At 47.0% G+C, this 115,343-nt stretch carries 85 protein-coding genes, 2 tRNA genes, 3 rRNA genes and 1 riboswitch (2 of these 91 running past the window's edge); of the genes, 39 read left to right on the top strand and 51 right to left on the bottom strand.

What is annotated here, in order from left to right:
• The 4 genes from EL262_RS03870 to EL262_RS03855 form a co-directional block, all read right to left on the bottom strand.
• Positions 1 to 168, bottom strand: the 5' portion of a protein-coding gene (locus EL262_RS03870; protein ID WP_025838602.1) for a hypothetical protein. 324 nt of this gene lie to the left of the window's left edge; only the first 168 of its 492 coding nucleotides appear in the window; its start codon is at positions 166 to 168; its stop codon lies beyond the left edge, outside the window.
• A gap of 407 nt (positions 169 to 575) precedes the next feature.
• A complete protein-coding gene (efp, locus tag EL262_RS03865; RefSeq protein WP_025838604.1) occupies positions 576 to 1,142 on the bottom strand; it encodes an elongation factor P in 567 nt (188 codons plus the stop codon).
• A gap of 52 nt (positions 1,143 to 1,194) precedes the next feature.
• A protein-coding gene (gene prfB / locus EL262_RS03860) for a peptide chain release factor 2 (RefSeq protein WP_112319073.1) occupies positions 1,195 to 2,308 on the bottom strand; the annotation gives its coding sequence in 2 pieces (ribosomal slippage) (positions 1,195 to 2,244 and positions 2,246 to 2,308; 1,113 coding nt in all).
• Positions 2,309 to 2,557: 249 nt separating this feature from the next.
• Positions 2,558 to 5,164 (bottom strand): TonB-dependent receptor, encoded by a 2,607-nt coding sequence (locus EL262_RS03855; protein WP_078735541.1) that lies wholly within the window; start codon positions 5,162 to 5,164, stop codon positions 2,558 to 2,560.
• Positions 5,165 to 5,533: 369 nt separating this feature from the next.
• Between EL262_RS03855 and EL262_RS03850 the strand changes: the two genes are divergently transcribed.
• The 3 genes from EL262_RS03850 (at position 5,534) to EL262_RS03840 (ending at position 8,063) form a co-directional block, all read left to right on the top strand.
• On the top strand, positions 5,534 to 6,826 hold the full coding sequence (locus EL262_RS03850; protein ID WP_078735540.1) for a PSP1 domain-containing protein: 1,293 nt from the start codon (positions 5,534 to 5,536) through the stop codon (positions 6,824 to 6,826).
• Between the two features lie 72 nt (positions 6,827 to 6,898).
• Complete coding sequence (locus EL262_RS03845) at positions 6,899 to 7,363, top strand: gliding motility lipoprotein GldH family protein (protein WP_159100532.1); 465 nt, start codon at positions 6,899 to 6,901, stop codon at positions 7,361 to 7,363.
• 28 nt (positions 7,364 to 7,391) lie between these two features.
• Positions 7,392 to 8,063, top strand: a complete 672-nt coding sequence (locus EL262_RS03840; RefSeq protein WP_036845051.1) for a Crp/Fnr family transcriptional regulator — start codon at positions 7,392 to 7,394, stop codon at positions 8,061 to 8,063.
• Between the two features lie 205 nt (positions 8,064 to 8,268).
• Here the strand turns inward: EL262_RS03840 and EL262_RS03835 are convergent, their stop codons facing one another.
• From EL262_RS03835 to EL262_RS03805, 7 genes are all read right to left on the bottom strand, one after another.
• Entirely contained in the window at positions 8,269 to 9,978 is a 1,710-nt protein-coding gene (locus tag EL262_RS03835; protein ID WP_025838612.1) for a sensor histidine kinase, read from the bottom strand.
• Entirely contained in the window at positions 9,975 to 10,670 is a 696-nt protein-coding gene (locus EL262_RS03830) for a response regulator transcription factor (protein WP_025838613.1), read from the bottom strand. Before EL262_RS03830 ends, EL262_RS03835 begins: the two co-directional genes overlap by 4 nt.
• 252 nt (positions 10,671 to 10,922) lie before the next feature.
• Complete coding sequence (phoU, locus tag EL262_RS03825) at positions 10,923 to 11,645, bottom strand: phosphate signaling complex protein PhoU (RefSeq protein WP_025838615.1); 723 nt, start codon at positions 11,643 to 11,645, stop codon at positions 10,923 to 10,925.
• 24 nt (positions 11,646 to 11,669) lie between these two features.
• The gene (gene pstB, locus EL262_RS03820; RefSeq protein ID WP_036845041.1) at positions 11,670 to 12,416 is read right to left on the bottom strand and encodes a phosphate ABC transporter ATP-binding protein PstB; all 747 of its coding nucleotides are present in this window, start codon (positions 12,414 to 12,416) and stop codon (positions 11,670 to 11,672) included.
• Positions 12,417 to 12,422: 6 nt separating this feature from the next.
• A complete protein-coding gene (gene pstA, locus EL262_RS03815) occupies positions 12,423 to 13,274 on the bottom strand; it encodes a phosphate ABC transporter permease PstA (RefSeq protein WP_025838616.1) in 852 nt (283 codons plus the stop codon).
• 17 nt (positions 13,275 to 13,291) lie between these two features.
• Complete coding sequence (pstC, locus tag EL262_RS03810; protein ID WP_025838618.1) at positions 13,292 to 14,488, bottom strand: phosphate ABC transporter permease subunit PstC; 1,197 nt, start codon at positions 14,486 to 14,488, stop codon at positions 13,292 to 13,294.
• A gap of 31 nt (positions 14,489 to 14,519) precedes the next feature.
• A complete protein-coding gene (locus EL262_RS03805; RefSeq protein WP_025838619.1) occupies positions 14,520 to 15,335 on the bottom strand; it encodes a PstS family phosphate ABC transporter substrate-binding protein in 816 nt (271 codons plus the stop codon).
• Between the two features lie 578 nt (positions 15,336 to 15,913).
• On the opposite strand from EL262_RS03805, the gene EL262_RS03800 reads away from it, so the two are divergent.
• Together EL262_RS03800 and truA are read left to right on the top strand one after the other, a co-directional pair.
• Positions 15,914 to 17,445, top strand: a 16S ribosomal RNA gene (locus EL262_RS03800).
• Positions 17,446 to 17,629: 184 nt separating this feature from the next.
• Positions 17,630 to 18,397 (top strand): tRNA pseudouridine(38-40) synthase TruA, encoded by a 768-nt coding sequence (gene truA, locus EL262_RS03795; protein ID WP_036854183.1) that lies wholly within the window; start codon positions 17,630 to 17,632, stop codon positions 18,395 to 18,397.
• A 76-nt stretch (positions 18,398 to 18,473) separates the two neighbouring features.
• Here the strand turns inward: truA and EL262_RS03790 are convergent, their stop codons facing one another.
• Entirely contained in the window at positions 18,474 to 18,827 is a 354-nt protein-coding gene (locus tag EL262_RS03790; protein WP_078735983.1) for a PAS domain-containing protein, read from the bottom strand.
• A 274-nt stretch (positions 18,828 to 19,101) separates the two neighbouring features.
• Here EL262_RS03790 and EL262_RS03785 point away from each other — a divergent pair.
• From EL262_RS03785 to EL262_RS03770, 4 genes are all read left to right on the top strand, one after another.
• Positions 19,102 to 19,175, top strand: a tRNA-His gene (locus EL262_RS03785).
• A 146-nt stretch (positions 19,176 to 19,321) separates the two neighbouring features.
• On the top strand, positions 19,322 to 21,373 hold the full coding sequence (metG, locus tag EL262_RS03780; RefSeq protein WP_025839563.1) for a methionine--tRNA ligase: 2,052 nt from the start codon (positions 19,322 to 19,324) through the stop codon (positions 21,371 to 21,373).
• A complete protein-coding gene (gene mnmA / locus EL262_RS03775; protein WP_025839564.1) occupies positions 21,370 to 22,446 on the top strand; it encodes a tRNA 2-thiouridine(34) synthase MnmA in 1,077 nt (358 codons plus the stop codon). Before metG ends, mnmA begins: the two co-directional genes overlap by 4 nt.
• Positions 22,447 to 22,622: 176 nt before the next feature.
• Positions 22,623 to 25,475, top strand: coding sequence for a M16 family metallopeptidase (locus EL262_RS03770; protein ID WP_025839567.1), 2,853 nt, complete (start codon positions 22,623 to 22,625; stop codon positions 25,473 to 25,475).
• Between the two features lie 325 nt (positions 25,476 to 25,800).
• Here EL262_RS03770 and EL262_RS03765 read toward each other — a convergent pair whose 3' ends face one another.
• From EL262_RS03765 to EL262_RS03735, 7 genes are all read right to left on the bottom strand, one after another.
• Positions 25,801 to 26,952 (bottom strand): IS256 family transposase, encoded by a 1,152-nt coding sequence (locus EL262_RS03765; RefSeq protein ID WP_025839650.1) that lies wholly within the window; start codon positions 26,950 to 26,952, stop codon positions 25,801 to 25,803.
• A gap of 116 nt (positions 26,953 to 27,068) precedes the next feature.
• Positions 27,069 to 29,108, bottom strand: a complete 2,040-nt coding sequence (gene uvrB / locus EL262_RS03760) for an excinuclease ABC subunit UvrB (RefSeq protein ID WP_078735822.1) — start codon at positions 29,106 to 29,108, stop codon at positions 27,069 to 27,071.
• A complete protein-coding gene (locus tag EL262_RS03755; protein ID WP_025838357.1) occupies positions 29,093 to 30,298 on the bottom strand; it encodes an exo-beta-N-acetylmuramidase NamZ family protein in 1,206 nt (401 codons plus the stop codon). Before EL262_RS03755 ends, uvrB begins: the two co-directional genes overlap by 16 nt.
• Complete coding sequence (locus EL262_RS03750; RefSeq protein ID WP_025838359.1) at positions 30,295 to 31,122, bottom strand: hypothetical protein; 828 nt, start codon at positions 31,120 to 31,122, stop codon at positions 30,295 to 30,297. The genes EL262_RS03755 and EL262_RS03750 overlap by 4 nt, the downstream gene beginning before the upstream one ends.
• Positions 31,123 to 31,136: 14 nt before the next feature.
• Complete coding sequence (locus EL262_RS03745) at positions 31,137 to 33,086, bottom strand: hypothetical protein (RefSeq protein ID WP_036853681.1); 1,950 nt, start codon at positions 33,084 to 33,086, stop codon at positions 31,137 to 31,139.
• Between the two features lie 27 nt (positions 33,087 to 33,113).
• Positions 33,114 to 34,541 (bottom strand): zinc-dependent metalloproteinase lipoprotein, encoded by a 1,428-nt coding sequence (locus tag EL262_RS03740; RefSeq protein WP_025838363.1) that lies wholly within the window; start codon positions 34,539 to 34,541, stop codon positions 33,114 to 33,116.
• A gap of 34 nt (positions 34,542 to 34,575) precedes the next feature.
• Positions 34,576 to 35,730, bottom strand: a complete 1,155-nt coding sequence (locus tag EL262_RS03735; RefSeq protein WP_078735823.1) for an iron-containing alcohol dehydrogenase — start codon at positions 35,728 to 35,730, stop codon at positions 34,576 to 34,578.
• Between the two features lie 402 nt (positions 35,731 to 36,132).
• Here EL262_RS03735 and EL262_RS03730 point away from each other — a divergent pair, with 402 nt between their 5' ends.
• From EL262_RS03730 to EL262_RS03720, 3 genes are read left to right on the top strand one after another with little or no spacing between them, the layout of a single operon-like run.
• Positions 36,133 to 37,674 carry a DUF4301 family protein gene (locus EL262_RS03730; protein WP_036844985.1) on the top strand — a complete coding sequence of 514 codons (1,542 nt, stop codon included), beginning with the start codon at positions 36,133 to 36,135 and terminating at the stop codon, positions 37,672 to 37,674.
• 36 nt (positions 37,675 to 37,710) lie between these two features.
• Complete coding sequence (locus tag EL262_RS03725; protein ID WP_025838366.1) at positions 37,711 to 39,504, top strand: aminopeptidase P family protein; 1,794 nt, start codon at positions 37,711 to 37,713, stop codon at positions 39,502 to 39,504.
• A gap of 10 nt (positions 39,505 to 39,514) precedes the next feature.
• Complete coding sequence (locus tag EL262_RS03720; protein WP_036844979.1) at positions 39,515 to 40,036, top strand: gamma carbonic anhydrase family protein; 522 nt, start codon at positions 39,515 to 39,517, stop codon at positions 40,034 to 40,036.
• 72 nt (positions 40,037 to 40,108) lie between these two features.
• On the opposite strand, the gene EL262_RS03715 is transcribed toward EL262_RS03720, so the two are convergent.
• The 5 genes from EL262_RS03715 to EL262_RS03695 form a co-directional block, all read right to left on the bottom strand.
• Entirely contained in the window at positions 40,109 to 40,828 is a 720-nt protein-coding gene (locus EL262_RS03715) for a M15 family metallopeptidase (RefSeq protein ID WP_234394732.1), read from the bottom strand.
• A gap of 6 nt (positions 40,829 to 40,834) precedes the next feature.
• Positions 40,835 to 42,859 (bottom strand): transcription termination factor Rho, encoded by a 2,025-nt coding sequence (rho, locus tag EL262_RS03710; protein WP_025838368.1) that lies wholly within the window; start codon positions 42,857 to 42,859, stop codon positions 40,835 to 40,837.
• Between the two features lie 331 nt (positions 42,860 to 43,190).
• Positions 43,191 to 43,273 (bottom strand) — tRNA-Tyr (locus EL262_RS03705).
• A gap of 67 nt (positions 43,274 to 43,340) precedes the next feature.
• A complete protein-coding gene (gene ribH / locus EL262_RS03700; RefSeq protein WP_036844973.1) occupies positions 43,341 to 43,829 on the bottom strand; it encodes a 6,7-dimethyl-8-ribityllumazine synthase in 489 nt (162 codons plus the stop codon).
• A 33-nt stretch (positions 43,830 to 43,862) separates the two neighbouring features.
• The gene (locus tag EL262_RS03695; RefSeq protein ID WP_078735824.1) at positions 43,863 to 45,068 is read right to left on the bottom strand and encodes an L-serine ammonia-lyase; all 1,206 of its coding nucleotides are present in this window, start codon (positions 45,066 to 45,068) and stop codon (positions 43,863 to 43,865) included.
• A gap of 212 nt (positions 45,069 to 45,280) precedes the next feature.
• Between EL262_RS03695 and EL262_RS03690 the strand changes: the two genes are divergently transcribed.
• The gene (locus EL262_RS03690) at positions 45,281 to 45,910 is read left to right on the top strand and encodes a peroxiredoxin (RefSeq protein ID WP_025838371.1); all 630 of its coding nucleotides are present in this window, start codon (positions 45,281 to 45,283) and stop codon (positions 45,908 to 45,910) included.
• 259 nt (positions 45,911 to 46,169) lie between these two features.
• Here the strand turns inward: EL262_RS03690 and rpmH are convergent, their stop codons facing one another.
• The 5 genes from rpmH to prmC all read right to left on the bottom strand — a co-directional run bounded on the left by rpmH (position 46,170) and on the right by prmC (position 49,546).
• Positions 46,170 to 46,322: a 50S ribosomal protein L34 gene (rpmH, locus tag EL262_RS03685; RefSeq protein ID WP_022456740.1), complete on the bottom strand. Its 153-nt coding sequence runs from the start codon at positions 46,320 to 46,322 to the stop codon at positions 46,170 to 46,172.
• 132 nt (positions 46,323 to 46,454) lie between these two features.
• Positions 46,455 to 47,327, bottom strand: a complete 873-nt coding sequence (locus tag EL262_RS03680; RefSeq protein ID WP_036844960.1) for a sigma-70 family RNA polymerase sigma factor — start codon at positions 47,325 to 47,327, stop codon at positions 46,455 to 46,457.
• Between the two features lie 163 nt (positions 47,328 to 47,490).
• Positions 47,491 to 48,177, bottom strand: coding sequence for a ComF family protein (locus EL262_RS03675; protein ID WP_025838379.1), 687 nt, complete (start codon positions 48,175 to 48,177; stop codon positions 47,491 to 47,493).
• Positions 48,164 to 48,658, bottom strand: a complete 495-nt coding sequence (locus EL262_RS03670) for a regulatory protein RecX (protein ID WP_025838382.1) — start codon at positions 48,656 to 48,658, stop codon at positions 48,164 to 48,166. Before EL262_RS03670 ends, EL262_RS03675 begins: the two co-directional genes overlap by 14 nt.
• On the bottom strand, positions 48,659 to 49,546 hold the full coding sequence (gene prmC / locus EL262_RS03665; protein ID WP_036853690.1) for a peptide chain release factor N(5)-glutamine methyltransferase: 888 nt from the start codon (positions 49,544 to 49,546) through the stop codon (positions 48,659 to 48,661).
• A 92-nt stretch (positions 49,547 to 49,638) separates the two neighbouring features.
• On the opposite strand from prmC, the gene ribD reads away from it, so the two are divergent.
• Positions 49,639 to 50,700, top strand: a complete 1,062-nt coding sequence (gene ribD / locus EL262_RS03660; protein WP_036853693.1) for a bifunctional diaminohydroxyphosphoribosylaminopyrimidine deaminase/5-amino-6-(5-phosphoribosylamino)uracil reductase RibD — start codon at positions 49,639 to 49,641, stop codon at positions 50,698 to 50,700.
• A gap of 124 nt (positions 50,701 to 50,824) precedes the next feature.
• Here ribD and EL262_RS03655 read toward each other — a convergent pair whose 3' ends face one another.
• The 19 genes from EL262_RS03655 to EL262_RS03565 form a co-directional block, all read right to left on the bottom strand.
• Positions 50,825 to 52,534 (bottom strand): alkaline phosphatase, encoded by a 1,710-nt coding sequence (locus EL262_RS03655; protein WP_025838386.1) that lies wholly within the window; start codon positions 52,532 to 52,534, stop codon positions 50,825 to 50,827.
• Between the two features lie 31 nt (positions 52,535 to 52,565).
• Positions 52,566 to 53,741, bottom strand: coding sequence for a M24 family metallopeptidase (locus tag EL262_RS03650; protein ID WP_025838388.1), 1,176 nt, complete (start codon positions 53,739 to 53,741; stop codon positions 52,566 to 52,568).
• Positions 53,742 to 54,044: 303 nt separating this feature from the next.
• The gene (locus EL262_RS03645) at positions 54,045 to 55,517 is read right to left on the bottom strand and encodes a bifunctional metallophosphatase/5'-nucleotidase (RefSeq protein WP_223191292.1); all 1,473 of its coding nucleotides are present in this window, start codon (positions 55,515 to 55,517) and stop codon (positions 54,045 to 54,047) included.
• Positions 55,517 to 55,744, bottom strand: a complete 228-nt coding sequence (locus EL262_RS03640; protein WP_025838392.1) for a hypothetical protein — start codon at positions 55,742 to 55,744, stop codon at positions 55,517 to 55,519. The genes EL262_RS03645 and EL262_RS03640 overlap by 1 nt, the downstream gene beginning before the upstream one ends.
• Before the next feature lie 536 nt (positions 55,745 to 56,280).
• Complete coding sequence (locus EL262_RS03635) at positions 56,281 to 58,521, bottom strand: TonB-dependent receptor (protein ID WP_234983430.1); 2,241 nt, start codon at positions 58,519 to 58,521, stop codon at positions 56,281 to 56,283.
• A gap of 152 nt (positions 58,522 to 58,673) precedes the next feature.
• A riboswitch (TPP riboswitch) is annotated at positions 58,674 to 58,769 on the bottom strand.
• Between the two features lie 292 nt (positions 58,770 to 59,061).
• Positions 59,062 to 60,009: a quinolinate synthase NadA gene (nadA, locus tag EL262_RS03630; protein ID WP_025838394.1), complete on the bottom strand. Its 948-nt coding sequence runs from the start codon at positions 60,007 to 60,009 to the stop codon at positions 59,062 to 59,064.
• 16 nt (positions 60,010 to 60,025) lie between these two features.
• A complete protein-coding gene (nadC, locus tag EL262_RS03625) occupies positions 60,026 to 60,883 on the bottom strand; it encodes a carboxylating nicotinate-nucleotide diphosphorylase (protein WP_025838397.1) in 858 nt (285 codons plus the stop codon).
• Entirely contained in the window at positions 60,876 to 62,486 is a 1,611-nt protein-coding gene (gene nadB, locus EL262_RS03620) for an L-aspartate oxidase (protein WP_078735828.1), read from the bottom strand. Before nadB ends, nadC begins: the two co-directional genes overlap by 8 nt.
• 300 nt (positions 62,487 to 62,786) lie before the next feature.
• Positions 62,787 to 63,698, bottom strand: coding sequence for a site-specific tyrosine recombinase XerD (gene xerD, locus EL262_RS03615; RefSeq protein ID WP_025838399.1), 912 nt, complete (start codon positions 63,696 to 63,698; stop codon positions 62,787 to 62,789).
• Between the two features lie 144 nt (positions 63,699 to 63,842).
• Positions 63,843 to 64,187, bottom strand: a complete 345-nt coding sequence (gene rplT, locus EL262_RS03610) for a 50S ribosomal protein L20 (protein ID WP_025838400.1) — start codon at positions 64,185 to 64,187, stop codon at positions 63,843 to 63,845.
• 139 nt (positions 64,188 to 64,326) lie between these two features.
• Positions 64,327 to 64,524 (bottom strand): 50S ribosomal protein L35, encoded by a 198-nt coding sequence (gene rpmI, locus EL262_RS03605; RefSeq protein ID WP_025838402.1) that lies wholly within the window; start codon positions 64,522 to 64,524, stop codon positions 64,327 to 64,329.
• A gap of 113 nt (positions 64,525 to 64,637) precedes the next feature.
• Entirely contained in the window at positions 64,638 to 65,240 is a 603-nt protein-coding gene (gene infC / locus EL262_RS03600) for a translation initiation factor IF-3 (RefSeq protein ID WP_036853696.1), read from the bottom strand.
• Positions 65,241 to 65,308: 68 nt separating this feature from the next.
• Positions 65,309 to 67,264, bottom strand: a complete 1,956-nt coding sequence (thrS, locus tag EL262_RS03595) for a threonine--tRNA ligase (RefSeq protein ID WP_025838404.1) — start codon at positions 67,262 to 67,264, stop codon at positions 65,309 to 65,311.
• Between the two features lie 314 nt (positions 67,265 to 67,578).
• Positions 67,579 to 67,761, bottom strand: a complete 183-nt coding sequence (locus tag EL262_RS03590) for a hypothetical protein (RefSeq protein ID WP_126464351.1) — start codon at positions 67,759 to 67,761, stop codon at positions 67,579 to 67,581.
• Positions 67,762 to 68,656: 895 nt separating this feature from the next.
• Positions 68,657 to 69,610: an NAD-dependent epimerase/dehydratase family protein gene (locus tag EL262_RS03585; RefSeq protein WP_025838410.1), complete on the bottom strand. Its 954-nt coding sequence runs from the start codon at positions 69,608 to 69,610 to the stop codon at positions 68,657 to 68,659.
• Positions 69,611 to 70,013: 403 nt separating this feature from the next.
• A complete protein-coding gene (locus EL262_RS03580; RefSeq protein WP_025838412.1) occupies positions 70,014 to 70,994 on the bottom strand; it encodes an N-acetyl-gamma-glutamyl-phosphate reductase in 981 nt (326 codons plus the stop codon).
• Positions 70,995 to 71,038: 44 nt separating this feature from the next.
• The gene (locus EL262_RS03575) at positions 71,039 to 72,655 is read right to left on the bottom strand and encodes an ABC-F family ATP-binding cassette domain-containing protein (protein ID WP_025838414.1); all 1,617 of its coding nucleotides are present in this window, start codon (positions 72,653 to 72,655) and stop codon (positions 71,039 to 71,041) included.
• A 46-nt stretch (positions 72,656 to 72,701) separates the two neighbouring features.
• Entirely contained in the window at positions 72,702 to 74,630 is a 1,929-nt protein-coding gene (locus EL262_RS03570; RefSeq protein ID WP_078735830.1) for an NAD(+) synthase, read from the bottom strand.
• A gap of 258 nt (positions 74,631 to 74,888) precedes the next feature.
• Positions 74,889 to 75,926, bottom strand: coding sequence for a hypothetical protein (locus tag EL262_RS03565; RefSeq protein ID WP_025838415.1), 1,038 nt, complete (start codon positions 75,924 to 75,926; stop codon positions 74,889 to 74,891).
• A 418-nt stretch (positions 75,927 to 76,344) separates the two neighbouring features.
• On the opposite strand from EL262_RS03565, the gene EL262_RS03560 reads away from it, so the two are divergent.
• The 18 genes from EL262_RS03560 to rrf all read left to right on the top strand — a co-directional run bounded on the left by EL262_RS03560 (position 76,345) and on the right by rrf (position 99,616).
• Positions 76,345 to 76,938, top strand: a complete 594-nt coding sequence (locus EL262_RS03560) for a TetR/AcrR family transcriptional regulator (RefSeq protein ID WP_025838416.1) — start codon at positions 76,345 to 76,347, stop codon at positions 76,936 to 76,938.
• Positions 76,939 to 76,981: 43 nt separating this feature from the next.
• Positions 76,982 to 77,968 (top strand): Acg family FMN-binding oxidoreductase, encoded by a 987-nt coding sequence (locus EL262_RS03555; RefSeq protein WP_025838417.1) that lies wholly within the window; start codon positions 76,982 to 76,984, stop codon positions 77,966 to 77,968.
• 69 nt (positions 77,969 to 78,037) lie between these two features.
• Positions 78,038 to 79,111 (top strand): dTDP-glucose 4,6-dehydratase, encoded by a 1,074-nt coding sequence (gene rfbB, locus EL262_RS03550; protein ID WP_078735831.1) that lies wholly within the window; start codon positions 78,038 to 78,040, stop codon positions 79,109 to 79,111.
• Positions 79,112 to 79,318: 207 nt separating this feature from the next.
• Positions 79,319 to 80,119, top strand: a complete 801-nt coding sequence (locus EL262_RS03545) for a sulfide/dihydroorotate dehydrogenase-like FAD/NAD-binding protein (protein ID WP_025838419.1) — start codon at positions 79,319 to 79,321, stop codon at positions 80,117 to 80,119.
• A gap of 39 nt (positions 80,120 to 80,158) precedes the next feature.
• The gene (gltA, locus tag EL262_RS03540) at positions 80,159 to 81,637 is read left to right on the top strand and encodes an NADPH-dependent glutamate synthase (RefSeq protein WP_025838422.1); all 1,479 of its coding nucleotides are present in this window, start codon (positions 80,159 to 80,161) and stop codon (positions 81,635 to 81,637) included.
• An 81-nt stretch (positions 81,638 to 81,718) separates the two neighbouring features.
• A complete protein-coding gene (locus tag EL262_RS03535; RefSeq protein ID WP_052101920.1) occupies positions 81,719 to 82,624 on the top strand; it encodes a DMT family transporter in 906 nt (301 codons plus the stop codon).
• A 33-nt stretch (positions 82,625 to 82,657) separates the two neighbouring features.
• Positions 82,658 to 84,082 carry a 23S rRNA (uracil(1939)-C(5))-methyltransferase RlmD gene (gene rlmD / locus EL262_RS03530; RefSeq protein ID WP_078735832.1) on the top strand — a complete coding sequence of 475 codons (1,425 nt, stop codon included), beginning with the start codon at positions 82,658 to 82,660 and terminating at the stop codon, positions 84,080 to 84,082.
• A 520-nt stretch (positions 84,083 to 84,602) separates the two neighbouring features.
• Positions 84,603 to 85,211 (top strand): Fe-Mn family superoxide dismutase, encoded by a 609-nt coding sequence (locus EL262_RS03525; RefSeq protein WP_025838423.1) that lies wholly within the window; start codon positions 84,603 to 84,605, stop codon positions 85,209 to 85,211.
• 109 nt (positions 85,212 to 85,320) lie between these two features.
• Positions 85,321 to 86,550 carry a glutamyl-tRNA reductase gene (gene hemA, locus EL262_RS03520; protein WP_025838425.1) on the top strand — a complete coding sequence of 410 codons (1,230 nt, stop codon included), beginning with the start codon at positions 85,321 to 85,323 and terminating at the stop codon, positions 86,548 to 86,550.
• A gap of 6 nt (positions 86,551 to 86,556) precedes the next feature.
• Positions 86,557 to 87,459 (top strand): hydroxymethylbilane synthase, encoded by a 903-nt coding sequence (gene hemC, locus EL262_RS03515; protein ID WP_025838427.1) that lies wholly within the window; start codon positions 86,557 to 86,559, stop codon positions 87,457 to 87,459.
• The gene (locus EL262_RS03510; RefSeq protein WP_025838429.1) at positions 87,456 to 88,202 is read left to right on the top strand and encodes a uroporphyrinogen-III synthase; all 747 of its coding nucleotides are present in this window, start codon (positions 87,456 to 87,458) and stop codon (positions 88,200 to 88,202) included. The genes hemC and EL262_RS03510 overlap by 4 nt, the downstream gene beginning before the upstream one ends.
• Positions 88,203 to 88,232: 30 nt before the next feature.
• Positions 88,233 to 89,210 carry a porphobilinogen synthase gene (hemB, locus tag EL262_RS03505; protein ID WP_036844880.1) on the top strand — a complete coding sequence of 326 codons (978 nt, stop codon included), beginning with the start codon at positions 88,233 to 88,235 and terminating at the stop codon, positions 89,208 to 89,210.
• A 6-nt stretch (positions 89,211 to 89,216) separates the two neighbouring features.
• Positions 89,217 to 90,503, top strand: a complete 1,287-nt coding sequence (hemL, locus tag EL262_RS03500) for a glutamate-1-semialdehyde 2,1-aminomutase (RefSeq protein WP_078735833.1) — start codon at positions 89,217 to 89,219, stop codon at positions 90,501 to 90,503.
• Positions 90,504 to 90,534: 31 nt separating this feature from the next.
• Entirely contained in the window at positions 90,535 to 92,229 is a 1,695-nt protein-coding gene (ettA, locus tag EL262_RS03495; RefSeq protein ID WP_078735834.1) for an energy-dependent translational throttle protein EttA, read from the top strand.
• Between the two features lie 22 nt (positions 92,230 to 92,251).
• Complete coding sequence (locus tag EL262_RS03490) at positions 92,252 to 93,922, top strand: putative transporter (RefSeq protein ID WP_078735835.1); 1,671 nt, start codon at positions 92,252 to 92,254, stop codon at positions 93,920 to 93,922.
• A gap of 54 nt (positions 93,923 to 93,976) precedes the next feature.
• Positions 93,977 to 95,626 (top strand): NAD(P)/FAD-dependent oxidoreductase, encoded by a 1,650-nt coding sequence (locus EL262_RS03485; protein WP_025838438.1) that lies wholly within the window; start codon positions 93,977 to 93,979, stop codon positions 95,624 to 95,626.
• 616 nt (positions 95,627 to 96,242) lie between these two features.
• Positions 96,243 to 99,139: ribosomal RNA gene (locus tag EL262_RS03480) — 23S ribosomal RNA — on the top strand.
• Positions 99,140 to 99,507: 368 nt separating this feature from the next.
• Positions 99,508 to 99,616, top strand: a 5S ribosomal RNA gene (gene rrf, locus EL262_RS03475).
• 480 nt (positions 99,617 to 100,096) lie between these two features.
• On the opposite strand, the gene trxB is transcribed toward rrf, so the two are convergent.
• The 3 genes from trxB to EL262_RS03455 all read right to left on the bottom strand — a co-directional run bounded on the left by trxB (position 100,097) and on the right by EL262_RS03455 (position 104,335).
• Positions 100,097 to 101,050: a thioredoxin-disulfide reductase gene (gene trxB / locus EL262_RS03465; RefSeq protein ID WP_025839551.1), complete on the bottom strand. Its 954-nt coding sequence runs from the start codon at positions 101,048 to 101,050 to the stop codon at positions 100,097 to 100,099.
• An 82-nt stretch (positions 101,051 to 101,132) separates the two neighbouring features.
• On the bottom strand, positions 101,133 to 101,759 hold the full coding sequence (gene lolA1, locus EL262_RS03460) for an outer membrane lipoprotein periplasmic chaperone LolA1 (RefSeq protein WP_036854174.1): 627 nt from the start codon (positions 101,757 to 101,759) through the stop codon (positions 101,133 to 101,135).
• 23 nt (positions 101,760 to 101,782) lie between these two features.
• Positions 101,783 to 104,335 carry an FtsK/SpoIIIE family DNA translocase gene (locus EL262_RS03455; RefSeq protein WP_078735736.1) on the bottom strand — a complete coding sequence of 851 codons (2,553 nt, stop codon included), beginning with the start codon at positions 104,333 to 104,335 and terminating at the stop codon, positions 101,783 to 101,785.
• Between the two features lie 475 nt (positions 104,336 to 104,810).
• Between EL262_RS03455 and EL262_RS03450 the strand changes: the two genes are divergently transcribed.
• The 7 genes from EL262_RS03450 to EL262_RS03420 form a co-directional block, all read left to right on the top strand.
• Positions 104,811 to 106,469 carry an MFS transporter gene (locus EL262_RS03450; protein WP_025839554.1) on the top strand — a complete coding sequence of 553 codons (1,659 nt, stop codon included), beginning with the start codon at positions 104,811 to 104,813 and terminating at the stop codon, positions 106,467 to 106,469.
• A 147-nt stretch (positions 106,470 to 106,616) separates the two neighbouring features.
• Positions 106,617 to 107,915, top strand: a complete 1,299-nt coding sequence (locus tag EL262_RS03445; RefSeq protein ID WP_025839555.1) for an acetyl-CoA hydrolase/transferase family protein — start codon at positions 106,617 to 106,619, stop codon at positions 107,913 to 107,915.
• A 270-nt stretch (positions 107,916 to 108,185) separates the two neighbouring features.
• Positions 108,186 to 109,634: a DUF3078 domain-containing protein gene (locus tag EL262_RS03440; protein WP_025839557.1), complete on the top strand. Its 1,449-nt coding sequence runs from the start codon at positions 108,186 to 108,188 to the stop codon at positions 109,632 to 109,634.
• Positions 109,635 to 110,122: 488 nt separating this feature from the next.
• A complete protein-coding gene (locus EL262_RS03435; RefSeq protein WP_078735737.1) occupies positions 110,123 to 111,787 on the top strand; it encodes a formate--tetrahydrofolate ligase in 1,665 nt (554 codons plus the stop codon).
• A gap of 15 nt (positions 111,788 to 111,802) precedes the next feature.
• Positions 111,803 to 112,507 (top strand): DNA alkylation repair protein, encoded by a 705-nt coding sequence (locus tag EL262_RS03430; protein ID WP_025838130.1) that lies wholly within the window; start codon positions 111,803 to 111,805, stop codon positions 112,505 to 112,507.
• Between the two features lie 160 nt (positions 112,508 to 112,667).
• The gene (locus EL262_RS03425; RefSeq protein ID WP_025838132.1) at positions 112,668 to 115,256 is read left to right on the top strand and encodes a TonB-dependent receptor; all 2,589 of its coding nucleotides are present in this window, start codon (positions 112,668 to 112,670) and stop codon (positions 115,254 to 115,256) included.
• A gap of 31 nt (positions 115,257 to 115,287) precedes the next feature.
• Positions 115,288 to 115,343 carry the 5' portion of a hypothetical protein gene (locus EL262_RS03420; RefSeq protein ID WP_025838133.1) on the top strand. Its footprint extends 1,219 nt past the window's final position, so only the first 56 of its 1,275 coding nucleotides appear in the window; the start codon lies at positions 115,288 to 115,290; its stop codon lies off the right edge, out of view.

Below are 115,343 nucleotides of genomic sequence, written 5' to 3'. Positions count from 1 at the left end.
TGCGCTGTCGAAGCCTTTCTCTTCAGTCGTAGAAGAGGGAAGAGAGCCTTTGGCAGTAAAGGCATCCGGATAAGAGACCTCAAACCATGCCCCCTTGAATGTTTTGGTCTGCGCCGACAAGTGCACACAGAGCATCATGGCGAGTGTCGCATAGATAAGTTTTCTCATAGCTGATCTACAAGTCATAGGTGTTGATAATATATTATTTTCGTCCCTCTGCCTGCAAAGAGCTTCATTCGGAGAGTTTCTCCTTACTCTTCGTGGCATACTTTTCGATAAGTCCCCCTTAATTTTAATTTGCCTATAGTCGAAGCCATAGGTGTTTTCGTAGTGTCTTGAAGGCCGTCATAGACGAACTATCATGAGATGTGATTAAGGATATTATACACCACAAAGCTAACCAAAAGGTCTAAATCATACAAGAGATAATACTACAGATCTTGCTTCTGGAGACAAGTATGTATAGTACGACAGAATGCCGAGATGATCAGAAACGAAAAAAGGTCGTTGTCGAAAAGTGAGCTTTTCGACAACGACCTTTTTTGACGTCATCCCATTGGTGGGTAGACGGATACTTATTCCTTTGAGCGACCTTGGTAAGAGCCGTCTCTTGTGTCGATGATGATCCTTTCACCTGTCTCGATGAAGAGGGGTACACGTACTTCTGCACCGGTTTCCACAGTCGCAGGTTTGAGGGTGTTGGTCGCTGTGTCGCCCTTGATGCCCGGTTCTGTGTAAGTCACTTCGAGGGTGACGTGAGTTGGTAGTTCGCAAGTAAGGATGGTTTCGCTCGCAGCGTGCACCATAGCTTCGACCATATCTCCTTCTTTTAGGAAGTCTACACCTGTGATGCTCTGGGCTGGGATCTGGATCTGATCGAATGTCTCAGGGTGCATGAAGTTTAGCCCCATCTCATCCTTGTAAAGGTATTGGTATGGACGACGTTCGATACGTACCTCTTCAACCTTGACACCTGAGTTCCAAGTCTTGTCGAGGACACGACCAGTCTCCACGTTTTTGAGCTTTGTACGTACGAAAGCCGGACCTTTACCGGGCTTTACGTGAAGAAATTCGACGATGAAGTAGTAGCTTCCATCGATATCGAGGCACATGCCATTTCTAAAGTCTGCTGTAGTAGCCATAGATAATTGGTTTATTTATTTGTATTTACAGATTCTTTTAATGAATGTAGTGTTATTCACCACCACCGAACTCCATGAGGTAAGCCTTGATGAAGTCGTCGATCTCGCCGTCCATCACCTTGTTCACATCACTGGTCTGGTAGTTGGTGCGGTGATCCTTGACGCGTCTGTCATCGAAAACGTAACTGCGGATCTGTGAGCCCCATTCGATCTTCAACTTGGAGTCTTCGATTGAAGCCTGAGCCTTGCGACGACGTTCGAGCTCAAGGTCATAGAGTTGGCTCTTGAGGAGTCGCATGGCATTCTCTCTATTGTTGAGCTGCGAACGGCTCTCTGTATTTTCGATGATGATCTCCCTCTCTTCCTTAGTGTCCGGGTCTGTGTACATATAACGAAGGCGCACTCCGGTCTCGACCTTGTTGACGTTCTGTCCACCCGCACCACCGCTTCGGAAGGTATCCCAAGATATATTGGCAGGGTTGACTTCAATCTCGATGGTATCGTCCACGAGGGGAACGACGAAGACTGAAGCAAACGAAGTCATACGCTTTCCTTGGGCATTGTACGGAGAGACACGTACAAGACGGTGCACCCCGTTTTCGCTCTTGAGGAAACCATATGCCATATCTCCTTCGATCTGAAGGGTAGCTGTCTTGATGCCCGCCTCATCCCCATCCTGCCAGTTGGTGATGGTGACTTTGTAGTTGTGTGCCTCACACCAACGTTGGTAGAGACGTGCCAACATCGAGGCCCAGTCCTGACCCTCGGTACCACCGGCACCGGAGTTGATCTTGAGGACTGCCCCGAGACGGTCTTCTTCTCGACGGAGCATATTGCGAAGTTCGAGTTCCTCGACTTTCTTCAGTGCGTTGGCATAGTTCTCGTCCACTTCGGCCTCTGTGACGAGCTCTTCTTTGTAGAAGTCGAGGGAAAGCTTGGTCTCCTCGACGATGCTATCTACGTTCTCAAATCCCTCTATCCAGTTCTTCAGGGACTTGATGATCTGCATATGTGCTTCGGCTTTCTTGGGATCGTCCCAAAAATGTGGGTCTTGGGTTCTTATCTCTTCTTCTTCCAGCTGTATTCTCTTCTGGTCGATGTCAAAGATACCCCCTCAGCGCATCTCGGCGCTCCAACAATTGACTTAGTTGGTCTGATGTAATCATATTGATTGGTTATAAATGAATTCGTCTAATTTCCCTGCAAAAATAGCAAAAATCGGCTAATATCCTCTCAAGCACCTCCCTTGCTCTCAATATCATACTATGAAAAAAAGGTTGTACAACTCTGTGACTTGCGGAACGAGAGGGGATGCCTTCCTTATGAATGAGCCAAAGAAAGAGGCCGTGTCGTCTGCGTATTTGTCATACGCCACGACACAGCCTCTTATGCTGATCGGGTTATCTCAAGAGGTATCAGATGTTGAGCTTCAACCCTGCATAGTAAGATCTCGGGAGTGTAGGTCCATAGATGTAGCCACTATCTCTGAATCCGAAAGAGTCGAAGTCTTTTTGGAAGGCATTGAGGATGTTGTTCATCCCGATGTAGAGCTGGAGGTTGGACGAAGCGAAGATCGGGATGTCATAAGATATCTTCGCACCGAGATCGAAGAACGATGGCGACTTCTCGAGTCTGTCCCAGCGTGGTGCTTGATCCTCACCTCTCGTGTCGGGGCGCTGGTTTTGCTTGATGAGTTCGATGTCGGTTGTCGCTGAACCTCTACCGATTTCTATGGTGTGAGGGACAAACATCTGACCTGTGTAGTTACCAGTCAAAGAGAGGTTGAGCATTTTGATAGGATTGTAGCCGATGGTGAAGTAACCGTAAACATTTGGTGTGCGGAGCATCTCCTTGGTATTTAAGCCGATTTGAGTGTAGCTTACCGCTTCGCCATCCTTTGTCTGTACGAAGCCTTCAAGGGTGGTTGCACCATGCTCGACGCCGGTGTCAATGTTCTTGAAGTTATCTTCTGTCTCACCGACGAGGAGACTGCGGTTACCCCATTCCTGCTCGTATTCCCATTGGCTCTTTGCGAGCGTCAAGCCTCCTTGGAGAGTGAGTTTGTCCCATGCGAGACGACCTTCGATGTTGATACCGTAGACATTGGCATCGGAGCCGTTGACTCTTTTGAAGAATGTGATGCCATTCTTCTGTTCGATTTCTTCATTGTTGAAAGCACCCACGAGTTTGGTATAGAAGCCTTCGACAAGGAGGTTTGCTTTCACTTCACCTATGCGGAAGTACATATCCGAACTGAGGCTGAAGCTGTGGCTGTATTCGGGATTGAGGTCGAGCGCATTTTCCACTCTCTGAGCTTCACCACCGACGACACCTACGTGGAGGTCTTCGTCAAATACCTGAGGGGCACGGAAGCCCTTGGCATAAGTCGCTCTGAAGTTGAACATCTCGCTTGGGTTGTATCTCAATGTTGCACGAGGGCTGAGGATGGGCTTGATGCCACCGCTTTTGCTTTTCACCGCAGAGTTCTCATCGAGACGAGCACCGAGGAGGAAGGTGAACATATCGTTTTTCCACTCGATCTGACCCATCTGGCTCCATACTTGTATGGTCTGATTGATAGGAGGGAAGAGCTGCTCGTCTTTGTCATTCTTTTCGAACAAACGTAGTGGCATCACATCATTGAGACTGTCGTAGTTGTACTCTGCACCGAGGAGGAGTTGTGCAGGCATGAAGAGCAACTTGTCGAATTCATACGTGTACTGTGCTCCTACGAGGTAAGTACGACCCTTGGTGTCTCCGAAGTTGACACCAAATTCTTGTTCACTTGTACCCAACTTTTTGAGTGCAGCGTCGCCCACACCACCGTAGTAACTGCCTCTGTCGATAGCCTGTCCCGAAGCGTAGAGTTGCAGGTGGTGCTTGGTGTTTTCGGAGAAATGGTCGTACTTCACATTACCACTATAGACCGTGTGATCGGTACTCTCTGCTACCGAAGCCGCTTGTACCGGAAGATCGAGGCGATCTCCACCACGGCGCGACTCTTGGAGGGCGTGTACCTCTGCCACGACACGATCTTGTCCCGAGATGCTGAAGTAAGTGCGAGCACCCAAAGAACGGCTGGAGATCTTACCGATCTCGCTGAAGCCGTCGCCGTTGGCATCCCAATCGTTGCGGGCACGGGTCTGACCGAAGATCATGGCACCTATACGGCTGTCTGCACCGATGACCGAAGCATTGAAGCCGAGTGTGTTGTCAGCCTTATTGCCACCTGTCATTGTAAGGTTTTGGTGATAAGTGAAGCTGTTTTGTGTCGGATCTTTGGTGATGATATTGATGACACCGGCGATGGCACTTGAACCGTAGAGGGCAGAGCCACCACCGCGGACGACTTCGACTCGGTCAATCATATTGGCAGGTAGTTGCTCGAGACCATATACCCCTGCCAGCGAACTGAAGATCGCACGGCTGTCGATGAGGATTTGTGAAAACCTACCGTCCAAACCATTGATACGTACTTGGTTGAAGCCACAGTTCTGACAGTTGTTTTCGACACGGATACCTGGCTGAAACGTAAGGCCTTGTGCGAGGTTTACTGCATTCGCCGCACTGAAGATCTTATCATCTATAACACTGACCAGAGTGGGAGCGAACTTGCGTAGGGTCGCCTGACGGTTGGAAGAGACCACGACCTCATCGAGGTTGAGTACATCCTCTTCGGCATAGAAGTTGACTTCGACGGTCTTACCCTTTTCTATTGTGATGACTCTCTCTTGTGTGAGGTAGCCCACACCCTGCATACGTACAGTGACGGTGCCGGGCTTGAGGTGTCTGAGGTAAAAGTGACCCGAGCGGTCGGTTGTTGTGCCGTAGCTTGTCCCCTTGATAGAGATAGCTATGCCGGGAATGTGTTCTCCGGTGACTTTGTCCAACACATGTCCGATGATATTTGCGTCGGTCATTGGGCGTTGTTTTTGGGTGTTCGGAGTGTCCGCTTTGCTGATCATGGCAGGAGCCCCAAGTCCCATCATCGCCGCAAGCACTAATAGATAGTGTCCTTTCATAATGATGAAATTGTGTAGTTATAGGTTGTTAATTTTGTGCATCTGCGCCGCAAAGTTATTACTTATGTGTGGAATTGTGTAATTGTTTGATATCTAATTTGATGCAAATACCTAAATGTGGGTATGTGTGGTGTCTGTGAGTGTACAACCTTCTTTGGTGTGGCCTACATAAATTCTGAAAAGAGTCATCCGAGATACCATCAGGGTTTAGGCATCTTCGTTAAAATAGGACAGCTCCCTATTTTCTCCGAAATATTTAGGTATAAAAACCATATTCGACATACTTTCGTGGAAAAAGAGTAAATTTGTATGCATTAGGCTGTTGGGGAGACTGATCCTCAATGACATCAAACATTTGAAATAGAATAAATGAAATTCAAAGATAATAATGGCTCTTCGTGTAACAGAATGACTGCTCAAGGTTGTTGTGGTTGTATGAAGACCAAATTAAATACATTCGATTACCTCAGTGATCTGCCGAAGGGCTGCAACGTCGAAGACTATGTCGAAGTACAGTTCAAGAACACTCGTAAGGGGTATTATCTGAATAGCTTGAAACTCCCTCTTTTTAAGGGGGATGTTGTGGCTGTCGAAGCTACGCCCGGACATGACATAGGTACAGTGTCGCTGACAGGAAAACTGGTCGAACTCCAGATGAGAAAAGCAAACTTTCGCAACAATGGTGAGCCGAAACGCATCTACCGCATCGCTAAACCTACGGACATCGAGAAGTTTGAGGAATGCAAGGCTCTCGAACATGAGACGATGATACGCTCTCGTCAGATAGCAATTGATCTCGGACTGGACATGAAGATCGGTGATGTAGAGTATCAGGGGGATGGGCAGAAGGCCATCTTCTATTACATCGCTGATGGTCGTGTGGACTTCAGACAGCTCATCAAGAAGCTGGCCGAAGCCTTCCATGTCCGTATCGAGATGAAGCAGATCGGGGCTCGTCAAGAGGCTGCACGAATCGGAGGGATAGGGCCTTGTGGGAGACAGCTGTGTTGCTCCGGATTTATGACCAACTTTGTCTCTGTCGGCACCAATGCTGCCAGGCTCCAAGACTTGTCGATGAACCCTCAGAAGCTCGCCGGGCAGTGTGCCAAGTTGAAGTGTTGTCTCAACTACGAGGTAGATGTCTACTATGAAGCTCAGAAGCGTATGCCGTCTCGTGAGATTGAGTTGGAGACAGAGCAGGGCGTGTTCCGTCACTTCAAGAGCGATGCCCTCTCAAGTACCGTATATTATGTGAACAAGAATCCCAAGGAGGGTAGTGAGATCGTAGCACTGCCGACACATAGGGTGTTTCAGATTCTCAATATGAACAAGAGGGGCGACAAGCCGTTTTCTCTCCTTCTGGATGAGGAGAGTACACAGCGACAGAGCCACTCTACCGACATCCTTGATGAGAATAGTCTCACCAGATTCGATGCTGTGCCACGCCGTAAGGGCAAGGGCAGAAGGAAAGCTAATGGGGGGGAAGAGAGCAAGTCCGGAGAAAAAGCAACTCCTCGTGCTTCTGCACAAGAGCATCATGGCGGAGAGCAAAACGGCAATAGGCACAAGTCCTCTCGAAATGGTCGTAACTCCAGATCTCGCCAGCGCGAAGAGGGTGAACAAAGACCTCGAAATAAGGAACAGGCATCTAAGGAGAACTGATCTCCCTTGGATATGGGGCAGTTCATCGGATACTCGGGTATGACAGCATGGTGTAGATATAAGAAATTAAGGATGAGTAGCTTATTGTTGCTCATCCTCCTTGTTTCTGCCTGCATCAGACCGAGGGTATATTCGGAGTACAGGACGATCACTCCTGAAGGGTGGGGGATGAGTGACGAGTTGTTTTACTCATTCTACGTGACGGACACGACCAAGACATACACGATCACGGCATCTTTGAGGTACTCACCCGAGTTCGAACTAAAGACTCTGCCGATCGGTATAGTCTACGAAGATCCTCATAGACACTTCGATGTAAAGACCGTAATGTGGTCTCTCGAAGCTCCTGATAAGCTCATGGCACATACGGGTTACAATATCTTTCAGACTGCTTATACAATCGATGAGGCTCGTAAGTTTCCCACATCTGGACTTTACACGATAAGTTTGAGACATCTTTCACAAGATACTTTACTTGTGGGTGTGGTCGAGATGGGGCTCATCGTGGACTTCTCTGAGAACAAGAGAGGAGACTGAATAATGTTTCTTTAATCAAAGGTGAATTATGAGACTGCAAGACATCAATATCACTGCCGGCCCCCTCTTTATCGGACTCACCAACGAAGATGCCATCACCATCTTGGAGCGATGCACCACGGTGATTAAGGTCTATGCCAAGGGTGAGTACATCGTGAGACAGGGCGATCCTGTCGTGCAGTTGTTGCTGCCGGTGTCGGGATTTGTGCGTACGGAGATGATCACCAAGGAGGGCAATGTTGTCGAGATCGACTTCATTGAAGCCTTGCGCCCGCTTGCGCCCGCCTTCCTTTTTGCCGACCGCAATATGTTTCCTGTTGATGTCATAGCAGCCGAAGATACCACTGTCTACGTGATAGATAGGATCAAGTGGCTCTCGGAGATGAATGCTAATGAACGTCTTTTGCTCAATTTTATGCGCTTGATGTCGAACATAGCTGTCTTCTTGTCCAACAAGGTGCAGATGATGTCGATCAAGAGTTTGAAAGGAAAGTTGGCTCTTTTCATCCTCGAGAACACGAGACCGCAGACCCCCTCATTTCGCCTCTCACGCACTCTGACACAGTTGGCCGAACACTTCGGAGTCCAACGACCATCTCTTTCTCGCACGATCGGTGAACTCGTAAGCGATGGCGTCATCGAGTGGAACAAGAAGGAAATTCGAGTACTCGATAGGTTTAAGCTCGAGTGTTTGATCTGAACCTTTCGGACCATAAAAAGTGATGCATGCAGCACCACGACTATGACATCGTCAATGTCGGGTGCTGTTTGTATCTGTCAGCCCTTTGTCTACATTTTGCTCCTCGACAGAATACTTTCTATCCCGTGACGGAATGTTTTCTGTCTCTCGACAGAAAGTTTACCTTATACCATATGTGATCGCTCGCTCACCCAAGGAGAGACCATTACTTGTGCAGACGGATGAGGAACTCCAGACCTCCGCCGACACGATTGCGAGGGGTGATGCTTCCTTTATGCAGGAGGACGGCATTCTTGACAATAGATAGTCCCAAGCCTGTGCCTCCGCTGTCTCGTGTGCGCCCCTCGGTGATGCGGTAGAACCTTTCGAAAAGTCTGTTGAAGTGCTTTTCGTCCGAGATGCCTACTCCGCTGTCGTAGAATGATAAGTGATAATACTCTTCGTCCTCATTGTACTTGACGATACGAATCTCTATCTGTCCCCCTGCATATTTGATGGCATTGTCTGTGAGGTTGCGGAAAATCGAGTAGATCAGACTTGTATTGCCCTGTATGGACAAGGTCTCCGGGATGTCCCACGACATTGTTATGCCTCTATCTTGGAGCTGAGAGAAGTATTCCTCTTTGATCCGTCTTAGGATGTCGATGATGTTCACGTGCTCTTGGACAAAGGACTGCGGGGCTTCTTCCATCTTCGTGATCAGCCCCATATCTTGTATGAGTTCGGAGAGATTGAGGGTCTGTCGGTGGGCTTGGGTGATGAAGTGTCGAGCCTTGTCTGATGTCATATCATGCTCCAAGAGGGTTTCGAGGTAGCCACGGATGCTCGTGACGGGTGTCCGTAGCTCATGGGCGATATTGCCCGTCATCTCTTGTTTGAGTCGGCGCATCTTCTCCTGCTTCGTGATGTCGTTGAGGATGATCTCGGAGCCGCCATACTCAAAGATATTGACATGGAGCGAGAAGACCTTGCCGTGCTTGCTGATCACCGTCTCGAGATAAGAGCCCGATGGGAATCTGAGAAAAGCATCCACTTCGCCGAATATCGGATCTTCGAAAAGTTGGGATGGGTTGCTGGTGGGCTCTTCGGTGAGGAGGTTGAGGTATTGGATGAAGAGACCGTTGTAAAACTCTACCTCGCGCCTACTGTTGAAGAAGCATATCCCTTCTTCTGAACTGTGTACGTGTTGTAGCAACTTTTCACGCTCAATCTCTATCTCGAGTTGCTTTTCTTTCAGTTGTTTGTAGTTGTGGGTGATGCGCAGTCCGATCTCTCCGAGCTCGTCGTCGGGGAATGACAACTGTGGTAATTCGTCCCTCTCGGAAGCTGTGGCAAAGCTATGAAGTTGCTTGATGGACTTCCCGAAGCGGTTTGCCAAGAGGTTCATAAACAGAAGAGAGACCACAAAAAGGACGATGATATAATATAAGAAAGTGTTGTCCGACTTCAGTTCGTTCGAGAGCTTCGTGTCGAAAGGAAGGGCCACTCTGATGAACAGCCCCTCGTAGGCTTTGGCATAGTACAGATACTTGATGTTGTTGGATAGGGATAGGCGGATGTCCTGCCCCCTTTTCTGCTTGCTCGCTCCGCTGATCTCAGGACGATCGAGGTGATTGGGCAGTGTTCCGATATCGGAGATCGAATTGTCGTAAAGCACCTTCCCCGATCTGTCAATGAGGGTGACACGCAGTTCTTTCGGTAGATCCAGATCAAAGAACGCTCCCTCCGATGGGGTACTGGCAGCTTTCTCTATTTCGTTGTGGATAAAGGTGGTATACGTGTCGAGCTTCTCCTCCAACACCGCTCGCTTGAACTTGCGCTCCTGGGAACGCTCAAATACGATGATGCTTGCCGTAAATAGGGCAAAGAGGATCGAGAAGTAGAGGAGAATCCTGCCTTTGTACTTGATTTTCATAGGATTTCAGTGTTGAATCTGTAGCCGTAGCCGACCTTGTTCGTGATGACTCCCGAATAGATCCCGAGCTTCTTCCGAAGCCTTGTGATGTGGACATCTACCGTGCGTTCTGTCACATAGGTACTCTCCATCCACACTCTGTCGATAATGTCTTCGCGTGAGAAGACCCGTCCTGGGTGAGAGGCAAGGAGGGTGAGTATCTCCAGTTCGGTCTTTGTCAGTGCTATTTTCTCATCTTGGAGGATGAGTTCTTTAGCTTCTATATCTATGCTTAGCGGGCCGAATGTGAGTTTGTTCGTCTCTACCCCTTTCCTCTGCTGAGGGGTATTTTGACTGCGCTTGATGATGGCTTTGGCACGGGCTATCACTTCCTTGACCGAAAAAGGCTTTGAGATATAGTCATCACCACCCACTGAAAAGCCTGTCAATAAATCATTTTCGGTATCTCTGGCGGTGATGAAGATGATGGGTGTGAGGTTGCCTTCACGCCTTATCTGTTCAGCCATCTTGTAGCCCGATATTCCTCCCATCATCACATCGAGGAGGATGAGATCGAAGCCCTCATTAATGACTTTGAGAGCCTCTTCGGCAGAGGGTTTGCACACGACGTGGTAGCCTTCATTCTTGAGGTTGAATTCGAGGATTTCAGAGATGTTAGGATCGTCATCGACGATGAGGATGGAGTGCTCCATAGGAGTGGTCGGGTAACTTGTTGAAATATGCACAAATGTACTCAATAATGATGATAATAAAGTGGAAACATCTCATCGTGTTCCCTCGTACGCTCTGAAATGAGATGTACAAGGCGATGAAATTAAGTTTAGACAACTTGGTGACAAAGGGTGTCTAACTTGTCACATCAAGTTGTCTAACTTTTTTGGAGGCCATCGGTTTGATGTGGAATGATGGTCGCCAAGTCGGTAAGGTATGTGCTTGTCTTGGGATTAGTCAATATTGAAGTTTGGGTCGATCTCGGGCTGTCCCTCTTCGAGGATGTGACTTTTGTCCGATCCACTGTGCTTCAGGACCTTGGCATCGACATAGAAAACGATCTCTTCGATGATATTGCTACAGTGATCGCCTATGCGTTCCAGCTTGCGGATGAGGAGCAGGAGTTGGAGTCCACAGTGTATGTCCTCGGGGTGAATCTCCATATGTTTGGTCAAGGTGTCGATGGCAGAGCGGTAGATCTGATTGACCTCTTCGTCCTTCGCAAGTATCTTGCCGACAAATTTGGTGTTTTCCGTCTCCAAACATACGAAGGCTTCGGATAGCATAGCCTGAAGGACGTCCAGCATCCTCTCGATACGCAAGTCTTCGATGAGGTTGGGTGAGACCTTGTTGCAGTCTTCCTCGATCACGTGGCGGGCGATGCTCACTGTGAAGTCTCCGATGCGTTCGAGGGTATTGCTGATCTTGATGAGCGACAGCACGAGTCGAAGGTCTATTGCCACGGGGCTGTAGAGGGCTATGTAGTTCTCGCCATCGCTGTCGATCTTTAGTTCAAATGCATCCACACGCTTCTCCCTCGCGACAATCTCCAGAGCCGTCTCGATGTCGTTGTGCAGGAAGGCGTGCTTGGCCTTTTCGAGTTGAGAGATGACTAGTCTCCACATGTCATTGACACTGTTTTTAAGTGCCAGCATTTCGTTTTCTGTATGTTTCATATTTCGTTGAAGAGATGATGCTTTTTATCCGAATCTTCCCGTGATATAGTTCTGAGTTTCGATTTTTTCGGGATTAAGGAACATCTTTTTTGTTTCACTGTACTCGACGAGTTCGCCCAGCATAAAAAAGCCCGTATTGTCGCTCACACGAGCAGCTTGTTGCATATTGTGTGTCACGATGACGATGGTGTAGTCCGTCTTGAGCTCGTGGATGAGTTCTTCGATCTTCGAGGTCGAGATGGGGTCGAGAGCACTTGCCGGTTCATCCATGAGCAGGATTGAGGGAGAGACGGCTAAGGCTCGGGCGATACAGAGCCTTTGTTGCTGACCTCCTGAGAGTTCGAACGCCGACTTCTTCAGTTTGTCCTTCACCTCGTCCCACAGAGCTGCGGCTTTGAGCGACTCTTCGACCCTTTGGGTAATGAAGTGCTTGTCTCCCATATCGTTCACTCTCAGTCCGTAGGCGACATTCTCAAAGATCGACTTGGGGAATGGGTTGGGCTTCTGGAAGACCATGCCCACCTTCTTGCGCAGGTCATCTATCTGCACGGACTTGTCGTATATATCCATTCCATCTATGAGACATTGGCCTGTGAGGGAGGTGTCGGGGATAAGGTCGTTCATGCGGTTGAACAGACGCAGGAACGTAGACTTGCCACAGCCCGAAGGTCCGATGAATGCTGTCACGGTCTTCTCTTTGATGTGCATGCTTATCCCTTTGAGAGCGTGGAAGTATCCGTAGTAAAAATTGATGTTCTTTGCTTCTATCATTGTCGTTTAACTTTTTACTTTCTTTTCGAGGTGTCTTCTCATCCATGTCGCCAGCAAGTTCATGCCGAGGACGATGAGGATCAGTACGAGGGCTGTACCATAGGCGATGGGGCGGGAGGCCTCGATGTCCGTGCCACTGGTCGCAATGACGTAGAGGTGATAAGGAAGTGCCATCACTTGGTCAAATATACCTGAGGGCAATTTCGGCAAGAAGTATGCTGCCACTGTAAAGAGGATTGGTGCCGTCTCTCCTGAGACACGACCGATGGATAGGATGAGACCCGTGGTGATATTTGGGAAGGCGGCCGGCAGAACCACCTTGCCTATTGTCTGCAACTTACTTGCTCCGAGCGCAAGGCTGCCACTTCGGTAAGACTGAGGTACGGCCTTGAGTGCCTCCTCCGTCGTACGGATGATGACGGGTAGCACGAGCAGGCCGAGGGTCATGGATCCGGCGAGGATCGAGTCTCCGAAACCCAGTGTATTCACAAATAGAGCCATCCCGAAGAGCCCGAACACGATCGAAGGGATACTGCTGAGGTTGTTCGTCATGACTCGTATAAACTTCACGATCTTGCCATTACCTGCATATTCGCTCGTGTATATCGCCGACATCACACCGAGTGGGAAGGCAAAGATCATGCTCCCAACGATGAGATAGAGGGTGCCCACGATCGCAGGGAAGATGCCACCTGCCGTCATGCCCTCTTCGGGAGCTGTCGTCAGGAATTCCCAACTGATCACTCCTGCTCCATTGTAGACGATGAAGCCAAGTATCCACAGGAGGATGCCGATGACGAGGAGACCCAACGCTCTGAGCGTGAGGAATGCTATCTTTTGTGTCGTCTTTTTATTCATTATAGTAATGAGTTCGATTATACCCCCTTATTGGGTTGTCGTTTGGAAATAACTTCGCTGACGATACTCATTATCATCGTGAGGATGAAGAGTATACAACCCAGCATGAAGAGAGCTTGATAGTGTGCGCCACCTGCGGGGGCTTCTCCGAGTTCGGCCGCTATCGTGGCAGGGATGGTGCGTACAGAGTCGAAAAGCGAAAGCGTGATGACTGCGGCATTCCCTGTCACCATGAGCACCGCCATCGTCTCACCTATAGCTCGTCCTATGCCCAGCACCACAGAGGCAGATATCCCCGAAGCAGAGTAGGGGATGACCACCTTGTAGATCGTTTGCCAGTGGCTTGCTCCGAGGGCAAGGCTCGCTTCTCGCATGGCACGAGGGGTGTTGCTCATCGCATCCTCTGCCACGGTGATGATCGTCGGTAGTGCCATGATCGCAAGGATAAGACTTCCTGCCAATGCTGTCTCACCCACATCAAGCCCGAAGGACTGTTGGACTATCGGTACGAGCACCACCAAGCCGAAGAAGCCATACACCACAGAGGGGATTCCAGCCAGGAGTTCGATCATCGGTTTCATGACTCGTTTGGTGCGCTTCCCTGCCAGTTCGGACAAGTATATAGCCACTCCCAAACCCAGAGGCAGAGCGATCAAGATAGCCACGACACTGACGAGGAGCGTCCCCAAGATGAGTGGTAATATCCCGAATAAAGGTGAAGGTGTCGAGGTCGGTAGCCACTCCTTACCCATGAAGAAGTCTTGCAGGGAGATGTCCTCCACAGGCAGTCGACGGACAGACTTAGACTCGGGGGCATACTTATCAGGTAGGTAGGCAATGATGTTGGGCGACTCCTGTATCTTCTCTTCCAACTTTTGAGGAAGGAGGGCATAGTCTTCGCCAAACTCCTCTTCTGCATGAAGGTTGAAGACCTCTTCGAATCGGAACGGCTCAATCTCCCCTGCTTGCCCTCCGAGTTCTGCCCAATCGGTTATCTCGGCATCAAAGACCTCTTTGATCTCTGTCGGGGTTAGTCCCCTCACATCATTGTCTGCGTGCAGGTAGAGGCTGTAACCACTCTCTACGGAAGGGGAGGAGAACAGTCCCAACCCTTCTTTGAAGAGAAATACGGTGATGAGTAGGATCACGAGGGTTGTGATGGTCCCGCTGAACCGTAGCAACCCCTCGACGACTTTCTCGAAAAAATGTCTCAATGACTTTGTGTTCATCTACGTGATCGGGTATTTACTTGACTGCGATGAAACCAATCTCTGTCACTATCTTTTGTCCTTCTGCCGAAAGGGTATATTGGATGAAATCCGATACCTTGCTCTCCTGCTTCACTTCATAATAGTAATAGAGTGGGCGCATGATGGGATAACTTTTGTTCTTTGCGTTGTCCACGGAAGGCATGGTGAACTTCTTCCCTTTATCATAAGACACTTTGAGTGCTTTGACCTCCTTGTTGAGGTAAGCCAAACCGATGTAGCCGATACCGCCCTTTGTCTGGCTGATGGACTGCACGATGGCTCCTGTGGCAGGCAAACTCATGATGCCGTTCATGTAATTCTTGCTCTTGAGGACACTTTCCTTGAAGAATTCGTATGTCCCCGAAGAAGTCTCTCTGGAGTAAGCCACGATCCTCATGTCTTCGCCACCGACCTCCTTCCAGTTTTTGATCTTGCCTGTGAAGATGTCTTGGAGCTGTTCTCTGGTGAGCTGGCTGACCTTGTTCGACGGGTGCACGACCACGGCGAGAGCATCATAAGCAATCACTACCTCCTTGGCTTTCTTGCCATCGGCTTGGAGCTTCTGCCTTTCGTCGAACTTTATCTTTCGAGAAGCCTGCGCTATCTCTGTCGTCCCCGTAAGCAGGGCAGAGATCCCTACGCCCGAACCACCTCCTGTCACGACGACCGACTGTTTCGGGTGTTTCTTCATATACTGTTCTGCAAGTTTTTGAGACAGTGGCAAGACTGTATCCGACCCCTTGATCTTTTGTGCCATTGCGCCGAAAGAGATGCCTGTCAGCAGGATCGAAGCTATAAGTACTTTCTTCATTTTCTTTGTCTGAGTATTAAGTTTGTCATTGTTATATTTGGGGCTTCCCCCTTTCTTCCGCTGCAAAGGTAGAGTGACGAGGTTAAGCCTTTGGGTCGTTTCTGTTACGTTTTTGTTACGGTCAAGACAGCCCTCAGATACATAAGTCTCAGTCTAATCCGTCATCCGACAGAATACTTTCTGGAGCCTAACAGAAAGTATTCTGTCTCGTATCAGAAAATATTCCGTCCCTATCCGGAATGCTGACTCCCTCGTAATCAAAACTTTTACTTCGATATACTGCGTATGGGTAGATGTCTGATGATGGATGAATAACTCATTTTGTGTGTTTTTTTCTTTGCTCACCTATTGCGAGAATAAAAAATCTTCGTACCTTTGCAATCACTTTGCAAGAGCAAGGAATAACAACGAGATCATAGACATATTGAACGAAGGACAATTAAAGATTGACAAGTAGTACAAGGGAATATAGGATACGACAAGTATCCGACATTGCCACGTCAATGTTTACTTAAAAACAGGTCAAAAACGATAGAACGGATCTTAGAGCTGAAGGAACAACAAACAAATTTATTTCAACAATGGAGAGTTTGATCCTGGCTCAGGATGAACGCTAGCGATAGGCTTAACACATGCAAGTCGAGGGGCAGCACGAGATTAGCTTGCTAATCTTGGTGGCGACCGGCGTAAGGGTGCGTAACGCGTATGCAACTTGCCTGTCAGTGGGGAATAACCCGGAGAAATCCGGACTAATACCGCATACACTTTGGTTTCCGCATGGGGACTTTAGGAAAGATTTATTGCTGACAGATAGGCATGCGTTCCATTAGATAGTTGGTGAGGTAACGGCTCACCAAGTCGACGATGGATAGGGGAGCTGAGAGGCTTATCCCCCACACTGGAACTGAGACACGGTCCAGACTCCTACGGGAGGCAGCAGTGAGGAATATTGGTCAATGGGCGAGAGCCTGAACCAGCCAAGTCGCGTGAAGGAAGACGGTCCTATGGATTGTAAACTTCTTTAGTAGGTGAGTACAAGCAGTTACGTGTAGCTGTAAGCAAGTAACCTAAGAATAAGTATCGGCTAACTCCGTGCCAGCAGCCGCGGTAATACGGAGGATACGAGCGTTATCCGGATTTATTGGGTTTAAAGGGTGCGTAGGTGGCTTCATAAGTCAGTGGTGAAAAGCTGTGGCTCAACCATAGTCTTGCCGTTGAAACTGTGGAGCTTGAGTGCGGATGAGGTAGGCGGAACGCGTAGTGTAGCGGTGAAATGCATAGATATTACGCAGAACTCCGATTGCGAAGGCAGCTTACCAAACCGCAACTGACACTGAAGCACGAAAGCGTGGGTATCAAACAGGATTAGATACCCTGGTAGTCCACGCAGTAAACGATGATTACTCGGAGTATGCGATATATGGTATGCTCCCAAGGGAAACCGATAAGTAATCCACCTGGGGAGTACGCCGGCAACGGTGAAACTCAAAGGAATTGACGGGGGCCCGCACAAGCGGAGGAACATGTGGTTTAATTCGATGATACGCGAGGAACCTTACCCGGGATTGAAATGTACATGACGGTTTGGCGAGAGCCTGACTTCCCTTCGGGGCATGTATGTAGGTGCTGCATGGTTGTCGTCAGCTCGTGCCGTGAGGTGTCGGCTTAAGTGCCATAACGAGCGCAACCCACATCGTCAGTTACTAGCAGGTAGAGCTGAGGACTCTGACGAGACTGCCGTCGTAAGGCGCGAGGAAGGTGTGGATGACGTCAAATCAGCACGGCCCTTACATCCGGGGCGACACACGTGTTACAATGGTAGGGACAAAGGGCAGCTACCTGGCGACAGGATGCGAATCTCCAAACCCTATCTCAGTTCGGATCGGAGTCTGCAACTCGACTCCGTGAAGCTGGATTCGCTAGTAATCGCGCATCAGCCATGGCGCGGTGAATACGTTCCCGGGCCTTGTACACACCGCCCGTCAAGCCATGGAAGTCGGGGGTACCTGAAGTGCGTCACCGCAAGGATCGCACGAGGGTAAGACCGGTAACTGGGGCTAAGTCGTAACAAGGTAGCCGTACCGGAAGGTGCGGCTGGAACACCTCCTTTCTGGAGACTCTGAGGTCTTGTTTTTGACTAAGTTAGTTTTTAGGAAACAGTGGTGATGAGAGATTATTCTCTGTGACTACTTTGTCAATGTCCTGAGTTCGGTATGCTTATAATAATTCAGATACACTCTATCGACGGGCTATGGTCTTAGGTAGAGTGTATTTTTTTGTACTATATTTACCGTATGGAAGATAGATGCCGTTACTTCGTGACGCTCTCTTATGATGGGACAAAGTTCTTGGGGTGGCAGATACAGCCCAAGGGGCGGACCGTGCAGGGAGTCTTGGTAGAGGCTTTCTCAAAGATATTGAGGATGAAGGTCTCTATTACGGGGGCAGGGCGCACAGACACGGGAGTCCATGCTCGTTATGCCGTAGCACACTTCGATCTTCCGAAGTTGTTGGGCAAGTCAGAGCGAGCCGACCTGACATCGCACCTCAATCGATTCCTTCCTGCCGATATTTCTTTATTTGGGATATACTTGGTAGATGGTGAGGCACATGCTCGTTTTGATGCTACTTCTCGCCGTTATCGCTATTATGTAAGTCTGAGCAAAGATCCTTTCACGACGATGTATGAGACTCGTCTGCGTGGGACGTACGACTTTGAGAGCATGAATGAGGCAGCAAAGAGAATGCTCGGTACTCATGACTTCACAACCTTGAGTAAGAAGCATACGGATGTCAAGACACACATCTGTACAATATACAAGGCGGAGTGGGTACAAGTGGTGCCTGATAAATGGTATTTTGAGATCATAGCCGATCGCTTCTTGAGGAATATGGTTAGGGCTACTGTGGGGACCTTATTCATGGTCGGTCGAGGGAAGATGTCCGTCGATGAGTTTGAGGCTGCAATAGTGGCCAAGGATCGGTCGTTGGCAGGAACGACAGCTCCGGCCGAGGGGTTGTTCTTGGAGGATATAGTGTACCCGTTCGAACTGAAAGATTGATCCTCACAGAGGAAGGGAATAAAAAAGATCCGTGTCTATACTCCGAAGGGAGAATCTTTGGACACGGATCTTTCTTTTACTCGTTTGAAGACTTGGGCTTACGTATCTTGTGCGGCATATCGAACGGTATGATCATGGACAGTTCGGCAAAGCCTGCGTACGCTCCGGCTTCGTCATACCATGGGATCTGATAGATGAGCTTCTTGATATCTCCTTTTTCGATCGTATAAGCATTTTTTGTCTGTGTTTGCATCATCTTTTCGAGCATCGATCTGGCCGGCTCCGGGTGGCAATCCAATACATTGGAGCCTACTAGAGTGCTCTGTCCGGGTCTCAGATTGACTTTCTTTGATTGCTCGTTCATTTCGATGATGATACCTTCTTTGTCACAGATGGTGATGGCGATGTCAGCTTTGTCAAAATAGTCCATTAGGGATGTTTCAGGTTAGGGTGAGAAAACTCATTTTATTTTGAATAATCAGTAGCCCAAAGATATTCTTTTTTGTCAAGAAAACGGTCACTCATACTTGTTTTTGTAAGGGGTATTGAAGTGGTCCTACTTTTCTTGATAATAACGCAAATGATGACGGGTAATGATCTCAGAGGTATAAAATGATGACGTAAAATAACAGCGGAGTATTGCATATTTAAAAGGTTATTCATAACTTTGCATCGCTGTTGGAAGGAACAGTCAATCTTTACATGGTGGTTGTAGCTCAGTGGTAGAGCACCGGATTGTGGTTCCGGGTGTCGCGGGTTCGAACCCCGTCTTCCACCCTAAGACATCTAAATAGGTCTCTTGCTTATTGCAGGAGACCTATTTTATTTTATCTGCCTGATGGCGAAAAAACATTATTGAGTTCATTTTTGTAACTTTGTCGTCTAAGTCAAATCATACACACAAAAAATATCACACAATATCTTATGAGCAATAACAACTACAAGCGTACACTTATCACTTCGGCTTTGCCTTATGTCAATGGTCCTGTGCATATAGGACATGTGGCGGGGGTCTATCTCCCGGCAGATATCTATGCAAGATATCTTCGAATGAAAGGCGAGGATGTGTTGTTCATCGGGGGATCTGATGAACATGGTGTGCCTATCACTATCAGTGCTCAGAAAGAGGGGGTGACTCCTCAGGATATCGTGGATAGATACCATGCCTTGATCAAGAAGGCTTTCGAAGACTTCGGCATCAGTTTCGATATCTACTCTCGTACCACCAGCGATACGCATCGTGAGATGGCATCGAACTTCTTCCGAAAGTTGTACGATAAGGGAGAGTTTCTTGAAATCGAGACCGAACAGTATTATGACGAAGAGGCGCAACAGTTCCTCGCCGATAGATACATAATCGGTACCTGTCCTCATTGCCACAATGATAGGGCATATGGTGATCAGTGTGAGAGATGTGGGACTTCACTCAATCCTACAGATCTTATCGAGCCTAAATCTGCACTCTCCGGGGCAAAACCTGTGATGAGGGAGACAAAGCACTGGTATTTACCTTTGGACAAGCATGAGGCCTTCTTGAAAGAGTGGATACTTGAGGGGCATAAGGAGTGGAGAGCAAACGTGTACGGTCAGTGTAAGAGCTGGTTGGATCTCGGACTTCGCCCAAGAGCTGTGAGCCGAGACCTCAACTGGGGTATCCCCGTGCCTGTCGAAGGCGCTGAGGGTAAGGTGCTTTATGTTTGGTTCGATGCTCCGATCGGATACATTTCGAACACCAAGGAACTTCGCCCTGATGATTGGGAGCTTTGGTGGAAAGACAAGGGCACAAAGTTGGTACACTTCATAGGTAAGGACAATATCGTGTTTCATTGTATTGTCTTCCCTGCGATGTTGCGTGCAGAAGGTTCTTTTATCTTGCCTGACAATGTGCCTTCAAATGAGTTCTTGAACCTTGAGGGGGACAAGATTTCGACTTCACGCAACTGGGCTGTATGGCTTCACGAATATTTGGTGGACTTTGCAGGCAAGCAGGATGTCCTCAGGTATGTGCTCACTGCCAATGCGCCTGAGACAAAGGATAATGACTTTACCTGGAAAGACTTCCAAGCGCGTAACAATAGTGAACTTGTGGCGATTCTTGGCAACTTCATCAATCGTGCCGTTGTATTGACCCACAAGTATTTTGATGGAAAGGTGCCTCACAGAGGTGATCTTACAGAGGGAGACAAGGAAGTTCTTGCTCAGATACAATCGATCAAGACGGAGGTCGCCGAGCTTCTCGATAATTATCACTTCCGTGATGCTCAGCGTGCTGCTATGGGGCTTGCTCGTCTGGGAAATAAATACCTCGCAGATACAGAGCCTTGGAAACTCGCTAAAGAGGATATGGATAGAGTCGCTACCATCCTCAATATCTCTCTCGAACTTTCGGCAAACATCGCTGTCCTCATGGAGCCATTCTTGCCCTTCTCTATGAAGAAACTCCGTCAGATGCTCTCGATGTCTCAGGAACCGTCTTGGTCTATCATCGGCTCTTTGGATCTTCTTCCAGAGGGGCACGGGTTGCAACCTGCAACACTCCTTTTTGATAAATTGGAAGATGATGTAATCAATGCTCAGATCGACAGACTGAATGCCATCAGAGAGGCTAACAAAGCAAATGACCCTGTCACTGTGGAGCCGGTTGCTGCTGATGTGCCGTTCGATGACTTCCTCAAGGTCGATATGAGGGTAGGTACGGTCTTGGAATGCAGTAAGGTACCCAAGGCGGATAAGTTGCTACACTTCATCATCGATGATGGTATTAAGAAGCGTACGATCTTGTCGGGTATTGCAGAGCATTATGCCGATCCTGCAGAGTTGGTCGGCAAGCAGGTCTGCTTCGTGGCCAATCTTGCTCCTCGTAAGATCAGAGGTATTGTTTCTGAAGGGATGATCTTGTCGGCCGTCGATCCCAAGGGGGGATTGACACTTCTGACAACCCTCTCTGACACTATCCCCGGTTCGAAGGTATCATGAAGACTGCGGTACTTCTTTCGGGTGGGGTGGACAGCTCAGTTGCTCTGCACCTGCTGTGCGAGCAAGGGCTCCGTCCGGATCTCTACTATATCCGTATCGGTATGGAGGGGGAAGAGTTTCCGGACTGTCCTGCCGAAGAGGATATAGAGATGGTCGAGTGGTTGGCTCGTAAGTATGATTGTCCTCTCAAGATTGTCTCCCTCCACGATGAATACTGGGACTATGTCGTCAAATATATGATCGATACAGTCAAGGCAGGCCTTACGCCTCATCCGGACATGATGTGCAACAGAATCATCAAGTTTGGCTACTTCAATGAATACTGGGGGCATGAGTATGATGCCATTGCTACAGGGCATTATGCCGATAAGCGTATTATTGATGGCATTCATTTCTTGGCTGCAGCAAAAGACCCGATAAAGGATCAGACCGACTTCTTGGCTCAGATAACTTATCCTCAGTTGCTCAAAGCAGCCTTTCCTCTTGGAGCTTTGCCCAAGTCTGAAGTTAGACAGATCGCCAAACGAGAAGGCTTGGTGACAGCCGGGCGAAAAGACAGTCAAGGGATATGTTTTCTTGGTAAGGTCAACTACAACGACTTCTTGAGGAAGTATCTCGGTACAAAGGTCGGAGATATCATCGACTTCGAGACAAAAAAGAAGGTCGGTGAGCACGAAGGTTTTTGGTTTCATACCATAGGTCAGCGCAAAGGTTTGGGGTTGAGTGGAGGACCTTGGTTTGTGGTTCGTAAGGATATACAGACAAATACTTTGTTTGTCAGTCGAGGATATGACCCTATCGAACAGTACGGTAATGTCGTCGAGATCGGAGGGATGAACTTCATCTCCATTGATCCCATGCCTGAGGATGGTACACCATTGGACATCACTTTTAAGGTGAGACATACGCCGGATTTCACCAAGGGTAAGCTGATCAAAGTCCCATCGGGATACGAGGTTCGCTCCGAAGCTCTGATACAAGGTATAGCCCCTGGGCAGTATTGCACTATTTATGACAGTGGCTCTTCTATATGCTACGGATCGGGGGTGATTTCAGGAGGTCGGAAAGAGTGAAAAGTCTTTGATTTTTAATGGCCTATGATGATCATTGTTCGAATTATAGATTATTAACTCGTAAGGGAGATTAAGTACTATGCAATATATACTTGTTATAGTACTTTTTTTTATAGCTTTGTATCCATAATTATAAACCGAATTACTTATAAACTTAAAAACAACGAATTAGAAGTATGTCATTCAGCAAGATTAAGAGCTTTGGCTTCTTGCTCCTTTTGATGTTGGGCTTTCAGAGTCTGCATGCTCAGGGACAGGTACAGCCATTACCTATTGATCCTCAGGTGAGATATGGGAAGTTGGACAACGGTCTGACTTACTTTATTCGCCACAACGATCAACCTAAGAATAGAGCACATTTTTATATTGCTCAGAAGGTCGGATCCATGCTCGAAGAAGATAGCCAAAGTGGTTTGGCTCACTTCCTTGAGCATATGGCGTTCAATGGGACGAAAAATTTCCCTGGTAAGAACCTTATTAACTATCTCGAAAGTGTCGGGGTAAAGTTTGGGGCCAACCTCAATGCCTATACCGGATTTGATGAGACTGTATACACCATCATGGATGCACCTACCACAAGACAAGGTATTGTGGACTCGTGCCTTCTTATCCTTCATGACTGGAGTAACAACATCACTCTCGATCATAAAGAAATTGATGATGAAAGAGGGGTTATCCATGAAGAGTGGAGAGGAAGTCAGGATGCTTCCATGAGGATGATCGAGAAGATCCTTCCTCGTGTGTTCCCTAACGGCAACTTGTACGGTAAGCGTCTTCCTATCGGTAGTATGGATGTCGTACTTAACTTCAAGTACCAAGAGATCAAGGATTACTACAAGAAGTGGTATCGCCCCGATCTACAAGCCCTTATCATTGTTGGAGATATTGACGTAGATTATGTCGAGAAGAAGATTAAGGAGCAGTTTATGGATGTCAAGAAGCCTGAGAATGCTGCTGAAAGATTCTACACTCAGGTGCCTGACAATAAAGAACCTATTGTAGCTATTGAGACAGATCCTGAAGCTACCTCGACTTCTATCTCTATCAGCTATGCAAGAGAGGTCACACCGAGTGATGTAAAGGCTTCTGCGGAGGGGCTTGCACTCAACTACCTCAGTGCTGCTGCTACATCCATGTTCAACTTGCGTATTGCTGAACTTTTGCAAAAGCCTAACCTTCCATTCCTTTCAGCCGGTCTTTCAAACGGTAATCTCATGGGATTGGTGAAGACCAAGAGTGCTCTTGGTCTTGATATCACAGCCAAAGAAGGTCAGTATTTGGAAGCTTTGAATGCTGTTGTCGCAGAGTTGAAGCGTGCTACAGAGTTCGGGTTTACTGCAAGCGAATATGATCGTTTCCGCACTAATGTATTGAAGTCTTCTGATGAGTCTTTGAAGAATAAAGCTAATAGAAGCAACGGATCTTATGCAGAAGAGTATAAGAACTACTTCATTGACGGGGGAAGCATCTCCGGCATCGAAATGGAAAATCAACTCCTCAAGATGATTGCATCACAGTTGACAGTACAACATGTCAATGAATATCTCAAGGATTTGGCTCACGGTCAGAATCTTCTCATCATGATGATGGCTCCTGAAAAGGAGACACTCAAGTATCCAACAGAGGCCGAACTCCTCGCTCAGTATAATGCGGCTCTGCAGCAAGTCGTTGAACCCTACAAGGAGGAAGTATCAAGCCAAAAGTTGATCGAAAAGTTACCAAAGAAGGGTAAAGTCGTATCGGTCAAAAAGAACCTTCCTTATGGGACAACTCTTTGGACACTCAGCAACGGTGCCAAGGTGTACCTCAAGAAGTCCGATCTCAAGGAGAACCAGATCATTCTTTCCGGTATCAGCCCGGGTGGATACAGAATGTTGAATATCAGCAATGATATCGAGAATTTGAAACTCATGGACGGTGTAGTTGATCTCGGTGGAATCGGTAATTTCAACAATATTCAGCTTTCAAGAGTGCTTACAGGTCGTGTCGCTTCTGCCGGTACAGGAGTAGGTGAGTTCACAGAAACTGTCTCCGGTTCATCTAACAATGCGGATGTCGAGACAATGTTCCAGCTTGTTTACCTCAACATGACAGCAAAGAGACAGGATGCAGATGCTTACGAAGCATTCATGCAAAATATTACTGAGGCTTTGAGAAGTGCCGCCGCAGACCCTATGAGTGCTGTTTCTGACAGTATTCCTGCGATGCTCTACCCTGGAGATGTGCTTCGCAAACCATTGAAGGAAGAAGATCTAAGCAAGGTCAGCTATGATCGTATCATGCAGATCTATCAAGAGCGTTTTGCTGATGCCAGCGACTTCTCTTTCTTCATCATCGGTACATTTGATGAAGCTACACTCAAGCCTCTTGTAGAGCAATATCTTGCTTCTCTTCCAAAGTTGAAGAGAAAGGATGTCAGCCACTATGAGCAAGCTACAGGCATAACAAAGACACCTTCTATCAAGCATTTCTCTATCAATGCAGATACAAGAATGGCTGAGGTTTATGATGTTTATGTAAGTCAAATGCCATATGACCTTGAGACTCGACTTAAGACTACTATCTTGGGTGAAGTCCTTACACAGCAGTATCAAAAAACCATCCGAGAAGATGAAGGTGGTACTTATGGTGTTAGTGCAAGGGTAAGTATAAGTAAGTATCCTAAGGGTCAAGCAAGCATCTTCATAAACTTCAAGACAGCTCCCGAAAAGGTTCAGCTTCTTAACGAAAAGATCAAGAAAGAACTCCAAGAGATGGCTGAAAATGGTATCAATAAGGAGTATTTTGACAAGACTGTCAAGAACATCGAAAATCGTTACCAAGACAGCCAAGATGAGAATAGCTATTGGTTGAGTATCATCATGGCTAAGTTCTATGACAACGAAGATAACCATCCTATTTACCTCGATACTCTCAGAAAGATCACACCGGAGAGCATCCAGCAGTACTTGAAGGACTTCTTGAAGGATCATCGTTATTTTGAAATGGTCGTTACTTCAGAAGGCAAAGAAACAACAGCTCAGAACTAATCCATATGCGATAGTACATCCATGAATCTGAAGCGAAATAGTTTCTGATACGGATAACTCCCAAATAATCCAAAGTCACAGTAGAGTGGAGACTCTACTGTGACTTTTTTATTGTCCGCTTTATCTTATTGGGTACTACTTCTTCGAGTTAATAAGTCTCCTTACTTTGTAGCGTATGTATTCAGAGTACACTAAGAGAAGAGGCATCAAATCTTTTGATGCCTGGTAGTGTCCGAAAAAGTGTGTAAGAGTAGTTGTTTTCCTTTTTTACCACAGGGGCATGCCCCTGTGGTAAAAACTTTGTGGTTTTGTTGTTATTATCCATTTATTTAATCTTCCACTCTTGAAAGTAGGGCAACCTCCTAGCATAAGTTCTCTCAGTCATCTCTCGGGCAACAGATCCTAAGAGGAATACGACGGCATCAGCCGAGGGGAGAGCCCCACGCATACGTAACGTGCGCTTATAGTTGCGATTGAGACGCTCCACCCAATTCGTTGAGTAAATCATACGACGAACCTCCTCCGGGTACCTCAGATAGGTGAAGTAGCCTATATTGCGAGGGGAAGACAGAGAGAGTAAACTTCTGTAATTCTTGCCCCAACGCTCTGCAAATGTACATAATTTCTCAAATGCCTTGATGGGAGTAAGTCCTGTATCCAGAATAGGGAATAAGTCATCCAACTCCTGCTTCATCTGAGCTTTATCCCTCTTTGACACGGCGTTAAGTGCTTGTCGTTTGAAATGAACAACACATAACTGATGAGCTGCCTGAGGGAAAGCCGAGCAAATAGCGCGTTCAATACCCTGTAAGGCATCTGAGATAATCAGGTCTATGTGTTCTACGCCCCGAGTTTTGAGAGCTTTCAACTCCACTTCCCAATTCAATGCTCCCTCTGTGGGATGATTCACCACACAAAGCACCTCGCGGCTACCATCAGGAAGCAAGCCCAGCATCGTGTAGTAGGCCTCCTTAGAGACACTATCCTCTCGCCGAGTAAAGGCAAACGTCGCATCAATGTATACTGCCAAATAGTGGGGCGACAATTTGCGTTCTAACCACTCGTATATCTCTGCTTTACTCGTGTTGGAGAGGAAGCTGACTTGCTGTTTACTATAGTGATGACCATAGAGGCGTTCGCACACCGTGCCAATATCTTCGCACGAAAGTCCTCGGGTATAAAGTTCATGGAAGAGGAGGGCGCGTTCGCTTTCCTGATGGGAGAGGATGCCCAAAATCAGGGGCTGAAAATTCCCTGAACGAGTACGTGGAATGCGAAGCTCAAAGCTACAGCCATAGCCCCGCCATCGACGGGGACGGAAACCATTGCACTGTTCACCTTTATGTTCTTGGACAAAAAGAGAACGTTCTTGCTTGGAGAAGGTGTTCAATAATACACGAATAAGTTCGTTAATACCTGACTCCGATGACAGCATTTCCGAAATAAATGCCGACTTTTGTGATGATGTAAGCTCCATTGTTCTTAGTTTGTTTTTTGTTCTTACCACAAATTTAAGAGCTACGGGGCTTACACACTTTTTTAGGACAGTATCTGATGCCTCTTCGCAATTTATTTGTTAGATGTGTCTGTGATTTATTTGGATTTGTTTTGCTGCTCAGCTTGGGCTTGAAGCTCCAGAAGGCGGTCTCTATACTGAGCCGCCGAGATGAAGTCGAGCTCTTTCGAAGCTTGAAGCATCGCGGTACGTGTCTTTTCGATCATCTCCTCCAACGTGTCTGATGAGTGATAAGTAAGTTTGGACTCCGCTGCCATAGTTCCCCTCTTTGTGCTTAGATCGTATTTCTGATCGCCTTTGACCGATGATCCCCCGGTAAGTTCGAGTATGGATGCACTTTTTTTGACAATCTGTTTGGGAACAATGCCATGTTGGGCATTGTAGGCAAGTTGTTTTTCCCTTCTTCTGGCTGTCTCTTCTATTGTGAGGCGCATACTCTCTGTGATCTCATCGGCATAGAAGATGACCAGGCCGTTGAGATTACGAGCGGCTCGACCTGCGGTTTGTGTGAGCGAGCGGTGTGAACGTAGAAATCCCTCCTTGTCAGCATCAAGTATTGCTACGAGAGAGACCTCCGGCAGGTCGAGTCCTTCACGTAGGAGGTTGACCCCTACGAGCACATCAAATTCTCCTGCTCGGAGACCTTCCATGATCTCGACCCTTCGGATTGTGTCGACATCGCTGTGGATATACTCGCATCGTATGCCATTGTCACTGAGATAGTCTGATAGTTCTTCGGCTTGTTTCTTTGTGATCGTTGTCACGAGGACACGTTCGTTGCGCTCTATGCGTAGATGTATCTCTTCTTGTAGGTCATCGATTTGGAAGGCTGTCGGACGTACCTCTATGACAGGATCCGGAAGGCCTGTGGGGCGTATGATCTGCTCGACGATGATCCCTTCACTCTGTTGGAGCTCATACTCTGCCGGAGTCGCACTCACAAAGATCGTTTTATCCACGAGAGACTCGAACTCATCAAATCTAAGGGGTCTATTGTCCACCGCGGCAGGGAGTCTGAAGCCGTAATCCACCAGGCTCATCTTGCGTGAGCGGTCACCTCCGTACATGCCATGTATCTGTGGCACAGTGACGTGACTCTCATCGACGACGAGCAAAAAGTCCGAAGGGAAATAGTCCAAGAGACAATAGGGGCGTTCGCCTGGTGCTCTCCCATCGAAGTATCTGGAATAGTTTTCGATCCCTGAACAGTAGCCCAGTTCGCGTATCATCTCCATGTCGTTTGTCACACGTTCGTACAGACGTACAGACTCCGCACTTCTGCCCATACTCTCGAAGAATGCCACCTGTTTCTCCAAGTCAGCCTCTATTTGTTCAAGAGCTATGGCTATTTGCTCTTTTGTCGTCACGAACAGGTTGGCAGGATATATGTTTACTTTGTCCTGTCTACCAAATTCCTCCATCGTTGTGGGATTGAAGCTTGTAATGCGTTCGATCTCATCTCCCCACAGTTCGAGGCGATAAGCTATACCGTCATATCCTTCGACAGCAGGGAAGATGTCTATCGTATCTCCTTTCGACCTGAATGTTCCGGGTCTGAAGTCCTCTTTATTGTGGATGTAGTAGGCATCGATGAGATTGCGGAGGAGGACATCCTTCTCGATGGTATCTCCTTCCTTGATGGATACCATCTTGGAGCTATATGCTTGAGGGTTAGCCATACCATAGATACAAGAGACGGAGGAGACGATGATCACATCGTTGCGCCCGGAGAGGAGTGAGGCTGTTGCTTTGAGTCGCAATTTTTCGATCTCTGCATTGATGGCCATGTCCTTCTCGATGTATATGTCCGAAGAGGCGAGATAAGCTTCGGGCTGGTAGTAGTCGTAATAGGAGACAAAGTACTCCACAGCATTGTGAGGGAAGAATGTCTTGAACTCTCCGTACAACTGTGCTGCAAGAGTCTTATTGTGACTCAGAATGAGGGTGGGAAGCCCAAGCTCTTTTATGACATTGGCGACAGTGAATGTCTTACCCGATCCGGTTACACCCAGCAGGGTCTGCTTGTGAGCTCCGGAACGAATGCTGTTGACGATGCTTTCGATCGCTTGTGGCTGGTCGCCTGTAGGCTTGAATGGGGAAACTATCTTATATTGCATGAGTCGGATGGGGTAGTGTCATAATCTTCGTAAAGGAGATACTTGGCTCTCATGGCCTTATATTCTTCGATGTCTTTTTGCCAGCTCCTTCGGATCTCTTTCACTGAAGTTCCTGAGTTGATCTGCTTTCGTAGTAAGCCATTGCCGGCGAGGAGATCAAAGAGTTTGGGCTTCGAGATGAGGGTGATGCCATAGCTTTTGGAGGTTTTGGCGATAGACAGCAGGAGGTCTAAGTCTATGCCTTGTCCGCTGCGGTAGCTGTTGATGACCGGACCATAGCATTTCTTTCCTTTGTGTTTTGGCTCGGAGGCTCCGGGCATAGGAGTAGGGATGAAAGAGTGTGCGCCACAACGTTTGTCGGGATAGCCGACTTGTTCGAAAGGGAAGGGAGTCCCTCTCCCCTCACTCCACGAGCACGCTTCGAGATAGCAGATCGTGGGATATAGAGCTATGGCTTTGTCACTTTTGAGGTTTGGACTTGGCGGGATGGGGAGGGAGTAGGGCTGACCATGCTTCCATCCTTGGACTGTCAGTACATAGAGGGGGACCTTGCGCTTCTGAGGCAACCACCTTTCACCATTGATCATCATGGCTGCTTCTCCGAGGGTAAGTCCATGCACGGCAGGTATCGGGAGGAGACTGACGAACGATCGGTACTTCCGATCTTTCCGTACCGCCCCATCGATAGTATCGTGAGGATTGGGACGATCGAGGATGAGCAAAGGTACACCATACTCGGCACAGGCATCCATGATGTAATACATCGTGCTGATGTAGGTGTAAAATCTTACCCCGACATCCTGCATATCGAAGAGCATCATGTCGACTGTTTGTAGTTGTTGTCTTGTAGGGCGTTTATTTGTTCCGTACAGAGAATGTACGACTATATCGGTCCTTTCATCCTTGCCGGACTTGATCACTGCTCCTGCATCGTGGTTGCCTCGAAGTCCATGCTCCGGTGCAAAAAGTGCTGTGATGTTTACCCCTCGACTGAGAAGGGTGTCGATAATGTGAGTCTGAGCCGGGGTATTGAGGATCCCGGTATGGTTTGTGGCTATGCCGATGCGCTTACCATGTGTGAAGATGAGTATCTCGTCGATACGTTCGGCACCGACTTTGACTTGTGCCGAAGTCTCCCATGTCCGGAGCGTTATCAGCAAGAGGATAGCGAGGACGTATTTGATATTCATTGGGATATGTGTGTTGATAATAGAGTGTCTGTCACAGACGCCAAGACCTTGCCCATTCGGATGCCCAAGCCTTGACACGTATCGGAAAGAAGTTTGTCGTACAAAACACTCATCTCTCCGATGAAGTGTACCTCTTCACCTTTTGAGTAAGGCAGTATGTCCATTCTGAGGTAATCTTCCAAGGTGTTGTTTATCAATTTTTTAATGGATGCTTCCTCTCTATGATCGTTGATGAACGGGAGCAGGGAGGACAAGAACTTTTTGGGTAGTTGATCGTTCTGTACCTGATGAAGTAACCACTCCATGTCGATACCGAACCTCATACAAAACGCATTGACCACATCTGTTGATATCTTTTCAGTCAGTAGGGCGGATATGAGTGTCTTTCCCAAGACCGTACTGCTCCCCTTGTCTCCAAAGATATAGCCCAATGATGGATTGTAGTCGGTCACCTTCGAACCATCAAACCTCCACATGTCAGAGGTCTCTCCGATGGTGGCGATGATGCCCGAACGATCGCCACAAAGGACTTCTGCCACGGACTGATGATACTTCTTGATCTCTATCGAGCAGTCAAAGTGCTGGAGTAATGCTTCTTCCAAAGTATATCGGCTCCGTGGCGTATCCTCTTTCCCATAAATCGTGACCGAACACAATGTCTGTGGTAGCTTGTCGATGAGTTGCAGAGAGATCATTTTGGATATCTCAATGGATGACATACATCTTGCATCCAACACGGCTGTTGGTATCACTTCGAGCACTCTTCTCTTGCTGACGACGTGCCAGAGTGTCTCCCCCCTTTCTTGTACCGCAATGATATCCATTATGATGAACGCTTTTAACGAGATGTAAACTCAAAGAACACTATTTCATAAGGCTTAAATGTGTATTGCCACTCCTTGTCGGAGGTGTCGAGCTTTCTTTCGTCCGAGACTGTCGAATAATGGTCAAAATCCTTCAGTTCCGTGGTTGTGGTTTTACCTTTTGGAATAAAGTGGAGGCTTCTGACTTTGTTAGGCGAAAAGTCTTTCCCCTTGAATAGCACTTTATAAGGAAGGGGGTGACGAGTTGTATTGACCGCCTTGAGGTAGAAGACTTTATTGTCTGCACTTGAGGTAAGAGAGGCATAGAGCGGAGACCAAGGGCTTTGATCTTTAGGGGTATGCTCGTTTAGAGATCTCAGAGTCGTCCCTCGCATCGCAATGAAAGCTTTCATCAGGTGGTAGAGGGCAGTCGGAGTATATCTGCCTCCATCGACATGGATGAGGGGATACTTTGCTCCGTCGTTCACCTCTGCAAGAAATGGGGTGACGGTCAGACCTCTGAGATGGGACACTTGATTTTCTGCATTGATCAAGAATGCTGCTCTAAGAATAAGTTTGGGGACGAAGAGTGAGCTATCGGACTCGCTGAAATGGCATTCTCCAAGCATGATTGGCTGGCGCAGCATAGCTTCGTCATCGTGGATGTCGGGGACGATGGCTGACAGCTCAGGAGAGGAGATAGGGGTACAAGGGACATCAAAAATATAATTGCTGAACTTCTGAAAGCTCGTAATATCTCCCGAACTGATCAGGTCAATCGCTATTTCATTGTCTCTGAACTTCTCGCTCATGACTTTGAAACGCCTGAAATAGTCGTAGCTGGTCATGTCATATCCCGGCTGTATCGCAGGTGAGAGGTGGACAGAGTCTTTGCTGATGTCGTAGATGTTGAGGAGGTATTGAGCCAAAGCGATGTGTGATGCTACTCGCTCATCCAGCAGTTTGATGTTTTCAGCTCTTGGCGAAGCTCCTCTGTCTGTGATCCCTATGTTCGAGATAAGAATAGGAGGTTTTCGTAACTCTTTCGACAAGGACAAAAAGTCTTTCAGCCCAAACTCACCTGTGTATTCTTGCTGATTCAGCGTCCATATCGGACGTCTGCTTTCGGTTTCCATCCATCTCGTCCACTCGGGGTAGGTGTCGATGAAAAAGCCGTTGGCCGTCCGTCCATCCGGAAATCTCATAAAGCCCGGGTCAAACTCTCTGATCAATCTCAATAGCTCTCCGCTCAATCCATGAGACTCTTCTGTACCTTGTGGCACAAGTCTGATGTCATCTATAAAGGAGGTGCCTCTCCCCTCGACTTTTATCATAAGATGAGCTTGCGAAACATCTTTTTCGGACGTTAAAGTCACAGATACCGGAGTCCACATCTGACCTGCATTGATACGCTGAGGTGTAGACACCGGCATCCAAGCCGTGTCCGCAAGACAAACGCTTATGGACAGAGAGTCACTCGAACTCTTGAGCCTTGCTCTGAAAGTATATTGACTGTCTCTCGAGAGCGAAAAGGCTGCGGTATTTATGACCTCGACTCTCTGTAAAGAGTCCCTCGCGGGTTGTAGACTGAGATGGTATTGATTGACCGAGGACTGTTCGCCGGACTTTTGAAGAGATACAAATCCACCTCTTGACTTCCAACCAAACAGTAGCTCAGGCACAGGATAAAATGTCGTATAGCCATTCGGCGTAGTGAGCAACTGCCTTGAGAAGTCATACCTACAGTTTTCAAGTCTTGGTGCAAGTTCGAAACCACTGTTGATAAGTATGTTTGGACTCAGGAGATCTTTTCCACTCTTGCTCAGCCCCCCGAGAGTGATCCCGACAGGTAGCTTACCCTCATGTAGTACAGGTTTATCCGCATCTATCTCTATGGTTCCGACGGTAGAGACAGACTGCTTGCATCCCGATAGAAGCACCGCAAAGACAAGCATAAAGTATATGTATCCCCTGTTTCTGATCATCTCAGAGAGAGTCCTTTTTCTCCTTGTTTAGTGGTTATGATGTGGCCCACAGACAACTACCGGCGGATGAACAATCTCTCCTCCCTCAGAGCGCAACTCTTCCTTGCTGAAGAACTTTGGACCGGGGATCAACGGGCTATAATACAGTGCCGTGCGGATACGCTTGCGCTGGTCGGCTGTGAAAGCATCCTGATGGCAAATGTCATAGTCCATGATGTTTGTGGCATAATATCTCTTTTGTGCACAACTCGTGCGTTGTAGCAGTTCGTCAAACTGTAGCGGTGTCAACCTGTCTTTGCTGCCATATTGCAGCCTCTTCACTTCGTAAGCCTTACGGTTGTACGAAGGGGTGTCGTCACAGTGATCCGAATCGACGCAATCATCGAGGAGAGCATTGTGTTGCTCATTCTCCGAGAATGTATGATATAGCCCGAGGTAGTGCCCGAGCTCGTGAGACAATGTCGCTGCCGGATTGTAGAGTTCCCTTTGAGTGTTTTCCTCTTTATGGAATGCCACTGTATTGATCACGATGCAGTGGTTGAGCTCATCGAGGATACGAGCATCGTAGTCTGAAAAACCGGGGATGTTCTTTCCCTTCACGAGAGAGGGCAAGAACGCAGCACCATGCACCTCTCCAACCGGAGCATTGCCATCGCCCTGAGTCTCTCGTTTAAATCTGAAGACAAAGACATTGATGTACTTGCTACGATCCCAAGCCATGCCTTGATATATCCCACCCTTCTTGTCATACAAGACGTCTTGATATTTGATCTCCGGAGCATCTACTTTTATACGGTTGATCCCCGGTATTGGGAGAGGTTTGCCGTCAGGTGCACTCTGTGCCATGACGAACTCCACTCCCATATTGGGACGGTTCGTGTCACTTGCATCTCTTGGGAGCTTGAGTCGATCCTCCTCTTGTAGTTCACCGAACCTCGGATCTCCCACCGGACGATAGTACTTGTTCACTTTCTCCATGAGGGTCGCGATGTACTCACCTGAAGGTTTATCTTCCTGCTTACTCTGGTCACTGTATAGGATGTGGAAGATCACCGGGAGGCGATAGTCGATCATGTCCGGCTCGATGTCACCTGAACGTTGCTTCAGAGTGATGGCCTTCGAGGCACCTGCTTCGGTCGTGAACGTAAGTTGTCCGCTACGTTCGTTGGTCGTCATGTTGGGCTCGACGACAATGGTCACGATAGTCCTTGTGACCCCTCTGTCGCTCTTCTCTGTCCTGAACCAAGAGTCCGAAGCTGTTGCGGTCCACACCTCTCCGGAGCGTACCAATACTCGGTATGTGCCACCATTCACGGGGATCGCATCTATGAGATCTTTTTCGATCATCAGTTCTCCACTGTCGGCCTTGGATGCACACCCTACGGTAAACAGCGTGATGATAAGAGCCAAGACCGTAATTCTGAAGAGTACCGGATATGTTTGAGTCCTTGCCATCTCTGTCGCAAAGTTATTTAGGGTCGGTTGTCATTTACTTTTGGGACAATGAGTCCTTGAGGATCACTTTCACCTCCTCGACAGAGGCGATACGGCCTTCGCCATACTTGTGACCTCTTTCCTCCATACGTCGGATGATCTCGTCCGCCACACTCTGATCCACCTTGCCTTCGGCCATGTTTGCCGCAAGCCCGAGCGAACGGAAAAACTCTTCGGTTTTTGAGATTGCTTTTGTCACGATTTCATCGGTGTTGTCACCCTCTATACCCCATACTCTCTTGGCATATTGTAGGATCTTTCCTTCCTTGTGAGGTCTCATCACACGAAGCACCGAAGGGTACACCATCGCGAGCGAAGCCCCATGTGTGATACCCGTAAGAGCTGTGATCTCATGTCCGATCATGTGTGCCAACCAGTCCTGAGCCGTACCCATGGAGAGGAAACCATTGAGAGCGATGGTCGCTGAGAGCATATATTCGCAGAATGTGTCGTAATCGTGCTCTGCAAGCTTGTCCTGAGACTTTGAGATGTCAATGAGATTGAGCAATATCCCCTCAGACATTCTGTCCATCACGCCACTCTGGTCAGGGTAGGTGAGATACTGCTCACAGACGTGCATGAACGCATCTGCTATACCGCAGGATATCTGGTGCTTTGATAGGGTGTAGGCATAGGTCGGATCCATCACTGAGAAGAGGGGGAAAGTACCGTAGAAGCCGAACTTCTCCTTTGTCTCACGGTTCGAAATCACGGCTCCCGAATTCATCTCCGAGCCTGTCGCGGGTACTGTGAGCACTGTACCAAATGGGATTGCTCCCTCAAACTTGCCGGTCTTTACGATGTCCCATGCAGGTGTGGTGCTAGGGATGGCTATGGCGATGAGTTTACTTCCATCGATGACCGAGCCACCTCCTACAGCGAGGATAAAGTTGATCTTTTCCTTACGCCCCAGTTCGATGGCTTTTTCGAGGGTTGCAATGTCCGGATTGGCCTCTATACCTCCGAAAGGAACGACCTTGAAGCCCTTGAGTTGCTCCATGACCTGATCGTAGATGCCATTTTTCATGATGCTGCCTCCACCATAAGTCAGGAGGATGATTGCGTCTTTTGGCAAGAAGTTTGTGATACGAGCTATTGAGTCTTTACCGAAAATCAGTTTTGTGGGATTGGTGAAAATAAAATTCTTCATACGTAGTTATCTGTGCATTGGTCTCCTCATCGTGGGATGGAGAGATGTTTTTACTATCCTTTTGTGTCGGTGTGACCTTGCACACCATTACGAGTACTAAGATACGAAAAATATGGATAGAGGGGCTTGGATAGTAAGATGAAGCTTTGTGTGACAAAAAGGGGTACAAAAAAAGTCGTTAAACTCGTTTCATCGATTCGTAAGACTTTCGTCATCGAATCTTACGACCTTTTTTCTCGCTTCCTATATCTTTTTTCGGTGTGCCACGGTGTCTTCTTTCGGAAAAGGGGGCTCCCTCCCTAAAATCTGAGTGAAATTCTCACGGCTATGCAGACGAAAAGTGATATATTTGTGATTAGAGACATGCGGTCTCGTTCGAAAAGATAAACACATTAGCTCGATATGCAGGCATTTGAATTGACACCCGAAGATCTTGAGCAGATCAAGGCGAAAAATATATCCAAGTCCACCGTGGAGAAACAGCTCAGAAGGTTTGAGAAGGGCTTCCCTTTTCTCGATATCATCAAGGCTGCGGATGATACTTGTGGTATCACTTCCTTGTCCCAAGAGGAACTGAATACTTATCTCGATAAGTGGAGCAGAGTCCTCAAAGAACCAAGCTCCGAGATCGTGAAGTTTGTCCCGGCTTCGGGTGCGGCTTCGAGGATGTTCAAGGACTTGTTTAAATTCTTGGCAGATGAAGAGGGTGACCTTGATACGGCTCCTCCTTCTGTTCGAGAATTGTTGGACAATCTTTCGACTTTTGCCTTCGGAGATACGCTCAATCGCGTCTGTCTTGTGAACAACTGGAAGACGATGATGAAGCTCCACCAGCAGGGGGAGTACAAGGCAATCATCGAAAATCTCATCGAGTCCAAAGGGCTCAACTATGGCCATTTGCCTAAGGCACTCATCCCTTTCCACACGTATCCCGAAGGTACTCGAACTCCCATGGAAGAGCATCTCGCTGAGGGAGCTTTGTATGCCAAGAATACGTCGGGGCGTGTGCGTCTGCACTTTACGATCTCTCCGGATCACATCGATCCGTTTCGCTCTTTGCTGATGAAGAAGATCCCCAAGTGGGAGGACTTCTTCTCGGTGCATTATGATGTGACCTACAGCATCCAAAAGCCTGAGACGGATACCATCGCAGTGGATATGGAGAATATCCCTTTGAGAGAGAAGGATGGTTCGCTTGTCTTCCGCCCCGGAGGACACGGTGCTCTCATCCGCAATCTCAATGAGATAGATGCGGACGTGATCTTCATCAAGAATATAGATAATGTTGTCCCCGACAGATACAAGAGTGAAACCATCATCTATAAGAAGGCACTTGCAGGATACCTCATCCATCTGAGAGATAAGGTCTACGAGTATATGCGTATCCTCAACGATGACAAACGTAAGGTGGCGGCCATACCCGAAATCAGAGACTTCCTACAGACGGCCTTTGCCATAGAGACTCCGTCGCTGGAGGGGAGAGTGGCTTCGGAATGCATCGAACCCCTTCGTAAGATACTCAACCGTCCCATCCGTGTCTGTGGTATGGTGCGCAATGAGTCTGAACCAGGAGGGGGACCGTATGTTGTCCGCAACGATGATGGCACGACTTCGCTTCAGATCTTGGAGAGCACTCAGATCAACATGAATGATCCGCAGATGAGGGAGATATTCGAGAATGGAAAGTACTTCAACCCCGTGGATCTTGTCTGCTGTGTGAGGGACTACAAGGGAAAGAAGTTCAATCTCACTGCGTTTGTCAACGAAGAGACAGGATTCATCAGCTATAAGAGCAAGGATGGTAAGGAACTCAAGGCTCTCGAACTCCCCGGACTGTGGAACGGTGCCATGTCCGAGTGGTGTACGGCCTTCGTTGAAGTGCCTGCATCTACATTTGAGCCTGTCAAGACCGTCAATGATCTCTTGAGACCCGCACATAGATAACAAATCAACAAATATTCAATAAAAAACAAATAACCTATGACTACAGAAATCAAAGCAAGGCTGACTTCCCTGAGGGAGAAGATGAAAGCGACAGATATCCATGCATACATTATCCCGAGTTCGGACTGTCACTTGAGTGAGTATGTCCCCGAGTGTTGGAAGGATAGAGAGTGGATCTCCGGCTTCAACGGTTCGGCAGGTACGGTCGTCGTGACACTTGACCGTGCAGGTTTGTGGACAGACTCTCGTTACTTCCTTCAAGGGGCAGAGCAACTCGAAGGTACGACCATCGAACTCTTCAAGATGGGTTTGCCTGAGACCCCTTCGATCCCTCAGTTTTTGAGAAAAGAGGGTGGTATCAAGAAAGTCGGATTTTTCGGTAGAGCGATCTCTGTCAATGAGGCCAACAGCTACAAGAGAGAACTAACTGTCGCAGGTATAGAGGTCGTGACAGATCAAGATCTCATCGCCGAGGTGCGTACATCTTTGCCTCAGATACCCATGCACCCCTTCTTCATCCAACCTCTGGAGTATGCCGGTCGTAGTGTCCAGGACAAGGTGGCTGATGTGCGTAAGGCTCTTGATGATGCCGGTGCAAACACGATGATCATCACGATGTTGGATGAGATCGCTTGGCTCTTCAACGTGCGTGGTACGGATGTGGACTACAACCCCGTGGGAATTGCTTATGGTATGATCACTCGTAATGAGGTGAGATTTTACACATTCCCTGAGAAGATCACTCCGGAAGTCAAGGCTCATCTCGAAGGCAGTGGCGTGGTCATTAAGCCTTATGCAGAGATATACAACGATGTGCCTGCTCTCTGTGAGAAGTCGATCTTAGTCCTCGATCCTGCTCGTACCAACTTTGCTCTCGCATCGGCAGTCCCTGCACACTGTACCGTGATCAGCCAGTTGTCACCGATCACTCTGCTCAAGGCTTGTAAGAATGAAGCCGAGTATCGTGGTTATCAGGCTGCCATGAAACGCGATGGTGTGGCACTTACCCGCTTCTTCATTTGGCTCGAAAAGGAGCTTGACGAAGGTCGTACTCCTGACGAGGTCGAGATCGGTGAAGTCCTTGCATCGTTCCGTGCAAAGGGTGACTACTATGTCTCCGACAGCTTTGCAACGATTGCAGGTTACAACGGTCATGGGGCCATCGTGCACTATCGTGCGGAGCATCCTACGGCTTACAAGGTCGAGCGTAAGGGGATGTTGCTCCTCGACTCGGGTGGCCAGTACAATGATGGTACGACAGACATCACTCGTACGATCTCCCTCGATGGTAATCCTACAAAGAGACAAAAAGAAGATTATACTCGTGTCCTCATGGGACATATCGATATCGCCACAGCGATCTATCCTCAAGGCACGAGGGGCTCTCAGCTCGACATCCTTGCTCGTAAGGCGCTTTGGGACAACTGCCAGAACTATGGTCATGGCACAGGGCATGGTGTGGGGCACTTCCTCAACGTGCATGAAGGACCTCAGAATATCCGTATGGACGAAAATCCAACAACACTTCGTCCCGGTATGGTGACTTCGAATGAACCCGGTTACTATCTCGCCAACGAGTATGGTATCCGCATCGAAAATCTTGTGCGTACGATCCCTTATAACGAGACGATAGATGGCACATTCTATGCTTTCGAGACCTTGACCCTTTGCTATCTCGATAATACTTTGGTGGAGCCATCGATGATGTCGGCACCTCAAATCAAGTGGTACAATGACTATCAGGAAAGGGTGTATAGGGAGTTGTCTCCTCTCCTCTCTGCTGAAGAGGCTGCGTGGTTGCGCAACAAGACTTTGCCTCTAACAAAGTAAAGCGAACCCAATGGCAATCATACAGACAGTAAGAGGCTTTACTCCGGAGATCCATTCGTCGTGCTTCCTTGCTGCGAATGCCGTCGTCGTGGGCGATGTGGTAATCGGTGAGGGGAGTAGTGTGTGGTTCTCTGCGGTGGTGCGTGGTGATGTGAACAGCATCCGCATCGGAAAGAATGTGAATGTGCAAGATGGGGCAGTCATACACACGCTCTATCAGAAGTCGGTGTCCATCCTCGAAGACAATGTCTCCATCGGACATAACGCCATCATCCATGGTGCAAAGGTCGAGGAGGGAGCACTCATAGGCATGGGAGCCATCATCATGGACAATGCCGTCGTGGGAGCAGGGGCGATAGTGGCTGCGGGAAGTGTGGTGCTTTCGGGTACTGAGATCCCTGCCGGGGCTCTGTATGCCGGTGTGCCTGCAAAGTTTGTAAAGATGGTCGATCCCGAACAAGCTCGTACGATGAACAAGCGCATCGCAGACAACTATCAGATGTATGCATCGTGGTTCCCACCACAAGAGTAAAACAAACAGATAAAAGACAAAGCCCTGTAAGGTTAATCCTTACAGGGCTTTGTCTTTTATTGAGATCGTTGGTTAAAAGTCTAATAGCTTGAATCGTTGTCTCACTTCGGAAATAGACATTGGTTCCTCATAGTGCCACCACTCTCTTCGGTAGGGACGAAGCCCCACTTGCCTCATGATGCTGATAAGGAGTTGACGGTTTTGTATGTGCTCTTTCTTCAGTAGCCCTTTTTGGATAAGTAGAGCATCTTTGTCCACATGAGCAGCTTCACCGAAGTGGTCGAATGGGGTGCCCATATCCATGGGCTTATTGGTCCTCTTGTCCCAAATCGAAAGATCCACCGCTACCCCAAAGTTGTGACGTCCTCCTTTGTCCGGACGTGCGACATAGACCTTTTGAGGGGTATCCTTGACTTGGTCGTACATATCCTTCTGTACGCTTTGGGGACGAGCGGCATCATAAATGATGAGGCAAAGGCTATCCTTGCTCAAGGCTTTGAGGAGACTGTTGGCTTTCTTTAGCTTTTCGGCCATATGGGGAAGGATGTAGGCTTTGTGGAGAGACCCATACATGTTTTTCCTCATGAAGTTGTCTGTCGTAGCATATTTCAGATCAACCATGATCGTGGAGTCAATGCTTTGGATGTCGATCAGTCCATAGTGCTCCATCATGACTTGAAGGTCGACTTGACTGCTCTGAGCATCGACCCTTGCAACTGAAAACAAAAAAATAATGGTCATCACCCATTGAAGGATGTGACCATTATTTTTTGATGTTAAGTGGATGTTCATGACCTCTTAATCATTCATTGAGTATAAGAATTCGATGTTGTCGACAGTTGTCTCCATTCGCTTCTTGACCTCTTCCATCGCCTCTACCGAGTTCATCTCTGCAAGTGTGCGACGGAGTACCCACATACGGTTGAGGGTATTGGAGTCTTGGAGCAGATCGTCTCGTCTTGTGCTGGATGCCATGATGTCGACGGCAGGATAGATGCGTTTGTTGGAGAGCTTACGATCGAGCTGGAGTTCCATATTTCCGGTTCCTTTAAACTCTTCGAAGATGACTTCATCCATTTTTGATCCGGTATCGATAAGTGCTGTTGCAAGGATGGTCAAGCTACCACCATTTTCGATGTTTCGTGCAGCTCCAAAAAATCTTTTTGGTTTTTGGAGTGCATTTGCATCGACACCACCCGAAAGTACTTTTCCTGAAGCCGGCTGAACCGTGTTGTATGCACGTGCAAGTCGAGTGATCGAGTCAAGTAGGATGACAACATCGTGCCCGCACTCAACAAGCCTTTTGGCTTTGTTGAGGACAATATCAGCAATCTTTACATGCTGTTCGGCCGGTTCGTCAAATGTCGAAGCAATGACTTCTGCATTCACGCTACTTGCCATGTCTGTCACTTCCTCAGGACGCTCATCGATGAGCAGGATGATCATGTAGACTTCGGGATGATTGTGAGCAATAGCATTCGCGATGTCCTTAAGCAACATTGTCTTACCTGTCTTGGGTTGAGCCACGATAAGCCCTCTTTGTCCCTTACCGATAGGTGAGAATAAATCAACGATACGAACACCGACTTTGTCGAAGACTTTATCGCATGAAGGTGCTTCCAACTTGAACTTTTCGTTAGGAAATAGGGGGGTGAGGTGATCGAAAGGCACTCTGTCCCTGACACGTTCAGGTTCGCAGCCGTTAAGCTTGACGACCTTGTGCATAGGGAAGTATTTTTCTTTTTCTTTTGGTGCTCTTATGATGGCTTCGATGTAATCACCGGTCTTAAGACCCAAGTTCTTGATCTGTGACTGAGATACATATACATCATCCGGAGATGTGAGATAATTGTAGTCGCTTGAACGGATGAAGCCATAGCCATCGGGCATTATCTCAAGCACACCAACCATTCTGAGCGCGTCCCCAAAGTCATAATACTTATCTTGTGGAGCGTTTTGTTGTTGCTGCTTTGTGTTGTTGGATTGGCTATTGGCAGGTGCTTCTTTTACCTGTTGTTTCTGAACCTGTGGAGCTTGTTGTGGCTGAGGAGAAGATTGCTTAGCCTCTTTATTCTGTGGACGCTGCTTCGTCTGAGTATTCTTTTGCTCGTTTTGTGATGTAGGGGCTATGATGTCCATCATCTGATCAAGGACAGACGAACTACTTGCGTTTTTGTTTACAAATACCAGTGGGCGTTTCTCCTCTTGTTTAGGCTCTTGAGGAGTCTTCTCTTGTGGTTCTTCCGACTTTTCCTCTTCTACAGTTGGGGAAGAGATCGGCGTATCAGGGATGATGTCCTTGTGGACGAATACCATTTGGGGTTGCTCGTCGGTTTTATTCGATTTGGACTCTTCTGGCTTTTCTTCCTTTTGCTGGCTACCTTCGGCTGTTTTTTGAATAGGTTTTGCCGGTGGAGCAGTTTCTTTTTGTTTCTTGGGGCGACCTCTTTTTTTCTTTAGATCGGTCTCTTCCGCAAGCTCGGTTGTTGCTTGTGGCACATCAGTCTTGTCTTCTGATTGAGTCTTGGGAGCGGGAGAAGTCGTTTTTTGAGATTTGGAATTGTTTTTTTCAGTCTTTACTTCCGCTTTTTCTTCTTTTTGGGCCTTGGTAGACTTTTCAGGCGTTTTTGCCTTTTGCTTCTTTTCGGGAGTTTTCTCTTTGATTTTGTTGGCAATCAATACTGCTTGTTCATCGAGTATACTGTAGACAAGCAGGTTTGGCTGCTGTTTTTCCGGAGATTTGATGCCAAGCTCTTTAGCGATCTTTATAAGCTCCTCCTGAGACATGGCATTAAGCTCCAAAATATTATAAGTCTGTGCCATAGATTTCGGCTAAATAACGAGGGGACTGTCCCAACAATCGGACTAATCTGAAGACTAATCGAATGATGTGCAGCAAGTGAATGAACCATGACCACAATGTTTGGATACACGTGAAGATAGTATCGTATAATCCCAATAAAGATAATACATAGGGAGGTACGAGACTCTTTCCGGGAGTTACCTCAAACCACTGCGTCACACGGACGACAAACACCCTCTGGTGAAAAATAAATTACTATTTTAAGATGAAATTGAAGATAAGAGTTGATACACGCATCAACTTCTAAGAAGCTCTTTACAGGAAGGTTGTCGCCATAAAGAGTTTAAAAAGTGGGCAGTGATGGATTCGAACCACCGAAGGCGTAAGCCAGCTGAGTTACAGTCAGCCCCATTTGGCCACTCTGGTAACTGCCCATTGCTTTGACCACAGAAGTCAAGCACTTAGTTTTCTCAAACTCCCTGCAAAGTTAGGATAAATAATTTATAACGCAAATTCTTTAACGAGTTTTAGGGCTGTGACAGCAGCCTCATCTCCCTTGTTGCCATGCTTCCCACCGGATCTGTCGAGTGCTTGTTGCATTGTGTCTGTGGTCAGTACCCCAAGGATCACGGGAGTGTTATAGTCCACATTAAGCTTCCCGATATTTACAGCCACGGCCTCAGAGATGTAGTCGAAGTGCGGGGTCTCTCCACGTACGATACATCCTATGGCGATGATAGCACTGGGAGGGGTGGGGTGTTTCGCTATTGCAGTCGAAGCGTAGATCAGCTCAAAACTTCCTGCAACATAGTGTACTGAAATGTCATTCTCCTCTACGCCGCTTCTCTTGAGTTGCTGTACAGCAGCATCTGCCATCGAGAAGGTTACGTTCGAATTCCACTCAGATACGACGATCGCAAATTTGTGCCCTTTTCCCGAAGGGATTGTTTCTTGGTCGTGATCAGAGAGATTTTTGTATATCGTTGCCATAATGTCTTGATATGAAGTAAAAGTAATGAATTATCAGTTGAATTTATGTGTCGCCAATCCGCCTTCGGAAGTCTCCTTGTAGAGACTTGGCAGGTCGTGTCCTGTTTGTCTCATGACGTCAATAACCTGATCGAATGATACTCGGTGCGAACCGTCTGAGAATGTTGAGAACGTATTGGCATCCAAGGCTCTCGCTGCCGCAAACGCGTTACGTTCGATACAAGGTATCTGTACAAGGCCACAGACTGGATCACAAGTAAGCCCGAGGTGGTGTTCCAGCCCCATCTCTGCAGCATACTCGATCTGACGGATACTACCTCCGAAGAGTTGGCAAGACGCTGCTGCCGCCATAGAGCAAGCCACGCCAACTTCGCCTTGGCATCCCACTTCTGCGCCGGATACTGAGGCGTTAGTTCTCGCCACATTTCCAAAGATGCCTGCCGTTGCCAAGGCTCTGTATATCCGCCTGTCCGGGAAGTCTCTCGACTTTTGAAGGTGATAGAGTACTGCTGGTACGACACCGGAGGATCCACATGTAGGAGCTGTCGAAACGACCCCACCTGCAGCGTTCTCTTCTGCTACGGCTAAGGCATAAGCATAGACCATCCCGCGGGTACTGATGTTGTCTTTGTAGCCCTTTGATCGGATCATGTATTCCGATGCTTTTCTCCTCAAGTTTAGCCCTCCCGGCAGTATTCCTTCCGTTTCGAGTCCTCTTTCGATGGCTGCTCTCATGACCCTCCATACCTCTGCGAGATAGTCCCATATCTCTACCCCCTCATGCATTTCTACATACTCCCAATAGTTGACATGGTTTTTGTAGCAAAAGTCCATGATGTCCGCCATGAGATGGTGAGGATAGACTTGTTGAGCCTTCCGCTCATCAAATTCGGGGTTTGCGAGGGAGCCTCCCCCTACACTGTACACAATCCATTCTTCGACTATATTTTTGTCAGTGTCCAAGCCCTGAAACTTCATCCCGTTGGTGTGAAAAGGAAGCACCATTTTGGGCTCCCATACTATTTCGGTGGGAGCGAGGGGAGCAAGGACACCCAAGATCGCGACATCGGTGAGGTGTCCTTTGCCTGTTGCAGCCAGAGCTCCATATAGTGTAACCTTGTAAGATGTTGGGATTGATTTTTGGCGTTGGACAAATAGCTCCGCAGCCCTTTTGGGACCCATGGTGTGGCTGCTGGATGGTCCATTGCCTATTTTGTATATCTGACGGATCGACTCCATTCTGTAGCCTTCAATATATTATGAGGTGTAGTGTTATGAGTAGTTTGTGTTACAAAGATAGTTATTTGGTCCGAAAGTTGTCCAAGACTTGAAATTTATTGAAATTCTCTGTTTGTGATAGCTCTGTCGCAACAAAACTATATGTAGGCTTGTTGTATAAACAGTGTAGAAAAACAAAACGCGTTAAATCACAAATAAACAATTAAAAAATTATGTACACATTAGTTGGTAAGAAGGCTCCTTCTTTCTCTGCTACAGCAGTTAAGGGTTCCGAATTCATTGAAAACTTCAACCTCGAGCAATTTATCGGTAAGAAGTATGTTGTCCTTTTCTTTTATCCTATGGACTTTACATTCGTTTGCCCTACTGAGTTGCACGCTTTCCAAGAAAAGTTGGCTGAGTTCGAAAAGAGAGATGTACAGCTTGTGGGTTGTTCTGTGGACTCTCACTTCTCCCACTTTGCATGGTTGAATCAAGAGCGCAACCAAGGTGGTATCAAGGGTGTAGAATATCCTATCGTTTCAGACTTCTCAAAGACTATCTCTACAAACTACGGAGTCCTTGCTTCTGAAGAAGATTATGATGAAAATGGTAACCTCGTATGCGTAGGTGACCCTGTCTCTTACAGAGGTCTCTTCTTGATAGACAAGCAAGGTATCGTTCGTCACCTTTTGATCAATGACCTTCCACTCGGACGTAATGTGGATGAGGCTCTTCGTATGGTAGACTCTCTCCGTCACTTCGAAGAGTTTGGGGAAGTTTGTCCTGCAAACTGGAGCCAAGGTAAAGATGCCATGAAGGGGACGCACGAAAGTGTATCTGACTACTTGAGCAATCACTAAGCTTATGATGGGATAAATATATTCCACCTAATAAATAAAAAAATAGCAGTGCCAAATGAATTTGGCACTGCTATTTTTTTTGCTGTGTAGCGAGTCATATTCTCATATTCATAGATTGGTGAGAGGGGGACAACAAAAAGCAGTGATAAGAGATAAAACTCCATTATCACTGCTTTTTTGCAACCCTACATGTGCGGATTGCGACACAAGACATCTAAAAGATATCCTATTTCTTTTTCTTTGACTACGGTCTTATTGATTAACCGTTGTACTCGTCAGAGACAGTAAGCTTAGCTCTACCCTTAGCTCTACGAGCTGCGAGCACACGACGACCATTTGCTGTAGCCATTCTTGAGCGGAAACCATGCTTATTTTTTCTCTTGCGATTTGATGGTTGAAATGTTCTTTTCATTTTCGTCTCTATTCTTTATTTATCACACTTACGGTGTGCAAAGGTACATTTTTTACTTTTATTTTGCAAGCCCAAATGATGATAGGCGACACAAAAAGCCTCAAAATCATCACACTGACTAAGCTGTATGGATCAACCCAAATAAGATTTCAATAACGAATTCTTATTGTTCTGTCTCAAGCGACGGATGGCTTTCTCCTTGATCTGACGTACACGCTCACGAGTAAGCCCGAAGTTGACACCGATTTCTTCGAGAGTCATCTCCGGCATCCCTCCGATACCGAAGAACATTTTGATTATTTCTGCTTCTCTTTCTGTGAGGGTTGAGAGTGCTCTTTCGATTTCTGTTGATAGAGACTCATTGATAAGATCCCTATCCGCTATCGGTGCATCATCATTGACGAGGACGTCAAGGAGGCTGTTGTCTTCACCATCTACAAAAGGTGCATCGACCGAGAGTTGGCGGCCGTTGATCTTCATTGTCTCTATCACCTTGTCTTCTGATAGGTCGAGTTCGTGAGCTAACTCTTCGGATGAAGGCTTACGCTCGTTCTCTTGCTCAAATCGGGTGACTGCTTTTTGAATCTTGCTGATGTTACCTACCTGATTGAGGGGAAGGCGCACTATACGTGACTGCTCTGCCAAGGCCTGAAGGATCGACTGGCGGATCCACCATACGGCATAGGAGATAAACTTGAAGCCCCTTGTCTCATCAAACTTTTCGGCAGCTTTGATGAGTCCGAGGTTACCTTCGTTGATAAGGTCAGGGAGGCTGAGACCTTGATTTTGGTACTGCTTCGCAACAGACACCACAAATCGAAGATTGGCTCTTACCAACTTCTCAAGGCATCGTTGTGAGTTCGCATCATTTCGATGGATTGCTTGCGCTAGTTGTACTTCCTCCTCGACGGTGATGAGTTCTTCTCTACCGATCTCTTGGAGGTACTTGTCTAGTGAGGCACTCTCACGATTTGTTATTGACTTTTGGATCTTTAACTGTCTCATTCTATAATCTTACGTGGTGGTAAATAGCGGAGCTGATACCGGTGTTTAGCAAAACTTAGCAAAGTTACAATTATTTCCCGAATTGGTGAAACTGCTCTCCGGTGTGCTTACAGATACAGAACTAATATCTCGGGTGTTTTGTTCACGATGATTTGTAGGATTTTTATAGATAAACATCCAGAGCCAAAGTGTAGATCGAGACACTTTCGGCTCCGCAGACGTCATATAACGCTTTGGAGGCATGGATGACCGTTGCTCCTGATGTGAGGACATCATCGATCAATAGGATGCGCTTGCCGGCAAGAGTCCCCTCTTGTCCCTCGAAGACACCATCCATCGCTTTCCATCTGGCCTCCTTGTCTCGTTTTGTTTGGGTATTGCCCGATGTCCGCCACAACACATCTTCAATAACGGGACACCTGTATATCTCGCCGAAGCCTTTGGCGATGAATGAGGATTGATTGTATCCCCTTGTCTTAAGTCTTCGTGGGGCTACCGGTATAGGGACGATGGCCGATATGTCGGCAAAGTGTCCGAGACCTTTATGTCTGAGTGCGAAATCTCGAGCGAGTTTATATCCGAGTTCAGGAAAACCTTGATACTTCATGAGATGGATGAGTTCCCTTGTGACAGAGTGCTTTGTGAAGATCAGGTCAGAGCGGACTTCAGAGAATGGCACGAAGCCCTCTATCCGGTCATGAGGATGATAGAACGTCTCCAGACCCTCATATTTAGGGAGCTGTTCGAAGCACTTTTCACAGATATGATGGTGCTCCTTTGGCAATCGTTCGTGGCAAGAGATACAATACGCCGGAAACAGAAAAGATATGAGGGGCTTAATCCATGTCATCGACTTCATCCATATTGATGCGCCGTAAGGCTCGATTGATGAGAGTAGAGGGGAATCCTCGGCTGTATGCCGATCGGAAGAGTTTGTCTCTGATTTCGTAAGGGTTATCGGTGCGGATGCTACGTTGCTTTTGGGTCAAGAGGGCTGTGAGGATTTCGATCCACTCTTCTTCTTCGACATTGTTCAGAGCATCGTTTATCGCCGAGTCATCTATACCTTTTTCCCTCAATGCATACCGAATCTTGATCGGTCCGTAGCGATTGAACTTCACCTTATCTGATATGAAGGCTGATACATAACGCTGGACATCAAGGTACTTCTCCTCCATCAGTCTGGCTATGATGAGGTCGGTCTCATTTCGATCGATCCTCCCCTCGCTCCAAGACTCAAGTTTGCGGACAACCTCGAGAGGAGCCTTCTCTCCCCTGATACAGTAGCTTTCGGCTTTCAAAAGTAGGCGTTTGAACTCTTTTTCCTCCATTCATTCGTTGGTTTTGTGTTTCGCAAAAACAAATCTGTCCCTGCCGTACTGATCCTGCACGACCTCTGCTATAAGTCCATGAGAGGTACATAGGTTGGCTGTGTCGTGTCCCAAGGATTGGTTGATCTCAAAAGCTATCAAGCCCTCGGGACTCAGGATGTGTGCAAACTTCTTGAGTATAGCCTCGTAAAAGAGTAAGGGAGTCTCATCAGATACAAAAAGTGCCATGGATGGCTCGTGGTCAAGTACGTGTGGATGAATCTCCGTCCGCTCCTTTTCGAGGACATAAGGAGGATTAGACACGATCAGGTCATAATGCTCAGAAGTCGGGATGAATGTCTCTGAAAGCAAATCAGCTTTGATAAGATTCAAACGTGGTGCAAGGGTAGGGTGTGCCTCTATATTGTTCCGAGCTGTCATCAGGGCGAGATCACTTTGGTCGACGGCTTCAATCTCTGCGTTCGGAAATGAGGCTGAGAGGGACAATGCGATGCAACCGCTTCCGGTGCATAAGTCTATGGCTTGGATATGCAACTTCTTCTTTGCTGTGGGAGCAAACCTCTCCCTGATGAGTTCGCACAAGTACTCTGTCTCCGGTCTTGGGATGAGCACTCCGGGTGCCACCTTTATACGCAGACCATCAAACTCCGTGAAGCCGAGTATGTACTGCAGTGGCTCGTGATTCAGCAGGCGTTCCATCCAACCTTCTATCATTTTCTGCCCCTCATGAATTTGTGTATCTTTGGGAGGTGTGATCACAAGCATCGGATAGGACACTCCGTAGGCCGATTCGAGCAGACGACGAGCAATGCTCTCCGCTTCCTCTGTGGGGTAGTAAGAACTCAAGGTTTCGGCAATATACTCTTTGAGGCTTCTGATGGTGGTCATGTCATTTCGGACAGAGGCTTTTCCTCTGTTGGGAACAAATTTAAGACTTATCCCTGAAATATCGGCTTATGATACTATGTGACGAGAGATTTATGGCACGAGCGATACAACTGGCACGGCAGGCGGAACCTCAATCCGTCAGTCCTAATCCTCATGTCGGAGCTGTGTTGGTGTACGACGAAGATCCTAACGATGTGCGTATCATCGGTGAAGGCTATCACAAAAAGCGTGGTGAAGGGCATGCCGAAGTCGAGTGTCTTCGAAGTGTCAGAGATGAGGATAAATTTCTCATTCAGCATGCCACAATGTATGTAACCTTGGAGCCTTGTGCACATGTGGGAAGGACACCATCGTGTGCTTCTATGCTTGTCGAGAGAGGTGTGCCTCGTGTCGTTGTTGGTACGACAGATCCCAATCCCCTTGTTGCCGGCAAGGGGATAGATATCTTGAGAAGTAATGGCATACAAGTTCTTGTGGGCTGTCTCTCACTTGAGTGTCGAGAAGTTGCAAGGGTGTTTATGACCAATCAGGAACGACATCGTCCATTCATCACCCTCAAGTGGGCACAGAGCCAAGACGGCTATATGGACAGACAAAGGACGGAGGGAAGCCCAATCATATTTTCAAGTCCTTTCAGTGCTATGCTCGTACATCGAGAGCGTAGCCGTCACTCTGCTATCCTTGTGGGAGCAAGGACAATACTCTTAGATAGAGCTCGTCTTTCAAATAGGCTTTGGACAGGGAATAATCCGGCCCCCTTTGTCCTTGATCCGAGGGGGGAAAGTTTTGATGTGTTGGCTACTTATGATGATGCCAAACGTTGGACGGTTGTGACTACAAAAGCAACAATGGATGCTGTCGATCATCACACTTTCAAGGTGCTTGCTGTCGACCGTGAGGAAGAGATGCTTGATGGCTTGATGACTCATTTGATGAAAGACGAAAAGACATCTCTCCTTGTTGAAGGTGGTAGTTATACTTTATCTTCTTTTATCTCGGCAGGTCTTTGGGATGAGGCACGCATAGAAAAAGCTCCCTTCGATTTGTTTGAAGAGGGGATAAAAGCTCCTGACTTATCCTCTGCCCGGAAGGTGGATAGCCATACCATTGATGGTCGGGTCATCGACCTTTACCGACGTTTCTCGGAGAGATAATCCTGAAGTCAGTTATTTACGATTTTTGTTCGAAGACAGAATACTTTGCTGTTTCTCGCCAAAAAAGATTCCGGTGCCTACCATGAGAAGATTACTCCAAGGTGGCACCGGATCGTTGTAAGGTTTAGTCTTTCAGTTCGTCCAAGAGAGATATGTCGATGTAGAATAAGTCTTTTTTGTCTACATAAACGGCGGGTGTCTTGGTTCTGAACTTTTTCTTATTGAGCTGTACATCCGTAGAGAACGCCGAGATGGTCATTGTTTTGCCCTTGTGCCTTACGATGAGTTGTTTGTCCTCAGGCTTTTTCCCTTTGATCGTCACATTCATTCCTTTGAAGACTTTGTCATGAGGAGCAAAGTACTTATCTGTAAGTGTGATCATGCTTGTTTCAAGGCCGAGGAGAGCCCGCATATAGTCGTGCAACTCGATGTTTGTGTTGAAGCCCATCATCCTTTGGGTGTCTTCGGGGGCATAGACTGCCAAAAATACATCCTCTCCCGTATGTCCGAATGTCGTAAACCCGAAGTACATATTCTTGCGGAAGATGTGCGCCACAAATGATGATAAAGAGCCTGAATATAACGCCTCCTTTTTCCCCTTGCCGATGTTGCGTTCGGAGACAGGAAGTGGACTTTGTTTGTAACCATCGACGTGTTGTAGTTGTGCCAAATCTTCGGTAGTAAGCTCGATGCCGGCTTCTTTTCGGAAGATCTCGGAGGCTTGGGCAAAGGGAACTTCCTGCAAAATCGCTGCAATGCCATCAGCTGTTTTTTTCACTCTGACGAGTGGCCCGAAGAGCTTCTCTTGAGAAGCTCCGGAGTAGTTGTTAAGCCCTTGCACACCGATACTTAGTCCACTGTTACCATGATCCGAGGTCATGATGACGACAGTGTTGCCATCCTTTTTTGCAAAGTCCAGAGCGACCTGGCAGGCCCTATCGAAAGCGAGGAACTCCGTCGCTATACCAACAGGATCATTGGCATGAGCTGCCCAGTCCACCTTGCTTCCTTCGACCATGAGAAAGAAGCCTTCATCATCGTCATCGAGATGCTTGATGGCTGTTGATGTCATCTCTGCGAGAGACGGCATCTTAAGAGGATCTCTGTCGATGTCGTAAGGCATATCCATATCTCCAAACAAACTCCACATCTTGCCATCTTCATGGGCCCTCATGCCTTCGAGGTCGTTAAGATAGACCTTGTTGTCAAGTGCTTCCAATGTCTTTTTACGCTCGGGGGTGATGAGTGATGCTCCCCCTCCGATAACTACATCGAGATTGCTGTGTATCATCTGGGGTGCTATCCATTCGTAACGCTTACGGTTGTAACTGTGCGCAGAGCAGTCTGCCGGTGTGGCGTGAGGAAACTCACAAGTGAATACCAAGCCGGTCTTACGATCTTGAAGTATCCTTGTGGCTTCCAAAAGAGTCATGATTGGGCTGTATTCCCTTGAAGCTTCGAGAGGTATAAGATCGTTGGCTCCGTCCGAATAAGGATATGTAGACACGAAACCCTTGATGGACGGAATACCTGTCATGTAACAAGAGGTCGTCGGTGCCGAGTCTCCGATGGGAGCGTTCGAGCAGTATGTCAAGATCGTGCCTGAAAGGTAAGGGTCCAGATGGAGACGAGTATTTTTCGGATCTTGAGTGCGTTGGTACCAGCGAGCCAAGGACAACGCAGGAAGGGATGCTCCATCCGCAATCATGAGGATGACATTCTTTACCGGACGTATTTTCCTTGCCTTACCATTCTCTGCTCCGAACATAGTTGTTCCGAACAGTCCGTTGAATACCAAAATAAGGGCTAATAGTATGGATAATCTTCTTTGCATGGCTTTGTTACTTTGATAAAAGTGGTTTGGTTCACAAGTAAACAATTTCCTCCGGAAGAGGAGTGAGATTTTCGACACCAGTCTCGGTGATCAGGTAAGTATTTTCGATACCGAGTGCGCCCGTAGGAGCAAGGACAAACTTTGGTTCGAATGCCATCACCATTCCGGGCTCAAATACTCCTTTCCATCTGGGTGTCATCACCGGAGGTTCGTTTATTTCTATGCCTACACCATGGCCGACGAACTTTACCTGATGGTCTTGTCCCATGAAATGTGCGGACAGACCGGCCTCTTCTGCCATCTTTGTACAGTGGTTATAGACCTCTGCAAGCTCGACCCCGGGCTTCACTTGGGATTCAAAGTAACGGTGCATCTCTATCGAAAGATTATGGGCATCGATAGCCTTTTGATCTACCTTACCGTAGGCATAGACTCGAGTGATGTCGGTGTTGTAGGGACTATAATTACCAGCCATATCGAGCATGAGTGTCATGCCTTCTGAGATGACTTGCCCCGAAGCACCCATAGGCATTGCCGGCACTCCCTGTCCACCCATCGTGAAGTCGTATGGGGCAGAGATATTAGCATTGTTACCTGCTGCTATATTACCCATGAATATCTCCATACGAGGCCCAAAGCATCTGAACACACCGATCGAACCACGCTTACGCATCTCGTACTCGATGGCGAATTGCCATTCAAGGTCGGTCATCCCTTTCTTAAAAAGAGAGGGGGCTATCTTGTAAATCTCCATGTGTGGGAGAGCGGCTTGGCGAATGATCTCGATTTCGACAGAAGTCTTGACACTTCGCACGGTACGCATGAGTACAGAGGCATCGATGGGGGAAAAAGTTCCGTCTTTCGATACTTTGCTCAGCCGTTGGTACTCCGCATAGGGCAGGGTAGAAGATTCGATACAGGTTTTGCCATTGATCTCATAACCATATTCGGCCAATATCTCCGGCATCTGTTCCGGTTTTCGGATCAGGTGAGCACGGTCATACCCGGCCAATGCCTGTGACGGCTTTTCGGCAAAGAATATGGGAGCTTCCCCGGCTTTGAGAAAAGTAAATCCTAAGAATACGCTTCCCGTGAGGTAAATGTGGTTGGGGATGCTTCGTAGTAAGACAGCCTCGCAATCATTGTCCATCAGAGCCTTGCTGACCTTTTGGCAACGGAGCGACAACTCTTCATGTGTGATATTCATTATAAATTGATTTTTGTAGATTTTATTTTTGAGTACACAAAGTTACTTTTTTCTTTTCTCAAACGCCCTTTCATCTCCGTCAATTTGACCGACTAAAAAATGGAACAATCATCGGTAAAAACATCCGACAGATTGTTCCAGATATCTTATTGGTATGGGTTCGGCATAAAGCGTTTTATGTCCGAACCGAAGGTGTTTGATATTCGAAATCAAGGAAATTAGCTTGTTTCATCAACTCAGACAACCTTTCTTGAAGAGTTCGCTTTACTTTATTTGTATTTATCTTTTAGAGAGGTTTAGTGGTTACTTCTCTTTATTTACTTTCACTCTGTTTTCCTTTTGATAGCTTGGCACTACTTTGAGTTTCTTCAGATACTCGATCATATTTTCCGCAGTGGTAACGAACAAACTCCGACCCTGATCCTTATGTTCGTACTTATACACCGAAGTGATGTAACTATTCATCGATATTGAGTAAGTTTTATTGAGATCAAGAGGTGTGCCGTCGGCATTGAAGAGTTTTACTTCCTTGAGACTGCCATCTTTATTGATGGTATACTCTGACTTGAAGCCTGATGGATAGAGTGGCATCCTATTGTCCAATTCGAACGCTGCATAATGAAGGTTGAGCAGTTCTTGGCCTGTGAGATGAAGGACAATAGCTTCGTTGCCGAATGGATCGAGGGAATATACATTCATGATGCTAATGTCTCCCTTAGGTAAGCGGTCTATGCGCACACCTCCGGGATTGATCAGAGACAAGTCCGTCTCTGTCCCCGCACGAAGAGCATCGACCATGAGATAACCCAGTTGATCGTGACTCGAGAAGTCCTCCTCTGCTGTCGCAATAACCTGCTTGAGTTCGGGGCTGTTGTTGTATCGGTCTACCAGCTCTTTTAGATCGCGACGGACATTTCCCTGCTTACCCACAGGTATGAGCTTCATTTTACGCTCTATGCTCCCATCCGACTTGAGTGTGAGCTGTATGAGTGTTGCAAATTTGAGTTTGCTTGCCGCCTGAGTGATCATGATTCCATTTTCGATCAATTCCTTGTCCACCTTTGTGTGCGAATGTCCCCCTATGATGAGTGGTGTAGCTTTCGGATCCAATAGTTTCGCAAGCTCGACATCATTTTCGATGCCGAAATGATTGAGGTATATCAAGACCTCTGCGCTGTCTTTGAGATGCATCAGCTCTTGCCCCACCTTGAATGGATCAAGGAAGACAAAGCCCTTGACATTGTCCGGGTGACTGTCAGGTATGCCGGTGCTGTTGATATGCAGGACAGAAGCCACTGCCACTCTCACACCATCGCCGGTAGTCAAGATGTGATATGGCTTGATCTTGAAATCGGAGCCTTCGGGTTGCGTGAGATTGGCACATAGGAAGGGGAAGTTCGCTTTGTTTGATAGCGAAGCAAAACCCTCCAATTTCGAATCGAATTCGTGATTTCCCACTGCCGAGATGTCAAACTTCATGGCGTTCATCAGCTCGATCATAGGCAATCCCTTTTCAGGATACTGATCATTGACGGGGTTACCGGTTTGATTGTCCCCGCCCGAAAGAAGTAGAAGATGAGGATATATCACACGAAGACTGTCCGTGATGTATCCCAGGCGAGGGAAGTTGTCTATGGCTGCGTGCATATCATTCACTGCCAAGATCGTGATCTGTCGGTCAGACTTGCGGATGGGGGCCTTCCTCCCCATAGTACCACAACTGCTTACGATCATCGCAAGAGTGGCAAGTACCATTAAGGCCTTTGTTCGTTTCATCATTTGTTTGTTTTTAGATTTATTGAATCAGTATTGATTGTGACTATCAGTTGAGCCCCACTGTTGATACTACCGTCATGGTCAATCTCATTGCCCCAACGATCGCAGATGTGCAAGGATGAGAGAGGGGTAGAGGCCCCTCTATCGGAGAGGTAGGTACGCACTGCGTCTCCTGCCCTTGCCCCCTCATACACATGTATCTCCTCACCATTGACTGTGACTTTCATCTCAATGTCCCTCGTGCTTAGCTAACACATCGTCGAATTTATGAAAAATATCTGCCTTCTCAAAAAGAATATAAGGAAAAGACTTTTCCAAAGGCCTTTTCCGCCCACTGAGTGAAGTCAGCTTGTTAAAGAGTCACCACGAGCACACTGTATCTCTTTTTGACATTGGGTGTTTGCGTATTGTTTTTGTAGAGAAATGTTGGTCGTTCGTTGGGCAGAATGCATTCTGATGCCCGACAGAAAGTTTTCTGCCCCATGCCAGAATGCATTCTGTCACAAGATAGATATAGGAGCCTTGAAGTAGGGAAAGATAGTTGTGTCATAGTCTCAAAACTGCTGTCCTCTGATCGAGCCTTTGGGTTCCGGACTATAAAATGGTTTCCTTGCTTTCAACTTCTGTCTTTAGGGGCTATGCACTTTTGTGGGAGCTAAGCATAAAATAGGGTGTATCAAAATCTTTTTTGATACACCCTATTAGGTTTTATGTGTTGTGATTGTGAGCCGAGAGAAATTGTCCCTTAGAGACTTTGTTGGATTTAGATATCTATGGTCACTCCACCAACAAAGTGGATAGGTGCCGATGGCCATACGACTCGATTACCCACCTTCCTGATGATCTCTTCACCCTTCTTCTCATAGTACCCTTCTACGTAGCCTGTGTTGTCGTAGGCTTGGTTGTAGAGGTTGTTGATTTGGAATGAGAGGGTAATGCTACGACCGGAGCAGAGTGAATGGCTGTAGTTGAGTTTGAGGTTTGATGTGTAATAAGCTGGCAGAGTACGATCTTCCAAGCCGGAGTTGTCCATGTGTCTTTTGCCGACATAGTTGCCCGTAAGGAGAAGTTGGAGAGGCTTGATTGGAGACCAGCCGATGGTGTGGTTGAAGATTACCGATGGACTCATAGCTATTGGAGTTTCGTCAAGAACGACAGAGAGAGGGTTCCAGTTTTTGTCCCCTTCAACAAACTCATAATTCTTGATGATGTTGCGGCTAAGGGTCAAGTTGGACTGCACGAAGAGTGAGCGGAGGATGTCCCATGACACTGATGCTTCCACACCTGTACGGTAACTTTTAGGTACGTTGACGTGAATAGGTTCACCGACATCGCTGTACTTGCCGCTGACGATGAGTTGATCCTTGTAGTCCATAAAGTAGCCATTGATGCTGAGGGCAAAATTCTTGACCTTCCAGTTGAAGCCCAATTCGTAGTCCATCAAGAACTCAGGCTTTGGGTGAGATATGAGGCCATTTTCAGATTTAATGCTCTCTGTGTATGTCTTTCGAGTAGGCTCCTTGCCAGCCATTGCAAATGAAGCGTAAACGCTGAGGTTGCGGTTGATGGTCTGGTGGATACCGACCTTAGGCAAGAAGAAGTTGTACTTCAGATCATAGTCGAGGACATCGAGCTTGCTCGTGACATCGTTGAAGCTGTCTGTTGTGCCGTTCATCTTATGTGTGATGTGACGGTACATGATGTCTCCGTAGAGGAGAGTGTTGTCGAAGATGGTGTATTCTCCTTTGAGATAAGCAGAGTAGTCAGACTTCTTGCTTTTGTTGCGGTAATACTCTTGGCCGGGGATGAAGTCCGGTGTCTTGTCCATGACAAAGTCCAATGTTCCGAAGTGATGGTTGGTATAGCTGTTGCCTGCAACACCGGCAGAGAGGTGCAAACCATTGCGGTTGTAGTCAAGGTTGATGATCGCACCATAGAAATCGTTGTCCAAGTGTTTGTTACGGATGAGTGAAGTTCTCTTCTTGCCGTCTACAGTAGGAAGATCATAGTCCTTGAACTTACGTCCTGTACGGTACTCGTGTGCATAACCGTCACCCTTGGTGTAGTGGAGTGTGGCACCGTACTTCAAGCCCGGCATAAGGTCTTGCTTGAAGATAAGGTAGGTGTGACCTTGGTTGTAATTGTCTGTATTGTAGTGGTACTTTGCTACCGAGGGGTCTTTTTTTGCCTCGGAAGGATTGATGAGCCCTGCTTCGTTGAAACGACGGCCGAAGATCTCCTTATTTTCGTCTGAAAGGCCTCTCCAGCCTATACCCGTCTGCTGTTCGCCATAGTTGTGAATGATGTCAAGGCTTGTGGACTCACCTCTGTGCGATGCATGGAGATAGTAAGCTGTACCCTTGCCACCTGTGCGGTCGACATACCCATCGCTTTTGATCTTGGAGAGATAACCACTGAAAGCCCATCCATTCGCCAGACGACCTGACTCAAGGCTCACCATATTGCGGTTGAGACCATAAGAGCCCCAATATGTAGCAATGCGTGCGCCTGCTTCTCTTGCTGGTCTGCGTCCACGCATATCCATTGTCGCTCCGAAAGATCCTGCTCCAAATGTAGAAGATCCTGCTCCGCGGACGATGACGATGTCATCAAGGCGTGAGCCATAGTCTGGCATATTTGCCCAGAAGACCGTCTGGCTCTCGCTATCATTGAGGGGAACACCCATGTTCGTGATATTGATACGAGAAGCATCTACTCCACGGATGGTGAATGAGGTATAGCCTCCCATGATGCCACCATCACTCGACAGAACAAGAGACGGCGTCCCTTGTAGTAGGGTAGGGACGTCCCACGCGATGGACTTCTTGGTGAGGTCGTCCACTTTGATACGGTGTTGGGTCACAGGAGTCTTCTCGCCCGGACGAGTACCGAGGACTTCGACTTCATCTTTGATGTCGTACTTCATCTCTTGCGCCATTAGCCTTGTGGTCATCGCTCCGAAGAGGATAGCCAAAGACAGCATCGAAATACTTTTTCTAACCATTATTGTAATAACAGATTTAAACAGTGAATAACTCTGATCGAATGATCAATCCCTATCGGAGTACGAGACACAATTCCGTGAAACGCTGACGGCGTACGAAGGGGTAGGAGTTTTTAGATGATCTGAAGTGATATGTCGAAGCCCGGACGGGCACATAACCTAAATACTTTCCCTACGTCGGCATTATCCGATCAGGTTCTAAGGGTTTGTTCTCAGCCGTAAAACCTACAGCACCCCTAAGTGATTTTAATCATTAAATCCCTGCAAAGGTAACAAAGGTATGGTAGATTTACAAATAAAAGGAGAGTTTGCGGCAAGAGCGTTTGTTCTAAATCATTATAACCTGAGGATGGGATTCAAGTTGGCCACGATTTTTGGATGTATTTTGACTTATCCGGCGAGTGAGATGATAGATTAGGTGAGGAGGAGTTTTTAGGGAACGGTAAAAGAAACTCCCCTTACTTAAACTTGATACAGGAGAGGGGATCTAAGTTTGAGTAAGGGGGAGATATGGATATTATATTGAGTGGATGTTTGGACTTACTTTACGTTCATCATTCGTTCGATGGAGACAATGGCTTTTTTACGAGTTTCGGGAGCAACCTTGACTTCATAACGTTCATGCAAGAGAGCATCTCTGAGTGCTTCGAGAGTGGTGAGCTTCATGTATTCACAAGTATGCTCCGGTGCTATGGGGATGAAAGTCTTGTCAGGATAGATGCGTCTGAGCTCATATAGAGTCTCGGGCTCGGTGGCAATAACAAATGTATCTGTATTGGCTTGTGCGGGATGCTTCATGATCCCCGCTGTCGAGCCTACATGGCATCTCTCATGCTTCAGCACCTTGGGGTCATCGCAAGCTACAGACTCGGGATGAATAAGGATATCCGCCGTTGGATAAAGATCGATAAACTTGAGTACCAAGTCCGGGGTGATGTGTCTGTGGACATAGCAGTCTCCTTGCCATAACTCCATGTTTCGCCCGGTCATGCGATTGATGTAAGCCCCGAGATTTTTGTCCGGTCCGAAGAGGATAGGAACATCGTTAGGCAGAGACTGTACAACCTTCAAAGCGTTGGCTGATGTCACACAGTAGTCGGTATGTGCCTTGACTTCGGCAGAGGTGTTGACATAGCTTACAACGATACCATTTGGGTACTTGGACTTCCATTCAGCAAGCTGAGCACCGGTAACACTCTCTGCAAGTGTGCAGCCTGCATTTTCTACCGGGATGAGGATCTTTTTGTTGGGCGAAATTATAGATGCGGTCTCTGCCATGAAGTGCACACCACAGAAGACAATGATGTCTGCCGTGGTATCAGCCGCTTGCTGGGAAAGTCCTAATGAGTCTCCAAGATAGTCGGCAGCTCTTTGTACTTCGGGGCGAGTATAGAAGTGAGAGAGGATGACAGCATTCTTTTGTTTCTTTAGCTCCTCTATCTCTTTGTAAAGGCTTTCGTACTTGGTGTTAAGTTCTGTTTGATTCATGAGTTTTGAGAGTCTTTTAGTATGGGTGGTCTGTGAAGTTCATGCTTATGTCAAGAGCTTTGACGCTGTGCGTCAGTGCGCCCATGCTGATAAAGTCGACCCCTGTCTGAGCTACGCCTGCGATGGTCTCGAGTGTGATATTGCCTGATGCCTCTGTCTTGGCACGTCCATCGATGAGTTTTACTGCTTCGGTCATTTGTTCTAAGGACATGTTGTCGAGCATGATGATATCAGCGCCGACTGCGAGAGCTTCGCGTACTTCATCAATATCTTTGGTTTCAACCTCGATCTGAATGGATATAGGTAGTGACTGTTTTGCTTGACGAACGGCATCTGTGATGCTGCCTGCTGCTTTGATGTGGTTGTCCTTGAGCATGGCCATGTCGTAGAGCCCCATACGATGATTGGTACCCCCACCGTGTCTCACAGCGAGCTTGTCTGTGAGGCGGTGACCGGGAAGGGTCTTACGGGTGTCAAGGAGGCGAGCGTGAGTGCCTTCAAGTTTTGCGACACAACGAGCTGTCATTGTAGCGATACCTGACATGCGCTGGAGAAAATTGAGCATGATGCGCTCGCTACTCAATAGCTGTGCATAGGGGGCAATGATCTTTACGATATCTTGCCCTTTGACTACGGCTTCACCATCTCTGACAAGAGGGATAAACGTATTGTCACCAAGCTTGTCAATCACCATCTTTGCCACTTCGAGACCCGAGATCACACCATCAGCTTTCGCCGTCATTATGGCTGTGACTTGTTTGGACTTAGAGATAATGGCATCGGTTGCGAGGTCACCTGTGAAGAGATCTTCTTCGAAAGCTATGGTTATGAGTCTATCAACGTGTTGATAGAACATTGAGTTGTTTTTAGTCATTGTGAAGTCGGATTTTTAGTATTTTGTGCTTATTTATTTCTGTTCTGTAGGCGTGATCGTCCGATAGAGTCTCAGGGTAATCACTGCGGTAATGCCCACCTCGGCTTTCGCAACGTTCGAGAGCCGACCTTGCTATCAGCCAAGCCACTCGAAATCTCATATATAAGACATTCGCACTGAGATAATGGGTGCGATATCTCTCTATTTCTGATAGCTTGGTCTCGATCCAGCTGATAGCTTCGGATAGTTGTTTCTCTGTGCGGATAATGCCGACATTCCGCATCATCAAGACTTTGAGTTCTGCGAGAAGGGAAGAGGAGAGGTTGTCGTTCCATTTGTCGTTCTCTTGATGTGATATGGATGAGTATGACTTTACTATCTGCCGAGCTTTTTCTTGAAGTGTCTCTATATCATCCAGGCACTGAACGTTGACGGCATCTGCGATGCGCCGTGCGAAGACCGCACACTCTATAAGCGAATTGGAGGCCAATCTATTGGCTCCCATGACACCGGTCGATGCCACTTCTCCTACAGCATACAAGCCTCTGATGGAAGTCTCTCCTTCGAGATTGACCTTTATCCCGCCCACGGTATAATGTGCGGCAGGAGCTACAGGGATTTGTCTGGAGAGATCATAGCCAAACTGTTCGCAGTGTTTTGCTATCGATGGGAAACGCTTCTTGATATATTCGGGATCAAGGTGTTGTAATGAAAGGGTTACGTGAGAAGAGTCTTCTCTCTTCAAGACTTTGAATATCTCTCGTGCGACAGTATCTCTCGGTGCCAATTCGCCCAGTGGATGCAGCCCGGTCATAAACCTTTTTCCTTCGGAGTCCAAGAGATAAGCCCCTTCTCCCCGCACGGCTTCGCTGATTAAAAATGAAGAGGTGGTGTCCGGGGTGTAAAACGCTGTCGGGTGAAACTGTACAAACTCCATGTCCATAATGTCGGCACCGGCCTCGTAGGCCATGCTAATGCCATCACCAAGCGACTGAGGAGGGTTGGTTGTCGGAGCATATAGTGCAGCGGCTCCTCCCGTAGCCAAAACGACGATGGGCGATAGATAGGCTTCCATGCTCTTGGTGGTATGACTGTATGAGAGGATACCGTAGACTTTATTGTCCTCGACAAGGAGACGTAGGACATGATGATCGAGAAGTAATTCTATGTTGGCATTAGCCCTCACTTGCTCTATCATGAATGATGTCACCATACGACCGGTGGCGTCACCTCCTGCATGGAGGATACGTTTGCGATGATGTCCGCCCTCTAGACCCAGAGCGAGCTGTCCCTCCCTTTCCGTATCGAACAGCATCCCGAGCTCGATGAGTTCTTTGATGCGCTCAGGAGCTTCCTCCGTCAATATCTTGACAGCTTCGGAATCACATAGTCCTCGACCAGCTTCGATAGTATCTTGGAAGTGCAGAGAGGGAGAGTCCTCTTTGGTCATGACTGCCGCCATACCTCCCTGCGCCATATATGAGTTGCTCTCCTCTATCGAACGATTCGAGACCAATGCAACCTTTCCCTCCCGACTAAGGAAGAGAGCAGTGTATAGCCCGGCAAGTCCTCCCCCAACAACAATGAAATCATACATATTCATGCTTCCGTATCAGAGATTTTAAGTTCTGCTGTGACTACTATATGTAACCTTGTGTAAACTTTTTCGACATAATGGCTTGCGTCCTAAGAGAGATTAAGCATAACGCTCGAAATCGAGTTATGCAACCTCGTTTCCGAATCCTGTACTTTGGGGTAGTCAAGAGTGTGCTCTTTCTGCGTGAACTTCAAGAGTGGATCCATCAAAAGTGAGATTTGTCTGCTTGTTATTACTCTCTTTGAGTGCTTTTTTAGGTCGAACTTATATCAGTCATGTAATCTGAAAGGCAAAGCTACAAAGTTTTTATTTATTACGGGGGTGATGTTGCAGTATTTCGTCTCTCAATTTGCTTCGATCGATGTGGGTGTATATCTCTGTGGTTGCGATATTGACGTGTCCGAGCATCTCTCTAATTGCTTGTAGGTGTGCTCCTCCTTCCAATAAATGTGTTGCAAACGAATGTCTTAGCGTATGAGGTGAGATGCTTTTTTTGATTCCTGCCACTTCTGCCAAGTCTTTTATGATCATGAAGATCATCTGACGACTGATGGCTGTGCGAAGGCGGTTGAGGAAGAGGTGATGCCCAAACGTCGGTTTCGCTTCGATTCGCTGGCGAATAGGCAGATAGGCGGATATGCGTGCGGTGGCATCGGGAGACATTGGGACAAGACGCTCTTTGTTTCCTTTGCCGATCACTTGGACAAAGCCTGCTTCAAGGTGCAACTGAGGAAAGGTCAAGGCACAGAGTTCGCTGACACGTAGTCCACAACTATAAAGCAACTCGATGATGGCGGCATTCCTTACACCAATGTCCGTATCGGTATCTATGGATGAGATCAAAGCATCTATCTCTTCGACAGTCAGGATGTCGGGTAATGTGCGACCGATGTAGGGTGATTCGAGTAAATAAGTGGGATTGTCCGAGACAACCTCCTCCAACTCCAAAAAACGATAGAACGACTTGATGCCCGAAATAACTCTGGCGACTGAACTGTGTGCTATTCCAAGGTCGTAGAGATAGCTTACGAAGGATTGTAAATCATCATAGGTCAGCTCTTGTACTGTTTTGGCTTCTTTCTCTGCAAAGTACAGTAGGTGTTTGATATCATTACCATAGCTTTGGAGCGTATTCTGAGAGAGGTTGCGCTCCAGTAGGAGGTAGTGTGTGTAATCCTCCAATAGTTCGTTCTGCGATGATAAGATGTCTGCGCCCATATTACGAGTATTTTTGATGAAGATACAGAAAAACAAAAAAACAAACGACAATCTACCAGAGGACAGATTGCCGTTTGTTTCCGTACAATATCATCGACGAAGAGATATTGCGAGTAAGTGTGATATAAGTATGATATACTCTTTTTACTTCGCTTGCGCTACGATAGCCTTGAATGCTTCAGGGTGGTTCATCGCAAGGTCAGCAAGGACTTTTCTATTGATTTCGATACCCTTAGCGTGAAGAGCTCCCATAAGCTTTGAGTAGGTCGTACCTTCGAGGCGTGCAGCAGCATTGATACGCTGGATCCAAAGTGCACGGAAGTTTCTCTTTTTGTTCTTACGGTCTCTGTAAGCATAAGTAAGACCCTTTTCCCATGTGTTCTTCGCTACTGTCCACACATTGCGGCGAGCTCCGTAATAACCACGGGTAAGCTTCAAAATTCTTTTTCTCTTCGCTCTTGAAGCGACATGATTTACTGATCTTGGCATAGTTTCTAAAAATCTTATGAGTGTGGGCGGTCTATATTTGTGGTTAGACTCTTTAGTTCAAACAGCTCAACACTCTGTTAAAAAAATCTTTTAGTGTAGTTACGTCCATCCCACCTTCGGTGGTGTACAACATCTTGTCTTATCTAAGACCAAGCATTGTCTTGACATTCTTCTCATCGAACTTGTGTACGAGAGATGAGTTAGTCAAGTTTCTCTTTTGCTTCTTAGTCTTTTTGGTCAAGATGTGGCTCTTGAACGCATGCTTACACTTGATTTTACCTGATCCGGTGAGGGCGAACCTCTTCTTGGCACCGGAAATAGTCTTCATTTTAGGCATTCCAAATACTAATTTGTTAAGTTGTAAATATTCATATCAGACGATATGCCTTATCGTCCTAATTTGTTGTTTTATCCGAAAGTCAGTAAGGTCGTGTGATCTTACCTAACTCTTTACTCCTCGTTGTCTTCTTGTTCGTCCTGAGCCTTAGCCTTAGAGGCTTCTTTCTTCTTTCCGCTTCCGGCTTTCTTGGGAGAAAACATCATGATCATTCGTTTCCCTTCAAGTACAGGCATCTGATCGACCTTAGCAAACTCTTCCAAATCTGTTGCGAAACGTAGTAAAAGCATCTCGCCTTGATCCTTGAAAAGGATCGAACGTCCACGGAAGAAGACATAAGCCTTCAACTTGCATCCATCTTCCAAGAAGCCTTTGGCGTGCTTGAGCTTAAAGTTGTAGTCGTGGTCGTCCGTCTGAGGCCCGAAACGAATCTCCTTGACAACAACCTTGACAGACTTGGCCTTTTGCTCCTTTTGCTTCTTCTTCTGTTGATAGAGGAACTTTTGGTAGTCCATCACCTTGCACACAGGAGGATCCGCATTAGGAGAAATCTCCACAAGATCCAAATCCTGCTCATCAGCGATGCGCTTAGCTTCTGCAAGTGTATAGACGCCTTGCTCTACGTTATCACCGACCAACCTCACTTCTTTTGCTCGGATGCGATCGTTGATACGATGCTGTTCTTTTGAATCCTGAGGTTTTCTAATGTTTGCCATTCAGTATAATTAAATTGTTTAACGATCTTTTCTTCTAAAACACAGTGTGTATCAGAGTCTTCTCGGAGTTATTCCTTTCTCCAAGAGTTCATCTGTTCGTCCACTGCCGACAAGATACGGTTCGCAAAGATAGTAATTTCTTCCGAACCTAAGTCGCCTTCGCCATGTTTTCTCACAGATACACTGTTAGTTTCGGCTTCTTTCTCACCGACAATGAGGAGGTATGGGATACGTTTAAGTTCGTTGTCACGGATCTTGCGACCGATCTTTTCGTTACGATCATCGACGTATGCACGGATGTCATTGCGTGCCAAAGTCTTTGCCACACCATAGGCATAGTCGTTGTACTTCTCGCTGATAGGAAGTATCGCCACTTGGTCAGGTGCCAGCCAAAGAGGGAAGCGACCTGCTGTGTGCTCGATCAGTACCGCTACGAAACGCTCCATGGAGCCGAAAGGTGCACGGTGGATCATCACCGGACGGTGCTTCTTGTTATCCTCACCGGTGTATTCGAGATCAAATCTTTCGGGCAAGTTGTAGTCCACTTGTATCGTACCCAACTGCCATCTGCGACCCAAAGCATCTTTGACCATGAAGTCCAACTTAGGACCATAGAATGCAGCTTCTCCGTACTCGATCTTTGCTTGAAGTCCCACTTCTTGACAAGCATCGATGATCGCTTGTTCAGCCTTCTCCCAGTTCTCTTCCGAGCCGATATATTTTTCTCTATTCTCTTTGTCTCTGAGAGAGATCTGAGCTTCAAAGTTTTCGAAGTCAAGAGCCTTAAAGATGATGAAGATGATATCCATCACCTTGATGAACTCTTCTTTGATCTGATCGGGACGACAAAAGAGGTGAGCATCATCCTGAGTAAACCCTCTCACACGGGTAAGTCCATGGAGCTCACCACTCTGTTCGTAGCGGTAGACCGTGCCAAACTCTGCGAGACGTACAGGTAGATCCTTGTACGAGCGAGGTTTTGTCTTGTATACTTCACAGTGGTGAGGGCAGTTCATCGGCTTGAGCATGAACTCTTCGCCCTCTTGTGGCGTCTGTATCGGGCGGAATGAGTCTGCTCCATACTTCGCGTAGTGCCCCGAGGTTATATAGAGATTCTTATGACCGATATGGGGGGTCATCACCTGCTCGTAGCCGTGGATCTTTTGGATCTTCTTCAAATATTCCTCGAGAGAGAGACGTAGCTGTGTCCCTCTTGGTAACCACAATGGCAAGCCAGCTCCCACATTTTGAGAGAATGCAAAGAGTTCAAGTTCCTTACCGATCTTACGGTGGTCACGCTTCTTTGCTTCTTCGAGGAGTTCGAGATACTCGTCAAGCATCTTCTTCTTTGGGAAAGTGATACCGTAGATACGGGTCAACTGACGACGAGTCTCATCCCCACGCCAATAAGCTCCTGCTACACTGAGGAGCTTGATCGCCTTGATGGGCGAAGTATTGATCAAGTGTGGTCCCCTACAAAGGTCTGTAAATCCACCTTGGGTATAAGTCGTGATCGTACCGTCTTCAAGGTCGGTGATGAGTTCGACCTTGTACTCGTCTCCCTTGCCGTTCCAATAGTCGAGAGCATCTTTCTTGGAGATCTCTCTGCGCTCGAGAGTAGACTTTTGAGCTGCAAGCTCTTGCATCTTCTTCTCGATGGCAGGTAGGTCAGATTCACGTATTTGTACATCTGCACCCGGATCGACATCATAATAGAAACCCGCTTCGATAGCAGGCCCGATCCCGAATTTAATGCCCGGGTAAAGCTCCTGAAGGGCTTCTGCCATCAGGTGAGCACTTGTGTGCCAGAAAGCATGCTTGCCCTCGGCATCATCCCACTTGTGCAACTTCACTTCTGCATCCTCTGTAATAGGACGAGAAAGGTCAACGATCTTCCCATTGACGGTCGCTGCAAGTACATCTTGTGCCAGCCTGCTACTGATGCTTTCGGCGATCTGCAATGCAGTCACCCCTGAAGCATATTCACGTACCGAGCCGTCGGGAAAAGTGATATTTATATTCATAATATGATCATTCATGCATCTTACCCCTAGGAAGCCTTGCAGCCCGACAGATAAGACACTTTATTTCAAAGTACTTAAATAACTTCACAAAGTTAATACTTTTTGTCTCATCTTACACTGGAATTATCAATAATGTCAAGACTTTATGTTCAATCGTCAAGTACAACAATTTAGGACTAAATGGTTGTCACCTAAAGAAAGGCTTTTGTTTTGACCTAGAAATACTTTTTGCCGTCTTCATATGCGGTATCTCTTGCTTTCCCACATTTGTTGACAGCACGGTATAGGTTGGGCTAAAAAACTAACAAGGCAATCTAAAAATCCTTGCTGATGCTTACAGATCTATCATTGTTGATCGTTAATGTCTGTTTACGCTCAAAGATGATGGAGTGGATCTGTACAATGTCTGAGAAGTCAGCTATAGAGCGTGAAAGAATTTCAGTCCTTTTAAGCGTGTTGTCCATTAAGAACAGCAGGGTGTTTATATTGTCTGACATTGTCAAACTTTTTAGTTCTAACAAGTCCTCTTCCTTACATTTAATTCCATTAGCTATGATCAGAGAGTCCAAGTTCATGTAAGGGAGCACTATACAAAAATGAGTCCATTCTTCGTTTTGAATTGTGTCCAATGAAAAGGTTTTATTGATCTCTATTCGTTCAAACTTACGCTCCAATTCTTTTGAAAAAACTGCATTCTTTTTGTTGCAAGATGAAGTGGAACAAAGGAGCATTATGAATATGAAAGCAGTGCTCAAGAAATGATTCTTATTTTTCATTGATGATGTGTTAAAAAATATACCTTCAGTCTGATCCTATGGTTATTGTTCAATATGTTTGAAGTGTCGGTAGTTTGTTCCTCAAATCCCTTTTGAATATGTCGTGCCAACCTTTTGCCAAGTCATTTCCGAGCGAGTCTGGTTTACTATAATATAATTCACGCTGGAGATGTTAGATATTTGAGGGTTCAGTGTCAATGTATTATCTTCCGAGAGATCAAGAGTATAGATGCCTTGCTCCACAGAGGTGTTGTGTGATAATGCATCGTAAGATGTCTTCATATAAGTATTTGTTTCCGTAAACTTATATTCGATCCAGCCAACGATCCGTGATAAAATCAGGGTCATCGTAACATTCTTTCCATATCCCTTGGAGATGGTCATATAAGATACTGCACAAGGAAGATTATTGTAATTGCAAATAAGTGTCTCACAATTCCTTTTATGAAAGACTCGTAAGTTCCCACTTCAGGATACGGTAAAATGCAGAGAAGGAAAATCTTCAAAAAACTTTTAATAATAAACTTCCCATATGCAAAACCACCTCCGGCAACTGTTGTGATTATGCTGTCGGAGGTGGTTCGTTTTATCGAGTCTCTTGCGGAGGAAAACTCTTTTACTTCAACTTTTCGCGGAGCTTAGCAAGCATATCGACAGTCATTGAGTCCAAGTCGTACTTTGGAGCCCAATCCCACTCGCTGCGAGCGCAAGAGTCGTCGAGAGAGTTTGGCCAAGAGTTTGCGATACCTTGGCGCAGCTCGTCGATCTCATAAGTCATCTCGAATGTTGGGATTTGCTTACGGATGGCTGCATAGATCATCTCAGGATCGAAACTCATGGAGGCGATGTTGAACGAGTTGCGGTGGATGAGACGTGATGGATCAGCTTCCATAAGAGATACCATACCGTTCAAAGCATCAGGCATATACATCATATCCATGAAAGTGCCTGCTTGTAGAGGGCAGACGAACTTACCATCTGTGATCGCCTTATAGTAGATATCTACTGCGTAGTCGGTAGTACCACCTCCCGGAGGTGCAATGTATGAGATAAGACCGGGGAATCTTACCGAACGTGTGTCTACACCGAATCTCTTGAAGTAGTAGTCGCTGAGGAGCTCACCAGCCACCTTGGTCACACCATACATGGTCTTAGGGCGCTGAATGGTATCTTGGGGGGTGTTGTCCTTTGGTGTCTCAGGGCCAAACGCACCAATAGAACTTGGAGTGAATACAGCGCAGCCCTTTTCTCGAGCCACTTCAAGAGTATTGAACAATCCGCCCAAGCCGATGTGCCATGCAAGTTGGGGTTTGTTTTCAGCGACAGCAGAGAGTAGGGCAGCAAGGTTGTAGATAGTGTCTACGTTGTACTTTGCGACGACATCTGCGATCTGTTGAGCATTGGTGATGTCCACGATCTCTGCAGGACCACTCTCTAAGAGTTCGCCTGTGGGAGGAGCTGATGGGATATACCCGGCAACGATGTTGCCATCTTTGTAAATACTACGAAGGTACATAACAAGCTCGGAACCAATCTGTCCTGTTGAGCCGATGATGAGGACATTCTTCATAACAGAAAATTTTGTCGTTTATTTAGGTTATTGAATTTATACTCGTTTGTTAGATTATCGAAACGATACTTAACCGTTAGCGGTGACAAAGTTAGTACATCAATACGACCTAACAAACAAATTATCAGATATTTTTTTATCTCTGAGATACTACTTTTATCAAGGGTGTCAAAATATCTGAGACTCATCCGAAAAAAAGAATGAAATGAGCCTTTCCGATGGAAGACAGAATGCGTTCCGGTATGGGGCAGGAGACATTATGTCTCGTGCCGGAATGTGCTTTGTCGTATGGCGAAACAATTATAGTTTTTGGTCTGACAATGATCCGAAGGCGATACAACGCAAAATGAGGGTTAGTGGATTTTACCCACTAACCCTCATTTTGTATCGGTGGTCGTAACTGTCAGAATGAAGAGGATTTTACCCTCAGTCCTGTCGTCTCTACGAGGCCTGTCATGAGATTCATGATGTGTATGGCTGTGCCCGCGGCTCCTTTGAGGAGGTTGTCCAAGGTAGAGACGATCAACAGTTTGCCTTCGTGCTTGGAAAGGTGGAGCAGACAGTTGTTGGTGTTGGCAATATCCCTGACATCGGGGAATTTGTCCACGATGTGTATGAACGAGTGATCGTCGTAGTACTCTTCGTACATTTCTCTTATCGTGTGTAGTTCTACGTTACATTCGGTATATATGGATGTGTATATACCTCTGGCGTAGTTGGCACGCATGGGGATAAAGTTGAGTCGTTGTTGGAAACTCTTTTGGATATCACACAGCGTGTTGCGCACCTCGTCGATCTGAGGGTGGACGAATGGTCGGTAGATCGAGAAGTCATCGAACAGCATATTGTAGGACAACGGCGAGCCTTCTCTCGGACGAGCGGCTGCTTCGGTCTTGCCTGCAACGGAGTGGATGTGTATCTCATTATTGAGGAGCAAATGCTTCGCAAGTGGGATCAGGCCGATGGCTATCGAGCTGGCAAAACACCCCGGTACGGCGACCCTGTCCGCACTACATATACGACGTCGGTAAGACTCCGGCAAGCCATATACAAAACCTCCATCGACACCTTCGGTTGGGAGACGATGCTCCAAGGAGAAGTCTATCACCTTGAGATTGTCAGGTAGTTTGTGCGTGTTCAGAAATGCTCTGGATGCTCCTGTCTGAAGGCAGATGAAGAGTACATCCAAGTCGTCAAACTTAGCCTCATCTGTGAACTCCATTCGGCGTTCGCCAAAAAGACCGGGATGGACGTCGTTGACCACAGTACCGGCTCTGCCGGGGGCATAGACCCTGCGAAGGATGACGTCAGGATGGTTGATGAGCAGGCTGAATAGTTCACCTACTGCGTATCCTTCGCTTCCTACTATTCCTACGTTAAACATACCAAGACAATGTTTTTATGGTTAAATACTATCTGAGGGTTGACTTATTCGCCATAGATCTTGACTTTCATCTCTGCCACGAGGGGATCGGTGATGTAGTCGTCGTAATCCATGATTTTGTCGATCGTGCCATGTGGACCGAACTCTATGATACGGTTCGCCACTGTCTGTATGAACTCATGGTCATGGCTGGCAAAGAGTATATTGCCGGGATAAGACTTGAGGGTGTTGTTGAAGGCTTGTATGCTCTCAAGGTCAAGGTGGTTTGTCGGTGTATCGAGGACCAATACATTCGCATCCTTGAGCATCATGCGAGAGATCATACATCTCATCTTCTCGCCTCCGGAAAGGACCGAGGCTTTCTTCAAGATGTCTTCACCCGAGAAGAGCATACGCCCGAGATAACCCTTCAAGTAGACTTCGTTGGTGTCTTGAGCAAACTGAGAGATCCACTCGATGAGATTCATATCCGTGTTGAAGAAGTCGCTGTTGTCCAATGGAAGGTAAGCTGAAGTGACAGTCTGTCCCCATTCGAACGTCCCTGATACAGGTGCTTGTGCATCATTGATGATCTCAAAAAATGCAGTCATGGCTCTTGGATCACGGCTGAGGAAGACGATCTTGTCTCCCTTCTCGACATTGAAGTTCACATCTTTGAAAAGGTATTCGTCGCCAAGTTTGGCCGTAAGGCCTTTGACTTCCAAAATCTTGTTGCCGACCTCCCTTTCCGGACTGAAGATGATGCCCGGGTAGCGTCTTGATGATGGCTTGATCTCATCGATGTTGAGCTTTTCGAGCATCTTCTTACGGCTGGTGGTCTGCTTACTCTTAGCTACGTTTGCACTGAAGCGACGGATAAACTCTTCAAGCTCTTTACGCTTTTCTTCAGCCTTTTTGTTTTGTTGTTGCTGTTGGCGAAGAGCCAGCTGGCTACTCTCGTACCAGAAGCTGTAGTTCCCCGCAAACTGCTGTACTTTGCCGAAGTCGATATCCACGGTATGAGTACATACGGTATCCAAGAAGTGGCGGTCGTGACTGACGACAAGTACGGTATTCTCGAAGTTCGAAAGGTAGTTTTCCAACCACTGTACAGTCTCCAAGTCGAGGTCATTCGTCGGCTCGTCGAGGAGGAGGTTATCAGGCTTGCCATAAAGTGCACGAGCGAGGAGTACACGTACTTTCTGTTTACCGCTCAGTTCGCTCATGAGAGAATAGTGCAGGTCTTCTTTGATGCCGAGACCGCTGAGCAGGATGGCTGCATCACTTTCAGCATTCCAACCTTCCATCTCTGCGAACTTTTCTTCAAGCTCGGCAGCACGGATGCCATCCTCGTCAGAGAAGTCTGCCTTGGCATACAATGCATCTTTCTCTTGCATGATGTCCCATAGTACGGTGTGTCCTGTCAAGACTGTATTCATGACGGTCTGATCCTCAAAAGCAAAGTGATCCTGACTGAGTACCGAGAGGCGTTCGCCCGGACCCATCGTGATCGTGCCACGAGTAGGGTCGAGTTCGCCACTGATGGCTCTTAATAGTGTGGACTTACCTGCTCCATTGGCACCGATGATACCGTAGCAGTTGCCTTGTACAAACTTTAGGTTGACATCCTGAAAGAGGACTCTGCTGCCAAACTGTATGGCTAAGTCATTTAATGCTATCATCTATATTTTCTATCGTTTATGTATTTTCTGTATCGGTCTTCCCTGATTAAAACTTCTCTATCGTCTCTATCCACATTGCTGACGAAGCATCACTGCCCATACGCCAAGGCCCACGAGGAGAGAGGGTGACGACCCCCACTTTAGGACCATCCGGCATGCTGTTGCGCTTGTATTGTTGGGAGAAGAAGCGTTTTGCAAAAATCAACATCCAGTTCTTGAGCTGTTCTCTGGTGTAGATGCCTTTGAAGGCCTTTTGTGCCATGAAGAATATCTTCTTGGGCGAAAAAGCGTTGTACACAAAATGGTAGATGAAAAAGTCGTGAACTTCGTAAGGGCCGATGACGAGCTCGGTATGTTGGGTGATCTCTCCTGCGACATCCGTTGTCAGCTCGGGGCTGATAGGTGTAGCAACAATATCTGATAGGACGTGTCCCAGCTCGATGCCGTAACCGCCTTCACGTGCTATGTAGTCTACCATTATGCGGATGACACTTTTGGGGAGAGATGAGTTGATGCTGTACATCGACATGTGGTCACCGTTGAACGTACACCAGCCCAATGCAAGCTCCGACAAGTCCCCTGTCCCCAATACGAATGTGCCCTCCATGCCTGCCAGATCCATAAGAACCTGAGTACGCTCTCTGGCTTGAGCATTTTCGTAGGTGAGATCCTGAGTCTTGCCATCGTGACCGATGGCTCTGAGGTGGTTCAGCGCAGCCTCTGCGATGGATATGTCTTTCATCGTAACTCCTAATAGAGAAAGCATCTCTTTTGAGTTGTTGTAGGTGCGATTGCTGGTGCCAAGTCCGGGCATAGTGACCCCTATGATCCCCTTACGATCCAACCCGAGTTGGTCAAATGTCTTTACTGCTACAAGCAGAGCTAATGTTGAGTCCAAGCCTCCGCTGACACCAAGGACGATCTTCTTTGTGCCGAGGTGAGCCATACGCTGAGTGAGGGCAGCCACTTGGATATCCCACATCTCTTCACAACGCTCGTCCGAGTTGGCCGAAGAGGGCATGAACGGATTGCGATCGATGGGGCGTGTCATGTCGTAGTCGCCATCCTCTTCTTTGAGGGAGAACGGGATGATTGACATATCTTCCGTTGCGTACATCGAAGCCGCAGACTTGAAAGAACTGTTGATCAATCTTTCGGTACGGATACGAGATACATCGATGTCATTGATAAGAAGACGCTCTTCGTACCTGAAACGAGGCATCTCAGACAAGATAACTCCATTCTCTGCGATGAAAGCTTTACCCGTGTATACGAGATCGGTCGAGCTTTCACCATAGCCACACGAAGAGTAGACATACCCCATGATGCCTTGGGACGAAAGGCTGGAGACCAATGAGCGGAGATAGTCGTGCTTGCCTGCATTTTCGTTACTTGCCGACAAGTTGAATATGATATGTGCTCCGTACAATGCGAGTCGTGTCCCCGGAGTGACGGCTGTCCACATATCCTCACAAATTTCTACACCGACCCCCACATCTTTATATTTGAAGAGCAGGTTGTGTCCGATGGGTACTTCATAGTCTCCGATGCGGATGCGCGAAAATGTCAGTTCGACTGCCGAAGAGAACCATCTCTTCTCCTGAAACTCTCTGTAATTAGGTAGATATGTCTTAGGTATGGCACCGAGGAGCTTGCCACTTTGGAGTGCGATGGCTGCATTATACAAGCGTTCTTCTGCACGGATCGGCATACCTACAAAGACCAAGACATCTGTATCCTTGGTTCGCTCTGCCAGCTCGCACAAAGCCACCTCCGCCTGATGCAAGAGGTACGGCTGCATAAAAAGGTCTCCACAAGTATAACCGGTGATACAAAGCTCGGGGAAAGATAGCATCTCTACATTCTTTTCTTGAGCCTGACGGATCATCGCCTCGATGCGATTGATGTTGTAAAAGCAGTCTGCAACTCGTACAAAAGGAACGGCAGCTGCTACCTTGACATAACCATGTTTCATGTTGACTTCTAAATAGTGTCGTTTGTCTTATCTATTCTATATCTTGTAGTGTGATATTATTACACAGTGATTGACAAAGTTACAATATTTCAAGGGATAATCTCCGTTTCGTTATCCAATATTTATAAGTTCTTGCTATCGAAACATCTGACTTTACGCAAACTCCCCTGATGCCTTGTGACAAGATTACATCAGGGGAGTTCTTTTTGTCGAAGTGTCAAGGTGTATGGGAACACAGTGCCGGCTCAAGCGAAGCTCTTAAAAGGAGTCCTCCTTGTACAGTTTGACCATCAATATCGACTCTTTTCTGAGTTCTTCGAATATCATGGATCTAACGGCATGTGTCAGCTTTTTCTCAGAGTTTTTGAATTTGTAGTCTTCATCATAGCTGATAGTGTTGTAGCCAGCCTTCTTATAAAGACTCAAAAACTCTCCTGTCGGAATGCTTTCCTTTTGTATAGCATCTACGTAAAATCCCAATGCAGGGTCATCATAACAGAAGAGTAGCTCCTTGCAAGTCCCGAACTTCTCATTTTCGGAGTCGAGGTCGAATACATATATCCTGTAAAGCATCGGGCGTTCTGTCTCAGCCACGGCAAAGAAAGCCGCTTTGATGCGTCCTTTGTGCTTGCCATGTTCGACAATCACAGTCTTGGCAAGGTGGCTGCCTTTTTCATCTTCTTTCTCCTTGATTTTCTCATGGCTGAAATATCGGTTGCCTATGATCTCGTCCCACTCTTCGTTGAAGGATGCCAAGGTGGGGTGGGCTTCTGTTTGCTTTCCGAATTGACGAAACGTCAATACGTCCTCATCTTCATCGGAGCGAATCAGAGCAAAAAGTCCATCTTCGATCTCTCCGGCAAGGCTTGAAAAACGCTTTGCCAATATATGCTCATCGTTGAATCCTTTTTTCTTCAACAATTCTTTGTAGTCCTTGAGGGTAGAGTCTTCTTTGCGTACCGTAACCTTAGCTTCAAGGAGTGTCCCTTTGGTCGGATGGATGAGATATTGGATGCTTTTGATCTCCATGCCCTTGTATGAGTACTCGTAGAGGGTGTAGTTTTGATTATTGTCGGGATCGGCGGGGATTTTTTTCTCCAGACGACCAGTTCGAGTCTTTTCGATCTGATTGATCTTCTCCATGTCGGGCTTGTGTCTAAGGACGGGCAGAAACATCATTCCTTCGGGAGCATAAGGATTATCTGTCGGAATTGGGTTGTCATTATCACAAGCCACAAATCCGAAAGTCAGTATGATGAGTAGAATCGTAAGGATTGGGTTTAGTTTCGTCTTCATGAGGTTAAAAGTTTTTGTAGATTTCTGAAATTGTAAATCACCCCACAGACAACAGCTTTTTTCTGTTGCCAAAGACAGGGCTCGTTCTCATTGATTTTCTTCAGTCTTTCAGTCCTGATGTTTGCAATGTAGCTCTTTTTGTGTGCGTTAGCAAAAGCTTGGAGTGAAAAAATGTAAATCTTTTGTTCTGCCTCCTTTTTTCGGTGATGGTGCTACGAAAAAAAGTCGTAGGATTCGATGAAGAAAGTCGTAGGATTTGATGAAGAGAGTCGTAAGATTCGATTTCTTTCCTCCTAAGACTTTTTTGCCCTCCGATGGTAGACTCACTTCAGATAGTGTTTTTTTGCAAGAATAGTTTGCTTGTTACTGATAGGTAACATATATTTGTCATTGTAAACTCGTAACAAACTGTGATGTGATGAAAGATAGAGAATTGACCGAGAAGAAGATACTTGAAGCCGTCGCTGAGATTGTTGGTGATATGGGGTTTGAGGCTTTGGGGGTGAATGCCATTGCCCAAAGAGCCGGGATCTCCAAGGTCTTGATATATCGCTATTTCGAGAGTCTTGACGGACTGATAGCGAGGTTTGTGCTTGAAAAGGATTATTGGGGAAATGTTCGTTCGGCTCCTGAGGGTGTGGAGGATGTCGCATCCTTTTTGAAGGCTTTGTTCAGACGTCAGCTTTCTCTGCTGAGAGAGGATATTGTGCTGAAGCGTCTTCATCGTTGGGAATTGTCGAGTGAGAAGGCATTCATCGATGACCTTCGGGAGCAGAGAGAGGTTAGTGGTGGGCGTCTCATTGAAATGGTCAGTCGTCTTGTGGGGGCACCTTGGGGCGAGGTCGCTACGATGGCCACTATTCTTTCGGCTTCTATCAGTTATCTTGCTCTGCTCGAAGAACGCACAGAGACATACAATGGAATCTCCTTGCGCAGTGATGATGGGTGGGAGCAAATCACAAAAGGGATGGATCTGCTCATAGATCTATGGCTCTCCGCTCATACGAAATAAATAGTACGTTACTGGGATATCTATCATCAATAACATAAAAAATATGAGACACTTATCGACCGAATATGAGGCCTCCTTGTTTATGATCAGGCAGGCGGCTAAAGCACCGTCGGGTCACAACACCCAACCATGGCGTTTTAGGATAGGAGTGGGGCAGATCGAGATACATCCCGATTACACGAAATCTCTTCCTGTCGTAGATCCGGACAATCGAGAACTCTTTGTGAGTCTCGGCTGTGCCACCGAAAATCTTTGTTTGGCAGCGGAGTATCTTGGTTATGTTCCCTCAGTATCGATCTCGGATGATGGGATCATCACCGTTTGTCTGCTGAGAGGAGATACCAAAGGTGATGAGAAGGATGTCTCTCTTTTTGATCAAATTGATTTGAGGCAGACGAATAGGAGTGTCTATGACGGAGGTATGATAACAGAGGAGGGGATGGCAGCGCTGGCAGACATAGACTTGGAGGATGGTGTCGACTTACATCTTTATCCCAACGGGATTAAGTCTTATGACGTGATAGCTCGGTATGTATGCGAAGGCAATACTCACCAGATGAGGGAACCGAGCTTCAAAGCCGAACTGAAATCTTGGATGCGTTACAACAAAAAGCACCAGGATGAAACCTTGGATGGGTTGAGCTATGCCGTCTTTGGAGCTCCGAATGTGCCGAGATTTATTGCGAAATGTTTCATCTCTTCTGCGATCAATGAGGCTACTCAAAACAAGGCAGACCGTCGAAAGATCAAGTCTTCGGCTCTTTTTGTCCTTTTCACGACTCGAAATAACACTCGTGCCGAGTGGATATCCTTGGGAAGAGTGCTCGAAAGGTTTCTCCTCAAGTCAACAGCTCTCGGTATCGCACATGCGTACATGAATCAGCCCAATGAGGTCAGTGCGTTGTCCCGATGCTTGGCGACGGAGCTCAATCTTGCGGAGAAATATCCCACCATCCTTCTTCGTCTGGGATATGCCAAGAGGATGCCATACTCCAAAAGACGGCAGATAGAGGACATCCTGTTCAAATAATGGTGTTGCAAATCGCCATCGTTGCTCTGTCGAAAAGTTTGTATCTTTGTCGCACTATTCCAAAACAATATGAAAGACTTGAGGCAGTACAAAAAGGTCATTGTGGTGACGGGTGGAGCAGGGTTTATAGGTAGCAACTTGTTGTTGAGACTTGTACCGAGATATCCGGAGTACTTGTTCATCAATGTAGATGCTCTCACCTATGCCGGCAACCTCAAAAATCTGTCGGTACTGGAGGGCATCTCCAACTATCTCTTCCGGAGGTTGGATATCACTGATGCTGAGGGCTTGGTAACTCTGTTCGGCGAATATCCTGTGACTCATGTCATCCATATGGCGGCAGAGAGCCATGTAGATAGGAGCATCAAGGATCCTTTGGCTTTTGTGCGTACCAATGTCTTGGGTACGGTAAACTTGCTCAATGCAGTTCGTGATGCTTGGCATGGAGATTTTGAAGGTAAGTTGTTTTACCATGTCTCCACAGATGAAGTATATGGCAGTCTGTCTGCCACAGATGCCCCCTTTACGGAGAGTACAGCCTACGATCCACACTCTCCATACTCCGCCAGCAAGGCGAGTTCGGATCACTTCGTCAGGGCTTATCATGATACTTACGGTCTGCCTGTGGTGATCAGTAACTGCAGTAACAACTATGGACCATATCAGTTCCCCGAAAAGCTTATCCCCCTCTGTATCCTCAATATCCTGAGAGGTAGGCCGATCCCCGTTTATGGAGATGGCTCTCAGGTCAGAGACTGGCTGTATGTGGATGATCATGTCGATGCCATCGATGCTATTTTGCACAAGGGGAGGGTAGGGGAGACCTATAATATCGGTGGAAATAATGAGATGAAGAATATCGATATGGTCAGGCTTCTGATAAGACTGGTAGACAATGCACTCTCTCGCGAGGAGGGGCATTCTCTGGCTTTGGTTACGTACGTGACGGATCGCCCCGGACATGACACGAGGTACGCCATTGACGCTCGGAAACTCAGCCAAGAGTTGGGCTTTGAGCCAAGTTATTCACCTGAGAGAGGGCTGGAGAAGACCGTGACTTGGTATCTCGAGCATCAAGCGTGGTTGGAAGAGGTATCCTCGGGTGCTTATCAGGATTACTACCGTATGATGTATGAGCACTAAATCCCCACTAATAGGGAGAATAATTGTTCGTTGTGAATGTTGCTATATAGCATTCTTTATCTTTGTTAAGAGTGAGAGTTACGGTTTATCTTGCGAATAATTATTACCTTTGGGCGAATTACGGAATTATACCTATAATTGACTATAAGGTGAGCCCCGGAGTGACATCCTTGCACTGGGGGCAATAGATATTTTTAATTCTAAATTATGAACAAAATCGTAAGTAAGGAGTATCTATCCGAACGTGTCGTAAAGTTTGAAGTGGAAGCTCCACGTATCGCAAAGTCTCGCAGAGCAGGTCACTTCGTAATTATCCGTGTAGGAGAGAGAGGTGAGCGTATCCCTCTGACCATTGCAGACTCTGATGTCCAAAAAGGTACAATTACAATGGTTGTGCAAAATGTGGGGCGTAGCTCTGCAAAGTTGTGCGAACTCAATGTCGGCGAGTATATCCATGACGTCGTCGGCCCTCTCGGACAAGCTACACACATCGAAAACTTCGGTACAGTAGTTTGTGCCGGTGGTGGTGTCGGTGTTGCTCCCCTCTATCCCATCGTCCAAGCCATGCACAAAGCCGGTAACCGTGTGATCGTGGTACTCGCGGCTCGTAGCAAAGATCTTGTGATCATGGAAAAAGAGATGCGTCAGCATAGCGACGAAGTCGTGATCATGACGGATGATGGCAGTTATGGAAAGAAAGGTCTTGTCACTGATGGGATCGAAGAGATCATCAAGCGTGAAAAGGTCGATCTTTGTGTGACTATTGGTCCTGCCATAATGATGAAATTTGTGTCTGCTTTGACCAAGAAGTATGAGGTGCCTACCATGGCTTCTCTCAACACGATCATGGTCGATGGTACCGGTATGTGTGGAGCTTGCCGTGTCACCGTGGATGGACAGACCAAGTTTGTCTGTGTCGATGGGCCTGAGTTTGATGCACATAAAGTCGACTTCGATGAGATGCTCATGAGAATGAATGCATACAGAGATAGCGAAACTCGTAAATAAGGGAAGAGGTTTTTTCAGAACAATAACACTGATAGAAAAATGGTGGATCAACTAATTACGGAAAGACGTAAGGAGGAGTGGAGAGAAACCCTTCGTAAGAGTGTAAAGACCAAAGACAGGATGGATGCTACTCGTGTCGTGATGCCTGCTCTTGATGGTAATTATCGTAACAAAAACAACGAGGAGGTCAACCAAGGTCTTTCTCCTGAAGCTGCACAAGCTGAGGCGGTGAGATGTCTCGACTGTGCCAACCCTACTTGTATGGAGGGTTGTCCTGTGAGCATCCATATTCCTACATTTGTCAAGAATATAGAGCGAGGAGAGTTTTTGGAGGCTGCAAGAGTCATCCGAGAGACCAGCTCTCTTCCGGGAGTCTGTGGGCGTGTCTGTCCTCAGGAGAAACAGTGCGAAAAGAATTGTATATACACGCTCAAGCTCGGCAAACCTGCTGTGGCGATAGGATATTTGGAGCGTTTTGCTGCGGATTATGAGCGCGAAGCCACACTTGCAGGCAATGTAGCGATCTCCGAACCTGAGATTGTGCCCAACGGTATTAAAGTTGCTGTCATCGGTAGCGGACCTGCAGGGCTTTCTTTTGCAGGAGATATGGCAAAGTATGGTTACGATGTTACCGTCTTCGAGGCTCTACATGATGTCGGCGGTGTGTTGAGATACGGTATTCCTGAGTTTCGATTGCCGAATGATATCGTAGACTTTGAGATTGATAAGTTGCGCAAGCTCGGAGTGAAGTTTGAGACTAACTGTATCGTGGGCAAGACCATCTCTTACGAAGACTTGCATGACGAAGGCTTCAAAGGTGTCTTTGCAGGTAGCGGAGCAGGATTGCCTAAATTCATGAATATCCCTGGCGAAAATCTTGTCGGTGTCATGTCGAGTAACGAATACCTTACTCGTGTAAACCTCATGGGCGCATTCAGTAGAGACAGTGAGACACCTGTGTCACGAGGTCGCCATGTGGCAGTCATCGGTGGTGGTAACACTGCCATGGACTCTGTACGTACTGCAAAGCGACTTGGTGCCGATCGTGCTATGATCGTTTATCGTCGTAGTGAAGAGGAGATGCCTGCTCGTCTTGAAGAAGTACACCATGCGAAGGAAGAGGATATCGACTTCTTGACACTTCATAATCCTATTGAGTATCTCAATGATGGTACGGGTAAGGTCTGTGCCATGAGACTTCAACGTATGCGTTTGGGTGAGCCTGATGCTTCCGGACGTCGTAGTCCTGAGCCTATCGAAGGTGATATCATAGAGATACCGGTGGACGAAGTCATCGTCAGTGTCGGTGTGTCTCCCAACCCACTCATCCCACGTACATTCAAGGGTCTTGATGTCACAAGACATGGTACCATCGTCGTGGGAGAGAACAAGCAATCGGACCTCAAGGATGTCTTCGCCGGCGGAGATATTGTGCGTGGAGGTGCGACAGTTATTTTGGCAATGGGAGATGGGCGTGATGCTGCTGCAGGTATGCATGCATATCTATCCAACCAGTAATATCTAACAACACGGAAAGCCCCGCTTCTCCATGTGGGAGCGGGGCTTTTCTGTATCTAATAAAATAAACCGTTTTGACTTATGGAAGTAGATAAGGATAAGAAGAGTACGGCCAGGGGTTATATCGCAGCGATAATCTCTGCATGTACATTTGGATTTATTCCACTTTTTGTGTTGCCTCTCTTCCGAGATGGTTATTCGGCCACAGATGTCTTGGTGTATCGGACGTTGTTTTGCAGTATAGGTCTTGCGGTGTATATGTTGTTCGCAAAGATTCCTTTTGGTATCTCTCGAAAAGATGTTCCTTTCCTGATCTTGGGAGGGTTGTTTTACTTCTGTTCGGCATGGTTTCTCTTGCTTGGCTATACCTACATATCGAGCGGACTTGCAACAACGATACACTTCTCTTATCCTGTTTTTGTCGCATTGATTCTGCTTGTGCTTTTTGGTAAACGACCATCCTTCAAGTCCATACTGGCCATTTTCTTGGCTATCGGAGGAGTGGCATTCATTTCTCTTTCGTCCGCCGCAGGGATGGGGAGAGAGGTCTCCTATTGGGGTGTTGCAATGATCCTCTTTTCGGGGTTTACTTATGCCGCTTATATCGTAGAACTGAAGCACACCAGACTCTCTCGCTTTCCGGGGTTTAGGACGACGCTCTATGTCATGCTTGTGGCATGTGTGTTGTTTTGCGCAGTCTCCATATTCAATCAAGGCTACATACAGCCCCTGCGTAGTTTTGACAACTACATGAACGCCATACTTCTGGCACTCGTGCCGACGATCCTTTCCAACCTTACATTGATCGTTGCCGTGAAGCACATCGGCTCCTCCAAGACCTCTGTTCTCGGAGCGCTCGAACCCCTTACTGCGTTGGTCATAGGGATCATGGTTTTTGACGAGTTTCTGAGTGTGGGAGGTCTGATCGGTGTCTTCTTGATACTCCTATCTGTTTATCTCGTCATAAGAGACAAGCAACAAAGCTAAGTCATACAATAATCACAGAATACTAAATAACGAATGGCAAGGAACAAAAAAGCTCCAGTAACAGTAGAAAATCTCCACATTGAATCCATAGCCGCTGAGGGTAAGTGTATTGCTCATCTGCCGGATGAGAGGGTGGTCTTTGTACCCTTTGTGGCTCCCGGAGATAAGGTTGATATCCAACTGACAAAGCGTCGTAAGGCTTATGCCGAGGGGCGACTTTTGAGGCTTGTCGAGCCATCACCCCAACGCATCCCTGCTCCTTGTCCACACTTCACTGTCTGTGGCGGATGTAAGTGGCAACACATCCCCTATGATCTCCAGCTTGCCGCCAAGGACAAGCAGGTCAATGATCAGCTTCAGCGTATCGGTAAAGTGAGTGTCAAGGAGACGAGACCCATCCTCGGATCCGAAAAGATTTATCGCTACCGTAATAAATTGGAGTACACTTTCTCCAACCGCAGATGGCTCACTGCCGAAGAGATCGGTACGGTCGAAGATATACATGAGCGTGAGGGACTCGGCTTTCATATCCCCGGTATGTTTGACAAGGTTTTGGACATCAAGACATGTCTCTTGCAGGATGATATCTCGGATAAGATTCGCCTCTTTGTCAAAGATTACTGTCACAGTCATGAGGGATACCCTTTCTTCGACCTGCGTGAGCAGACCGGTTTTATGAGGACACTCATGATACGCAATACCACGGTTGGAGGGCTGATGGTTGTTGTCGTCTTTGCGACAGAAGACGAGCAGAAGCGGGTGTCTCTTCTCACAGCCCTCAGAGAAGCTTTCCCTGAGATTACATCACTCATGTATGTCATCAATGAGAAGCGTAATGACACCTTCGGAGACTTGGATGTACATCTCTTCAGTGGCGCAGATCACATCTGGGAGGAGATGGAAGGCTTGCGCTTCAAGATCGGCCCCAAATCTTTTTATCAGACCAACAGCGAACAAGCTTATCGCCTTTATTCTTATGTCCGAGAGTTGGCCGGGCTTACCGGTCAGGAGCTCGTGTATGATCTTTATACGGGTACAGGGACTATTGCCAGCTTTGTCTCTCGTCAGGCCCGACAAGTTGTCGGTATAGAGTATGTCCCTGAAGCTATTCAGGATGCGCACATCAATGCCGAAGTCAATGGCATCACGAACACTCTCTTCTATTCCGGGGATATGAAGGACATCCTTACCGACGACTTTGTCCGTCGACACGGTCGTCCGGATGTCATCATCACGGATCCACCACGTGCCGGTATGCATGATGATGTTGTTGACGTAATCCTCCGTGCAGCACCTAAGCGTATCGTATACGTTAGCTGCAATCCTGCCAGCCAAGCCCGAGATGTTGCCAAGATGCTTGATGCTTATGAGGTTGAGATATCACAGCCCGTTGATATGTTTCCTCATACCCATCACGTGGAGAACATCCTTCTCTTGACACGGAAAGAAGGCGTATAGGAGGATTCGACACTGTGTTGTAACGAACTTGGGGTAAACTGATCAGTTCCCCGAATGAGGAGCCCCACCTGATGCGACAAAAAGGCTATTGTCTGTCAGGTCGGGTTCCCTCTTTTTTTTGCTCAACCCTAACTCTCATTTGGATGACGGAACACCTTTTCGTATGGCCTTTATATTCAAGGTTTGTTTTGCGTGAGATCTCTTTGTGAAACAAGTGGCATGACTTGGAGGATTAAGTTTAACGACCGGCATCATCAAGTTTAACGACTTTCGTCATCGAATCTAACGACTTTCGTTATCAAGTTTAACGACTTTTTTTGAACCTTTTTTATTCTCGAAATGTTATAAGAGTGATTTGATTTCAAAACTTATTAAAATGAACAGAATATCGCCTTTTGTCGCAGTGGGAGTGGCTATTATACTCTCCGCTTTTACCCTTATGTCTGACAAGTCTACGGACAGCAGTCTCCCTGTGGTAAGCAAGCACAATGGGGCTAAAACACCTAAACAGATTAAAAAAATGAAATTCGAACTTGTAAAACTTCCTTATGCAACAGATGCTCTTGCTCCTGTAATCAGCAAGCGTACGGTCGAACTACACCATGGCAAGCACCTTCAAGCTTATGTGGATAACCTCAACAAACTTATCGATGGCACTCCTTTCGCAGATAAGGATCTTGTGACTATCGTGAAGGAGTCCGACGGCGGTATCTTCAACAATGCAGGTCAAAATCTCAACCATATCCTTTACTTCCTACAGTTCAGCCCCAACGGTGGTGGTGCTCCTACCGGCGAACTTGCAGATGCTATGGCAAGCGCATTTGGAGACTTCGAGAAGTTCAAGGCAGAGTTCGAGGCTGCGGCAGTGACTGTCTTTGGTTCGGGCTGGGCTTGGTTGGCTTGCGACAAGGACGGAAAGCTCCAGATCGTGAAGGAGCCTAACGCAGGTAACCCTGTCACCAAGGGGCTCGTACCGCTCATGGGTATCGATGTGTGGGAGCATGCTTACTACCTCGATTACGAAAACAGAAGAGCTGAGCACCTCAAGCAAGTGTGGAACATCATCGACTGGAATGTTGTCGCTAAGCGTTACCAAGAGCGTGGTCAAGAATTGGTTATCAATAAGTAATCTGAGACAACGCAGATAACAACAAAGTACACAAAGAGGGCGTGTCTCGGTCGATAGATCGGGCACGCCTTCGGCGGTTTATTTTCAATACAACCAAGGATAAAGTTAGATGCTATCAATAGTAGGAGTTGACCACAAGACAGCTCCGATAGATATTAGAGAAGCTTTTTCTTTCAAGCCTGCGGAGGTCGTCGATTTCCTACGCAGGGCAAAGTCGCTGAAGATCATCAATGGCGGCGTGCTGGTCTCCACCTGCAATCGTATGGAGATCTATGTGGATAGTGATCTGGATGAGAAGGAGCTGGAGCACCATTTGATCCGATTTGTGATCGAGTACAAGAGGATGCCCAATACCCACAGACGCTACTTTTACTTTTTGTCCGAAGAGGCAGCAGTACATCACCTCTTTGCTCTTGTGTCGGGTTACCGTTCGCTTGTGCAGGGTGAGACACAGATTGTGGGGCAGGTCAAGGAGGCCTTATTCCTTGCTCGTTCAGGCAGTGTGACGACAAATATCATCCTCCGTCTCTTTGACAAGGCTTTGGAGGTCGCAAAGGTCGTGCGTACGACTCATCCCGTCAAGGCCGTCAATGCATCGGCAGGAGCCGCTGCAGTCGAGCTCATGAGGCGTAAGTACGGTGATGGTCTCAAGATGGGGCGTACCTTGATCATAGGGGCAGGGCAGATGGCTGTCACTGTGATACAGAGTCTCAAGTCTCTTGGCGTCACCGATATTGCGATCTATAATAGGACTGCTGATAGAGCTGTCAAGTGCGCAGAGGGGCATCAGATCTCTCAGGTATATCATGGAGATACCCTCTCTACCGCTTTGAGAGGGGTGCGTTGGCTCTGGGTGGCGACTTCGGCTTCGACACCGATCATCGATAAATCATCCTTTTCAGAGGGGATGATGCCGGTGGACATATTCGATATGGCCTTGCCACGAAATGTGGCAGAGGATACGGCAGAGATCGAAGGGATTTCTTTGTATTGCATCGATGATTTGGGGTCGCTGTATTCAGGAGCCAATGCAATGATACCCGAGGGCGTGAGAGAACTCATAGATACGGCCATCATAGAGTTTCAACAGTGGCGTGAGGGGCTTACGATAAGGGATGTATACAGCTTGGTGCGTAGTGATGCCGAAGAGATATTGGCACAAGAGTTGGCGAACATCAGTATGGATATGGACAGTGCTGTGGCGGATGAGGTCCGGAAGCACTGTGCTCACCTCTCTCACTTGTATTCGACAACGATGATCACAAGGCTCAGGAGACTTACAGAGGAGACCAAGGATCCGGTCTATGCAGATGTCGTCAAAAAACTCCTAACGATGTAACTCTCTATGAAAAGAAAGTATGTTATCGGTACGAGGGGAAGTCGACTTGCTCTTTGGCAAGCCTACGAGGCAAAAAGATCTATAGAGACCGCGTGTGGAGTGGAGGTGGAGGTCAAGGTCATCTCTACAAGGGGAGATGAGCGTCTGGACATTGCTCTGCATTCAAATACGCTTTCCAAGGGCTTATTTACTCAGGAGTTGGAAGAACAGCTTGTCACTCATGACATAGATTTTGCGGTACATAGTCTCAAGGATCTCCCTGTGGATATGGATGATCGTCTGTGTCTTGCCGCAGTGATGGAGCGTGACGATCCGAGGGATGTCGTGATTGCCAACTTTGAGGTCAAGGATATCAAGGATCTCCGTGGCAAGCGGATAGGAACATCAAGCCCTCGCCGTGTGGCTCAGTTGACAAAAGCCCTCGGTGATGAAGCCACCGGCACGAGTTTTGGTCCCATCAGAGGGAATGTCGAGACACGGATCTCAAAACTACGAAATGGGGAGTATGATGCCATCATCATGGCTGCCGCAGGAATAAAGAGGCTTGGATTGGAGCACGAAATATCTTACTATATCTCTCCTGAAGTCATTGCCCCTGCGCCCGGACAGGCCTCTGTGGCTATTCAGTGTGCCAAGGACAATGAGGAGGCTTGTGCCATTGCTCGTGAAGTGGATCACTTGGTATCGCATCAGATGACACACTACGAAAGACAGTTGCTCAATAGACTGGGGGGCGGTTGTGCCATCCCATTTGGAGTGCTCTGTACACTTGAGGGAAATGTGGTCAAGGGGACTGCTTTCTTTGCACTCGGAGAAGGTATGGGCGGTATGCGCCATGACTTCTCTGGTGAGTATCCTCTACACGATGATTTTATAACAGAGATTGCAGAGACGCTGAAGAGACCATGAAGTTTGGTATCATAGGTAGAGAGCAGGAGATGGCACAAGACATCGTCGAGGGGATCAAGTCGATCGTCTCAGACATTGAGCTGTCGTGTATGGCTCCGATCATCACGAGACCCTGTGAAGTTGACAAGGGTGCTTTTGGACGAGAGGGAGAGTTGTGCTTCATCTTTACTTCGCCTCGAGGAGCGAGACATTTTATTGATCGATTTGGGCTTCCTGAGGGGAAGACTGTGGCCATCGGTCTGTCCACCGAACGCTTGTTGGAGTCCGAGGGAGTAAGGGTTTGGTTCAGACCTTCAATAGAGACCTCCCAAGGCTTGGCTGCTGAGCTGCTTCCTTTACTCAAGAAGTATGATGCCGAGAATGATATAAGGACAACGCTTGTCCAACCCACATCAGATATTGCAGGACTCTACCTGAAGGAGTGTTTTCAGACCAACGGTTTTGACTATTTTCTTGTCCCAATCTATGAGACGGTGCTTAACCCTTTATTCTCCAAAATGCTCCAAGGATTATCAAGATGTCCTGACTTTTTTGTATTTTACAGCCCCTCCGGAGTAACCTCATGGATAGAGGCCATAAAGAATGCTCCATGGGTCGTCGGGAATACGTTCTTGGCAATAAGTATAGGCCCCAAGACGACAGAGAAATTGGAGCAATACGGCTATAAAAATATCTCCGAAGCGGCAAGCCCACATCCTGAAGATGTGGTACGAGTCGTTGTAGACAGCATAAAAAGAGAATAATCAATATAACCATATAATACTTTTAGACTTATGTATCCAGAAGTAAGACTTAGAAGACTCAGATCCTCTGCCAACATGAGAGATCTCGTCCGTGAGACAAGACTACATCCATCGGACTTCATCCACCCTCTTTTTGTGGTGCATGGAGAAGGTATTCGTAAGGAGATCAGTTCTCTCCCCGGGCAGTACCATCTATCTGTCGATGAACTTGTAAAGGAGTGTAGGGAATTGTACGATTTGGGTGTGAAGAGTGTCATGCTCTTCGGTATCCCCGCTCACAAGGATGCGACAGGAAGTGAAGCACTGCATGATACCGGTATTGTACAACAGGGTTTGAGAGCACTCACAGAGGCTTTGCCTGATATGATCACCGTTGCCGACATCTGTATGTGTGAGTACACAGATCATGGTCACTGTGGCATCCTTCATGGTCATGAGGTTGATAACGATGAGACAGTGAAGTATCTCGTTCAACAGTCGGTTTCGATGGCTCGCTGTGGTGCCAAGATGATTGCTCCTTCAGATATGATGGACGGTCGCATCGCTGCTATCCGTAAGGGGCTTGATGAGGCTGGTTTCTCTCATATCCCCATCATGTCTTATGCTTCGAAGTTTAGTTCGGCATTCTATGGTCCATTCCGTATAGCTGCAGACTCTGCACCTTCGTTTGGTGATCGGAGGGGGTATCAGATGGATCCCGCCAATGGGCGTGAGGCTCTTCGTGAGATCGAGCAGGATATCCTCGAAGGGGCAGACATCATCATGGTCAAGCCTGCACTCGCTTATCTGGATATCTTACATGAGGCTTCGCAGAGATACGATCTTCCTATGGCTGCTTACCATGTCAGTGGAGAGTATGCAATGATCAAAGCAGCTGCCGAAAAGGGGTGGATCGACCATGATCGTGTGATGATGGAAAGTCTCCTCTCTATCCGTAGAGCCGGAGCTAAGATCATCTTGACCTATTTTGCAAAAGAGGCAGCACAGTATCTACGTAACAATCCTTGATATCCTATGATATTTGATAGATCCAAAGCATTGTTTGCAGAGGCTTGCAAGCACATCCCCGGGGGGGTGAATAGCCCCGTACGGGCATTCAAGTCGGTAGGTATGACGCCGATCTACATTCAGCACGGTAAGGCTGGGCATATCTTCGATGTCGATGGCAACGAGTACGTTGACTTTATCTCCTCTTGGGGACCTCACATCTTGGGGCATGCACACCCTGCCATGATCGAAGCCGTAAAGACTGCTGTCGAGAGAGGTACAGGTTTCGGAGCTTGTGTCGAGCAGGAGATAGAGATGGCTCAGAAGATCAAGGCATTCTTCCCGAGTATGGATATGGTGCGTATGGTAAACTCGGGTACAGAGGCCACTATGAGTGCCGTCCGTCTTGCTCGTGGTTATACCGAACGTAACCTTATCATTAAGTTCGACGGGTGTTACCATGGTCACAGTGATGGCTTCTTGGTACAAGCAGGCTCAGGGGTACAGACCTTCTCTTCGGTTCAGAATAACGGTGTGACAAAGAGTATCGTCAGTGAAACTCTTGTCGCGGAGTTCAACAACATTGAGTCGGTACGTACTCTTTTTGAAAAATATCCGGGACAAATTGCCGCAGTCATCTTAGAACCTGTTATGGGCAATATGGGGGTTATCCTTCCTGATGTGGCTTTCTTGCAGCAGCTTCGAGATCTATGTACGCTGCAAGGGACGATTTTGATTTTTGATGAAGTCATTACCGGGTTCAGATTGTCCAAAGGGGGCGCACAAGAGTATTACGGCATCACTCCCGACCTTACGTGTCTTGGGAAGATCATCGGTGGAGGACTCCCTGTCGGGGCTTTCGGAGGGCGCCAAGAGATCATGGATGTCTTGTCTCCTAATGGGGCTGTCTATCAGGCTGGGACTCTTTCGGGCAATCCTCTTGCTTTGGCTGCCGGTTGTGCCATGCTTGACGAATTAGCAAAGTCTGGTACTTACGAAGCTTTGGAACAAAAAGCAAGATACTTCTCGGATAAAGTTTCGGCTATTGTCGCAAAGTATCCGGATCACCTCAGATACAACGTAAGTGGTACGCTATCGACTATTTTCTTCACTTCGAAGGATGTCAATAATGCCGATGATGCTCGCTCTTGTGATACGGAGAGGTACGCACGTTATTTCCGAAAGATGATCGAAGAGGGTATCTATCTCCCACCATCACAGTTTGAAGCCATCTTTGTTTCCGGTGCTCATACCGAGGAGGACTTGGATCGAGCTGTAACTGCATTGGATAAGACTTTGGCATCACTTTTTTGAACATTAAGTTCGCTCAAACAACAACATAATCATGTCAGACGATAAGAAGATCATTTTCTCAATGGTGGGAGTCAGCAAGATATACCCGCCACAGAAGCAAGTACTCAAGAACATATACCTATCCTTTTTCTATGGCGCAAAGATCGGTATTGTGGGTCTTAACGGAGCCGGTAAGTCTACCTTGCTCAAGATCATTGCAGGTATAGACAAGGAATACATCGGAGAAGTGGTGTATGCTTCTCCCGAGTACCGTGTCGGTTATCTCGAGCAAGATCCTCAGCTTACCAACGGCAAGACGGTCAAGGATACTGTGATGGAGGGAGCCGGTGAGGCTGTGGCTCTGCTTAAAGAGTTTGAGGAAGTCAATAATGCCTTTGCAGACCCTGATGTCCTCGATGATCCGGACAAAATGGAAAAACTCATCGAACGTCAGGCTACCCTTCAGGATCGTATAGATGCCATCGATGCATGGAACATCGACACTCGTGTCGAGAGAGCCATGGATGCTCTTCGCTGTCCCCCCGGGGATGAACTTGTGGATCATCTTTCGGGTGGTGAGCGCAGACGTGTCGCGCTCTGTCGTTTGCTTCTCTCTCAGCCTGAGATCCTACTCCTTGACGAACCTACCAACCACTTGGATGCGGAGAGTATCGACTGGTTGGAGCAGCACCTCCAACGTTATCCCGGTACGGTCATCTGCATCACCCACGACCGATACTTCCTCGATCATGTTGCGGGATGGATCCTTGAGTTGGACAGAGGGGAAGGTATCCCTTGGAAGGGTAATTACTCCTCTTGGCTTGAGCAAAAATCCAAGTGTCTCGAGCAAGAAGATAAACAATCCGGTAAGCGTGCCAAGGCTCTTGCACGAGAGTTGGAGTGGATACGTATGGCTCCCAAGGCTCGTCAAGCAAAGGGTAAGGCTCGTCTCAACTCTTACGAAAAGCTCCTGAATGAAGAGCAAAAAGAGAAGGAGGCAAAACTCGAGATCTTTATCCCCAATGGTCCTCGCCTTGGTAATAAGGTGATCGAGGCACAAGGTGTCAGCAAGTCTTTTGGAAATCGGACACTTTTCACAGACCTCAATTTTATGCTTCCTCCCAACGGTATCGTCGGTGTCATCGGCCCTAACGGTGCCGGTAAGTCGACCATGTTCAAGATGATCATGGGGATGGAGACACCCGATGCCGGTACGTTTGAAGTCGGAGAGACCGTCACCATCGGTTATGCAGACCAAACCCACAAGGATATAGATCCCGAGAAGTCTGTCTATCAGGTTATATCAGGAGGGCAAGATACGATAAGGGTAGGTGGCAAGGAAATCAATGCACGGGCTTATCTCTCCAGATTCAACTTCACCGGTTCGGATCAAGAGAAGTTGTGCAAAGTGCTCTCGGGTGGTGAGCGCAACCGTCTGCATTTGGCACTTACACTACGTTCGGGAGCCAATGTCCTGCTTCTTGACGAACCTACCAATGATATCGATATCAATACCCTCCGAGCACTCGAAGAAGGTCTCGAAAACTTTGCTGGATGCGCAGTTGTGATCTCTCACGACCGCTGGTTCCTTGACCGTATCTGTACTCATATCCTTGCTTTTGAAGGGGATGGTAAGACATTCTATTACGAAGGTACTTATACCGAGTATGAGGAAGATAAGGTGCGCAGACTTGGTGATGCCGCCACTGCCAAGACCAGATACCGCAAGCTCGGTGATATGCTTTAATTCGAACTAACATAAACACCATATGTCAGAAGCTTTATCAGCTCTGTGGACATCTCGCACCATGGTTCAGACACTGATGTTGATATGTCTGGTCAGTGGTATTGGGCTTTATCTCGGTAAGTTGAAGATCTCTCGCTTTTCCTTGGGGTCGGCATGTGTCTTTTTTGTCGGGATATTTGCGGCTCATTTCGGAGCGAAGGTCAATGAAGAGATGCTTCACTTTGCACAAAATTTCGGACTTATCCTGTTTGTCTATGCTTTAGGCGTACAGGTTGGTCCGGGCTTTGTCGCTTCTTTCAGACAAAAAGGCTTAGCCCTCAATATGTGGGGGCTGAGCCTTATTCTTTTGTCTACTTTTGCCGTCATTGCACTTTATTTTGTCTCGGATATGGGGATTGAGCGACTCATGGGTATTCTGAGTGGAGCTGTGACCAATACGCCTGCCCTTGGTGCAGCACAGCAAGCAGTCACTCAGTCTGTAAGCAGCCTTGATCTCAATAGTACCTTATCCGACATGGCACTGGCGACGGCCATTACTTATCCTTTCGGTGTCATAGGGGTGATCATTGTGCTTGAATTGCTCAAGAAGTTTTTCCCACACAAAGATGTTCCGGTGACAGGTGATGAGCCCCACCATTTTGTCGGCGAGTATTATGTCCGCAATCCCGAGGTCGCAGGTAAGACTGTCTCTCAGATTCACGACCTTTTCAGCGTCGATTTCATCATCTCACGACTATGGCGCAAAGGACGTATCTCTCAACCTTCTTCCGACACTATCTTGGAGATGGAGGATCACCTCATCATCGTCTCCGACGAAGCCGATGCTCCTCGCATTACGAGTTTCTTTGGCGGTAGAGCCACCGAGAAGGAGCAAGTCGATTGGGAGTCTGACGAAAATATCCAGCTCGTCTCTCGTCGTCTGCTCGTCACCAAGTCTGAGTTCAATGGCGTCAAGCTCTCCAGTCTCAGACTCCGCAATCGCTATGGCATCAATGTCACACGTATAAATAGAGCTGAGATCGACCTTGTTCCGACCCCTACGCTCAGACTTCAGATCGGCGATAGACTCACCGTCGTCGGACGAAGTGAGGATGTTGAAAGACTTGCCAAACGCATCGGTGATCAGCTCAGACCGCTTGATACCCCGTATCTCATCAGTATCTTTTTGGGTATATTCTTGGGATGTGCCCTCGGAAGTATTCCTATCATACTTCCCGGGATAAGCAATGGGATCAAGCTTGGTATTGCCGGAGGACCCATCATTGTCGGTATCCTTATGGGGGCTTATGGTCCACGTTTGAGGCTCAATACGTACATCACTCAGAGTGCCAATCTTATGGTGCGCTCCATGGGTATCGTTATTTACCTTGCTTGTCTTGGGATCTCTTCGGGAGCCAATTTCTTTGCCACCCTTATGAGTGGAGACGGTGTCACTTGGCTCGGGCTTGGTGCTCTACTCACTGTTGTCCCTACACTTCTTGTGGGTATCATCGCATTGAAATACACTCAGTATACCTATGGCGCGGTCGGAGGATTTCTGTGTGGTACGATGGCAAATCCAATAGCTCTGGATTATCTCAACAACCAAGCCAAGGACGACATCCCTACAGTCAGCTATGCTTCAGTGTACCCTTTGGCGATGTTTATGCGAGTGATTATCGCCCAACTCGTTGTGAGTGTCATCCTTTCGTAGCCTGACAAATATTATTTTTTCAAGAAATATCAATCTACTTAAACATCAACACTTATGGTATATCAATACCTACTGAGAGTCAATCCCAAGACTGCAAGCAACGAAGATTATCTCAAGACATATGTCGCCAAACACTATGGGTTGGACTACGACGACATTACCACCGTTCGGGTCCTCAGGAAAAGTATTGATGCAAGACAAAAGAATATCGCTATCAACCTCAAAGTCGATGTTTATGTCGGTGAGCCGGCACCTGAGACCGAGTATATCCCCACTCATTATCCCGATGTCTCTTCGGCGCGGCAAGCTGTTGTTGTGGGAGCCGGTCCTGCCGGGCTCTTTGCGGCTCTCAGGTTGATAGAGTTGGGGGTTAAGCCCATCCTCATCGAACGGGGTAAGGATGTTCATCGTCGCAAGCGTGACATTGCCCTCACAGGTACGGATCATATAGTCGATCCCGAGTCCAACTATAATTTCGGTGAAGGTGGAGCAGGGGCCTTCTCCGACGGTAAACTCTACACCCGAAGCAAGAAGAGGGGTAGTGTTGATAAGATCCTCAATGTCCTTTGCCAGCACGGTGCAAGTGGTGCGATACTCTATGATGCTCATCCACATATCGGCACAGATAAGCTCCCTTTGGTCATCGAAAACATCCGAAAGACGATCATCCGCTGTGGCGGTGAAGTCCATTTCGATACCAAGATGACCGGACTCATTATATCTAAGGGGCGAGTCCGGGGGGTAGAGACAGCCAACGGTAAGACCATCCTTGGAGATGTCATTCTTGCAACGGGTCACTCCGCAAGGGATGTGTACAGGTATTTTGCCGCCTATGGCATACACATAGAGCCTAAAGGACTGGCCATGGGGGTGAGATTGGAGCATCCGTCACACCTTATCGATCAGATACAGTACCACAGCTCAGAGGGACGGGGAAGTTATCTCCCGGCTGCCGAGTATAGTTTTGTCACCCAGGTCCGAGAGAGAGGAGTGTATAGCTTCTGTATGTGTCCCGGAGGTTTTGTTGTCCCTGCGGCGAGTGACCTCAAGCAGGTCGTAGTCAATGGGATGTCTCCTGCCAATCGTGGGTCAAGGTGGAGCAATTCAGGGATGGTTGTCGAAGTTCGTCCCGAAGATGTGATGAGTGGTGCGATCAAAAGCCCTTATGTCGTCGAACCCTATGAGTTAGAAGAAAAACTGCGCATTATCAATGCCAACCTTTCTCCAACCAAGATAAAAGAACTCAATGCTTACATTCTTCCTGTGCTCAACTTGCAGGAGCAACTCGAACGACTTTGTTGGCTCAAGGGTGGACAGACCCAAGTCGCACCTGCTCAACGAATGGTAGACTTTGTGAATGGCAAACTCAGTACCGACCTTCCCAAGACTTCATACACACCGGGATTGAACTCCTCTTCCTTGCGAGATTGGATGCCAAAATTCATCAGTCAGAGACTTAGCGAGGGCTTTCAGACATTTGGAAAGAATAGTCGGGGCTTCTTGACCAACGAAGCCGTGATGATAGGTATGGAGACCCGTACTTCCTCTCCCCTCAGAATTACCAGAGATGAGGAAACGCTCCAACACATAAGCATCAAAGGTCTCTATCCTTGTGGCGAAGGGGCAGGCTATGCCGGTGGTATCGTCTCAGCGGCCATCGATGGAGAACGATGTGCCGAGGCTTTGGTTCAGCAGTTGTCTTAGGTGCATCAGATTCTTGCTTATTTCCCCGAGATTCTATATCAAGGTCAACTTTCATGTTGTGTATCAGACGGAGTTCTTTACCTTGAAAGAATATCTTCCGGTACAGAGCAGAATATGTTCTGTCTGCCGAGAGAAAACTCAGAAACTTCTTTTTTGATTCCTCATAAGCAATGCTACATAGGTATATTGCTTGTTTCATTTTGAGTTGATGTTGTGACACATAGCCCTTGCTGAGGCAGAGTATACTTGTCCTGTTTTTATTGACTCTTCAAAATAATTTTCCTTTGGGTGTTGCAAGGCTGGAAATTTGTTCTTAACTTTGCACCCACATTCGCCGATAGAAGTATCGGGGAGTGTCACAGAAACGCGATCATAGACATATTGACAAGTAAAGAATAGAGAATAGAAAACGTAAACGAGAGAAGCGAGTTCTACGCTTCGGCTGTTTGGCGCAAGTCGGACGGTTGTGGCGGAAGGATTTATCTCGGGCGCTATACTTTTAAAAGAGTATAGTTTACGAAGTATACGAAATAAACGTAATAGTTCATTAGGAAGTTACTTATTTGCTATTGAAGACATAACTTGGCGTCCTTCGGGACACCGGGTAAAGATTCGATATAAAGCAGATAAGGGCAGACGGTGGATGCCTAGGCTCTAAGAGGCGAGGAAGGACGTGATAAGCTGCGATAAGCTGTGGGTATTGGCACATACGATTTGATCCACAGATTTCCGAATGGGGCAACCCGACGTGTTTAACGGCACGTCACAGACACGATGCGTGTTTGAGCGAACGTGGGGAACTGAAACATCTTAGTACCCATAGGAGAAGAGAACAATAGTTATTCCCTTAGTAGTGGCGAGCGAACGGGGAGGAGCCCAAACCGATGTTGTTTCGGCAATATCGGGGTTGTAGGGTCTCGAACAAAGTGTACAGGAGGTATGTAGAGGAACGGTTTGGAAAGGCCGGCCACAGTGGGTGACAGCCCTTTACTCGAAACAGAAGACCTGCATGACGAGATACCTGAGTAGCGCGGGACACGTGTAATCCTGTGTGAATCCGGGAGGTCCATCTCCCAAGGCTAAATACTCCTTAGAGACCGATAGTGTACAAGTACCGTGAGGGAAAGGTGAAAAGCACCTCGACGAGAGGATTGAAATAGACCCTGAACCCGTCTGCCTACAAGCGGTCGGAGCACAATTAATGTGTGACGGCGTGCCTTTTGCATAATGAACCTACGAGTTACTGTGAATAGCGAGGTTAAGTGTTTTAAGACACGGAACCGAAGCGAAAGCGAGTTTTAAATGGCGATAGTTATTTACAGTAGACGCGAAACCAAGTGATCTACCCTTGTCCAGGTTGAAGTGTAGGTAACACTACATAGAGGACCGAACCGTTAAACGTTGAAAAGTTTTCGGATGAGATGAGGGTAGGGGTGAAAGGCTAATCAAACTTGGAGATAGCTCGTACTCCCCGAAATGCATTTAGGTGCAGCCTTTGGAATATACTATAAGAGGTAGAGCGACTGATTGGATGCGAGGGTTTCACCGCCTATCAAGTCCAGACAAACTCCGAATGCTTATAGGCAGTGCCAAGGAGTGAGGGCATGGGTGCTAAGGTCCATGTCCGAGAGGAGAAGAATCCGGACCATCGGCTAAGGTCCCGAAATGACAACTAAGTTGTATTAAACGCGGTCACGATGCACAGACAGCTAGGATGTTGGCTTGGAAGCAGCCATTCATTTAAAGAGTGCGTAACAGCTCACTAGTCGAGGATTGTGGCATGGATAATAATCGGGCATAAGTTGTCTACCGAAGCCGTGGGATACGTAAGTATCGGTAGGGGAGCATTCCAAAAAGGGTAGAAGGCACAGGGACGACCTGTACTGGACTATTTGGAAGAGCAAATGTAGGTATAAGTAACGATAAAGGAGGTGAGAATCCTCCTCGCCGAAAGACTAAGGATTCCTGATCAACGTTCGTCGTATCAGGGTTAGTCGGGACCTAAGGGATAGCCGTGGAGGCGTACCCGATGGATGAATGGGTTAATATTCCCATACTCCCGCATTGAGTGATGTGGTGACGGAGTAGTGACAGTCCTGCCTACTGACGGAATAGTAGGTTGAAGGGTGTAGATTAAGATCGGTGTAGGCAAATCCGCACCGAGAGTCGAACCTGATAGTACACGGAACCTTCGGGGGAAGTGATAAGGGCGTAAGCAGACTTCCAAGAAAAACCGCTAAACTTTAATCAATGTAGGGACCCGTACCGTAAACCGACACAGGTGGTTGGGTTGAGTATACTAAGGCGCTCGAGCGATTCGCGGTTAAGGAACTAGGCAAATTGGTCCTGTAACTTCGGAATAAAGGACGCCTACGGAGACGTAGGTCGCAGAGAATAGGCCCAGGCGACTGTTTAACAAAAACACAAGGCTATGCAAACTGGAAACATGAAGTATATAGTCTGACACCTGCCCGGTGCTGGAAGGTTAAGAGGAGGAGTCATCCTTATGGAGAAGCTCTGAATTGAAGCCCCAGTAAACGGCGGCCGTAACTATAACGGTCCTAAGGTAGCGAAATTCCTTGTCGGGTAAGTTCCGACCTGCACGAATGGTGTAACGATCTGGGCACTGTCTCAACCGCGAACTCGGTGAAATTGTAGTATCGGTGAAGATGCCGATTACCCGCAACGGGACGAAAAGACCCCGTGAACCTTTACTATAGCTTTACATTGTATTTGGGCATTAGATGTGTAGGATAGGCCGGAGACTGAGAAACAGGTACGCCAGTATTTGTGGAGTCGTTGTTGAAATACGGCCCTTTTGATGTTTGGATACTAACTCGCGGATTGCGAGGACAATGTATGGTGGGTAGTTTGACTGGGGTGGTCGCCTCCAAAAGCGTAACGGAGGCTTCTAAAGGTGCCCTCAGGCCGATTGGTAACCGGTCGCAGAGTGTAATGGCATAAGGGCGCTTGACTGGGAGACACACAAGTCGCACAGGAAGGAAACTTGAGCATAGTGATCCGGTGGTTCCGTATGGTAGGGCCATCGCTCAAAGGATAAAAGGTACTCCGGGGATAACAGGCTGATCGCTCCCAAGAGCTCATATCGACGGAGCGGTTTGGCACCTCGATGTCGGCTCGTCACATCCTGGGGCTGGAGAAGGTCCCAAGGGTTGGGCTGTTCGCCCATTAAAGTGGCACGCGAGCTGGGTTCAGAACGTCGTGAGACAGTTCGGTCTCTATCTGTTGTGGGCGCGAGATATTTGCGAGGGTCTGACACTAGTACGAGAGGACCGTGTTGGACGTACCACTGGTTTATCGGTTGTTTCGCCAGGAGCACTGCCGAGTAGCCACGTACGGTAAGGATAAGTGCTGAAAGCATCTAAGCACGAAGCCCTCCTCAAGATTAGATATCTTTATAGGGTGGTTATAGACGATGACCTTGATAGGCTACAGGTGTAAATGCAGTAATGTAAAAGCCGAGTAGTACTAATAGCCCGAACGCTTTATATCGTTTTCTTGTATTCTTTTTGGGTTTCAGAAGATCCTGAAGGAAGTAAAGGACCTAAAAGAATAGAAGGAAACAAAAGAGAAAAATCATAAGCAAAACGAAAAGAGTAACACAGATGTTCCAAACTGTTACGAAGTCGTATACGTGTAAAGAATTCGTATGGGTTCGGTCTCATAGAACAGACATCGAACCTGCGCGAGATGAATCGAGAGAATGGGACGAACGAAGACCGAGAGGTTTTCGGGGAGTTTCTTTGAGTAGACGATTTCTACTTCTCTATCTTGGACTTGTCAGATATGCCTTAATATATCTCTCTGATGACCGGTGTAAAGAAACGGTCAGGAAGAAGAGAGGGAAATAACGAAATAATTAAGGTGGCTATAGCATTGGGGATCCACCTCTTCCCATCCCGAACAGAGCAGTTAAGCCCAATCACGCCGATGGTACTACGCAAGTGGGAGAGTAGGTAGCCGCCACTTTTACAGTCGAGAGAGCTTTGGAGACAGATGTCTTCGAAGCTCTCTCTTTTTGTTTAGCTCCCTGCCGATCCGATCGCCCCTTGATCACTCCCTTTCTACTCATTCGACTTTAATCGATGATAATCGACAGGATAGGACTGCAATCGACGATAATCGACTCGGGGCCTTGAGTCTCATCTTATCTTTGCGGTGTGATCAGTAATCATCTGTCTATTTCCCGAAGATGAAATCGGGTGGTGAGATGAAGTATAGTCTGGAGCTGGCACGTGTCATGGCTGTGTATAACCATCGGCAGAATGAGACATCGATCATATTTTATTTTTTCTTTCTACAAGCAATTTCTTACAAGATACATACTAAGCCATTATCTCAGTTGCTTCAGAAATGAGTCGGATAAAAAAGTAATAGCTGCAGTGCAGAGCACTACAGCTATTACTTTGAGTTGTATTGACTAATTATAATCTTACGATATGAGGTTAGTTATAGCTTGTGTTCAGAGATGTAACGTTCTGCTTCCATCGCTGCCTTACAACCACTTCCTGCTGCTGTGATAGCTTGACGATAAATTGGGTCAGCAACATCTCCTGCTGCAAACACACCTTCAATGTTGGTTTTAGGAGTTTGTCCCTTTGTGATGACATAACCTACTTCATCGAGCTCAAGAACACCTTTGAAAAGATCAGTGTTTGGAGTGTGGCCAATGGCAAGGAAGAAGCCATCAATAGCTATATCAACCATCTCTTCATCCGGCTGACCTTTTCTCTTTACAAGATGAGCTCCTTCGACTCCATCTTCACCAAAGAGACCAATGGTATTGTGTTCAAAGAGTACTTCAATCTTTTCGTTTTCCATTACTCTTTCCTGCATTACCTTAGAAGCTCTCAGGTAGTCTTTACGTACGATGAGGTAGACTTTCTTTGCAAGAGAGGAGAGGTAAATTGCTTCTTCACAAGCTGTATCACCACCACCAACTACTGCAACAGTTTTGTTTCTATAAAAGAACCCGTCGCAGGTAGCACAAGCACTTACGCCCATACCTGCATACTTCTTTTCGTCTTCCAAGCCCAAATACTTGGCTGTTGCACCTGTTGCGATGATGAGTGTGTCGGCTTTGATCTCGTAAGCACCATCGTCGATGGTAGCTGTAAATGGACGATTTTGAAGATCAACCTTTGTCACTGTGCCAGTGAGCATTTTGGTGCCAAAACGTTCTGCTTGTTCCTTGATGTCAATCATCAGTTCAGAACCGGTTATGCCTTTTGGGTACCCAGGGAAGTTTTCGACTTCAGTGGTTGTGGTAAGCTGTCCTCCGGGTTGGATCCCCTCAATAAGGACAGGTTCAAGGTTTGCTCTTGATGCGTAGATCGCAGCTGTGTATCCAGCCGGCCCGGAACCAATGATCAGGCAACGGGTCTTTAGATTTTCATTGCTCATAAATTAATTTGCTGTATATAATTTAGATTAGTTACTATGTTTCAACCAAATAGAGTCTATTATTGTTTAATATTCTTGTTTGTCAGCGCAGGTCTATGACCTTTACATTTGGCTCTTTATCAGATGTATAGATGAAAGTATCAGGAGTGATGTTTATGTTTTGTTTAACACTCTTAACTTGTATTGTGATTTTGTTGTTGATGCCTTTCTCCTTAACCTCTATGGTTTTAATAGGGTTTTTCTTGTTTCCTCTGATTATTACGTGTTCGATAGACTTCCTATTTTTCTTTTGAGGTTTGGCCAAGATCGAGTGTCCGACAGAGGTGTTTGAGACAGTAGAGTTGTATTCTTCAGAGAAAATACGTGGGAGTTCAAGAAGAGGATTTATTTCGATAATTTCTTCAGTTTCGGGATGAGATAGATTGATCTCTCCATTTTGATAGAGATATATCCAAAGTTCTTTTCCGTTGTACCAGGCTTTTAGTTCGGATGTCTCTATATAAAACTTATTCTTCAGAGCATAGTAAGTTCCATGGATTGTCTCTTCGTCTTGATTTCCGGGTAATATCATGTCAAACTCTATACAAAGTCCTTTGCTGCTATCAAGCTTGGCTATGGCTTGTTGTATCGGAGAGTGGGCCGATTGTGCCGGAGCAGTTAAAGCCATTGTGACAGACAGGAGAAAACCTATTAATAAGCTTCGTATCATATTCGTATCTGAATTGTTTGGGGTTAGAATTGGCTAAGAATATCTCTTAGATGTTCTTCGCTTTTGACAAGTACTTCGCGACCTTTACTGCCATCAGGGGCACTTACGATACCAGCTGCCTCCAACTGATCCATGAGACGACCGGCTCTGTTGTAACCTATCGAGAACTTACGCTGGATAAAAGATACTGAGCCTTGCTGCTCCAGAACAAGCATCCGAGCTACTTGTTCGAAGAGAGGATCCTTCTCATCCATATCTATGGCTCCCGGGAAATCTCCATTACTACTTTCATTTGCGGAAACCTCCGGAAGTTCGTAGGCATGTGCAAAGCCTCTTTGTGAAGAGATGTAATCTACTACTCTATTAACTTCGGGAGTATCCACAAAAGCACACTGGACACGTATAAACTCATTACCTTGTGAGTATAGAAGGTCTCCCTTGCCGACAAGTCTGTTTGCACCGGGAGCATCCAAGATCGTACGAGAGTCAATCATCGAGAAGACTCTAAAAGATATACGCCCCGGGAAGTTTGCCTTGATTGTCCCGGTAATGATACTTGCAGTCGGGCGTTGGGTCGCAATGATGGCATGTATACCGACAGCTCGAGCCTTTTGGGCAAGACGGGCAATAGGTAGCTCGATCTCCTTCCCGGCGGTCATGATAAGGTCTCCATACTCATCTATGATGACTACGAGGTAAGGCATGAATCTATGTCCGTTTGCCGGATTAAGACTGCGTCCCTTGAATAGGGCATTATATTCCTTTATGTTACGAACCTTTGCCTTGGTAAGGAGTTCGTATCGCTCATCCATCTCCTGACATAGAGAGTTAAGGGTCGTGACGACTCGTTTAGTGTCTGTGATGATACAGTCTTTCTCCCCCGGAAGTTTTGCCATGTAGTGCTTTTCTATTGCAGAATAGACACTGAACTCTACCATTTTAGGGTCAATCATGACGAATTTCAATTCTGCCGGATGTTTGCGGTAGAGTAGGGAGGTGATGATGGCATTTAGCCCGACCGACTTACCTTGCCCTGTGGCTCCTGCCACCAGCAAGTGGGGCACTTTGGCGAGGTCAAAGGTGAAAATATCATTGGTGATGGTCCTACCCAAAGCCACAGGTAAGTCGTAAGTAGCCTCTTGGAACTTCTTTGAAGCTATCACGGATCTCATACCGACAACTTGAGGGTTCTTGTTCGGAACCTCGAGACCCACAGTCCCCTTACCAGGCATGGGGGCAATGATACGAATCCCCAAAGCTGAGAGACTCAGTGCTATGTCGTCCTCAAGGTTACGTATTCTGGATATCTTGACACCGGACTCCGGAACTACCTCATAAAGGGTGATGGTAGGGCCGACTGTCGCTCGAATAGAACTGATCCCGATACCAAAGTTTTTGAGGGTCTCTGTGATACTCTCTTTATTTCTCTGAACTTCCTCGTGATCAATGCTTATATTTGTGACTGTCCGATCTTCAAGGAGATCGAATGTAGGCATTTTGAACTGCCCAAGATCCAATCGGGGATCATATTCACCCAACTCAGCCACCAATTCTCTTGCCTTGTCCTGAGGAGACAAGGTGTAGGTTGCACCGACATCTTCTTTCCTTGTATCGATGATTTCTATGTCAAGTCCCTCCGGAGTCTCTTGGGATGGATTATAACTTCCGGCAGGGTTAATGTCTTCTACTTCATCTTTATCATCTCCTTTGGCTAAGGTTACTTCTTCGGAGATAGGTTCAAGGTAGGCCCTGTCATAAGCTTCCTCGGCAGAAAGGTCTTCTGTGGGGACGGTATCTTCGATAGGTTCTACTATCGTCGGCACTTCCGCCTTTTCCGTATTTTTCTTTTTCGGTAATAGTTTACTCCACCATCTCTCTTTCTTTTCATCGACATTCAGACCTTCTGTTGGGAGGGGACTTTCTTTTTCAGCTTTTTGAGCCAATGTCCACTCCTTATATTTCTTTCGTACGATGCTGAAGAATACAAATCCCGTGATCACAGCTGTGGTGACAAGTAACAAGATGATACCAAACGTACCGATCTGCCCCCTCAAGTAATCATACATCTCCACTCCTATGATGCCTCCGGGTCTGAAGAAGAAGCTATCGCTCCATGGGTGGAGGATCGTCGTGAAGAAAAGTGAAAGCCAAAATATACTGATTGCTGCGAGTATCAACATCCGTATCTTGCGCATATTGTTCCTTCTCACGATGCTGAAACCGAGGAATAGCATATAGACAAAGATGATTACCGCCGATAGCCCCACCCAGCCATTGACCAACAAATGCATCATGTACGCACCTCTGAAACCCGAGGGATTTGCTGTGCTCTTGACAGCTTCCTCCATATCGATGGCGTTGCTTGTCATAATACTTTGATCATCACTGCCAAATATTAAGTATGAGGCATAAGAGTAGATCAAAAATACAGAGAGTGCCAACAACACGATACCCACTATCGGAGCTATATTGTCCTTTAGTGTCTCTCCGCTGAAGATGTTACGAATGAATGCTGATATGTTGTTTGTTCCGAATCTGTTTTCGGCTCTTTTACTTGACTTGTTGTTCTTTCTCATGTTTGCTATCGCATGATCTTTGTTACCAAAAGGCTGAATGTGATCTTATCGCACAAAAATAACGATTTCTAAGCGTTTACAGGGCTAAAAAATCAGAATACTTTCGTCCTGATACGCACCTTTTGATGTCTTTTTGAGAATACCATCATAAACAGTGGCTTCGTTAGTATGAAGAAAGTGGTACTATCCTCAGGTGTTGGATACTTTGATATCCTTTTTTGAGCATTTGTATTTGTTCTGTTTTTTTATGGAGCAAGGCTTTTAGGCACAACGTTTTTGAGGACTGTTCATCAACTCTCAACCTTATTTGTTAGTAATATCCCGAAAGTGGTGACTGGAAATGTAAATAGAGATGAAAAAGAACGAGATAGCTTTAGCCTTATTAACCGAAAAAGTGTATTTTTGTGGCTACTACAAGAATTGTGGTATGTGACCTGAAACATAAACATACTATTATAAACTATTTTTTCACCTTATGGTAAACAACACTACTATCACGACGCTGCGAGACTCTTCTGCAGCTCGATGGACGGCTCTCCTATTGCTGTCCTTTGCGATGTTTTGCTCGTACATCTTCATGGACATCTTGTCTCCCATCAAGGATCTTCTTGAGTCTACAAGAGGTTGGGACTCGAAGGCGTTCGGTACGTATGCAGGTTCGGAGACATTCCTTAATGTCTTCATCTTCTTCCTTATCATTGCAGGTATCATTCTGGATAAGATCGGTGTGCGATTCACTGCTCTTCTTTCGGGAGTTGTGATGATCATCGGTGCTTCCATCAATTGGTATGCTGTCACTGAGGGATTCATGGGTTCGGGTCTTGAGAGATGGTTCACAGACAATCTCAATTATGTGCCTATTTTCGATGAACTCGGGGTGTCTCCATTTTATCAAGGTATGCCTGCGTCGGCTAAGTTGTCATCCATCGGCTTCATGATTTTCGGTTGTGGTGTCGAGATGGCGGGTATCACAGTATCGAGAGGTATCGTCAAGTGGTTCAAGGGCAAGGAAGTTGCCCTTGCGATGGGCTCTGAGATGGCACTTGCTCGTCTTGGTGTCGCTACGACAATGATCTTCTCTCCATTGTTTGCCAATATGGTATCTCCTGCCGATGTTTCGCGTTCGGTAGCATTTGCTTTGGTGCTCCTCATGATTGCATTGATCATGTTCATCGTTTACTTCTTCATGGATCAGAAGCTCGATGCACAGACAGGTGAGGCAGAAGAGAAGGATGATCCCTTCCGTTTCAGTGATCTTGGTAAGATCTTCTCCAGTGGTGTCTTTTGGCTTGTCGCACTTCTTTGCGTACTTTACTACTCTGCCATCTTCCCATTCCAGAAGTATGCGGTGAATATGCTTCAGTCCAACATTTCATTCATTCCACCGGCTGCTGATTCGTATTGGGCTTCTCAGAATGTGGCTTATGTACAGTACATCGTGATGCTCATCGTGGCAGGAACTTCGTTCATGAGCAACTTCACCAAAGGTACACTCAGATATGTACTTCTTATTTTGGCCATTGTCTCTCTTGTCGGCTTCTGCTATATGTCGTATATGCGCCAGTCGGCAGAGTCCATCTTCTCTGTGTTCCCACTTCTTGCTGTGGGTATTACACCTATCCTCGGCAGATATGTCGACAATAAGGGTAAGGCAGCATCCATGCTTATGTTGGGCTCACTCCTTCTCATCGCTTGCCACTTGACATTTGCGTTCCTATTGCCACAGTTCAAGGGTAACAACGTTGCTGGTATCACTCTTGCGTTTGTGACCATCTTGGTACTTGGAGCGTCGTTCTCTCTTGTGCCTGCAGCACTTTGGCCAAGCGTACCAAAGCTTGTAGATAGCAAGGTGATCGGTTCGGCTTATGCACTCATCTTCTGGATTCAGAATATCGGATTGTGGCTCTTCCCACTTCTTATCGGTAACGTGCTCGATGCGACCAACAAAGATGTCGCAGCAAAGCTTGCTTCTGGTGAGATCACTGCCGAAGTTGCCGCTGTGTCAAACGATTATACTTACGCTCTTCTTATGCTCGTAGGTCTTGGTGTCCTTGCTCTTGTCATGGGCTTCTTCCTCAAGGCTCTCGACAAGCGTAAGGGATACGGTCTTGAGTTGCCAAACATCCAAAAGTAATCTGATGTGACTCAAAAATAATATGATGAAAACGCAATCTCTCCTCAAGGAGAGGTTGCGTTTTCTTGTTTTAGGGGCTGTGTATCTAAGGATTATATAATATCTTTGCAGGCGAAACTTGTGCCTATTATCTACAAATAATCAAATATGAACAAAACGATTAAACTTAGTCTCTCTGAGGCGATAGCTCACGTGAAGGATGGCGAAAAGATCGTCCTTGGTCATGCTGCTGTCACTCCTAACTGTCTCGTTGAAGAATTGGTAAGGCAAAAGGATAGATTTCGAGACCTTACGCTCTTTCAGATGATCTTCTTAGGTGATCCCGTACACGTCGCTCCTGAATGTGCCGATCATATGCGTGTGGTGGCTCCGTTTGTTTTCGGCCCTCAGATGCGTACAGCTGTGAGTGAAGGTAGAGCGGCTTATATCCCCACACACTTCAGCTATGTGCCATCGCTCTTCCTGCCCGGAGGTACCTTTGAGCCTGATTGGGCATTTGTCCAAGTGACACCACCCGATGCACAAGGACGATACAGCACCAGCTTGTCTTCTGACTTCACCTTGCCGGCTGCACGTGCTGCAAAGAAGGTCATGGCTGTCGTTAACCCTGCTCTTCCATACATCGGTGGAGACAACTTCCTCCGTGCTGATGAGATCGATATCATCGTAGAGCATGAGTCAGCCCCATATACTCTCCCTGCCTCGAGAGAGTCTGAGATCGACAGTAAGATTGCAGACTTCTGTGCTGCCCTCATTCCTGACTATGCGACACTCCAGATGGGTATCGGTGCCATCCCCGATGCCGTATTGGGCAAACTGTCCGATCGCAAGGACTTGGGTATCCACACAGAGATGTTTACCGATGGTGTCATGCACCTTCATCGTAAGGGTGTCATCACCGGCAAGTACAAAGGCGTGAATGTCGGTAAGGTGACATCAGCATTCGTCATGGGGAGTCAGGCACTCTATGATTACATCAATAACAATGACGAGTTTGAGCTTTATCCCGTCGATTACATGAATAATCCTCACGTCGTGGGAGAGAATCCCAACTTCATCTCCATCAACTCTTGTATCGAAGTCGACCTCTATGGACAGGTCTGTGCAGAGAAGGTCGGAGGCAAGATGTACAGTGGTAGCGGAGGTCAGCTCGACTATCTGCGTGGAGTCAGATATTCCAAGGGTGGAAAGAGCATCCTCACGATGCCTTCGACAGCCAAGAATGACGAAGTCTCTCGTATCGCGCCTAACCTCTCAAATCAAGCTGTCGTGACTTCTCATCGCAATGATGTGGACTACATCATCACCGAGTATGGTGTGGCACCTCTATTCGGACGCACAGAGGCAGAGAGAGCATTGGCACTGGCAAGCATCGCTCATCCCAAGTTCAGAGAAGGACTTGAGAGGGAGGCTTATGCTCGCTTCTCCATCCGCAAGGCATTCTGAGCTGTCTCGTCAGAGGAGATAAAAGTATACTATCAGAAGGAGGCTGTATCGTTGGTTTGTGTATACGATACAGCCTTCTTCTTTTTGAGAATTATCCTAAATGAACGTTATTCTGAGACTCAAAGGATGTACTTATGAAGACCGATCTTAGGGGCTTAAACCATGTTAAAGGTTACAAACGGGTAGCGAATTAGCAGTCAGAGATTTGTTTTATTTGTACTTTTGCAGAAAGTACATGATTTGACAACTGACAATTAGACATTTACTATAATGAAAACATTAAGTACACTTTCCATCGCAGGTGTGATCGGGCTTGCTACAGCTTTCTCTGTATCTGCACAGAGTCCCGCATCCATACAAGAGACACCTGCTTCCGATACTGTGACCTATATCCCACACTATGCTTCCAGGATTTTGGGAGATAAGGAAATGGCATCTTCGTTGCCTTCCAGAGCACAAGAGATCATCGGTCGTCCTGCAGTCATGGTCTTGGGAGACTCGAATGATGTGCCATTCTCTCAGCTCTTCACACCTCTTGTCTTCGATATGCAGATGCTCAACGAAACAGGATTGGACACCAAGGGCCTGAGGACTGTCTATCAGCAAGATCCATACAAATTGGACAGTTACTCATTGGATGCCTACTCGCAGGAGTTGATGGCTCAAGAAGTCTTCGAGAAAGGCAAGATGCCATCTCTCAAGAATGAGGTGAAGATCGTCCGGGAAGTGAGATCAAATGCTTTGCAGAATAATATCGGGATCGTAAAACTCACAAGTGCGATGTTGCCACAGGATAGGCTGGCCTCTCAGTTTGTCAGTGCTACGGGATACCAAGGCGAATTGGCCATTGTGAACAATGCGCCTCTCGTCCAGCAGACCGAAGACCTCGAAAAGAAAGTCATCGAAAGGGTTTACTGGACCACCAAGTTTGAAAGTAACATCCAGTTCTCACAAAACCAGATGTCCGACAACTGGTACAAGGGAGGCAACAACAGCTTGAACCTCAATATGCGTAACTACTTCAACTTGAGTTATGCCAAAGATAATGTGAAGTGGGTGAATGAACTTGAGTCCAAGCTCGGCTTCTTCAACAGCCCCAATGAGCCTATCGGTAAGTTCAAGATATCCGAAGACCTCTTCCGTATAGTCTCCAACTTTGGTCTCAAGGCGTTCAACGAGCGTTGGTACTACACCTTGGATACGCAGTTGCGTACACAGTTGTTGCGCAACCGAAACAAAGACAGTGTCCTTGTGACTCAGCCATTTGCTCCTTTCATCATAGATGGGGGACCCGGTATGAAGTACGAGTTGGAAAAGAAGTTCAACGACCCATTCAAGAAGTTGAAGTTCACTGCAAACTTCTCTCCCGTCGCGGTGACATTCATTTATACCTATACGAATGATGTCGACAAGGCCAGGATCGGTCTCCTTCCGGACGAGAAGCATAAGCTCCGCTTGGGTTCTACCGTCCGTATGGCGTTGGACTTCGACTTGTCACAGTCTGTGACTTGGCAGTCAAGAGTCTTCTACAACACTTCGTTTCAGCACGTCGAGACAGAGTTCGAAAATACGTTGAACTTCTCCATCAACAAGTACTTCTCGACTCGAATCAATCTTCACTTGAGATTTGATGACAGTGTGATCACAGATGACAAGTCATTCAAGAAGCTATTGCAGTACAACGAGCTTATCAGCTTCGGCTTCACATATAAGATATAAAGACTGTCCCTTTCGGCATAGGACAAAAGAAGGACAGCCGTTCCGACATCTATGATCAGTCGGGACGGCTGTCTTTTTTTGTTGTGGTAGAAGCCGGATAAAAAGGTCTAACGACTTTCATCATCAAGTCTAACGACTTTCATTATCAAGTCTAACGACTTTCATTATCAAGTCTAACGACTTTCATCATCAAGTCTAACGACTTTCATTATCAAGTCTAACGACTTTCATCATCAAGTCTAACGACTTTCATTATCAAGTCTAACGACTTTCATCATCAAGTCTAACGACTTTTTTTGAGATCTCCTATGGGCTGATTTCAAGAGGATTGCTCTGCAGTCTCGCACACCGGATGGTGATTGAGATCTCATTTCTCCCACAACAATCGCCAAAGAGGTACAAAAACAATGATAACAAAAACATTTGCGTCAGATTATATGTTTAATCCGTAGTTGAAGAATACAACAAACTAATATAACAACCTAATTATGAAATCAGACATCCAAATAGCGAGAGAAACTCAGCTAAAAGACATCAGGGAAGTGGCCGAAAGTATCAACATCCCTGCCGATGCCGTGAAGCTCTATGGGAATCACATGGCAAAGATCGATGTGAACCTCCTCAAGGAGAAGGGCAAGGAAGGTAAGCTTATTCTTGTTTCGGCAATCACTCCTACCAAAGCGGGTATCGGTAAGACTACCGTATCCATCGGGCTTGCTCTCGGTCTCAATAAAATCGGTAAAAAAGCCATCGTTGCCCTTAGAGAACCTTCTCTTGGTCCATGCTTTGGTATGAAGGGTGGTGCTGCCGGTGGTGGTTATGCTCAGGTACTACCGATGGAGAAGATCAACCTTCACTTTACGGGAGACTTCCATGCCATCACTTCGGCCAACAACATGATTGCGGCACTTCTCGATAACTATGCCTACCAAAATCGTAACAACGAGAATGGCCTCAGCCGTATCGTATGGAAGCGCGTCCTTGATGTCAATGACCGTAGCCTTCGTAACATCCTGACAGGTCTCGGAGGTATCAGCAATGGTATTCCTACCGAAGCCGGTTTTGATATCACACCTGCTTCTGAGATTATGGCTATCCTCTGTCTTGCGACAGACATGGACGATCTCCGTAGACGTATCGATAATATCCTGCTCGGATACAAGAAAGACGGTACACCATTCACGGTCAAAGATCTCGGTGTCGGTGGTGCGATCACCGTCCTCCTTATGGATGCCATCGATCCTAACCTCGTACAGACAACAGAGGGTACACCTGCTTTCATCCATGGTGGACCTTTCGCAAATATCGCTCACGGCTGTAACTCTGTCATTGCGACAAAGATGGCCATGAAGTTTGGTGAGTACACCGTGACAGAAGCCGGTTTCGGTGCTGACTTGGGTGGAGAGAAGTTCTTCGATATCAAGTGTCGTCAGGCAGGGCTTCAGCCGGCGTTGACAGTCCTCGTGGCTACGGCTCAGGCACTCAAGATGCACGGTGGTAAAGATCAGACAGAGCTCAAAGAACCTGATCCATCAGCTATCCGCAGAGGATTCAGCAACATGGACAAGCACGTGTCCAACCTGCGTAAGTTCGGGCAGTCTGTGGTGATCTGTATCAACAGATTCCCTACCGACACGGACGAAGAGATCGATACCATCCGCCAGCACTGCGAGGATATGGATCTCCCATTTGCGATCAACAACGCATTTGCCGAAGGTGGTGAGGGAGCTGTCGATCTTGCAAATATTGTCGTGGATACCATCAAGAATAAGCCTTCTTGCCCTCTTGCATACCTCTATGAGACAAAGGAAAATATCAAGAGCAAGGTGACCTCCATCACGAGAGAAATCTATGGCGCATCAGCAGTGGAGTTTGAATCTTCTGCAATGAAGAAACTCAAGCAGCTTGAGGAGCTCGGCTACGACAAGTATCCTGTCTGTATCGCGAAGACTCAGTACTCATTCACAAGCGATCCCAAGAAGGTGGGTGCTCCATCCGGCTTTATCCTCAAGGTGCACGACATCGTGGTCAATACCGGTGCTGAGATGATCATCGTCATCATGGGTGACATCATGCGTATGCCGGGCTTGCCAAAGGTGCCAAGCGCAGAGCACATCGACATCGTAAACGGAAATATCGAAGGGCTAAGCTAATCTGCCTCAATAAACATGACAGACCCACGAGTCCGACAAATCCTTTCGGACCTCAATGCAAGTGCAGAGGAGAAGAAAGCTTTGTTTGACAGACGTCTCAAAATAAGCAGGGATCCTGATACCGTTATGGGTATCAGGATCCCTCTTGTGCGTAGTGCAATAAAGCCGTTGAGTAAAATCATGTCTTTCCGGGAGGCGGTTGCGGAGATTTACCCATTGGCATTGAAGAGGTTTGAGTACAAGCTCCTTTTTGCCGGTGTGGCTGCCGAAAAGGTCTCAAATGAAGAAGAGATACGAGAGCTCTATGATCGCCTTTTCGATTGCGTGGATGGTTGGGGTGCAAGTGACTTCTTCTTGGGGGTGATCGAGACTGTATGCAAAAAGCATGAGGTGGGAGCAGAGATCTTTCGGGAGTATGTCTCGCTGCACAAGGACAACCCTGACCCTTTTGCTCGCAGGTTGACAATAGTCCCTTTGATCAGGCTGATCCCCGGAGGTTATCTTCCTTTATCATTTGCTTTGGAGCATTTGGAGTCCATGCAAGATGATGAAGACTACTACGTCTCTATGGGCATAGCATGGACGATAGTCTCTCTATACCCTCATCATGCGCAGGCAATATCAGACTTCTTGAGTTCAAAAATCACCAACACACAAGTGCAGAGGTTCACTCAACGCAAGCTGAGGGAGTCCAGGAAGGGGATTTCTTTGAATGCTTAATGCCTTTTTTCAACCTTATTCTACAGCATCTCTCATTGTTACGTTAGATTATTGGTGAGTTTTATTAATTCCTAATTACTCACTATCTTTGTACTAATTTTCAAACTATTATATTGAATTAAAACTATATTTCTAAACTATTAATCTACTTCACTCAACTATGAACAGAAAAGTCTGGATGTCTATCTTGACTACAATGTTGGTACTCATGTCGAGTGCGACATTGATGGCTCAGGTAACAGTAAAGGGGACGCTGCTTGAAAAAGGTAGCAATGACCCTTTGATGGGTATTACTGTCATGTCCGGAAAGACCGGAACGACTACTAATGTGGACGGTAAGTTTACCCTAAAGGTTGCTAAAGATGCTACTCTAACGATCCGTGCTGTCGGCTTCGATACAAAGACAATCAAAGTCGGTAAGGCTGCTGAACAAGATCTCGGAATTATTTATCTTTCACCATCGGCTGTAGGTCTGCAAGAAGTAAGTGTCATTGCTTCGGTCGTGCCTAAAGACCGTATCACTCCTGTCCCTCTCTCAAACGTCAGTATAGATAAGATTGAGACTGCAGCTCCAAACATTGAGTTTCCCGAGCTATTGAAGTCTACACCATCTGTCTATGTTACCAAGGGGGGCGGTGGATTTGGAGACTCACGTATCAATCTTCGTGGTTTTGACTCCAATAATATCGGTGTCCTCATCAACGGTATCCCCATCAATGACATGGAGAGTGGGAAGGTCTACTGGTCAAACTGGGCCGGTCTTTCTGATGTCTCCAGCTTCATTCAGGTACAGAGAGGTTTGGGGGCTTCCAAGCTTGGCCTTTCTTCTGTCGGTGGTACCATCAATATGGTAACGAAGAGTACAGATGCAAAGAAAGGGGGCTCATTCTACTCCGGTATCGGTAATGACGGTTACAATAAGTTTACCTTTAATGTCTCTACCGGTCTTATGGACAACGGTTGGGCTCTTACTGTCGCAGGTGCTCGCAATGGTGGTAATGGTTATGTCAACGCTACTTCTTTCCTCGGCTGGTCATACTTTATCAACGTTTCGAAGGTGCTAAACGATGCTCATCGTCTGTCATTCACTGCGTTCGGTGCTCCTCAGTGGCACAACCAAAGAGGCCTTATGTCTCGTATCGAGGATATAAAGAACGATCCTAACAGAGGTCGTCGCAACATCGGCTATGGTTATATCAATGGCAAAGAAACAACTCTTGCTTACAACTTCTACCACAAGCCACAGATGTCTCTCAATCACTACTGGGATATCAACGAGAAGAGCCAGCTTTATACATCGGTATATGCTTCTGTAGCGAGAGGTGGTGGTCGTCGTATTGTCGGTGAGAAAAGAAACTGGATGTACTTCGACAGAAATACCAACCTTCCTACAGCGGAGACAAGACTTACTAATGATGGTCTTATCGACTATGCTTCGATCATCGCAGATAACCGTGCCTCAAACACAGGTGCTAAGGTCATCTTTGCAAATGCGATCAACTCACACAACTGGTACGGTGTCCTCTCTACTTACAACAATAAACTGAGCGATCGTGTCAAGTTGACTGCCGGTTATGATGCACGTTTCTATCAAGGTATTCACCGTAATGTCATCTCTGACCTTCTTGGAGCAGACTACTACATCGAGCCTCAAGATCCAAGTAAGAAACTTATGTATCATGCCCCTTATCAAGCATTGAAGGTGGGCGATCATGTGGAGTATGACAATATCGGTGAAGTCCTTTGGAATGGCCTCTTCGCACAGACCGAGTTTACTGGCGAACGCTTCAATGGGTTTGTTTCTGCAACACTTTCTCATCAAGGGTACAGATATCGCAATCTTGGCGGTACTGCAGAACCTGAGGCTCTAAGAGAAAAGGGTGAGTCCATCAACTCAAAGTGGGCTTCATATCTCCCTTGGAGTATCAAGTCTGGGCTTAGCTATAAGGTCAATGAGAATAATAATTTGTTCGTGAATGCCGGGTACTTCACACGTGCTCCTTACTTCAGATCTGTATTCTTCAAGTACAATTCGGAAATCAACACCGGAGCTAAGTATGAAAAAGTACTTACCGGAGAGATTGGATATGGCTTCCGTAACGAAAACCTTAAGATTGACTTCAATGCTTACTACACAAAGTGGCTCGACAAAGGGATCACAAGGACATTGAGTAATAACGAAGTCGCCAACATTACGGGTCTCAACGCTCGCCATATGGGTATTGAACTTGAAGCAACTTATAATCCTTTTAAGACACTCGAACTTCGTGGTATGCTCTCGCTCGGAGACTGGATCTGGTCTGATGACGTAGATGCGTCTATCTTTGACAGCTCACAGACAAAGATTGCTGACATCAAGGCTTTCATCAAGGGGGTACATGTCGGTAACTCTGCTCAGTTTACCGCTTCTTTGGGGGCCAACTGGGAAGTATTTGAGGGCTTTAAACTTAACCTCAATACAAACTACTTCGGTAAGAACTATGCAGACTTTGACCCTGTCAACAGAACAAAGGAATCTGACAAGGTCGATGCATGGCAACTTCCTAACTATATGCTTGTAGACCTTGGGGCTTCATATAAGTTCAAGGTTGGTTCGCTCGGAGCGACATTGTACATGAATGTTGACAACCTCTTCGATACCGAGTACATTGCAGATGCAAGAGACGGTGTTCGCCACGACCAAAACACTGCTTTGGTTTACTACGGCTTCGGTCGTACTTGGGCTACAGGTCTTCGTATCAACTTCTAACACAAGTATCATCATTATAAAGTAAATAGAAATGAAGAAATATATTACTTTAGCCATCCTTGCAGCCTCATTTGTATTCACTTCATG

The sequence above is a fragment of the Porphyromonas cangingivalis genome (assembly GCF_900638305.1).
Classification (GTDB): Bacteria; Bacteroidota; Bacteroidia; order Bacteroidales; family Porphyromonadaceae; genus Porphyromonas_A; species Porphyromonas_A cangingivalis.
Note: the sequence above shows the minus strand (reverse complement) of the source record. Positions and strands in the feature narration are given on the sequence as shown.

Excerpts from the sequence above, each read along its gene's own strand:
- EL262_RS03765 (WP_025839650.1), bottom strand. The coding sequence starts at position 26,952 with ATGGAGCTTACATCATCACAAAAGTCGGCATTTATTTCGGAAATGCTG.
- trxB (WP_025839551.1), bottom strand. The coding sequence starts at position 101,050 with ATGAGCAATGAAAATCTAAAGACCCGTTGCCTGATCATTGGTTCCGGG.
- mnmA (WP_025839564.1), top strand. The coding sequence starts at position 21,370 with ATGAAGACTGCGGTACTTCTTTCGGGTGGGGTGGACAGCTCAGTTGCT.
- EL262_RS03840 (WP_036845051.1), top strand. The coding sequence starts at position 7,392 with ATGAGACTGCAAGACATCAATATCACTGCCGGCCCCCTCTTTATCGGA.
- hemB (WP_036844880.1), top strand. The coding sequence starts at position 88,233 with ATGTATCCAGAAGTAAGACTTAGAAGACTCAGATCCTCTGCCAACATG.
- EL262_RS03485 (WP_025838438.1), top strand. The coding sequence starts at position 93,977 with ATGGTATATCAATACCTACTGAGAGTCAATCCCAAGACTGCAAGCAAC.
- gltA (WP_025838422.1), top strand. The coding sequence starts at position 80,159 with ATGGTGGATCAACTAATTACGGAAAGACGTAAGGAGGAGTGGAGAGAA.
- EL262_RS03640 (WP_025838392.1), bottom strand. The coding sequence starts at position 55,744 with ATGAAAGTCACAGTCAATGGTGAGGAGATACATGTGTATGAGGGGGCA.
- EL262_RS03570 (WP_078735830.1), bottom strand. The coding sequence starts at position 74,630 with ATGAAACATGGTTATGTCAAGGTAGCAGCTGCCGTTCCTTTTGTACGA.
- EL262_RS03545 (WP_025838419.1), top strand. The coding sequence starts at position 79,319 with ATGAACAAAATCGTAAGTAAGGAGTATCTATCCGAACGTGTCGTAAAG.
- EL262_RS03635 (WP_234983430.1), bottom strand. The coding sequence starts at position 58,521 with ATGGTTAGAAAAAGTATTTCGATGCTGTCTTTGGCTATCCTCTTCGGA.
- rpmH (WP_022456740.1), bottom strand. The coding sequence starts at position 46,322 with ATGAAAAGAACATTTCAACCATCAAATCGCAAGAGAAAAAATAAGCAT.
- EL262_RS03455 (WP_078735736.1), bottom strand. The coding sequence starts at position 104,335 with ATGAGAAAGAACAACAAGTCAAGTAAAAGAGCCGAAAACAGATTCGGA.
- EL262_RS03650 (WP_025838388.1), bottom strand. The coding sequence starts at position 53,741 with ATGAATATCACACATGAAGAGTTGTCGCTCCGTTGCCAAAAGGTCAGC.
- nadA (WP_025838394.1), bottom strand. The coding sequence starts at position 60,009 with ATGAATCAAACAGAACTTAACACCAAGTACGAAAGCCTTTACAAAGAG.
- pstB (WP_036845041.1), bottom strand. The coding sequence starts at position 12,416 with ATGATAGAAGCAAAGAACATCAATTTTTACTACGGATACTTCCACGCT.
- EL262_RS03735 (WP_078735823.1), bottom strand. The coding sequence starts at position 35,730 with ATGAAGAATTTTATTTTCACCAATCCCACAAAACTGATTTTCGGTAAA.
- EL262_RS03690 (WP_025838371.1), top strand. The coding sequence starts at position 45,281 with ATGTACACATTAGTTGGTAAGAAGGCTCCTTCTTTCTCTGCTACAGCA.
- EL262_RS03745 (WP_036853681.1), bottom strand. The coding sequence starts at position 33,086 with ATGATCAGAAACAGGGGATACATATACTTTATGCTTGTCTTTGCGGTG.
- rfbB (WP_078735831.1), top strand. The coding sequence starts at position 78,038 with ATGAAAGACTTGAGGCAGTACAAAAAGGTCATTGTGGTGACGGGTGGA.
- phoU (WP_025838615.1), bottom strand. The coding sequence starts at position 11,645 with ATGAAACATACAGAAAACGAAATGCTGGCACTTAAAAACAGTGTCAAT.
- EL262_RS03680 (WP_036844960.1), bottom strand. The coding sequence starts at position 47,327 with ATGAGACAGTTAAAGATCCAAAAGTCAATAACAAATCGTGAGAGTGCC.
- EL262_RS03645 (WP_223191292.1), bottom strand. The coding sequence starts at position 55,517 with ATGAAACGAACAAAGGCCTTAATGGTACTTGCCACTCTTGCGATGATC.
- EL262_RS03855 (WP_078735541.1), bottom strand. The coding sequence starts at position 5,164 with ATGAAAGGACACTATCTATTAGTGCTTGCGGCGATGATGGGACTTGGG.
- EL262_RS03590 (WP_126464351.1), bottom strand. The coding sequence starts at position 67,761 with ATGTCAGACAATATAAACACCCTGCTGTTCTTAATGGACAACACGCTT.
- EL262_RS03770 (WP_025839567.1), top strand. The coding sequence starts at position 22,623 with ATGTCATTCAGCAAGATTAAGAGCTTTGGCTTCTTGCTCCTTTTGATG.
- ribD (WP_036853693.1), top strand. The coding sequence starts at position 49,639 with ATGGCACGAGCGATACAACTGGCACGGCAGGCGGAACCTCAATCCGTC.
- hemL (WP_078735833.1), top strand. The coding sequence starts at position 89,217 with ATGATATTTGATAGATCCAAAGCATTGTTTGCAGAGGCTTGCAAGCAC.
- EL262_RS03695 (WP_078735824.1), bottom strand. The coding sequence starts at position 45,068 with ATGGAGTCGATCCGTCAGATATACAAAATAGGCAATGGACCATCCAGC.
- EL262_RS03750 (WP_025838359.1), bottom strand. The coding sequence starts at position 31,122 with ATGGATATCATTGCGGTACAAGAAAGGGGGGAGACACTCTGGCACGTC.
- pstA (WP_025838616.1), bottom strand. The coding sequence starts at position 13,274 with ATGAATAAAAAGACGACACAAAAGATAGCATTCCTCACGCTCAGAGCG.
- EL262_RS03435 (WP_078735737.1), top strand. The coding sequence starts at position 110,123 with ATGAAATCAGACATCCAAATAGCGAGAGAAACTCAGCTAAAAGACATC.
- EL262_RS03720 (WP_036844979.1), top strand. The coding sequence starts at position 39,515 with ATGGCAATCATACAGACAGTAAGAGGCTTTACTCCGGAGATCCATTCG.
- rplT (WP_025838400.1), bottom strand. The coding sequence starts at position 64,187 with ATGCCAAGATCAGTAAATCATGTCGCTTCAAGAGCGAAGAGAAAAAGA.
- EL262_RS03755 (WP_025838357.1), bottom strand. The coding sequence starts at position 30,298 with ATGAATATCAAATACGTCCTCGCTATCCTCTTGCTGATAACGCTCCGG.
- EL262_RS03675 (WP_025838379.1), bottom strand. The coding sequence starts at position 48,177 with ATGACATGGATTAAGCCCCTCATATCTTTTCTGTTTCCGGCGTATTGT.
- EL262_RS03655 (WP_025838386.1), bottom strand. The coding sequence starts at position 52,534 with ATGCAAAGAAGATTATCCATACTATTAGCCCTTATTTTGGTATTCAAC.
- nadC (WP_025838397.1), bottom strand. The coding sequence starts at position 60,883 with ATGACTAAAAACAACTCAATGTTCTATCAACACGTTGATAGACTCATA.
- EL262_RS03850 (WP_078735540.1), top strand. The coding sequence starts at position 5,534 with ATGAAATTCAAAGATAATAATGGCTCTTCGTGTAACAGAATGACTGCT.
- EL262_RS03510 (WP_025838429.1), top strand. The coding sequence starts at position 87,456 with ATGAAGTTTGGTATCATAGGTAGAGAGCAGGAGATGGCACAAGACATC.
- EL262_RS03535 (WP_052101920.1), top strand. The coding sequence starts at position 81,719 with ATGGAAGTAGATAAGGATAAGAAGAGTACGGCCAGGGGTTATATCGCA.
- thrS (WP_025838404.1), bottom strand. The coding sequence starts at position 67,264 with ATGAATATAAATATCACTTTTCCCGACGGCTCGGTACGTGAATATGCT.
- EL262_RS03560 (WP_025838416.1), top strand. The coding sequence starts at position 76,345 with ATGAAAGATAGAGAATTGACCGAGAAGAAGATACTTGAAGCCGTCGCT.
- EL262_RS03835 (WP_025838612.1), bottom strand. The coding sequence starts at position 9,978 with ATGAAAATCAAGTACAAAGGCAGGATTCTCCTCTACTTCTCGATCCTC.
- EL262_RS03575 (WP_025838414.1), bottom strand. The coding sequence starts at position 72,655 with ATGATAGCATTAAATGACTTAGCCATACAGTTTGGCAGCAGAGTCCTC.
- hemC (WP_025838427.1), top strand. The coding sequence starts at position 86,557 with ATGAAAAGAAAGTATGTTATCGGTACGAGGGGAAGTCGACTTGCTCTT.
- EL262_RS03715 (WP_234394732.1), bottom strand. The coding sequence starts at position 40,828 with ATGAACATCCACTTAACATCAAAAAATAATGGTCACATCCTTCAATGG.
- EL262_RS03730 (WP_036844985.1), top strand. The coding sequence starts at position 36,133 with ATGCAGGCATTTGAATTGACACCCGAAGATCTTGAGCAGATCAAGGCG.
- EL262_RS03490 (WP_078735835.1), top strand. The coding sequence starts at position 92,252 with ATGTCAGAAGCTTTATCAGCTCTGTGGACATCTCGCACCATGGTTCAG.
- efp (WP_025838604.1), bottom strand. The coding sequence starts at position 1,142 with ATGGCTACTACAGCAGACTTTAGAAATGGCATGTGCCTCGATATCGAT.
- uvrB (WP_078735822.1), bottom strand. The coding sequence starts at position 29,108 with ATGCAATATAAGATAGTTTCCCCATTCAAGCCTACAGGCGACCAGCCA.
- EL262_RS03830 (WP_025838613.1), bottom strand. The coding sequence starts at position 10,670 with ATGGAGCACTCCATCCTCATCGTCGATGACGATCCTAACATCTCTGAA.
- nadB (WP_078735828.1), bottom strand. The coding sequence starts at position 62,486 with ATGAATATGTATGATTTCATTGTTGTTGGGGGAGGACTTGCCGGGCTA.
- metG (WP_025839563.1), top strand. The coding sequence starts at position 19,322 with ATGAGCAATAACAACTACAAGCGTACACTTATCACTTCGGCTTTGCCT.
- truA (WP_036854183.1), top strand. The coding sequence starts at position 17,630 with ATGGAAGATAGATGCCGTTACTTCGTGACGCTCTCTTATGATGGGACA.
- xerD (WP_025838399.1), bottom strand. The coding sequence starts at position 63,698 with ATGGGCGCAGACATCTTATCATCGCAGAACGAACTATTGGAGGATTAC.
- EL262_RS03845 (WP_159100532.1), top strand. The coding sequence starts at position 6,899 with ATGAGTAGCTTATTGTTGCTCATCCTCCTTGTTTCTGCCTGCATCAGA.
- EL262_RS03430 (WP_025838130.1), top strand. The coding sequence starts at position 111,803 with ATGACAGACCCACGAGTCCGACAAATCCTTTCGGACCTCAATGCAAGT.
- EL262_RS03565 (WP_025838415.1), bottom strand. The coding sequence starts at position 75,926 with ATGAAGACGAAACTAAACCCAATCCTTACGATTCTACTCATCATACTG.
- EL262_RS03790 (WP_078735983.1), bottom strand. The coding sequence starts at position 18,827 with ATGGACTATTTTGACAAAGCTGACATCGCCATCACCATCTGTGACAAA.
- infC (WP_036853696.1), bottom strand. The coding sequence starts at position 65,240 with ATGGCAAACATTAGAAAACCTCAGGATTCAAAAGAACAGCATCGTATC.
- EL262_RS03440 (WP_025839557.1), top strand. The coding sequence starts at position 108,186 with ATGAAAACATTAAGTACACTTTCCATCGCAGGTGTGATCGGGCTTGCT.
- EL262_RS03525 (WP_025838423.1), top strand. The coding sequence starts at position 84,603 with ATGAAATTCGAACTTGTAAAACTTCCTTATGCAACAGATGCTCTTGCT.
- ribH (WP_036844973.1), bottom strand. The coding sequence starts at position 43,829 with ATGGCAACGATATACAAAAATCTCTCTGATCACGACCAAGAAACAATC.
- EL262_RS03425 (WP_025838132.1), top strand. The coding sequence starts at position 112,668 with ATGAACAGAAAAGTCTGGATGTCTATCTTGACTACAATGTTGGTACTC.
- EL262_RS03740 (WP_025838363.1), bottom strand. The coding sequence starts at position 34,541 with ATGGCAAGGACTCAAACATATCCGGTACTCTTCAGAATTACGGTCTTG.
- EL262_RS03670 (WP_025838382.1), bottom strand. The coding sequence starts at position 48,658 with ATGGAGGAAAAAGAGTTCAAACGCCTACTTTTGAAAGCCGAAAGCTAC.
- EL262_RS03585 (WP_025838410.1), bottom strand. The coding sequence starts at position 69,610 with ATGAAGAATGTCCTCATCATCGGCTCAACAGGACAGATTGGTTCCGAG.
- ettA (WP_078735834.1), top strand. The coding sequence starts at position 90,535 with ATGTCAGACGATAAGAAGATCATTTTCTCAATGGTGGGAGTCAGCAAG.
- EL262_RS03555 (WP_025838417.1), top strand. The coding sequence starts at position 76,982 with ATGAGACACTTATCGACCGAATATGAGGCCTCCTTGTTTATGATCAGG.
- rho (WP_025838368.1), bottom strand. The coding sequence starts at position 42,859 with ATGGCACAGACTTATAATATTTTGGAGCTTAATGCCATGTCTCAGGAG.
- EL262_RS03450 (WP_025839554.1), top strand. The coding sequence starts at position 104,811 with ATGGTAAACAACACTACTATCACGACGCTGCGAGACTCTTCTGCAGCT.
- prmC (WP_036853690.1), bottom strand. The coding sequence starts at position 49,546 with ATGACCACCATCAGAAGCCTCAAAGAGTATATTGCCGAAACCTTGAGT.
- rlmD (WP_078735832.1), top strand. The coding sequence starts at position 82,658 with ATGGCAAGGAACAAAAAAGCTCCAGTAACAGTAGAAAATCTCCACATT.
- lolA1 (WP_036854174.1), bottom strand. The coding sequence starts at position 101,759 with ATGATACGAAGCTTATTAATAGGTTTTCTCCTGTCTGTCACAATGGCT.
- EL262_RS03805 (WP_025838619.1), bottom strand. The coding sequence starts at position 15,335 with ATGAAGAAAGTACTTATAGCTTCGATCCTGCTGACAGGCATCTCTTTC.
- EL262_RS03445 (WP_025839555.1), top strand. The coding sequence starts at position 106,617 with ATGAACAAAACGATTAAACTTAGTCTCTCTGAGGCGATAGCTCACGTG.
- rpmI (WP_025838402.1), bottom strand. The coding sequence starts at position 64,524 with ATGCCTAAAATGAAGACTATTTCCGGTGCCAAGAAGAGGTTCGCCCTC.
- hemA (WP_025838425.1), top strand. The coding sequence starts at position 85,321 with ATGCTATCAATAGTAGGAGTTGACCACAAGACAGCTCCGATAGATATT.
- EL262_RS03725 (WP_025838366.1), top strand. The coding sequence starts at position 37,711 with ATGACTACAGAAATCAAAGCAAGGCTGACTTCCCTGAGGGAGAAGATG.
- EL262_RS03580 (WP_025838412.1), bottom strand. The coding sequence starts at position 70,994 with ATGTTTAACGTAGGAATAGTAGGAAGCGAAGGATACGCAGTAGGTGAA.